Origin of the sequence: Mesorhizobium sp. M1307 (genome assembly GCF_040318155.1) — a bacterium.
GTDB lineage: Bacteria > Pseudomonadota > Alphaproteobacteria > Rhizobiales > Rhizobiaceae > Mesorhizobium.
Window position 1 is genome coordinate 92,501 of record NZ_JAMYLR010000005.1, and the last position, 113,285, is coordinate 205,785.

Annotated in this window: 100 protein-coding genes, 1 tRNA gene, 1 rRNA gene and 5 pseudogenes (2 of these 107 running past the window's edge); 40 read left to right on the top strand and 67 right to left on the bottom strand. The window is 63.3% G+C overall.

Annotated features, from left to right (window positions below; translation table 11 throughout):
- Window positions 1-57: ribosomal RNA gene (locus tag NKH16_RS08860) — 16S ribosomal RNA — on the bottom strand (it extends 1,428 nt beyond the left edge of the window).
- Between the two features lie 771 nt (window positions 58-828).
- On the opposite strand from NKH16_RS08860, the gene NKH16_RS08865 reads away from it, so the two are divergent.
- Window positions 829-2,787: a M23 family metallopeptidase gene (locus NKH16_RS08865; RefSeq protein WP_352746339.1), complete on the top strand. Its 1,959-nt coding sequence runs from the start codon at window positions 829-831 to the stop codon at window positions 2,785-2,787.
- 17 nt (window positions 2,788-2,804) lie between these two features.
- Here NKH16_RS08865 and NKH16_RS08870 read toward each other — a convergent pair whose 3' ends face one another.
- Window positions 2,805-4,370, bottom strand: a complete 1,566-nt coding sequence (locus NKH16_RS08870; RefSeq protein WP_352899080.1) for an MFS transporter — start codon at window positions 4,368-4,370, stop codon at window positions 2,805-2,807.
- A 167-nt stretch (window positions 4,371-4,537) separates the two neighbouring features.
- Between NKH16_RS08870 and NKH16_RS08875 the strand changes: the two genes are divergently transcribed.
- Window positions 4,538-4,954 carry a TMEM175 family protein gene (locus NKH16_RS08875; RefSeq protein WP_352743876.1) on the top strand — a complete coding sequence of 139 codons (417 nt, stop codon included), beginning with the start codon at window positions 4,538-4,540 and terminating at the stop codon, window positions 4,952-4,954.
- Between the two features lie 381 nt (window positions 4,955-5,335).
- Here NKH16_RS08875 and NKH16_RS08880 read toward each other — a convergent pair whose 3' ends face one another.
- The 10 genes from NKH16_RS08880 to NKH16_RS08925 form a co-directional block, all read right to left on the bottom strand.
- Window positions 5,336-6,817, bottom strand: a complete 1,482-nt coding sequence (locus tag NKH16_RS08880; protein WP_352743874.1) for a L,D-transpeptidase family protein — start codon at window positions 6,815-6,817, stop codon at window positions 5,336-5,338.
- 238 nt (window positions 6,818-7,055) lie between these two features.
- Window positions 7,056-7,421 carry an MmcQ/YjbR family DNA-binding protein gene (locus NKH16_RS08885; RefSeq protein ID WP_352456638.1) on the bottom strand — a complete coding sequence of 122 codons (366 nt, stop codon included), beginning with the start codon at window positions 7,419-7,421 and terminating at the stop codon, window positions 7,056-7,058.
- Window positions 7,422-7,568: 147 nt separating this feature from the next.
- A complete protein-coding gene (gene clpB / locus NKH16_RS08890) occupies window positions 7,569-10,175 on the bottom strand; it encodes an ATP-dependent chaperone ClpB (RefSeq protein WP_352453085.1) in 2,607 nt (868 codons plus the stop codon).
- Between the two features lie 234 nt (window positions 10,176-10,409).
- A complete protein-coding gene (locus NKH16_RS08895; protein ID WP_352453084.1) occupies window positions 10,410-11,351 on the bottom strand; it encodes a DUF4167 domain-containing protein in 942 nt (313 codons plus the stop codon).
- 304 nt (window positions 11,352-11,655) lie between these two features.
- The gene (gene prmC, locus NKH16_RS08900) at window positions 11,656-12,534 is read right to left on the bottom strand and encodes a peptide chain release factor N(5)-glutamine methyltransferase (RefSeq protein WP_352503220.1); all 879 of its coding nucleotides are present in this window, start codon (window positions 12,532-12,534) and stop codon (window positions 11,656-11,658) included.
- On the bottom strand, window positions 12,527-13,606 hold the full coding sequence (gene prfA / locus NKH16_RS08905) for a peptide chain release factor 1 (protein WP_352453082.1): 1,080 nt from the start codon (window positions 13,604-13,606) through the stop codon (window positions 12,527-12,529). The genes prmC and prfA overlap by 8 nt, the downstream gene beginning before the upstream one ends.
- A gap of 8 nt (window positions 13,607-13,614) precedes the next feature.
- Entirely contained in the window at window positions 13,615-15,885 is a 2,271-nt protein-coding gene (gene ptsP / locus NKH16_RS08910) for a phosphoenolpyruvate--protein phosphotransferase (protein WP_352453081.1), read from the bottom strand.
- 181 nt (window positions 15,886-16,066) lie between these two features.
- Complete coding sequence (locus NKH16_RS08915; protein ID WP_352471486.1) at window positions 16,067-17,320, bottom strand: aspartate kinase; 1,254 nt, start codon at window positions 17,318-17,320, stop codon at window positions 16,067-16,069.
- A gap of 163 nt (window positions 17,321-17,483) precedes the next feature.
- A complete protein-coding gene (locus NKH16_RS08920) occupies window positions 17,484-19,715 on the bottom strand; it encodes a sensor domain-containing diguanylate cyclase (RefSeq protein ID WP_352743871.1) in 2,232 nt (743 codons plus the stop codon).
- Between the two features lie 122 nt (window positions 19,716-19,837).
- Window positions 19,838-20,407, bottom strand: a complete 570-nt coding sequence (locus tag NKH16_RS08925; RefSeq protein ID WP_352743869.1) for a putative glycolipid-binding domain-containing protein — start codon at window positions 20,405-20,407, stop codon at window positions 19,838-19,840.
- A gap of 212 nt (window positions 20,408-20,619) precedes the next feature.
- Between NKH16_RS08925 and ubiG the strand changes: the two genes are divergently transcribed.
- Window positions 20,620-21,369 (top strand): bifunctional 2-polyprenyl-6-hydroxyphenol methylase/3-demethylubiquinol 3-O-methyltransferase UbiG, encoded by a 750-nt coding sequence (ubiG, locus tag NKH16_RS08930; RefSeq protein ID WP_254816707.1) that lies wholly within the window; start codon window positions 20,620-20,622, stop codon window positions 21,367-21,369.
- Between the two features lie 19 nt (window positions 21,370-21,388).
- Here ubiG and NKH16_RS08935 read toward each other — a convergent pair whose 3' ends face one another.
- On the bottom strand, window positions 21,389-22,279 hold the full coding sequence (locus NKH16_RS08935) for a DMT family transporter (RefSeq protein WP_352471318.1): 891 nt from the start codon (window positions 22,277-22,279) through the stop codon (window positions 21,389-21,391).
- 101 nt (window positions 22,280-22,380) lie between these two features.
- On the opposite strand from NKH16_RS08935, the gene NKH16_RS08940 reads away from it, so the two are divergent.
- Window positions 22,381-22,866, top strand: a complete 486-nt coding sequence (locus tag NKH16_RS08940) for a MarR family winged helix-turn-helix transcriptional regulator (RefSeq protein WP_352633862.1) — start codon at window positions 22,381-22,383, stop codon at window positions 22,864-22,866.
- Window positions 22,867-22,906: 40 nt separating this feature from the next.
- Here the strand turns inward: NKH16_RS08940 and NKH16_RS08945 are convergent, their stop codons facing one another.
- Complete coding sequence (locus tag NKH16_RS08945; RefSeq protein WP_352743865.1) at window positions 22,907-23,560, bottom strand: Vgb family protein; 654 nt, start codon at window positions 23,558-23,560, stop codon at window positions 22,907-22,909.
- A gap of 9 nt (window positions 23,561-23,569) precedes the next feature.
- Window positions 23,570-24,790, bottom strand: a complete 1,221-nt coding sequence (locus tag NKH16_RS08950; RefSeq protein WP_352743864.1) for a helix-turn-helix domain-containing protein — start codon at window positions 24,788-24,790, stop codon at window positions 23,570-23,572.
- 152 nt (window positions 24,791-24,942) lie between these two features.
- Here NKH16_RS08950 and NKH16_RS08955 point away from each other — a divergent pair, with 152 nt between their 5' ends.
- Complete coding sequence (locus tag NKH16_RS08955) at window positions 24,943-25,743, top strand: SDR family NAD(P)-dependent oxidoreductase (protein ID WP_352743862.1); 801 nt, start codon at window positions 24,943-24,945, stop codon at window positions 25,741-25,743.
- A gap of 78 nt (window positions 25,744-25,821) precedes the next feature.
- Here NKH16_RS08955 and NKH16_RS08960 read toward each other — a convergent pair whose 3' ends face one another.
- From NKH16_RS08960 to NKH16_RS08980, 5 genes are read right to left on the bottom strand one after another with little or no spacing between them, the layout of a single operon-like run.
- A complete protein-coding gene (locus NKH16_RS08960; protein WP_352743860.1) occupies window positions 25,822-26,517 on the bottom strand; it encodes a hypothetical protein in 696 nt (231 codons plus the stop codon).
- A gap of 8 nt (window positions 26,518-26,525) precedes the next feature.
- Entirely contained in the window at window positions 26,526-26,951 is a 426-nt protein-coding gene (locus tag NKH16_RS08965) for a DUF1178 family protein (RefSeq protein ID WP_352743859.1), read from the bottom strand.
- The gene (locus tag NKH16_RS08970; protein ID WP_352821679.1) at window positions 26,948-27,814 is read right to left on the bottom strand and encodes a carbon-nitrogen hydrolase family protein; all 867 of its coding nucleotides are present in this window, start codon (window positions 27,812-27,814) and stop codon (window positions 26,948-26,950) included. The genes NKH16_RS08965 and NKH16_RS08970 overlap by 4 nt, the downstream gene beginning before the upstream one ends.
- A 10-nt stretch (window positions 27,815-27,824) precedes the next feature.
- Window positions 27,825-28,094, bottom strand: coding sequence for a glutaredoxin 3 (gene grxC / locus NKH16_RS08975; RefSeq protein ID WP_352743855.1), 270 nt, complete (start codon window positions 28,092-28,094; stop codon window positions 27,825-27,827).
- Window positions 28,095-28,122: 28 nt separating this feature from the next.
- Window positions 28,123-28,923, bottom strand: a complete 801-nt coding sequence (locus NKH16_RS08980; protein ID WP_352743853.1) for a ComF family protein — start codon at window positions 28,921-28,923, stop codon at window positions 28,123-28,125.
- A gap of 54 nt (window positions 28,924-28,977) precedes the next feature.
- On the opposite strand from NKH16_RS08980, the gene NKH16_RS08985 reads away from it, so the two are divergent.
- Window positions 28,978-29,850 (top strand): methyltransferase domain-containing protein, encoded by an 873-nt coding sequence (locus NKH16_RS08985; protein ID WP_352453067.1) that lies wholly within the window; start codon window positions 28,978-28,980, stop codon window positions 29,848-29,850.
- Between the two features lie 50 nt (window positions 29,851-29,900).
- Here the strand turns inward: NKH16_RS08985 and NKH16_RS08990 are convergent, their stop codons facing one another.
- The 5 genes from NKH16_RS08990 to argJ form a co-directional block, all read right to left on the bottom strand.
- A complete protein-coding gene (locus NKH16_RS08990) occupies window positions 29,901-30,080 on the bottom strand; it encodes a Flp family type IVb pilin (protein ID WP_352453066.1) in 180 nt (59 codons plus the stop codon).
- A gap of 126 nt (window positions 30,081-30,206) precedes the next feature.
- Complete coding sequence (locus NKH16_RS08995) at window positions 30,207-30,512, bottom strand: hypothetical protein (RefSeq protein ID WP_352743852.1); 306 nt, start codon at window positions 30,510-30,512, stop codon at window positions 30,207-30,209.
- Window positions 30,513-30,639: 127 nt separating this feature from the next.
- Window positions 30,640-31,062, bottom strand: coding sequence for a (deoxy)nucleoside triphosphate pyrophosphohydrolase (locus NKH16_RS09000; protein WP_023677979.1), 423 nt, complete (start codon window positions 31,060-31,062; stop codon window positions 30,640-30,642).
- On the bottom strand, window positions 31,059-31,838 hold the full coding sequence (locus NKH16_RS09005; RefSeq protein WP_352743850.1) for a GNAT family N-acetyltransferase: 780 nt from the start codon (window positions 31,836-31,838) through the stop codon (window positions 31,059-31,061). Before NKH16_RS09005 ends, NKH16_RS09000 begins: the two co-directional genes overlap by 4 nt.
- Window positions 31,838-33,079, bottom strand: a complete 1,242-nt coding sequence (argJ, locus tag NKH16_RS09010; protein ID WP_352899092.1) for a bifunctional glutamate N-acetyltransferase/amino-acid acetyltransferase ArgJ — start codon at window positions 33,077-33,079, stop codon at window positions 31,838-31,840. Before argJ ends, NKH16_RS09005 begins: the two co-directional genes overlap by 1 nt.
- Before the next feature lie 179 nt (window positions 33,080-33,258).
- On the opposite strand from argJ, the gene NKH16_RS09015 reads away from it, so the two are divergent.
- Entirely contained in the window at window positions 33,259-34,485 is a 1,227-nt protein-coding gene (locus tag NKH16_RS09015) for a caspase family protein (protein WP_352743849.1), read from the top strand.
- A 3-nt stretch (window positions 34,486-34,488) separates the two neighbouring features.
- Here NKH16_RS09015 and NKH16_RS09020 read toward each other — a convergent pair whose 3' ends face one another.
- Window positions 34,489-34,725, bottom strand: a complete 237-nt coding sequence (locus tag NKH16_RS09020; protein ID WP_352621682.1) for a putative antibiotic biosynthesis monooxygenase — start codon at window positions 34,723-34,725, stop codon at window positions 34,489-34,491.
- 109 nt (window positions 34,726-34,834) lie between these two features.
- On the opposite strand from NKH16_RS09020, the gene NKH16_RS09025 reads away from it, so the two are divergent.
- Entirely contained in the window at window positions 34,835-35,491 is a 657-nt protein-coding gene (locus NKH16_RS09025) for a TetR/AcrR family transcriptional regulator (RefSeq protein WP_352743888.1), read from the top strand.
- A gap of 43 nt (window positions 35,492-35,534) precedes the next feature.
- Here the strand turns inward: NKH16_RS09025 and NKH16_RS09030 are convergent, their stop codons facing one another.
- Window positions 35,535-36,452, bottom strand: a complete 918-nt coding sequence (locus tag NKH16_RS09030; RefSeq protein ID WP_352456658.1) for a peptidylprolyl isomerase — start codon at window positions 36,450-36,452, stop codon at window positions 35,535-35,537.
- Between the two features lie 252 nt (window positions 36,453-36,704).
- On the opposite strand from NKH16_RS09030, the gene secA reads away from it, so the two are divergent.
- Window positions 36,705-39,437 carry a preprotein translocase subunit SecA gene (secA, locus tag NKH16_RS09035; RefSeq protein WP_352503207.1) on the top strand — a complete coding sequence of 911 codons (2,733 nt, stop codon included), beginning with the start codon at window positions 36,705-36,707 and terminating at the stop codon, window positions 39,435-39,437.
- A gap of 152 nt (window positions 39,438-39,589) precedes the next feature.
- Here secA and NKH16_RS09040 read toward each other — a convergent pair whose 3' ends face one another.
- On the bottom strand, window positions 39,590-42,244 hold the full coding sequence (locus NKH16_RS09040; protein ID WP_352821681.1) for a helix-turn-helix transcriptional regulator: 2,655 nt from the start codon (window positions 42,242-42,244) through the stop codon (window positions 39,590-39,592).
- A 142-nt stretch (window positions 42,245-42,386) separates the two neighbouring features.
- Between NKH16_RS09040 and NKH16_RS09045 the strand changes: the two genes are divergently transcribed.
- From NKH16_RS09045 to NKH16_RS09055, 3 genes are all read left to right on the top strand, one after another.
- Complete coding sequence (locus NKH16_RS09045; protein ID WP_023677971.1) at window positions 42,387-42,659, top strand: DUF4242 domain-containing protein; 273 nt, start codon at window positions 42,387-42,389, stop codon at window positions 42,657-42,659.
- Window positions 42,660-42,726: 67 nt separating this feature from the next.
- Complete coding sequence (locus tag NKH16_RS09050; RefSeq protein WP_352743846.1) at window positions 42,727-42,948, top strand: hypothetical protein; 222 nt, start codon at window positions 42,727-42,729, stop codon at window positions 42,946-42,948.
- 162 nt (window positions 42,949-43,110) lie between these two features.
- The gene (locus NKH16_RS09055) at window positions 43,111-43,611 is read left to right on the top strand and encodes a hypothetical protein (RefSeq protein ID WP_352619584.1); all 501 of its coding nucleotides are present in this window, start codon (window positions 43,111-43,113) and stop codon (window positions 43,609-43,611) included.
- A gap of 370 nt (window positions 43,612-43,981) precedes the next feature.
- Here NKH16_RS09055 and NKH16_RS09060 read toward each other — a convergent pair whose 3' ends face one another.
- The 4 genes from NKH16_RS09060 to NKH16_RS09075 are packed head-to-tail and all read right to left on the bottom strand — an operon-like array spanning window position 43,982 to window position 46,195.
- Window positions 43,982-45,058 carry a helix-turn-helix domain-containing protein gene (locus NKH16_RS09060; protein WP_352743845.1) on the bottom strand — a complete coding sequence of 359 codons (1,077 nt, stop codon included), beginning with the start codon at window positions 45,056-45,058 and terminating at the stop codon, window positions 43,982-43,984.
- 5 nt (window positions 45,059-45,063) lie between these two features.
- The gene (locus NKH16_RS09065; protein ID WP_352683014.1) at window positions 45,064-45,699 is read right to left on the bottom strand and encodes a hypothetical protein; all 636 of its coding nucleotides are present in this window, start codon (window positions 45,697-45,699) and stop codon (window positions 45,064-45,066) included.
- A 42-nt stretch (window positions 45,700-45,741) separates the two neighbouring features.
- Window positions 45,742-45,957 carry an RNA-binding protein gene (locus NKH16_RS09070; protein WP_352683016.1) on the bottom strand — a complete coding sequence of 72 codons (216 nt, stop codon included), beginning with the start codon at window positions 45,955-45,957 and terminating at the stop codon, window positions 45,742-45,744.
- Window positions 45,958-45,997: 40 nt separating this feature from the next.
- On the bottom strand, window positions 45,998-46,195 hold the full coding sequence (locus tag NKH16_RS09075; RefSeq protein ID WP_023721050.1) for a hypothetical protein: 198 nt from the start codon (window positions 46,193-46,195) through the stop codon (window positions 45,998-46,000).
- A 260-nt stretch (window positions 46,196-46,455) separates the two neighbouring features.
- Between NKH16_RS09075 and NKH16_RS09080 the strand changes: the two genes are divergently transcribed.
- The 5 genes from NKH16_RS09080 (at window position 46,456) to NKH16_RS09100 (ending at window position 51,031) form a co-directional block, all read left to right on the top strand.
- A complete protein-coding gene (locus tag NKH16_RS09080) occupies window positions 46,456-47,856 on the top strand; it encodes a lipopolysaccharide biosynthesis protein (RefSeq protein ID WP_352743886.1) in 1,401 nt (466 codons plus the stop codon).
- Entirely contained in the window at window positions 47,856-49,136 is a 1,281-nt protein-coding gene (locus NKH16_RS09085) for a GNAT family N-acetyltransferase (protein WP_352743844.1), read from the top strand. Before NKH16_RS09080 ends, NKH16_RS09085 begins: the two co-directional genes overlap by 1 nt.
- 216 nt (window positions 49,137-49,352) lie before the next feature.
- Window positions 49,353-49,961 (top strand): hypothetical protein, encoded by a 609-nt coding sequence (locus NKH16_RS09090; RefSeq protein WP_023677966.1) that lies wholly within the window; start codon window positions 49,353-49,355, stop codon window positions 49,959-49,961.
- A 204-nt stretch (window positions 49,962-50,165) separates the two neighbouring features.
- Window positions 50,166-50,642: a hypothetical protein gene (locus tag NKH16_RS09095; protein WP_352743843.1), complete on the top strand. Its 477-nt coding sequence runs from the start codon at window positions 50,166-50,168 to the stop codon at window positions 50,640-50,642.
- A gap of 182 nt (window positions 50,643-50,824) precedes the next feature.
- Window positions 50,825-51,031: a hypothetical protein gene (locus NKH16_RS09100; RefSeq protein WP_023677964.1), complete on the top strand. Its 207-nt coding sequence runs from the start codon at window positions 50,825-50,827 to the stop codon at window positions 51,029-51,031.
- A 94-nt stretch (window positions 51,032-51,125) separates the two neighbouring features.
- Here the strand turns inward: NKH16_RS09100 and NKH16_RS09105 are convergent, their stop codons facing one another.
- A complete protein-coding gene (locus tag NKH16_RS09105) occupies window positions 51,126-51,857 on the bottom strand; it encodes an SDR family NAD(P)-dependent oxidoreductase (protein ID WP_352743841.1) in 732 nt (243 codons plus the stop codon).
- 148 nt (window positions 51,858-52,005) lie between these two features.
- Entirely contained in the window at window positions 52,006-52,824 is an 819-nt protein-coding gene (locus NKH16_RS09110) for an antibiotic biosynthesis monooxygenase (protein ID WP_352743840.1), read from the bottom strand.
- Window positions 52,825-52,974: 150 nt separating this feature from the next.
- Here NKH16_RS09110 and NKH16_RS09115 point away from each other — a divergent pair, with 150 nt between their 5' ends.
- Window positions 52,975-53,406, top strand: coding sequence for a winged helix-turn-helix transcriptional regulator (locus tag NKH16_RS09115; RefSeq protein ID WP_352456668.1), 432 nt, complete (start codon window positions 52,975-52,977; stop codon window positions 53,404-53,406).
- A gap of 670 nt (window positions 53,407-54,076) precedes the next feature.
- On the opposite strand, the gene ssuD is transcribed toward NKH16_RS09115, so the two are convergent.
- The 10 genes and pseudogenes from ssuD to NKH16_RS09165 all read right to left on the bottom strand — a co-directional run bounded on the left by ssuD (window position 54,077) and on the right by NKH16_RS09165 (window position 63,874).
- The gene (gene ssuD, locus NKH16_RS09120; protein ID WP_352743838.1) at window positions 54,077-55,219 is read right to left on the bottom strand and encodes an FMNH2-dependent alkanesulfonate monooxygenase; all 1,143 of its coding nucleotides are present in this window, start codon (window positions 55,217-55,219) and stop codon (window positions 54,077-54,079) included.
- Window positions 55,220-55,265: 46 nt separating this feature from the next.
- Window positions 55,266-56,114: an ABC transporter permease subunit gene (locus NKH16_RS09125; protein ID WP_352743837.1), complete on the bottom strand. Its 849-nt coding sequence runs from the start codon at window positions 56,112-56,114 to the stop codon at window positions 55,266-55,268.
- Entirely contained in the window at window positions 56,111-56,905 is a 795-nt protein-coding gene (locus tag NKH16_RS09130) for a taurine ABC transporter ATP-binding protein (protein WP_352471351.1), read from the bottom strand. Before NKH16_RS09130 ends, NKH16_RS09125 begins: the two co-directional genes overlap by 4 nt.
- A 69-nt stretch (window positions 56,906-56,974) precedes the next feature.
- Window positions 56,975-57,982, bottom strand: coding sequence for a taurine ABC transporter substrate-binding protein (tauA, locus tag NKH16_RS09135; protein ID WP_352743836.1), 1,008 nt, complete (start codon window positions 57,980-57,982; stop codon window positions 56,975-56,977).
- Window positions 57,983-58,241: 259 nt separating this feature from the next.
- Entirely contained in the window at window positions 58,242-58,832 is a 591-nt protein-coding gene (gene msuE, locus NKH16_RS09140) for an FMN reductase (protein WP_352449703.1), read from the bottom strand.
- A 73-nt stretch (window positions 58,833-58,905) separates the two neighbouring features.
- Window positions 58,906-59,944, bottom strand: a pseudogene (locus NKH16_RS09145) (aldo/keto reductase).
- A gap of 19 nt (window positions 59,945-59,963) precedes the next feature.
- Entirely contained in the window at window positions 59,964-60,911 is a 948-nt protein-coding gene (locus NKH16_RS09150) for an ABC transporter ATP-binding protein (protein WP_352743833.1), read from the bottom strand.
- Window positions 60,889-61,887, bottom strand: coding sequence for an ABC transporter ATP-binding protein (locus NKH16_RS09155; protein ID WP_352743832.1), 999 nt, complete (start codon window positions 61,885-61,887; stop codon window positions 60,889-60,891). The genes NKH16_RS09150 and NKH16_RS09155 overlap by 23 nt, the downstream gene beginning before the upstream one ends.
- 2 nt (window positions 61,888-61,889) lie before the next feature.
- The gene (locus tag NKH16_RS09160) at window positions 61,890-62,888 is read right to left on the bottom strand and encodes an ABC transporter permease (RefSeq protein ID WP_352471358.1); all 999 of its coding nucleotides are present in this window, start codon (window positions 62,886-62,888) and stop codon (window positions 61,890-61,892) included.
- Window positions 62,888-63,874 carry an ABC transporter permease gene (locus tag NKH16_RS09165; protein ID WP_352899101.1) on the bottom strand — a complete coding sequence of 329 codons (987 nt, stop codon included), beginning with the start codon at window positions 63,872-63,874 and terminating at the stop codon, window positions 62,888-62,890. Before NKH16_RS09165 ends, NKH16_RS09160 begins: the two co-directional genes overlap by 1 nt.
- Window positions 63,875-64,188: 314 nt before the next feature.
- Between NKH16_RS09165 and NKH16_RS09170 the strand changes: the two genes are divergently transcribed.
- The 5 genes and pseudogenes from NKH16_RS09170 (at window position 64,189) to NKH16_RS09190 (ending at window position 70,314) form a co-directional block, all read left to right on the top strand.
- Window positions 64,189-65,799 (top strand): ABC transporter substrate-binding protein, encoded by a 1,611-nt coding sequence (locus NKH16_RS09170; RefSeq protein WP_352449709.1) that lies wholly within the window; start codon window positions 64,189-64,191, stop codon window positions 65,797-65,799.
- A 60-nt stretch (window positions 65,800-65,859) separates the two neighbouring features.
- Entirely contained in the window at window positions 65,860-67,044 is a 1,185-nt protein-coding gene (locus NKH16_RS09175) for an LLM class flavin-dependent oxidoreductase (RefSeq protein ID WP_352743828.1), read from the top strand.
- A 9-nt stretch (window positions 67,045-67,053) separates the two neighbouring features.
- Window positions 67,054-68,090 (top strand): annotated as a pseudogene (locus tag NKH16_RS09180) (ABC transporter substrate-binding protein).
- 18 nt (window positions 68,091-68,108) lie between these two features.
- Window positions 68,109-69,046, top strand: a pseudogene (locus tag NKH16_RS09185) (acyl-CoA dehydrogenase family protein).
- A gap of 5 nt (window positions 69,047-69,051) precedes the next feature.
- The gene (locus tag NKH16_RS09190; RefSeq protein WP_352743826.1) at window positions 69,052-70,314 is read left to right on the top strand and encodes an FAD-dependent oxidoreductase; all 1,263 of its coding nucleotides are present in this window, start codon (window positions 69,052-69,054) and stop codon (window positions 70,312-70,314) included.
- 36 nt (window positions 70,315-70,350) lie between these two features.
- On the opposite strand, the gene NKH16_RS09195 is transcribed toward NKH16_RS09190, so the two are convergent.
- Together NKH16_RS09195 and NKH16_RS09200 are read right to left on the bottom strand one after the other, a co-directional pair.
- Window positions 70,351-71,442 (bottom strand): rhodanese-like domain-containing protein, encoded by a 1,092-nt coding sequence (locus NKH16_RS09195; protein ID WP_352743825.1) that lies wholly within the window; start codon window positions 71,440-71,442, stop codon window positions 70,351-70,353.
- Window positions 71,439-72,797 carry an LLM class flavin-dependent oxidoreductase gene (locus tag NKH16_RS09200; protein WP_352899105.1) on the bottom strand — a complete coding sequence of 453 codons (1,359 nt, stop codon included), beginning with the start codon at window positions 72,795-72,797 and terminating at the stop codon, window positions 71,439-71,441. Before NKH16_RS09200 ends, NKH16_RS09195 begins: the two co-directional genes overlap by 4 nt.
- 184 nt (window positions 72,798-72,981) lie before the next feature.
- Here NKH16_RS09200 and NKH16_RS09205 point away from each other — a divergent pair, with 184 nt between their 5' ends.
- Window positions 72,982-74,418: an FAD/NAD(P)-binding protein gene (locus NKH16_RS09205; protein WP_352743821.1), complete on the top strand. Its 1,437-nt coding sequence runs from the start codon at window positions 72,982-72,984 to the stop codon at window positions 74,416-74,418.
- An 81-nt stretch (window positions 74,419-74,499) separates the two neighbouring features.
- On the opposite strand, the gene NKH16_RS09210 is transcribed toward NKH16_RS09205, so the two are convergent.
- Both NKH16_RS09210 and NKH16_RS09215 read right to left on the bottom strand, forming a co-directional pair.
- A complete protein-coding gene (locus NKH16_RS09210; RefSeq protein WP_352743820.1) occupies window positions 74,500-76,095 on the bottom strand; it encodes an ABC transporter substrate-binding protein in 1,596 nt (531 codons plus the stop codon).
- Window positions 76,096-76,188: 93 nt separating this feature from the next.
- Window positions 76,189-77,784 (bottom strand): ABC transporter substrate-binding protein, encoded by a 1,596-nt coding sequence (locus tag NKH16_RS09215; RefSeq protein ID WP_352743818.1) that lies wholly within the window; start codon window positions 77,782-77,784, stop codon window positions 76,189-76,191.
- A gap of 342 nt (window positions 77,785-78,126) precedes the next feature.
- Here NKH16_RS09215 and gcvA point away from each other — a divergent pair, with 342 nt between their 5' ends.
- Complete coding sequence (gene gcvA / locus NKH16_RS09220) at window positions 78,127-79,137, top strand: transcriptional regulator GcvA (RefSeq protein ID WP_352743816.1); 1,011 nt, start codon at window positions 78,127-78,129, stop codon at window positions 79,135-79,137.
- Window positions 79,138-79,166: 29 nt separating this feature from the next.
- Here the strand turns inward: gcvA and NKH16_RS09225 are convergent, their stop codons facing one another.
- The 9 genes and pseudogenes from NKH16_RS09225 to NKH16_RS09265 all read right to left on the bottom strand — a co-directional run bounded on the left by NKH16_RS09225 (window position 79,167) and on the right by NKH16_RS09265 (window position 88,973).
- Entirely contained in the window at window positions 79,167-80,024 is an 858-nt protein-coding gene (locus NKH16_RS09225; protein ID WP_352899109.1) for an NADPH-dependent oxidoreductase, read from the bottom strand.
- Between the two features lie 139 nt (window positions 80,025-80,163).
- Entirely contained in the window at window positions 80,164-81,276 is a 1,113-nt protein-coding gene (locus NKH16_RS09230) for an LLM class flavin-dependent oxidoreductase (RefSeq protein WP_352899111.1), read from the bottom strand.
- 74 nt (window positions 81,277-81,350) lie between these two features.
- Window positions 81,351-82,702, bottom strand: a pseudogene (locus tag NKH16_RS09235) (LLM class flavin-dependent oxidoreductase).
- Window positions 82,699-83,880 (bottom strand): acyl-CoA dehydrogenase family protein, encoded by a 1,182-nt coding sequence (locus NKH16_RS09240; protein ID WP_352449722.1) that lies wholly within the window; start codon window positions 83,878-83,880, stop codon window positions 82,699-82,701. The pseudogene NKH16_RS09235 and the gene NKH16_RS09240 overlap by 4 nt, the downstream one beginning before the upstream one ends.
- Window positions 83,881-83,884: 4 nt before the next feature.
- Window positions 83,885-84,226 (bottom strand): DUF3088 domain-containing protein, encoded by a 342-nt coding sequence (locus NKH16_RS09245; RefSeq protein ID WP_352743808.1) that lies wholly within the window; start codon window positions 84,224-84,226, stop codon window positions 83,885-83,887.
- Window positions 84,227-84,233: 7 nt separating this feature from the next.
- Window positions 84,234-85,591, bottom strand: a pseudogene (locus NKH16_RS09250) (LLM class flavin-dependent oxidoreductase).
- Window positions 85,592-85,604: 13 nt separating this feature from the next.
- The gene (locus NKH16_RS09255) at window positions 85,605-86,780 is read right to left on the bottom strand and encodes an acyl-CoA dehydrogenase family protein (protein ID WP_352899115.1); all 1,176 of its coding nucleotides are present in this window, start codon (window positions 86,778-86,780) and stop codon (window positions 85,605-85,607) included.
- A 24-nt stretch (window positions 86,781-86,804) separates the two neighbouring features.
- Window positions 86,805-88,244: an NAD(P)-binding domain-containing protein gene (locus NKH16_RS09260; RefSeq protein WP_352743805.1), complete on the bottom strand. Its 1,440-nt coding sequence runs from the start codon at window positions 88,242-88,244 to the stop codon at window positions 86,805-86,807.
- Window positions 88,245-88,888: 644 nt separating this feature from the next.
- Window positions 88,889-88,973 (bottom strand) — tRNA-Leu (locus tag NKH16_RS09265).
- A 455-nt stretch (window positions 88,974-89,428) separates the two neighbouring features.
- Between NKH16_RS09265 and NKH16_RS09270 the strand changes: the two genes are divergently transcribed.
- The gene (locus tag NKH16_RS09270) at window positions 89,429-90,016 is read left to right on the top strand and encodes a YqaA family protein (RefSeq protein WP_023677958.1); all 588 of its coding nucleotides are present in this window, start codon (window positions 89,429-89,431) and stop codon (window positions 90,014-90,016) included.
- Between the two features lie 29 nt (window positions 90,017-90,045).
- Window positions 90,046-90,564 carry a disulfide bond formation protein B gene (locus NKH16_RS09275; RefSeq protein WP_352452439.1) on the top strand — a complete coding sequence of 173 codons (519 nt, stop codon included), beginning with the start codon at window positions 90,046-90,048 and terminating at the stop codon, window positions 90,562-90,564.
- Window positions 90,565-90,715: 151 nt separating this feature from the next.
- On the opposite strand, the gene NKH16_RS09280 is transcribed toward NKH16_RS09275, so the two are convergent.
- On the bottom strand, window positions 90,716-91,273 hold the full coding sequence (locus tag NKH16_RS09280; RefSeq protein WP_023677956.1) for an HNH endonuclease: 558 nt from the start codon (window positions 91,271-91,273) through the stop codon (window positions 90,716-90,718).
- Between the two features lie 129 nt (window positions 91,274-91,402).
- The gene (locus NKH16_RS09285) at window positions 91,403-92,044 is read right to left on the bottom strand and encodes a DNA-3-methyladenine glycosylase family protein (RefSeq protein ID WP_352743804.1); all 642 of its coding nucleotides are present in this window, start codon (window positions 92,042-92,044) and stop codon (window positions 91,403-91,405) included.
- A gap of 122 nt (window positions 92,045-92,166) precedes the next feature.
- Here NKH16_RS09285 and gluQRS point away from each other — a divergent pair, with 122 nt between their 5' ends.
- Together gluQRS and NKH16_RS09295 are read left to right on the top strand one after the other, a co-directional pair.
- A complete protein-coding gene (gluQRS, locus tag NKH16_RS09290; protein WP_352743803.1) occupies window positions 92,167-93,042 on the top strand; it encodes a tRNA glutamyl-Q(34) synthetase GluQRS in 876 nt (291 codons plus the stop codon).
- A gap of 149 nt (window positions 93,043-93,191) precedes the next feature.
- Window positions 93,192-94,082 (top strand): DMT family transporter, encoded by an 891-nt coding sequence (locus NKH16_RS09295; RefSeq protein WP_352456675.1) that lies wholly within the window; start codon window positions 93,192-93,194, stop codon window positions 94,080-94,082.
- Here the strand turns inward: NKH16_RS09295 and NKH16_RS09300 are convergent.
- Window positions 94,049-94,903 (bottom strand): YihY/virulence factor BrkB family protein, encoded by an 855-nt coding sequence (locus tag NKH16_RS09300; RefSeq protein WP_352743802.1) that lies wholly within the window; start codon window positions 94,901-94,903, stop codon window positions 94,049-94,051. The two genes, NKH16_RS09295 and NKH16_RS09300, sit on opposite strands and share 34 nt — an antisense overlap.
- 57 nt (window positions 94,904-94,960) lie before the next feature.
- Here NKH16_RS09300 and NKH16_RS09305 point away from each other — a divergent pair, with 57 nt between their 5' ends.
- From NKH16_RS09305 to NKH16_RS09335, 7 genes are all read left to right on the top strand, one after another.
- A complete protein-coding gene (locus tag NKH16_RS09305; protein ID WP_352743801.1) occupies window positions 94,961-95,827 on the top strand; it encodes an SDR family oxidoreductase in 867 nt (288 codons plus the stop codon).
- A 23-nt stretch (window positions 95,828-95,850) separates the two neighbouring features.
- Window positions 95,851-96,042, top strand: a complete 192-nt coding sequence (locus NKH16_RS09310) for a twin transmembrane helix small protein (protein WP_023677950.1) — start codon at window positions 95,851-95,853, stop codon at window positions 96,040-96,042.
- Window positions 96,043-96,071: 29 nt separating this feature from the next.
- Entirely contained in the window at window positions 96,072-96,653 is a 582-nt protein-coding gene (locus tag NKH16_RS09315; protein WP_023677949.1) for a cob(I)yrinic acid a,c-diamide adenosyltransferase, read from the top strand.
- Between the two features lie 50 nt (window positions 96,654-96,703).
- The gene (locus NKH16_RS09320; RefSeq protein WP_352743800.1) at window positions 96,704-97,507 is read left to right on the top strand and encodes a rhomboid family intramembrane serine protease; all 804 of its coding nucleotides are present in this window, start codon (window positions 96,704-96,706) and stop codon (window positions 97,505-97,507) included.
- 208 nt (window positions 97,508-97,715) lie between these two features.
- A complete protein-coding gene (locus NKH16_RS09325; protein ID WP_352743799.1) occupies window positions 97,716-98,465 on the top strand; it encodes an electron transfer flavoprotein subunit beta/FixA family protein in 750 nt (249 codons plus the stop codon).
- 19 nt (window positions 98,466-98,484) lie between these two features.
- Entirely contained in the window at window positions 98,485-99,414 is a 930-nt protein-coding gene (locus NKH16_RS09330) for an electron transfer flavoprotein subunit alpha/FixB family protein (protein WP_352743797.1), read from the top strand.
- A gap of 114 nt (window positions 99,415-99,528) precedes the next feature.
- Window positions 99,529-100,407 carry a 3-hydroxybutyryl-CoA dehydrogenase gene (locus NKH16_RS09335; RefSeq protein ID WP_023677945.1) on the top strand — a complete coding sequence of 293 codons (879 nt, stop codon included), beginning with the start codon at window positions 99,529-99,531 and terminating at the stop codon, window positions 100,405-100,407.
- A gap of 8 nt (window positions 100,408-100,415) precedes the next feature.
- Here NKH16_RS09335 and NKH16_RS09340 read toward each other — a convergent pair whose 3' ends face one another.
- Both NKH16_RS09340 and NKH16_RS09345 read right to left on the bottom strand, forming a co-directional pair.
- Window positions 100,416-101,054 (bottom strand): NrsF family protein, encoded by a 639-nt coding sequence (locus NKH16_RS09340; RefSeq protein ID WP_352743795.1) that lies wholly within the window; start codon window positions 101,052-101,054, stop codon window positions 100,416-100,418.
- 1 nt (window position 101,055) lies between these two features.
- Window positions 101,056-101,598: a sigma-70 family RNA polymerase sigma factor gene (locus tag NKH16_RS09345; protein ID WP_352743793.1), complete on the bottom strand. Its 543-nt coding sequence runs from the start codon at window positions 101,596-101,598 to the stop codon at window positions 101,056-101,058.
- A 202-nt stretch (window positions 101,599-101,800) separates the two neighbouring features.
- Between NKH16_RS09345 and NKH16_RS09350 the strand changes: the two genes are divergently transcribed.
- The 3 genes from NKH16_RS09350 (at window position 101,801) to NKH16_RS09360 (ending at window position 105,640) form a co-directional block, all read left to right on the top strand.
- Window positions 101,801-102,808 carry an iron ABC transporter substrate-binding protein gene (locus NKH16_RS09350; RefSeq protein WP_352452473.1) on the top strand — a complete coding sequence of 336 codons (1,008 nt, stop codon included), beginning with the start codon at window positions 101,801-101,803 and terminating at the stop codon, window positions 102,806-102,808.
- Window positions 102,809-102,977: 169 nt separating this feature from the next.
- The gene (locus NKH16_RS09355) at window positions 102,978-104,561 is read left to right on the top strand and encodes an ABC transporter permease (protein WP_352577202.1); all 1,584 of its coding nucleotides are present in this window, start codon (window positions 102,978-102,980) and stop codon (window positions 104,559-104,561) included.
- Entirely contained in the window at window positions 104,558-105,640 is a 1,083-nt protein-coding gene (locus NKH16_RS09360) for an ABC transporter ATP-binding protein (RefSeq protein WP_352743791.1), read from the top strand. Before NKH16_RS09355 ends, NKH16_RS09360 begins: the two co-directional genes overlap by 4 nt.
- A gap of 22 nt (window positions 105,641-105,662) precedes the next feature.
- On the opposite strand, the gene ugpC is transcribed toward NKH16_RS09360, so the two are convergent.
- The 4 genes from ugpC to ugpB all read right to left on the bottom strand — a co-directional run bounded on the left by ugpC (window position 105,663) and on the right by ugpB (window position 109,871).
- Window positions 105,663-106,730: a sn-glycerol-3-phosphate ABC transporter ATP-binding protein UgpC gene (gene ugpC, locus NKH16_RS09365; RefSeq protein ID WP_352743789.1), complete on the bottom strand. Its 1,068-nt coding sequence runs from the start codon at window positions 106,728-106,730 to the stop codon at window positions 105,663-105,665.
- A gap of 7 nt (window positions 106,731-106,737) precedes the next feature.
- The gene (gene ugpE, locus NKH16_RS09370) at window positions 106,738-107,586 is read right to left on the bottom strand and encodes a sn-glycerol-3-phosphate ABC transporter permease UgpE (protein ID WP_352570555.1); all 849 of its coding nucleotides are present in this window, start codon (window positions 107,584-107,586) and stop codon (window positions 106,738-106,740) included.
- 8 nt (window positions 107,587-107,594) lie between these two features.
- Window positions 107,595-108,479 (bottom strand): sn-glycerol-3-phosphate ABC transporter permease UgpA, encoded by an 885-nt coding sequence (gene ugpA / locus NKH16_RS09375; protein WP_352822090.1) that lies wholly within the window; start codon window positions 108,477-108,479, stop codon window positions 107,595-107,597.
- 81 nt (window positions 108,480-108,560) lie between these two features.
- Window positions 108,561-109,871: a sn-glycerol-3-phosphate ABC transporter substrate-binding protein UgpB gene (gene ugpB / locus NKH16_RS09380; protein ID WP_352743787.1), complete on the bottom strand. Its 1,311-nt coding sequence runs from the start codon at window positions 109,869-109,871 to the stop codon at window positions 108,561-108,563.
- Between the two features lie 298 nt (window positions 109,872-110,169).
- Between ugpB and NKH16_RS09385 the strand changes: the two genes are divergently transcribed.
- On the top strand, window positions 110,170-112,602 hold the full coding sequence (locus NKH16_RS09385) for a bifunctional diguanylate cyclase/phosphodiesterase (RefSeq protein WP_352743786.1): 2,433 nt from the start codon (window positions 110,170-110,172) through the stop codon (window positions 112,600-112,602).
- A gap of 2 nt (window positions 112,603-112,604) precedes the next feature.
- Here NKH16_RS09385 and tlpA read toward each other — a convergent pair whose 3' ends face one another.
- On the bottom strand, window positions 112,605-113,285 hold the 3' portion of the coding sequence (gene tlpA / locus NKH16_RS09390) for a thiol:disulfide interchange protein TlpA (protein WP_023677933.1). The gene runs 3 nt beyond the window's last position; the window shows 681 of its 684 coding nt (coding positions 4-684); its start codon lies beyond the right edge, outside the window; the stop codon is at window positions 112,605-112,607.

Sequence of the window (113,285 nt, forward strand, 5' to 3'; positions counted from 1 at the left end):
CATGTGTTAAGCCTGCCGCCAGCGTTCGTTCTGAGCCAGGATCAAACTCTCAAGTTTAGAAGACTTTGATTTGGCTTTATCTGGTCACGCTTTGAATTGACGAGAACATTCACACCTAGACACTTGCGTATCTTGGTAGATTTTATTCTCTCAAAACGTGTCCGCCAAAGTCTCGTTCGAACCGTCCCATCCCTGGCGGGATGAGGGGTTCAGCAGGACTCTGCCGCCCACGTTTCTCTTTCTTCAATATTCAATTTTCAAAGAACAGACTCTGCAGACGCAGTGTCGTGGCCCGTTACGCTTTTGGCTTCGGGGCCTGTCGAGTGTCGCTCACGCGGCTCTCTTGAATTTCGCGGAGGGCAGATTTAGAAGCGAACTTCTTCGTCGCCAGCGGCGCGCCGCCCTCGTTGTTGAGGCGTATATAGTCGGGGGGCGTCCAAAGTGTCAACAGCGATTTCGAACTTTTTTGAATTTTTTGCGACGAAAGTTGGGGCGCCGCTTTTCTGTAGCCGACTGCCGCTACGGCATGGGGACAACAAAGCCGGCTGTCGCGGTGGAGCCCTATTGCCGCCGTATTGCAGTTTGACACCAAGGCCAGCGAAGCAGGCGAAAGCGCCACCCGCGCAGGGCCTTCTATAAGAGACCAAACGGCGCCTCCCAGGCGCTTCCTATAAGAGACTAAAGAGAACCCATAGAGACAGACGTATGATTGGGGATTTCGGCCGGGGCCAGGCGCTTCGTTGACTTCACCCGCCGTGACAGGCAAATGTCATGGCCACAACAAGAACGACAAGCCGTTCCGCCCCGGGGAAGAAGCAGCCTTTCTGGATGCCAGACACGGAAGATGTCATAGCCGACCTCGGCAACGAGCCGCCGCTGATCGCGGACGGCCGCAGCGGCCCTCCCGACCGGCGCGAGGTTTCGGCGCGCTGGCTGTCGGGCACCTTCCTTACCGGCGTGACCTCGAGCGTGCTGATGGGCGTGGCGCTGTTTGCAGCGCTTGACGGCCGCCAGCAGTTGGCGACGCCACCCGAGATCGCCGAACTGATCAGCCTTGCCAGTGGCGACGATTCCGGTGAGATCGCCAAGACGACCAGGCTGGTCGCGCTGCGCCAGATCGCCAAGGCCAAGGATCGCCGGCGCATGGAAGTGTCGATGGTGACCAAGGTCGGCGACCGCGATGTCATCCACACCATGCCTTTCGTGCAGATCAAGATGGCGCTTGCCGCCGGTCACACGACCAGCCGGGCCTATCCGCCTTTCGACCCGATGCAGGTGTTTGGCAATGGCGACGACAATGCCGCCCAGCCGGCAGCCGCCGCCGCCAGCCAGATCTATGGCGCCAAGGTCGAAAGCGAGATGAGCTTGAAGACCGTCGATTTCCCGATCGAGACGGCGGCCTTCGACGAAAAGAGCGACCTTTCTGCCGACGAGGTGGAAAAGGTCGTGCGCGAGGCCGGCACCGATCTGAGCGACGGCGCTGTCCAGGTCGCTTCGCTGCATTATGTCGACCCACAGCGATTCGGTGATGGCTTCGCCGAAAGCATGGCTGGCTCCTATGACGTCAAGATCGTCCCGGAAAACGTCTCGGTGTCGCCGCGTGCCGCCATCGACGACCATGCGCCGGCTTTCGCCGAGGAAATCATCCCCTTCACCAAGGATCTCGACATTGCCGAGGCCTTCGCTGATTCGGGCTATACCGGCGAGGATGCCACCGGAATGGCCGAGGCGATCGCCAAATTGCTGAATGCCACGGCCCTCAAGGCAGGAACCGTGCTGCGCGTTGGGCTCGAGGTCCATGGCGACGCCGCCAAGATCGTTCGCACCAGCGTGTACGACAGGACCCAGCACATCGTCACCATCGCGCTCGACGACCACGACCAGTACGTGCCGGCGCAGGAGCCGGAGCCAAATCCCGAATTGCTGACGGCGTTCGACGATTCGCCTGCGCCCGTGGTGCGCGGCAATCTGCCGAACATCTATGACGGCATCTACCGCACCGCCTATTCCTACGGCATGTCCAAGGCGATGACGCAACGGCTGATCAAGTTGCTGGCATCCAGTGTCGACTTTCAGTCGCGCCTCAATCCTACGGACCGCATCGAGGTGCTGTTCTCGCAGCCCGATGGCGACGACCAGGCGTCTGACGAATCCGAGCTGCTTTACGTCTCCGCGACTTTCGGCGGCACGACACGAAATTTCTATCGTTTCCAGATGCAGGACGGCAGCACCGACTATTTCGACGAAAACGGCAGCAGCGCCGAGCAGTTTCTGCTGCGCAATCCCTTGCCCAATGGCCGGTTTACGTCCGGGTTCGGTGCCAGGCGTCACCCCATTTTGGGGTATGTGAAAATGCACACCGGCACCGACTGGGCAGCTCCCGTGGGATCGCCGATCATTGCCGCGGGCAACGGCGTCGTCGAAAAAGCCGGCTGGGCCGGTGGCTATGGCAAGCAGATCATCTTGCGTCACGCCAATGGCTACGAGACGTCCTACAATCACCAGAGCGCCTTTGCCAAAGGCATCGAGCCGGGTGTTCGCGTTCGCCAGGGTCAGGTTATCGGCTATCTCGGCTCAACCGGCCTCTCCACCGGTCCGCATCTTCATTACGAACTAATCGTCAACGGCACAAAGGTCGATTCGATGCGCGTCCGCCTACCGGTCGGCAAGACGCTGAAGGGCGACGACCTCGTCGCCTTCAAGCGCGAGCGCGAACGCATCGACGACCTGCTCAAGCAGGAAGACAGCAATCAGTTGAAGGTCGCGAGCGCCAAGCTCGAAGGCTGAGCCGACGTTTTTCGTCGTCAGCCCTGCTGATTCGCCGTGTCGCGCGCCCATGGCAGCCGCTCGCCGGAAACCGTCGTCCACGCGGTGATTGCCGAAAACAGGCAAAGCAGCGCGGTCACCGCGGCAACGGCGGCGAATGCCGCGTCGCTGGCGGCAAGTCGTGCCGCATCGAGGCCGGGCGCCAGGCCGGCTGGCGGCGGTTCGCCGAAACCCGGAATGCCGGAGCCGGCAGCGGTGCCGAGCACGCCAGCATAGACCCAGGCCGCCAGCGATCCCATCGCCGCCACGGCAATCAGGCCGCCGATGCGCGAGACGGCGTTGTTGATGCCCGAGGCCGCACCCGTATCCTTGTCCTCGACCGCCGTCATGACGGCGGTCGACAGCGGCGATACCACCAGCGCCATGCCGAACCCCATCAGAGCCATCAGCGGGAATACCCCGATCCAGAAATTGTGGATGCCCCGATAGGCCAGCAAGGCAAGTCCGGCAAAGGCAAGAGCCACAACCAGACCGCCGCTGGCGATCGGAAAGCGAGGCCCGATGCGGTCGGACCACTGGCCGACCGGTCCGGACAACACTGCGATCAATGCCGACAGCGGCAGGAAGATGAAACCGACCTCGGCGGCGCTCAGCCCCCATCCGGCGATCATGAGCATCGGCAGATAGAACAGATTGGCCGACAGCGCGAAATAAAGGAAGAAGGTCGCCACATTGGCGCCCGCGAACGCGCCGATCCGAAACAACGACAGATCGATCATCGGCTCGCGCCGCCGGCGCTCGAAGACGATGAACACGACGAGCAAAACCGCACCGGCGGCAATACTCGGGCCGGACATCAGCCCCTCCCCGTCGCCGCTCATCGAGGTCAGACCGTAAGCGAGAGCTCCGAACGCCAATATGGCGAGTGCAGCGCCGCCGAGATCGAGGCTGCGCTTTTCCGCCGGCGCGTCGGCAGGGACCTTGGCCAGCAGAAGATAGACCGAGATAAGGCCGAGCGGCAGATTGATGCCGAAGATCGCCCGCCAGATGCCGTCGCCGAACGCCGACAGCACGAAGCCGCCCAGCACCGGGCCGAGCGCCGTCGTCAGTGCTGATGCTGCGGCCCAGATGCCGATCGCCCGGCCGCGTTCCTTTTTCGGATAGGCTTTGGCGATAATGGCCAGGCTGCCCGGCACCATGATGGCCGCTCCGACACCCTGGATAGCCCGAAACGCAATAAGCACCGCCGGGTTAGGCGCCAGCGCGCAGGCAAGCGAGGCGGCAATGAACAGGACGATGCCGGCGACGAAGGAGTGGCGCAGGCCGAAGCGATCGCCGGCGGCGCCGCCGACGAGAATGAGGGCTGAGAGTGTCAATGCGTAGGCATTGGAAATCCATTGTGCCTCGGCGAGGCTGGCGCCGAGGTCGACGCGGATCGCCGGCGTCGCAATGGCCAGGACCGACCCGTCGATGAAGCCGAGCGCAGAAGCCAGGATCGCGGCGATCAGCACGAACCGCCGCTGCGCCTGCGGACAGAACGTATCGGCGGGAAGTGAGCCGGTCAGGAGAACGGCGCCGGTACCGACTTTGGTTGGCGTGTGCATGCCGCCTTACCTAGATCGCCGGCGCGCCGCCGACAACCGGCCAGCAGGCTGTTCTCGTTGAAACCAGGCCGAACCTGGCCACACAGGCAGGATCACGCCGCTCAGGGTGCAAACGGCAAGTGCCGTGCTAAGCTTCTCGCAGCGCTACAGACAAGGGGGAATACCGCGTGAAACGGCCGCTCGAACCCTCGGCGGAAGGACGCGGGCGCGTCGTCGGCATCACCGACGGCGTGTTCGCCATCGCGCTCACCCTGATCGTTCTCGAGATCAGGGTGCCGGCGCATGAAACGGTGCATTCCGAACGCGAGTTGATCACAGCGATCACAGCACTGGCGCCGCGCTTCCTGACCTATGCGCTCAGCTTCCTGACGCTGACCATCTTCTGGTTCGGCCAGCAGGCGCAACACGGGCTGATTGCAAAATCCGACCGGCGGCTTGCCACGCTGAACCTCTGCTTCCTCGGCTTCATCGCCTTGCTGCCGTTCTCGACCGACCTTCTCGCCGACTTCCTCGAATTCAGGACTGCGGTGCGCGTCTACTGGTTCAATCTTTTGATGCTCGGACTGACGCTGCTCGCCAGTTGACGCTACGCGGACAAAAACGGATTTCTGGCCGAAGGTGTCGACGCGGAAACCACCCGAACGGTCTATCTGCGCATCGTCAAGGCACAGATCCTGTGGGCCGTCGGCGCTGCACTCTGCCTGATCAGCCCGTTGCTCAGCGTCGGCTTCATCCTGGTGGTGCAGCTGATCTATGCCGCAGCGCTGCGCGCGCCACTGCTGCGCAAGGTCATCGGGTGAATGGAGCGACGCCTGTCCGCTTTAGGTGTGTTGAGATTCAGGTCAGGCCGAGCCGAAAATGGTGGCTTCCGAGAACCGGAGCGGAGCGTACTTTTGGGTACGTGAGCACCGGAAGCGGAGGAAGCCGCCGTTTGCAGGCCGGCATCACCTGAATATCAACATGCCCTACTCGACGAACTCCACCGTAACGCCGGGCGTCACGATCTTGGCAAGCTCGCGCGCGTCCCAATTGGTCAGCCGCACGCAGCCATGGCTTTCGGTCTTGCCGATCTTGGACGGATCCGGCGTGCCGTGAATGCCGTAGGTCGGCTTGTCCAGCGCAATCCAGACCGAGCCGACCGGGCCGTTCGGCCCCGGCGGGATGGTCAGGATCCTGTCGTTTTCGCCCTGCTTGAAATTGATGTTCGGGTTGTAGGTGTAGTTCGGGTCCAATGCGACACGCGACACCGCATGCGTGCCTGACGGCGACGGCGTGTCGGACGAGCCGATAGTCGCCGGATAGGCTGCGACCAGCTTGCCCGCCGCATCATAGGCGCGGACCTGCTTATTGGACTTGTCGGCGATGATGCGCGCCACCGGCGTCGCCACCAGCCTGCCGAAATTGGCGACCTTGATGATGGTGCCCGGACGGTTGAAATTGGCGTCCGGATTGAGCTTGTTCAGATAGGTTTCATCCATATGGAAGCGCTCGGCCAGCGCTTCGGGTACCGACGTGTAGCCCATCCGATCGAGCTGGGCCTTTTGGCTGTAGTCCTCCGGTATCGAGGCGACATAGGGACCGGCCGCATCCTCGGGCGTGATCGTATAGGAGGCGAAGGCATCGCCGCCGGATTGCGCCAGGGCCGCCTGGATGCCGATTGCGTCGGTCGATTTCAGATTGCTGCCGGTGATCTCATTATAGGCGGCGAGCGCCTTGTCGACATTCGAGCCGAAGCGTCCGTCGATGACGCCGGGCGATGCACCGGCACGGTCGAGCAGCACCTGCAGTGCCGCCACGTCCTCGCGGGCGCCGAGCGCAAGCGACGGGTCGACCGCCGTCTTGCCGCCAGTGCTTGGCGGCGGGGCTGTGTCTGGCGGTAAGGCCGCCTGCTCGTTCGGCACCGTCGGCTCGACCGGCTCGATCGAGGCCTCGTTGAGCGGCTGGCGCTCGATGGTGCGCGGCTTTACCGGCTGCGCTGCCTCCGGATAACCGTTGCCGTAGCCGTCATCCCGTGGCGCTTCTGGGAAGGCTTCCACCGAATTGTCGCCATAGGGGTCGTACTCGTCAGCCGGCGGTATGATGACCCTGCCCTCGTCTTCCATCTGCCTGCGGCGGAACCGCGCCGTGTCCTCAGGGTCGTCGAGATGATAGGGGTCGTCCTCGACCGGTCCGAGGTTGCGCAAGCGCTCGCGGCGCAAGGCGCGGCGGTCGAGCCTGGTCTGCGGCGGCTGGATGGCGATGACCTTGCCGGTCTCCGCATCGACGATGACGCGGTTTCCCCTGGCATCGTAGTAGATATCGAGATTGCCGTTCTGGGCGACAAGAATGCCGCCGCCATTGGCGGCACGAACCACCCGTGGCGCGGTATCCACTATTGGCGAGGCCATCGCATTCGACGCCAGCAGCCCGGCAGCAAGCGCTGAAAGGGTGAAGATGGTGCGCAACATGATGGCCAAATTCTCCGGTCCGTAATTGCCGCCGCCGGCATTGTCTCTTCAAAGCGCCGCGCGTCTTTTTCGACGCGCAAAGGACGCTCTAACGCTTTAAATCTCCGCATCGTGCTTTGCGAAAATCAAAACTCGATTTCGGGCCGATGTGGTAGGCGAACCCCTTCGCCAGCAAATCAGTTGCCAACGATAAGGTTCCAATATGAACCGGGCATGAAGATGGCGGATTTCTGACCGATTAACCGGCAGCGAGTCCCAATTCCTTGCGCGCCTGCTTCGTCAGCTTCAGCACGACAAGACGGTGGCTTTCGCGCAGGTAATCCTTCAGTGCGCCATCATCCATGCTTTCGCCGGTCTGGCGCTGGATCCATTTCATGCCGCGTGAGGCAAGATAGGGCGCGGGCCGAAGGCCCGGCTGCTCCCTCAGCACGTCATAGGCGATGTCGGAGCATTTGAAGGTAACGAACGGCTCCTTGCCCTCACTCCAGCCGCCGATCGCGAAGACCTTGCCGCCGACCTTCCAGACATGGGCGCCGCCCCACTGCACGACATGGGTCGCCGAAGGCAGCGAGGCGCAGAAGCTGTTATAGTCGTCCAGCGTCATCTGCGCCCCGCCAGTGATGTTGGACCATGAACCGAAGGCCGGCGTAACAAAAGGGTATGCCGGTTTTTCGGAAAGGATCATGGTCGAGATTGAAGATAGGAATTCCATCCCGATTCGATCGGGATGGAACAAGCTCTTGGCTTGAGCTCAGGCAGCCGCCTCGGTTGCCACGACCGCGGGCTTCGAGCGGAAGTTCAAGCGGTCGGAGCCGGCGGTGACCTTGACGGTTGAGCCGTCGAGGATCTCGCCGAGCAGGATCTTTTCCGCCAGGGGGTCCTGCAATTCCTTCTGCATCACCCGCTTCAGCGGCCGCGCGCCATAGGCCGGGTCGTAACCCTTGGCCGCCAGCCAGTCGATCGCCTCCTGATCGAGCGAAAGCGATATCTTGCGGTCAACAAGCAGGTTTTCCAGCCGCTTGAGCTGGATTTGGACGATCTGGCCCATATCCTGGCGGCGCAGCCGGTGGAACAGGATCACCTCGTCGATGCGGTTGAGGAATTCCGGCCGGAACGAAGCCCTGACGACATTCATCACCTCGTCGCGCACGACGTCGACATCCTGGTCCTCGCCGAGATTGACCAGATATTCGCCGCCGAGGTTCGACGTCATGATGATCAGCGTATTGCGGAAATCGACCGTGCGGCCCTGCCCATCGGTCAGCCGGCCGTCGTCTAGCACCTGCAGCAGCACGTTGAAGACATCAGGATGCGCCTTCTCGATCTCGTCGAACAGCACGACCTGATAGGGCCGGCGCCGTATCGCTTCGGTCAGCGCGCCGCCTTCCTCGTAGCCGACATAGCCGGGAGGCGCGCCGATCAGCCGGGCGACCGAATGCTTCTCCATGAACTCCGACATGTCGATGCGCACCATCGCGCTCTCGTCGTCGAAGAGGAAGCTGGCCAGCGCCTTCGTCAGTTCGGTCTTGCCGACGCCCGTCGGCCCGAGGAACATGAACGAGCCGAGCGGCCGGTTCGGGTCCTGCAGGCCGGCGCGCGCACGGCGCACCGCTTTTGACACCGCCTGCACCGCCTCGCCCTGGCCGACGACGCGCTTGCCGACCTCGTCTTCCATGCGCAACAGCTTGTCGCGCTCGCCTTCCAGCATCTTGTCGACCGGGATCCCCGTCCAGCGCGACACGATATGGGCGACGTGATCGGGACCGACCACTTCCTCGACCATGCCGGCCTTGCCGTCCCTGGCTTCAGCCTGCTTCAGCTGTTTTTCGAGTTCCGGGATCTTGCCGTAAGCAAGTTCGCCGGCGCGCTGGAATTCGCCCTTGCGCTGGGCAATGGCAAGTTCGTTGCGCGCCTCGTCGAGCTGCTTCTTGAGGTCGGCGGCAAGCCCGAGCTTCTGCTTCTCGGCCTGCCATTTCGAGGTCAGCTCGGTCGATTCCTCCTCCAGGTTCGAGAGTTCCTTCTCAAGCCGGGCGAGCCGGTCCTTCGAGGCATCGTCCTTCTCGACCTTGAGCGCCTCGCGCTCGATCTTGAGCTGCATGATGCGGCGATCGATCTCGTCCAGCGCCTCGGGCTTCGAATCGACCTGCATGCGGAGCCGCGAGGCGGCCTCGTCGACGAGATCGATCGCCTTGTCCGGCAAGAAGCGGTCGGCGATGTAGCGGTTTGACAGTGTAGCGGCCGCGACCAGTGCCGAATCCGAGATGCGCACCTTGTGGTGCTGCTCGTATTTCTCTTTCAGGCCGCGCAGGATCGAGACAGTGTCTTCGACCGTCGGCTCATTGACGAAGACCGGCTGGAAGCGGCGGGCAAGGGCCGCATCCTTCTCGACATGCTTGCGGTATTCGTCGAGCGTGGTTGCGCCGACACAATGCAGTTCGCCGCGGGCGAGCGCCGGCTTCAGCAGGTTCGACGCGTCCATGGCGCCATCCGCCTTGCCGGCACCGACAAGCGTGTGCATCTCGTCGATGAACAGAATGATGCCGCCGGCGGCAGACGTGACTTCGGAAAGCACCGCCTTCAGCCGCTCCTCGAACTCGCCGCGGTACTTGGCGCCGGCGATCAGCGACCCCATGTCGAGCGCCATCAGTTGCTTGTCCTTGAGCGATTCCGGCACATCGCCATTGACGATGCGCAGCGCCAGCCCTTCGGCGATCGCCGTCTTGCCGACGCCGGGTTCGCCGATCAGCACTGGGTTGTTCTTGGTGCGGCGCGACAGCACCTGGATGGTGCGGCGGATTTCGTCGTCGCGGCCGATGACCGGATCGAGCTTGCCCGCGCGGGCGTCCGCCGTCAGGTCGCGCGCGTATTTCTTCAGCGCGTCGTAGCCCTGCTCGGCGCTCGCCGAATCGGCGGTGCGACCTTTGCGTACGTCGTTGATGACCTGGTTCAGCGCCTGCGGCGTGACACCGGCCTTGGACAGGATGTCGGCGGTCTTGGCCGATTTTTCCATGGCCAGCGCCTGCAAAAGCCGTTCGACGGTGACGAAGCTGTCACCGGCCTTCTTGGCCAGTTCCTCGGCGGTCGAGAACACCTTTGCCAGCGGCTGCGCCAAATAGAGCTGGCCATTGCCGCCCTCGACCTTGGGCATTGCTTCCAGTGCCGTTTCGACGCCGAGCTTGACGTCACGGACATTGCCGCCGGCGCGCTCGATCAGCGACGCAGCCAGGCCCTCGTCGTCATCGACAAGGACCTTGAGAATATGCTCGGGGGTGAATTGCTGGTGGCTGCGGGAAAGCGCCATGGTTTGCGCGGACTGGATAAAGCCGCGCACGCGCTCGGAATATTTTTCAAGATTCATGCCTGTCTCCTTCCGTCACCGGCCCGCTTCGCGGCACCGGATCAGATTGCGGTGACGGACCCGCCCGTTCGAGCCGGATCCTGTTCACGCAAGATATGGGACGCAAACCATGGCCCCTCAAGACTCGACACTGGCGAACGCATAATATTCCGAGCGCGCAAACAAAAACGGCGGAGATTTCTCTCCGCCGCCTAGGGTAAACGATGCGCTAAGATCGCCTGAACGTTTCTTCGATCAATTCTCGACGTCGGCAATAATAGGTTGACCGCCTGCGTCTTCAGCCGGCGCTGCATCGACCTTGCCAGTCTCGGCACTGTCAGGGACGGCATTGTCGTTGCCGCCATTTGCCTGTTCGACATCGAGCCGCGGACGGCGCGGACGCCTGGGGCGGCGTGCCGGGCTGTTTTCGGCCGCGGCTTCGTTGAGCTCGGCCTGGGCGGCGAGACCCGCTGGCGAAAGGTTTTCGAATTGCGGTGCGGGCTCGCTCACAAAGACCGGCTCAGCGGCCGGCACGGGCTCCGCCTGCGCCGGCGTCTCGTCGCGCCGTGGCTGTTCGACGCGTTGGCCACCCTGCTGCTCGCCGCGCGCGCCATACTCGCCGCGCTGGCCGTTCTGGCCGTAACCGCCATTGGGGCGACGGTCGCGGTGGCGTCCGCCATTGTTGTCGCGGCCGTCACGGTTGTCGCGGCCGCCCCGATTGTCGCGGCTGTTTTCCTGGTTCAGCGCCAGCTCGGCCGGCGTGCCATCGATGACCGGCTGCGGGCCGGCCCCGTGATTGGCCGAAGCCGATGCCTCGTTGGCATTGTTGTTGCCGGCATTGTCGAACTCGTCGCGATCCTCGTCGCCGTCATCGTCGAAATCGTCGCGATTCTGCTGGGCGTTCTGGATCGGCATCTGCGCCTGAGCGGCTGCGATGATGCGGTTATAGTGCTCTGCATGCTGGAGATAGTTTTCCGCCATCACCCGGTCGCCGGAGCTTTGCGCGTCACGGGCAAGGGTTGCGTACTTCTCGGCAATCTGCTGAGCCGATCCGCGGATCTTCACGTCCGGGCCGTTGCTCTCATAGTTACGCGTCAGGGGATTTGGCCCCTTACGATTGTTGTTGTTATTGTTGTTGCCGCCGCCGCCACTGTTGTTGCGACCGCGCATGCGCCTGTTTTGCTGTTGTGGCCTCATTAGACTCTCTTCACTTTGAAATTTTCGAAAAACTCTTCACGAACGGAGGCGCTCATGCGGCCAGCCGTTTCGTTCCTTCACCGGCGTTCGCCCGCATCAATTGCGTTGGCGCCACGTGCCATCCTGTTCCGGTTACTTCACTTGCCGGACGATTCCCGCACGAAGCTTGGGCGTCGTTTGCGCAAGAAGGCAGCTATTTCCAAGGAAAACCGAATCGCTAAGAGCACTGCCTGCTTCGTCTCATCCGGTTAACGCGACCCTAGCCGCATTCCCCGGTATTGCCAAGCGCTTTTTTCGCACTGCATCACGGCTTCCACCGTTCGAACACAAGAACTCTGTCGTTTCCGCCGAGATCACGAAACACCCCGACCGAACGGTACCCGGCCGCGGAGAATATCTCCGTAACCTGTTGGTGCTGCGTATGGCCGATCTCGACCGCAATCCTGCCTTGGAGTTCCAAATACGCTGCCGCTCCCGCGGCGATCTTCCTGTAGGGGCTCAGACCGTCCACGCCGCCATCGAGGGCCTGGCGTGGATCGAAACCGCGGACCTCGTCCTGCAGATTTCCAATGTCGTCTGAGGGTATATAGGGAGGGTTTGCGACAATTACATGGTACCGGCCAGAAACTTTTTCAAACCAGTCGGATTTGAGTGGCGTGAACCGGCCGGCGAGCCCCAATTCCCCGGCATTACGCATGGCTGTGGCCAGCGCCTCCTGCGAAATGTCAACGCCGGTGGCGGTCGCGGCCGGAACGGCGCTGAGCAGCGCCAGCGCGATGGCACCGGTACCGGTCCCTAGATCGAGGATGCGGCAGTCGCCCTCGCTTGCCGCCATTGCCTTGACGAAGGGCAGTATAGCCTCGACCAGCGTTTCGGTATCCGGCCGCGGCTCCAGCGTTTGCGGCGAAAGCGACAGGCGCAAGCCGTAGAATTCGCGATAACCGAGGATGCGGTGCACCGGTTCGCCGGCGATGCGCCGCCGCAAGGCGGCTTCGATTACCGCCGTCACGTCCGCATCGACAGCGCGCCCGGGATCGGCGATGGCCTGCGTGCGACTGGTGCCGGAAAAATGCTCGACGATCAGCCTGGCATCGAGCGCCGGATCCGCGATCCCGGCTGCGGTGAGCCGGTTTCGCGCCTCCCGCAGCAGCGGCGCCAGCGTGGCGGGCAGGCTGTCAGCCATCGATGCCGATATCGGCGAGCAGCTTCGACTGGTGATCGGCGATCAGCGCGTCGATGATCTCGTCGAGTTCGCCCATCATCACCCGGTCGAGCTTATAGAGCGTCAGGTTGATACGATGATCGGTGACGCGACCCTGCGGAAAATTATAGGTGCGGATGCGTTCCGAGCGGTCGCCCGAGCCGACCTGCGACTTGCGCGATTCGGAACGTTCCTCGTCCGCCTTGCTGCGCTCGAGGTCGTAGAGCCTGGCGCGCAGGATCTGCATGGCCTTCGCCCGGTTCTGGTGCTGCGACTTTTCCGCCTGCACCACCATAATGCCGGTCGGCAGATGGGTGATGCGCACGGCCGAATCGGTGGTGTTGACGTGCTGGCCGCCGGAACCCGAGGCGCGCATCGTGTCAATGCGGATGTCATCGGCCCTGATGTCGATGTCGACCTCTTCGGCTTCCGGCAGCACCGCGACCGTCGCCGCCGAGGTATGAATGCGTCCGCCCGCTTCGGTCGTCGGCACGCGCTGCACCCGGTGCACGCCGGATTCGAACTTCAGATGGGCAAAGACGCCCTTGCCCGAAACGGTGGCGATGATTTCCTTGTAGCCGCCGACCTCACCCTCGCTGGCCGACACCGTCTCGAAACGCCAGCCATGCGCCGCGGCATAGCGCTCGTACATGCGAAACAGGTCGCCGGCGAAAAGGGCCGCCTCGTCGCCGCCGGTGCCGGCGCGGATCTCGAGGATGGCGTTCTTGTCGTCGGCGGCATCCTTGGGCAACAGCAGGATTTGGATGTCCTTCTGCAGCGCCTCGATGTGATGCTTGACCCCTGGCAGGTCGGCCTCGGCCAAGGCCCGCATCTCGGCGTCGGTGCCCTTGTCGGCGAGCATCGCCTCCAGATCGGCCTGTTCGCGCTCGGCGGCGCGCAGCGCCCTGATCTTTGCCACCATCTCCTGGATGTCGGCATATTCGGAGGCCATCCTGACATAGGCGTCCGGCGCTGGCCCGGCCGACATCTGCGCTTCGAGCATGTCGAAACGCTTGACGACTTGATCCATACGGTCGCGGGGCAGGTTGATCATGGCGAAGTCTATAGCGGTATAGAGCGGTCGTCGGCAAAGGCTTGCAGCAGCGCCCGCATCGGCAGGCCATGCGCCGGCGCCATCAGATTGTCGTCGAAGAACGCTTCCAACTCGCTGAGCGGCAGTTCCGTCAGCATCGCCTTGACCGGGCCGATCGATGCCGGCGACATCGAGATCGAGCGGTAGCCAAGGCCGATCAGCGCCATCGCCGAGATCGGCTTGCCGGCAAGTTCGCCGCACAAGGTCACCGGCGTCTGGTTGCGAGCCCCGGCATCGGCAATTTGCTTCAAAACACGCAGGAACGGCGTCGACAGCGGGTCGAAGCGGTCGGACAATTGGGTGTTGCCGCGGTCCACCGCCATGACGAACTGGAACAGGTCGTTCGAGCCGACCGAGACGAAATCGACCGCCTTCATCAACTCGTCGAGCTGGAACAGCAGCGACGGCACCTCCAGCATCGCCCCCACCTTGAGGCTGGTCGGCAAATGATGGGCAAAGCGCGACAAATGCCGGACCTCGCGGTCGATGATCTCGCGCGCCTGCGCGATCTCGCCGAGTTCCGTCACCATTGGCAGCATCAGTTTCAGTTCGCGTCCGCCGCACGCCTTGAGCAGCGCGCGGATCTGGGTGCGCAGCAATCCTGGCCGGTCGAGCGTCAGGCGGATGGCCCGCCAGCCGAGAGCCGGATTTTCCTCCTGGATCGAGCCCTTGAAATAGGGCAGCACCTTGTCGCCGCCAATATCGATGGTGCGGAACGTCACCGGCTTGTCGCGCGCCGCCTCGAGCACGTCACGGTACAAGCGCTCCTGGGCTTCCGCGCGCGGAAAGGTCGAGGCGACCATGAATTGCAGCTCGGTGCGGAACAGGCCGATGCCGGCCGCGCCCGCTTCGGCCAGTTGCGGCAGGTCGACCGCCAGCCCGGCATTCATCAGAAGGTCGACCTGGACACCGTCCTTGGTCACCGACGGCTTCTTGCGCAGCTCGCGGTAGACCTCCTGCCGGCGCGCCCGGAAACGCACTTTCTCGGCATAGGCCGCCTCGAGGTCGGGCTGCGGGCGCAGATGGATCGCGCCTTCCTCGCCGTCGACGATGATGGCATCGCCGTTTTCCGCCATGGAAACGGCGCCCTTCATCTGGCCGGCGACCGGTATGCCCATGGCCCGCGCCACGATGACGACATGGCTGGTCGCGGCGCCGTCCTCCAGTACCAGCCCGCGCAGCTTGTCTCTGGGATAATCGAGCAGCTCCGCAGCACCCATCGAGCGGGCGACGATGATGGCGTCCTTGGGCAGCGAGGCCGCGACGTCCTCCGGTCCGCGCCCCATCAGCTGCCGCAGCAGCCGATTGGCGAGATCGTCGAAATCGCTCATCCGTTCGCGCAGATATGGATCGGTCATGTGCAGCATGCGGGCACGCATGTCGCTCTGCACCTTTTCGACCGCCGCTTCGGCGGTCAGGCCGTTGCGGATCGCCTCCTCGAGCCGGCGCACCCAGCCGCGGTCGTTGGCGAACATGCGATAGGCTTCGAGCACCTGGCGATGCTCGCCCTCGAAGGCGACGTCGCGGCGCTCCAGCATGTCGTCGATGGAGAGCCTGAGCGAGCCGAGCGACGCGTCGAGCCGCCTGACCTCTTCCTCGCTGTCCTCGTTGAAAAGATTGGTGACGACGATGCGCGGCTCGTGCAGCACCACATGGCCGAGACCGACGCCTTCGTTGAAGGATAGGCCGGTAAAGCTTACCGGGCGGCGCAGATCGAGCTCGAGGCCGGGCCTTGTCAGCCGCTCCAGATCACCGGTGGCGATCATCTCGGCGATCACCATCGCCGTTGTTTCCAGCGCCTCGACCTCGTCGTCGCGATAATGGCGCATGGTCTTGTTCTGCACGACCAGGACGCCGAGTGTCCGCCCTGCCCGCAGCACCGGCACGCCGAGGAAGGAATTATAGATTTCTTCCCCTGTCTCCGGCAGGTAGGCGAAGGCAGGATGCTCCTGTGCATTGGAGAGGTTGAGCGGCCGCGCCGAGGCCGCGATCGTGCCGACCAGGCCTTGGCCCAGCCTGAGCTGCGCCAGGTGGACGGCGTTCGGGTTCAGGCCTTCGGTGGCGTAGAGTTCGAGCACCGAATCGGCGCGCAGCACATAGAGCGAGCAGACCTCGGCAACCATGTTGGAGGCGATGTCGCGCACGATTCGGTCAAGCCGCTCCTGCGGCTCCAGCGGCTCTTGCATGAGCTCGCGGAGCCGTTTCAGCAAAACGCGCGGGCCACTGGCCGAATCACGCATCGCGGCTTCTTCTCCAATAGCGTTTCAACCGGTGCAGGTTGCCCTGCACAGCGGCACAAACGCAACAACTCAATTAGAGCGCCATCGTCCAATTGGACGCATAAAGACCGCTCCAAGATTTTCGATCCGCTGCATCCTGCCTTTCGAAAATCGATTCCGATTTTCGGGCCGATGCAGTCCGCTACTGCTTATCCAGACCGTACACGGAATGCAAAGTGCGAACTGCTAGTTCCGTATAGGGACCGTCGATCAGGATCGAAATCTTGATTTCGGACGTCGTGATGGCGCGGATGTTGATCGCGCGGTCGGCCAGCGCCTTGAAGGCGGTGGCGGCGACGCCGGCATGGCTGCGCATGCCGATGCCAATGACCGAGACCTTCGACATGCCGGCTTCCGACTGCACCACGTCGTAGCCGATCGTCGCCTTCAGCCGCTCGAGCACGGCGAGCGCCTTGTCGACGTCGCCGGATGGCACGGTGAAGGTCATGTCAGTGAACTTGCCGTCCTCGGAGATATTCTGGACGATCATGTCGACATTGATGTTGGCCTCGGCCAGCGGCCCGAAAATGCCGGCGGCGACGCCCGGCCGATCGCCGACGCGGCGCAACGAAATCTGCGCCTCGTCCTTGGCGTAGGCAATTCCGGTGACGACCTGCTGTTCCACGATCTCTTCCTCGTCGCAAATAAGCGTTCCCGGCGGATTAAGCAAATCCCCCATTCCTGGTGCGTCGGGATCGTCGAAGGACGACCGCACGAAAGTACGCACCCTGTGCACCATGGCAAGCTCGACCGAGCGCACCTGCAGGACCTTGGCGCCGAGCGAGGCCATTTCGAGCATTTCCTCGAACGAAATCTTGGCCAGCCGCCGCGCCTTCGGCTCGATGCGCGGATCGGTCGTGTAGACCCCGTCGACATCGGTGTAGATATCGCAGCGGTCGGCCTTGACCGCTGCCGCGATGGCGACAGCGCTGGTATCGGAACCGCCGCGGCCGAGCGTTGCGATCCGGTTGTCCGGCCCGATGCCTTGGAAACCGGCGACCACCGCCACCTGGCCTTCGCCGAAGCGCTTGATCAGGAATCCGCCGTCGATATCGAGAATGCGCGCCGCGCCATGCGCGTTGTCGGTCTTGATCGGGATCTGCCAGCCTTGCCAGGAGCGGGCATGCACGCCGATATTCTGCAGCGCGATCGCCAGCAAGCCGGCAGTGACCTGCTCGCCGGACGCGACTACGGCGTCATATTCACGCGCATCGTGCATCGGCGAGGCCTCGCGCGTCCATTGCACGAGCTCGTTGGTCTTGCCGGACATCGCCGAGACCACGACGGCGACCTCATGGCCGGCGTCGACCTCGCGTTTGACATGACGCGCCACATTGCGGATGCGGGCGATGTCGGCGACGGAGGTTCCGCCGAATTTCATCACGATGCGCGCCATAGAAGCGAAATGCCTTTGACTGGATGCCGGACCGGAGGCCGAAAAGCGGAAAAATGCGCCAAGCTGTGGCCGGGCGCTCAATGCGCGGCCTCCTTAGCCAAATGATAGCGGTTTCGCAAGGCGGTGAGGATTCCGTCGCCTTGCCCCGTCCATCAACCAGATTTCAAGCCACGCTCTTGGTGAGTTTTGGCTTTTGCTGCTCGACACGGGCGAGACCCGCTCCGGCGATGACGCGGTCACGGCCCTCAGCCTTTGCCTGATACAAAGCGCGATCCGCGGCATTGACGATCTCCGCCCATGAGGCGCCGAGCTCCGGGAAGGCGGCGACCCCGAACGACGCGGTGATGGTGCCGAGCGTGCGGCCGCGATGCGTGACATGCAGCTGCTTAATCGCCTTGCGCAACGCTTCGGCGCGATCGGCGCCATCGGACAGTGACGTTCCCGGCATCATCAAGGCAAATTCCTCGCCGCCGTAGCGCGAAACCACGTCGCTTTCCCTGACATGGTCGACCAGCGTGGCGGCCACCTGCTTGAGGACGAGATCCCCCGCTTCGTGGCCGAACGTATCGTTGAACTGCTTGAAATGATCGACGTCGAGCATGATCAACGTCAGCGGCTGCTCGGCACGTTCCAGGCGCCTGAGCTCGCGGCTGCTGGTCTCCTCGAGGTAGCGGCGATTGTAGAGCCCGGTGTTGGGATCCCGGATCGACTGCTGCCGCAACGTCTCGCGCAGACGCAGATTGGCAAGCGCCAACGCCAGCGTATCGACGACGCCACGCAGTATCTGCTGCCGTTCGGCAAGCCACTCCGGCTTGTCAACGGCATTCGGCTCGCACAGATGCAGGATGCCAAGTGTCTCTCCCTGCGCTGCTAGAGGCATACAGACATAACCGCGGCCGCCATTTTCGGTGATGTGGTTGCAGCGCGGCGTCAGCATGCCTGGACCGGCGACGTGCTCCTGGCCGCGCCGCAGCGCCCAACAATCTTCCGGTCCGAACTGGCCGACGCTCGACCGGATGGTGCCCCAATGCGCCATCTCCTCCACCAGGTTGCGCGACGCACTGGTCAGATGAACGGTTCCGCTCAATCCGCCGAAGAAATCAGGCATGGCGGAGCCGACGACGGAAAATGCCTCGTGAAAAGTGACGCAGGCCTGAAGCAGTTCGCCGAGCTTGACCAGGCGGGTCGTGGCCTCCGATGTCTCTTTCAGTTCACGATTGAGCCTCGCCAGTTCTTCGGCACGATCGTGCACCGCCCGCTCGGCACTGCGCAGGTCGCTGATGTCGCTGAGCGTCAGCACGATGCCGCCATCGGCGCGGTTGAGCGGATTGCAGCTGACGACCACGGGCAAGGAGGTCCCATCCGGTTTTGCCAGCCTCACCTCATTCTGGTGGCGGCGGCCGGTGGTCATGGCCAGTTCGACCGGAGATGTTCCCGACGCGGGCTTGTCTCCCGACGGCCCCCGGATATCCAGGGCCGACTGCCAGTCCTGCCCCACGACCTTGTCGCTGCGCCGCCCGATGATCTCGGCTGCCGCTGGATTGACGGACACGACCTGACCCTTGCCGTCGATGACGGCGATGCCTTCGGCAACGGTCTGGACGATGTCTTCGATGTAGGCCTTCTGATCGACAAGTTGAGCGCGCGAGGCTTCGATTTCGGAGGCCATAGTGTCGAACCCTTGCGCCAACTGTCCGAACTCGTCATCGGAGGTGCGGCCGATACGGGCCCCAGCGTCGCCGCGCGCCAGCGATTCGATGCCGCGGTTGAGACCAGCAAGGCCTTTACTGAAGCCTCGCAACAACAGGAAGGCGGAGGCCGCCGCGATCAGCACGGCTGCCGCGGTACACAGGCCCACAAGCCACAACATATCGTTCGTGCGCTGCTGTGCGGCACGCAGCAGCGGCGTATACTCGAACAGGACGGCGCCGACGATCTTGCCGGGTGCATCCTCGATCGGCACCGCAACCAGGTCAATCGGGTCGGCCACGTCGGCACTGGCCTCGACGAAGTTGCGCGGCACGCCGTCGTCAATCGTCCGGGCGATTTCATTGCCGGGATCGTAGTCGAACGTCGTGCCGATATTTTGCTCTTCTCCCGGAACGTCGGCGAAAATAACCTTGTTTTTGTCTACGATGACGAGATCGCGTTTCGAGCGGCCGTGCTGCAAAGTCACGAATTCGCGGAGCCCATCGGGTCTCTCGAATAATGAACGCGGCGCGTCCGATGCCCTGAAGGCAATAGTTTCGGCCAACTGCCGTGCGACGCTTGTCGCCTCGGCCAGCGCCACGGATTTGGTCAGCGATATCTGCGAGATGATCGCAACGCCGCCGACCAGGCCGATCAAGGCCACGGCGCTGAACAATGTCGCGACTATCTGGGTTCTTATGCGCACCGGGCTGCCCCTACTCGGACAGCAATCTAAATGCCAAACACTGACCCAACGTTAAGAAACCGCCAATATCGTAAATTTGCCGTTAAGCCACACCGGCCAGCTGCACTCCCAACGTGGGCGGTTCAGCCCGTCCGCACGATGGCCTGCCACAGGCGCGGATAGTCGAGGACGAAACCGAGCGGCGAGACCTCCAGTGTCTCGTGGTAGCCGAACATCGGGGCGGCATAGGCGTAATGTGCAGCATCGACGCGCTGATAGGTTTGCTCGAGGCGAACGAGCCTGAGTTCGGGAAATGTCAGATAGGCTGCCGGCGCGGGCGTCGCCATACCGACATCGAGGGCAAAACGGCGAAGCGCCAAAAGGTTTGTGGCGGGCGTGAAGCCGAGATCGACATCGATGAGACCGTCGACTTCCGCTTGATGCTCGCCGTTCAGCGTCCATTGGCGCTCGGTCAGCCGGTCGATCCTGTAATGCAGCTCTTGCGTGCCGAGAAAGCCGTCGGCGCGCGCCGATCGTGTATGCCAATCGGCGTCGCAGTCCGCCTCGTAGGCGATGCTGCACGGCTCGCCGTCCTCGACGAAAAGCGCGTGTCCCCTGAGGTTCCACCCGGAACTCGCTTCCGACAGAAGGCAAGCGTCGTGGCCTTCCTGGTCAAGCCGGCGCCAAAGAATGGAAGCAACCGCTCGCATCATTGCGCACTCCTCCGAACCCGATGTCTCTGCTTCGTCCGTCAAGCCTAGGCGTTTCCTTCCGGCACACCATCAACTGACACGTGCTGACACAAATGCACCGGCAAAAGGCGGCGCCGGAAGGCATCGCGCGCATCGCACCGCCGGCGGTGAATTTCGCGCCTTGACATTCGCAGCCTCGCGCCCGACTTCCTAGCGTCCGAGGAGACCACGCCATGCCAGAGCCCCGACGATCGACGATCGATGCCGGAGAGGTGGAACGCTTTTCCGCCCTTGCCGCCGAATGGTGGAACCCGAACGGCAAGTTCCGCCCGTTGCACAAGTTCAACCCGATCCGGCTTGCCTATATCCGCGACCAGGTGGCGGCCCGCTTCGGCCGCGATCCGCGTGCGGCACGGCCGTTCGAAGGCCTGCGCTTCCTTGACATCGGCTGCGGCGGCGGGCTTTTGTGCGAGCCGATGGCGCGGCTTGGCGCCGAAGTGGTCGGCGCCGATGCCTCCGCCACCAACATCGAAGTGGCCAAGCTGCATGCGGCGGAAGTCGGCGTGAGCGTGGATTATCGCGCCACGACCGCGGAAGACCTTGCCGATGCCGGCGAAAAATTCGACGTCATCCTCAACATGGAAGTGGTCGAGCATGTCGCCGATGTCGATCTGTTCCTGGCCAAATGCGGCGAGATGGTAAAGCCCGGCGGCATCATGTTCGTCGCCACCATCAACCGCACGCTGAAGGCCCTGGGGCTGGCCATCATCGGCGCCGAATATGTGCTGCGTTGGCTGCCACGCGGCACCCACCAGTTCGGCAAGCTGGTGCGCCCCGAGGAACTGGAAAAGGCGCTTGCCGGCGCCGGCCTGACCGTCATCGACCGTACCGGCGTCACCTACAACCCGCTCGCCGACCGCTGGCAGCGCTCGAAGGACATGGACGTCAACTACATGGTGCTGGCGGAGAAGGCATCCGTCTGAAGCTTACGCCTTCTGGCCCCTATGGCCTCTGGCTTTGCGCCTTGGTGGTGATGAACACGCCGGCGGTGATGATGACGGCACCGGCCCAGGTCAGCAGTTGATAGCGCTCGCCGAGGAAGAGCGTCCCGGCAAACAGCCCGACCGCCGCCGCGACATAGCCGATCTGGCTGAGATAGACCGGGCCGCCGACCGCTTGCAGGCGGAAGAAGAAGGCGAACATCGCCGAGGCTGATGCCACCTGTGCCGCGGCGACCAGCGGCACGCCGCCGAGCGAGCCGAATGCATTGCCGCCAAGCAGGACCAGAATGCCGGCAACCAGCATCAAGGCTGCTGCCAGATGGCTGCCGACGGCGAGCTCGATCGGGCCGGTGCCTTCGGGCCAGTCGACGGTGCGGTAAATGTTGCCGGCGGCGAGGCTGACCGGGATGAGCAGGCCCATCGCAACCCAGAAAAATTCGGCCGGCTGGCCCGCTTCGCCGCGCGTCACCGCCACCATGACTGCGCCGACGAAACCGACGACTATGCCGACGATGCCCAGCATGGTCGGGCGCCTGACGCCGAGCAGCATCGAGAACACCAGCGTGACGACCGGCGACAGCGTGAACATGATGCCGCTGTAGCCGGCGCCCAGATGCGGAATCGCTGAAAACATCAGCAGATTGGGGATTGCATATGAGACGGCCGCGGTGACGAAGAAATAGCGCAGCCTGTGCGGCGTAAGCCGCATGCGCTTCCCGTTGAGCAGCAATGCGCACAAAAGCACGCCGCCGGCACCAAGCGAGATGACGAAGGCCCAGACCATGGCGGCCACGCCGGCCGCCGTCGCGATCTTGCCGAACGGCAGCGTCAGGCCGAGCAGTCCACCGGTGACGACCAGAAGGCCAAGCGCCGAGTCCCAGAGAAATTTCATCGCACCGTCCCGTCGCCCGTTCGCGGCCCTTGGCCTACACCAGAAGCTGAGGTAAGATAAGGTAAAGATTCTTCACGTCAAGATACATAACGGTGAGAGACATGGATCGCGCAGCAAAAGCGATCGGGCAATGGAAAAAGGAACGGCCGGATCTCGATGTCTCGCCGATGGCCGTGCTCGGACGGTTGAACGAGGCCGCCTCGCTGATCGCACGAGAGCGGCTAGCGCCGCTGTTTGCAAGTTACGGGCTGCAATCCGGAGAATTCGATGTGCTGGCGACGCTGCGTCGTTCCGGGCCGCCATACGCGCTGACGCCGACGGCTCTCTACGAGGCGACGATGGTAACGTCGGGCGCGATGACCAACCGCCTCGATCGGCTCGAGAAATCCGGCCTGATCAAGCGCGGGCCGCACCCCGACGATCGCCGCGGCATTGTCGTGCAGCTGACTAAAAAGGGTCTGGCGTTGATCGACGAGGCGGTTACCGCTCACGTCGCCAACGAGCACCAGATACTTTCCGGCCTGATACGCCCGGAGCAGATCATGCTCGCACGCCTGCTCGAAAAACTGATAGCGAGCCTAGGCTAACCCAGGGCGGCCAAGAGGGCCGGCCGAGAGGGTGGAAAGCTTAAATCCTGGTCGCCGAGCCTCGTTTGGGCCGGCGAACAGCTCTGATCTTGCCGCTGTTTCCGCCGCCACAGAAAAACTGGTCGCCGCCATCGGATTCGAGCCCCGACACGCCTGTTCCCGGCGGCATATCGAGCTTCTCAAGGACCTTTCCCGTTTCAGGATCGATCCGCCTGACATCGCTCTCCTCACCCTCCCAGGTGCCATGCCATAGCTCGCCGTCGACCCAGCTGACGCCGGTGACGACGCGGTTGGAAACGATGGTGCGAAGGATTGCCCCTGTCTCGGGATCGACCTGATGAATCTTTCGGCCCCGATGCTGCCCGACCCAGAGCGTTCCTTCGGCCCAGGCGAGCCCGGAATCACCGCCATTGCCGGGCGCCGGGATCGTCGCCAGCACCTGGCCATTCTTCGGATCGATCTTCTGGATACGATCCTCGGCGATCTGATAGAGGTGCTGGCCGTCGAAGGCCGTCCCGGCGTGTGCCGCGACCTCGATCGAGCGCACCACTTTGCCGCTTGCCGGATCGAAGGCGTTCAATCTGTCGCCTGAGGCAAACCAGACATGCTCACCGTCGAAGGTAACGCCGTCCACGTGGTCGACACCCGGAAAGGGTCCATATTCTCGAAGGATTTCGGCTGCGGATCGTTCCATAATTCCATCCTAGTAGCCCGGCAGTGGGCCGGGGAGTAACAAGATTGTCGGGAAACCCGTCAGCGGCGGGGTCATCCAGCGACGCGCCCGTCCGCGGCCGAACGACTGCACCTTGCCGGCCTGGGCGAGCTGCTCGAGCGCTCGCTGCACGGTACGCGAACTGGCTCCAAGCGCAATCGACAGGGCCGAACTCGACCAAGATTCGCCGTCGGCGAGGAAGGCGAGCATGGCGGCATGCTCTTCTTCGACGGGTGGCGCCAGCACGACGACCTCACCTGCGCGGCGCGGGGCCAGCGCAAAGCCCCGCTTCGTCGCGCTCACATCCGCCAAGCTCCGAAGCTCCGCGCGAAGCCGCCCGACTTCGACCCGTAACCGAGCGCGATGTGATTCGTCCGCGTCCTTTCCGCGGAAAGCGCGCGCAATGAGCGTCGCTCTTGCCACGTCCCCCGGCCAGGCTTCGGCCAGCGCGCGGGCCAGCGCGAACAGCACCGGGCGGGTCGCCAGCGAGACGACGGTGTCTGCGACCCGCACCACATTGCGGCATGCATCCACCACGAGCGCCCCCGACGCCAGGAGCGCCTCGACTTCATCGAGCAGGAGGGGCCGTTCCCCGCCACGCGCGACAAGGCGTGCGGCCGGCGTGTCCAGCACCAGCGATGCGCTCTCCACCTCCGCGATCAGCGCGGGGATGCCGGACGCGCGCGCCGCCCGCGCCGCCAGGCCAAGCGCGGCGCGCGCAGGGCCGGTCCGCAAGCGGCGGATGGCGATGCCGGCGACAGCCAGCTCGTGGGCGGCCCGCGATGCCGGCGGCAGCGGCGAGGGATCGAAGCCGTCCAGCCTGCGCTCGGCTTCGTCGAGATGGCCGATCAGCAGCAGGCGCCGAACGTCGAGGTTGCGCGCATGCGCGGCGTTGACGCGGTCGCCATGCTTTTCGAGCGTCGCCCGTGCGGCGTCGAGTGCCTTGGCCGGCCAGGTAAGGTCGCGCGAGACGAGCGCGATCTCGGCCTCGGCGACGATACACCGCGCGCGGGCCACGGCCTCCCTCGGGCTGAATGCGCGCGCCGCCCTCTTGAGAAGAACCTTCGCCCGAACCAGGTCGCCAAGCTGCGCCATCGCGATACCGCGCAACGCCAGTGCCGGCGCATCGTCGCGCAGCGCAACCCGCTTCAAGGCGCCGAGCGGATCGCCCGTCGCCAGCGCATGCGCCGCGGCCGTGATCAGCGAGTCCATCGGAATCCCGTCACACTTGTCACTCCCATGGCTTCGATGCCCGGCGCTAAGTCCATCTCACCAACCAGTCGTATCGACAACGGCGACTGTAGCCAACCTGAGTTGCGGCGCGCCAACGCTCGAACACAACGATAAGCATTAGGAGAGACGCAATGAAGATCGAAGGTACAACCATCCTGGTGACTGGAGCCAACCGGGGCATCGGTCGGGCACTGGTCGAGGAAGCCCTGAGCAGAGGCGTAAAGCGCGTCTATGCCGCAACCCGCCAACCGATGGCTCATCCGGACCGGCGTGTGACGTCCCTGACCATGGATGTGACCAACGCTGCGCAGATCCGGGAAGCCGTCGAGAAGATCGATGCTCTCGATATCCTCATCAACAACGCCGGCGTATCGCCCATCGATGACCTCAGCGACCGTCGTGTGCTCGAACAACAGCTCGCCGTAAACCTCTTCGGCTCGTACGACGTTACCCAGGCTCTGCTGCCGTTGCTCGCCCGGTCGCGGGGAGCCATCGTCAACATTCTGTCGCTGGCCTCGATTGCCGCCGTGCCGTTCAGTCCGGCCTACTCGGTCTCGAAGGCGGCCTCGTTCTCGCTGTCGCAGTCGTTGCGCACCCTTTTGGCCGGACGGGGTGTCAGCGTCCACAGGGTCCTTCCCGGCCCGGTGGACACGGACATGACCCGGGGCCTGGACATCGCGAAAGCCTCTCCGGAGTCTGTCGCGCGCGCGATCCTGGACGGCGTGGAGAACGGCGAAGAGGAAATCTTCCCCGATCCCATGTCGGAATCCCTGGCGGAGGGCTGGCGCAGCAGTGCAGTCAAGGCGCTTGAACGCCAGTTTGCAGCCTATGCGGAAGCAAGCCCGTCAAGTGAAGCAAGCCCGTCAGGCAGTGGGTATGAAAGAAGCAGCGAAACGATTGCCCGCGAGCCCCATCCTTGCTGCTCGGCCTGAAATTGCGGACGCTTGTGCGGGGGGCGGCGGCATCGCCGCTCTGGGCGGAAGCGAATCCCCCACAAGCGAAACGGAGCATCATTTTCGCTTGTCGAAATGCGCTTCAGCTTCTTGTCGCCTGATACGCCTCTGATATCGCCGCCGGGCGAAAAAGACGATCAAGTCTGCCAGCCAACCTGGAGCATTGAGATGGAGCAAGGCATCACGCGCGCTATCAATTTGCCGACCATTCATCGCTACATTGGAAAAATCCGAAGGTTCCGTTTGTCGAGCTTCGACCCATTGACGAATACTCGCCCCGTCCGGCAGTTTCGCCGCAAAAGCCAGTTCACGTCTCATGCAAACCCACTCCACCCGGTGGCGCAATTCCTCCTCATAGCCAATGCCTCGCTGATGGAGACGCGCATGCGTCGCCTCATGCACTATCGCGCTGGCGATCTGGTCGGTCAGCGTGTGCTCGCCTAGAACAAATCGCCGATCAAGCTCGCAAGTCGAAGTCGATTTCACAAATTGCGCAACGGCACCTGGATTGATTGTAATCCAGATCCGTTTGAGATCGCGGACCAGGCGGCTATATCGAACAGGGTCAAATTCTTGAATCAATCGCAGCGCGGCGGCAACCTTATCTGCATCTTTCCCACCGCTCTCGCCATTATAGAAAATTGGCAACCCATCGATCGTTCTCTTGTCGATCGACTTTATAGCCAACCAGCTGAAAACACGGATCACTATCTCTGAACTACGCCGCTTTTCAGTCTTCTCCGGATGGGGCAAGACTTTCCTCAGTTGCGGTCGTCGGGGAAGCTTGGAATAGGCATGAACTCGACGCCGTCTTCGGCCAGGCTCTTGGCCTCGTCTAGCGTCGCCTCGCCATAGATACCGCGCGGATCGCTTTCACCGAAATGGATCTTGCGCGCTTCCTCGGCGAATTTGTCGCCGACATAGTCGGCATTCTCGCGCACCTTGTCGGCCATGGCCTTGAGCTGCACCAGCGCCTGCTTCTGCGCCTCGCCCATGGCCAGCGCGATGCTTTCGCGCTTGCGCCCGGTGGAGACGGCAGGCGCCATCAGCGCCTTGTCGACCTTGTGCGAGCCGCAGGCCGGGCAGTCGACGAAGCCGCGCTTCTTCTGGGTGTCGAAATCGTCGTTGCTGCGGAACCAGGCTTCGAATTCGTGCTCGTGTTCGCAGATCAGGGAAAAGCGGATCAAGAGGCGGCACCCCTGAGACGCGGCGCCTGCGCCGAACCGGCGTTTACGGCAAAATCGCGTGCGTTTTTGAGATTCGGTATCTTTTTGCGCGCAGCGACTGACTGCGCCGGGTCGATCTCGGCGACGATCACCGCCGGCTCGTCATGCGCCGCCTCGGCGATGACGCGGCCCCAGGGATCGACGATCAGCGAATGGCCATAGGTTTCGCGGCCGTCCTCGTGCACGCCGCCTTGCGCGGCGGCAACGACATAGGCGCCGTTCTCGATGGCACGCGCCCTGAGCAGCACGTGCCAATGCGCTTCGCCGGTCTGGCGGGTGAAGGCGGCGGGCACCGAAAGCAGATCGGCGCCGGCCAGCGCCTCGGCACGGAACAGCTGCGGAAAGCGCAGATCGTAGCAGACGGCAAAGCCGAGCTTCGCGCCATTGATTTCGGCGACGACGGCCTCGGTGCCTGGCTCATAGGCGGCGGATTCGCGCCAGCTCTCGCCTTCGTCGAGATCGACGTCGAACATGTGGATCTTGTCGTAGGTGGCAATCGTGGCGCCGTCCGGCCCGAACAGAAGGGCGCGGTTGGCAAGCTTGCCGTCGGCGCGCAGAATGGCGGTCGAGCCGATATGCAGGAAAATGCCGAGCTCGCTGGCCAGCCGCCGCGACGTCGAGACGACGATGTCCTTGTCTTCGGAGGTGAAGGAAGCGGCCCGCGCCTGGCTGTCCCGGATCAGCGCGCCGGTCATTTCCGGCGTCTGGATATAGGTCGCGCCAAGGCCTGCTGCCTCGCGCACCAGCCGTTCCAGATCGACCGCATTGCGCTCCGGGCTGGTTCCCGAACGCATCTGGATCGCCGCCGCCTTGAAACCACCCATCGTCATGTCCTTATCTGGCCGAGCCGTTGGCGAGCAATTTGTCCAGCCGTCCTTCCGCCTCCAATTCGTGGAGATCGTCGGAGCCGCCGACATGCGTGTCGCCGATGAATATCTGCGGAAAGGTGGAACGGCCGTGAGCGCGGGAGATCATCTCCTGGCGCAACTCCGGCGAAAAGGAGGCGTCGTGCTCGGTGTAGGCGACACCCTTCCTGTCGAGCAGCCGCTTGGCCGCGGTGCAATAGCCGCACATCATCCGCGTGTAGATCGTCACATCGACCATCGGTCAGCAATCCTGCCTCGTTCCTAGGCTATATAGGCGCCGATTCGTCGGCCCGAAAGTCCCCCGGCAGCACACGCGCGAAGGTCAGTACGTCGACCGCGCCGGCACCGCCCTTCTTCAACGCCTTGGCGACCGCGCGGACGGTGGCGCCGGTGGTGTAGACATCGTCGATCAGCAGCACCCGGCGGCCGGCGATTTCGATCTCCGCGTCATCAGGCACTTTGAATGCGGCGCGAACATTTTCCTCGCGTTCCCGCCGCTCAAGCCCGACCTGCTGGCGCGTGAGTTTGACGCGCCTGATGGCTGATGGCGCGAAAGGCCGCTCCCCGAGCTGCGCCACCGCCCGCGCCAGTTCCGCCGACTGGTTGAACTGCCGTCGGAAGAAACGCCGCCAGTGCAGCGGCACCGGCACGACCACATCGGCCTCGGCGATGAGTTCGGCACCGGCGCGAAGCATCCAGCGCGCCATCCACGGCGCCAGATCGGTGCGGTCCTGGTATTTCAGCCCTTGCACCATCTGGCGGGCAACGCCGGAATAGGCAACCGCCGCCCGCGCGCGTTCGAACGGCGGCGGGTCGGCTATAGCCTCCGCCGACAGGAAACCCTCACCCATATTGTGGGTGAACGGCGTGCCCATCACCGGGCACCATGGCCGTTCCAGCAACCTGAGTTTCGGCCAGCAGGCGCCGCACAACACGCCGGGCTGCGAGACATGGCGGCGGCAGCCGGCACAGACCGGCGGGAACAAGAGGCGCGCTGGCCAGCCCAATGCCTTGCGGGCAATGCTCTTGATCGCAATACGCTTGATCTCTGGCATGGGATCGGCCACGTGGTTGGTCCTCCGCATCACTATATCAGAGAGCGAAGCACAAGGACCTGCCAATTGCAGCCTGTAATTGACACCTCGCTCTGGCTGGCGCGCAAGCGCCGGGCACTGACCCGTCCCATCGCCGGCGCGGATTTCCTCATGCGGCGGGCGGCCGAGGATCTTGCCGACCGGCTCGGCGCCGTCGAACGCAGGTTCGGCAAGGCGGCCTCATTGTTTTGCCAGACGCCGGCAGCAGCAGAGGTGCTCGCCGAAAGCGGCAAGGTGACGGAAAACGTGCGCGTCGAGGCCGACGCCGCTTTCCTGGGTGGCCAGCCAGGACTGTTGGCGCCGTTGGAAACCGTGCCATTCGAGCCGGAAAGCCTCGACCTCGCAGTCTCGCTGCTGTCGCTGCAGGCGATGAACGACATTCCCGGCATGCTGGTGCAGGTCCGCCGGGCGCTGAAGCCGGACGGGCTTTTCCTCGGCGCCTTCGCCGGCACAGGCACACTCTCCGAACTGCGCGAAAGCCTGCTTGCCGCCGAGACCGAACTCTATGGCGGCGCCAGCCCGCGTGTGATCCCGTTCACCGACGTCCGCGATGCCGGCGCGCTGCTGCAGCGCGCCGGCCTGGCACTGCCGGTTGCCGACGTCGAGACGATCACGGTGCGCTACGATTCGCTATTTGGCCTGGTCGCCGACCTGCGCGCCATGGGCGAGACCAGCGCGCTTGTCGACCGCAGCAGGCGACCGGGCACGCGAGCGCTGTTCGCGCGCGCCGCCGAAATCTATGCGGAGCGGTTTTCGGATGCCGATGGCCGCGTCAGGGCGAGTTTCTCGGTGGTCTGGATGTCAGGCTGGGCGCCCGATGCCTCTCAGCAAAAGCCGCTGAAGCCGGGCTCCGCAAAAATATCGCTGAAGACAATCCTGGAAAACCCCGGCGGCCCCTGAGCGCATCCTTGCGCAAAAGCTAAGCGTATCCCACGCAAAAGCTAAGCGGGTCACTGTGCAAAGGCGTTGGCAAGCTTGCTGCTGTTGTCGCTGAACAACCACTGGATGGCGCCGGCAGCCTGGCCAATACCAGCGACAATGGCAAGCGACAGCACGGCGACGATCAAACCATATTCGATAGCCGTCGCACCCCTCTCGTCTTCTAGAAATCGTTGCAGCAAGATTTTCATGGGCGCCCATCCCTCTTGCCCGAACCTAGCGCCGACCCGTTAAGAAAGGTTAATGCGACAGGCTTAACGCGCGGTGAACCAGCTGCATTCTAGGAAACAGCCGAATCCTAGAGATCTGTTGAGGAGTCAGCAGTCGCCGCTGCTTCTGCCATCGGCCCGTATAACGCAGACCGAACTGGGCAGCGGCTGCAGCACGCTCTTGCGTAGCGTATAGCTGTCGCGCTGGCCGATCGAGCCGGTGCTCATCGTATCAAGCCCGTCGCGGGCAAACTGCGAGCGGGTCCGGCTGTCGAGGTAGGGCGTCGCGATCAAGGCCAGAGCCACCGCGGCCGAGCCGAACAAGAGGGCGATGCGCAATATTCCCATGCCGGCATTGGCGGCGCCAGGAAGGCGGTCCGGCCAAGGCGAGTCCCGGTCCTTTTCAAGGCTCATGCCAATCGCTCCCCAGCGGTGGAATCGGCGTAACCGCCTAGCGTCAATTTTTCACGGTCAGATAAATCTTTCATTAACGCTGCTGCCAGCGCGTTGCGGCGCTGCCCGATTTACGGCAGGTCGGCCGTTACAGCAGATCGATGAGGAACTGGATCAGCGGGGCATCGGCCGGCGGCATTGGAAAATCGCGCATCTGGCGCGGCCGCACCCATTTCAGCACCTGGCCTTCCTTCGGCTGGGCAATGCCGCGGAATCGACGGCAGACGAACAGCGGCATCAGCAGGTGAAAATCATCGTAGGAATGGCTGGCGAAGGTGAGTGGCGCCAGGCAAGGGATGTCGGTTTCGATGCCGATCTCCTCGTACAATTCGCGGATCAGGCATTGTTCCGGCGTCTCACCGGGCTCGACCTTGCCGCCCGGAAACTCCCACAGGCCGGCGAGTTGCTTGCCTTCGGGCCGCTGCGCCAAAAGCACGCGCCCGTCGGCATCGACCAGCGCGCAGGCCGCGACCAGGAGCAGGCGTTTGCCGATCGTATCCAAGCCGCTCATGCGCCGGGTGGCCGGCGATAGCGATAGCGATAGACTTCGTCGAATCCGAGCGAACGGTAGAGCGCCAGCGCCGGCGCGTTGTCCGCCTCGACCTGCAGCCAGGCTTCCCGCGCCCCGCGCAGCCGCGCCCATTTCAGCGCCGACCGGATGAGATGGCGGCCATGGCCCTGGTTGCGCACCGACCTGTCGGTGGCGATCTCGAACAGGCCGGCAAGGTCGCCGTCATGCACGCAGATCAACGTTGCCAGCGGTTCGCTGCCGGCCTCCAGCGCAAACAGCCCGGCCTCCGGCTGGATGGCGCCGATGATCTCCGACAGGCCCGGCCGCAGCGACACATCCGAGCCGCTCACCTTGAGCGCCGCGCCGATGAAACGGCTGATGTCCTTCAACGGAATCTGGTCCATGGCGTCGTCGAGCGTGGCGTCCGCCAGCGGCAGCCGCATGACCAGCGACTCCGCGAATGTGCTCCAGCCTTCGCCGTCGAGGTACTTTGAGAGATCCGGCCCCGACAGCGGCGAGATGCGAAAGGTCAGCGGCCTGCCATAGGCGTCGAAGCGGCGGCTGGCACGGCCGATGCGCTCGGCAATGTGCTGGATGTCGCCCGGATCGAGCGGATTGACCGAGTTCAGCCGCTTGGCCGGGTGGCCGGCCGTCAGCCGAACCACCCAGGTGCCGTCATAATGGACGGCGGCCGCCGGCCAGGCGCGAAAGCCGGCCGCCTCATAGCGGCGCACGATCGCCAACACGCTTGCCGGATGTCTGGAAGCCAACGCCATCAGCTCCGATAATCGCCGTTTATGGCGACATATTCCTTGGTGAGATCGCAGGTCCACACCGTCGCCTTGCCGCGGCCGATGCCGATATCGGCGCGGATGCGGATCTCGTCGCGCTTCATATACGCCGAAGTCGCCTTCTCGGAATAGGCGGCGTCGCGCTCGCCCTGATAGGCCAGGCGGTTGTCGCCGAACCAGATCGACAGAAGGTCGCGGTCGGCCGGTTCGCCGGCCTTGCCGACGGCCATGACGACGCGGCCCCAATTGGCGTCCTCGCCGGCGACTGCCGTCTTGACCAGCGGCGAATTGGCGATCGACAGCGCGATGCGCTTGGCCGAGCGGGCCGATTTGGCCCCGGTGACGGTGACCTCGACCTGCTTGCGGGCGCCCTCGCCGTCGCGCACCACCTGCAGTGCCAGCGATTTCAGCACCTTGCCAAGGGCACGGCGGAAGGCGCCGAGGCGCGCATCCTTGGGGTCGGAAATTGCCGGCGCGCCACGCCTGGCGGCAGCACCCGTGGCGAACATCAGCAGCGTGTCGCTGGTCGAGGTGTCACTGTCGACTGTAACCGCGTTGAAGGTCTTGGCCGTGCCACGCGACAGGAGGTCCTGCAGCACGGGTGCTGCGATCGGCGCATCGGTGGCGATGAAGGAAAGCATCGTCGCCATGTCGGGCGCGATCATCCCGGCCCCCTTGGCGATACCGTTGATGGTGACGTCGGCATCGCCGAGCTTGACCGTCGCGGTCGCCAGTTTGGGATAGGTGTCGGTGGTCATGATCGCCTTGGCGGCTTCGGTCCACAATTCCGGCTTGCCGTCCTTGACGAGACCGGCCAGCAGATGGCTGAACTTGCCGGCGTCGAGCGGTTCGCCGATCACGCCAGTCGAGGCCAGGAACACCTCGCCCGCTGTGCAGTCGGCCGCTTTCGCCGCCACCTCGCCCGTGAGTGCCGTCGAGGCGCGGCCTTTCTGGCCGGTAAAGGCATTGGCATTGCCGGAATTGACGACCAGCACGCGTGCTTTGCCAGCCACGAGGTTCTGCCGGCAGAAATCAACTGGCGCCGACGGGCATTTCGACCTGGTGAACACGCCGGCGACGGTGGTGCCGGCGTCGAACACCATGGCCAGCAAGTCGGTGCGGTTCTTGTATTTTATGCCGGCCTCGGCGGTGGCGATGCGCACGCCCTCGATCACCGGCATCTTGGGATATTTCTTCGGCGCGAGCGGCGAAACCTGTGTGGACATGGAAGACCCCGGGCGGGAAAAATCGCGAAAGGAACGCCGGTTTGCCCGATAGCACGCGCTGGCGCAAGGCGTTTCACAGCCGTTACGGGTGCCGGAAGCCTGACACCGCCTCATGCAGCAAGCAGGCTGTTGCAAATTTGTTGGCGTCGCTGCGACCGATAGCGCTATGATCCTGCCCCATGGGCAGGCTTGTGGTCTTGGCACTGGCGTTTCTGGGCTTTCTGCTGCTGCGCGCCGATGCGCAGACGGCGCGGCGCGTGGCGCTTGTGGTCGGCAACGGCAGCTACGCCGAAGCCGGCACGCTGGCCAATCCCGTCAACGATGCGCTCGACATCGCCGACAAGCTGCGCGCCATCGGTTTCGAGGTGATCGAAGGCAACGATCTCGGCAAGCGCGAGCTCGAACGCAAGATCGGCGAATTCTCCGATGCGCTGCAGGGTGCCGGTGCCGGGCTGTTCTATTATGCCGGCCACGGCCTGCAGGTCGACGGGCGCAACTTCATCGTGCCGGTCGACGCCCGGCTGGACATGCCGGTCAAGCTGCAGCTCGAGGCGGTGCCGATCGACGAGGTTCTCGACATCATGGAGCAGCAGACCAAGGTCAGCCTGGTCTTCCTCGATGCCTGCCGCAACAACCCGTTTGCCCGAAGTCTCAGCCGCAGCACCACGACGCGCTCGGCGACGGCTCTCGCCGGTCTTGCCCAGTTCGAGTCGACACGCGGCTCGTTCATCGCCTTCTCGACGGCGCCCGGCGCCGTCGCAATGGACGGGACGGGGCGCAACTCGCCCTTTGCGGCGGCACTTTTGCGGCATATGGCCGAGCCCGGACAGAGCATCAACGACATGATGATCGCGGTGCGCCGCGACGTCGTTTCCGCAACGCGCGAGGCGCAGCGTCCCTGGGAGCAGGGGTCGCTGCTCGAGCGTTTCGAATTCGTTCCGGGCGCAGACACTGCCCAGCAACCGAAACCGGCCGTCAGCCCGGCTCCCGCGTCGCAGGTGGCTGCGCTCGAACGCTCCGTCGGCGACAAGAGCGCCATCGAGCAGTTTCTGCGCCAGGACTATCTGGCGCCTGATGCCAGGAGAATGCGCGAAACCGTCAAGCGGCTATACGGTTCGTCGGCCATCATCTACGGCACGCGCTACGACAGCGAGGCGATCGTCAAGGTCAAGACCGACTGGTTCGCGCAATGGGCATCGTGGTCGTTCGGTCTCGAGCCCGGCAGCCTTGAGGTGACGCCGCACGGCCAGGACCGTGCCGACGTGGTTTTCGCCATGCGCTACGACTATGTGCCGAAGGACAAATCGGCGCAGCGCCTGACCGGCAAGGCGCGGGTGACGCTGGAACTCGTGCTCGCCGATGGCGCGTGGCGCGTTGCGTCGGAAACGTCGCAAGCGCTGGAATGAACATCAGCGGACCGCTGGGTTGATGAACCCGCGAAACACCCGCTGCACGCCCGGAATCAGCCCCCAGATCATGATCGAGACCATCAGCGGCGCGATGACCAGCGTGCGCTGCCAGATTTGCCATTCCTGCGTCAGCGGAAAAACCACGTACAAAATGGCAGTGATCAGCGGATACACGCCGAGCAGCACCAGCAGGGCGAAGCGCAGGCGCGAAAAGCGGGTCACGGCGGTCGAGTTCATCAAACTCTCCTTATCGTTACGGAACGTTCCGTTACATATAAAACGGATCGTTCCGTTTCGTCAAGAGTTGTATATGATGGCTGCTGAAATCGCGGGTAAGGAAGAAGAGATGGGCGAAATCACCGATCCCGGGCGCAAGTCGGCTGGCGCACGGCGCAGCCCGGAAAGCGCCGATGCCATTCTCGATGCCGCCGAGGCGGTACTGGTCGAAGCCGGCTATTCCGGCTTCTCGATCGAGGCGGTGGCGCGCCGCGCACGCGCCGGAAAACCGACGATCTATCGCTGGTGGCCAAGCAAGGCCGCCTTGCTGCTCGATGTTTACCAGCGGCAAAAGCGCGTCGACAATCCCGATACCGGGAACCTTGCGGAGGATCTCGTCGGCTTCCTGAAGAGCTTGTTCGCGCATTGGCGCGACACATCGTCGGGCAGCGTGTTCAGATCGCTGATTGCCGAGGCGCAGTCGGACGAAAAAGCCGCCGCCGCCCTCGCCGAATACGCAAGAGGGCGTCGTGTCCATACCGGCCAGATGGTCGAACGCGCCAAGGCAAGGGGAGAGATAGCTGCCGACGTCGATGCCACTGTCGTCGCCGACTTGATCGCCTCGTTTGCCTGGGCGCACCTTCTGACAGACCGCCTGGACGAGGACGAGGCGATCTTACGCAGGGCGGTCGGCTATGTCTTGAAAGGCATCGTCGCTGAGGATGCCGGCGACGCCACGGCGGTCCGGCGGCGGCGTCGACGCATCATCGCTCGCCCTACCAAATAGAAGCGACAGGGCGGCAGCGCGCCCTGTCGTAGCCCAATCTGGCCTATTTGGCGCTTTCCAGCGCGTCGACCGTCTTCTTCAGGTTCGCATCGGGGATGTCGACCTTGGCGTTGGCGCGCAGCGACTTGACCAGCGCGAAATACTTGTCGCGGATGACCGCCTGGCGCGCCTGGTCCTTGACCTGGTCGAACGCCGGCGGCTGCTTGGTGCGCTTGTCCTCGACCTTGATGACATGCCAGCCGAACTGCGACTGCACCGGCTGGTCGGTATATTTGCCGACCGCCAGCGCAAACACCGCCTTGTCGAATTCCGGCACCATCTGGCCAGGTCCGAACCAGCCGAGATCGCCGCCGCTGGTCTTGCCGCTCGGATCGCTGGTGTGCTCGTTGGCAAGCTTCTGGAAGTCGGCGCCGCCGTCGAGCTGCTTGATGATGGCGTCTGCCTCCTCCTTCGTCTTCACGAGGATGTGACGGGCGTGCACCTCATTGGTGGGCGGCGTGTTGGCGATTTCCTGGTCGTAGCGGGCGCGGACCTCGGCATCGGTAACCTTGTCGACGACGCCCTTCTCGACCATTTCGCCATGCAGCGCGCGCTGCTGCAGGAAGGCCATGCGGCGCTGGAAGTCGGGATCCTTGTCGAGGCCGGTGGTCACCGCCTGAGCCGCCATCACGCGGATTTCGATCGCCGCCGAAAGCGCCGCGGCGCGGCGCTGCTCGGGCGGAAGCTGCGCGAACTGCTGCGACAGCTCGCCCTCGGCAAGCCCAAGGTCTGCCTCGGTCAGCGTCTGGCCGTTGATGGTGGCGACCACGGCGTTCGGATCGACCGGCTTGGCCGCCGGAGCGGGTGCTGCCGGCTGGGCAGGGGCGGCTTCCTGTGCCATCAGCGGCGACAGCGAGAGGGCCGATAGCCCGAATGCCAGACCAAGGCTGGCGAGCGACGCGCGGCGGAACAATACTGACATTACGATTATCTCCAAAGCGGGGTAGCTAGAGCGGAATGGCTTCCAGACCAGCAAGATTGTGGCGGAATTTGGCGCGGTCGACAGGGCGAGCGCGGCGTTGACATCGAATGAGCCCCCTCTTATCTGTCCAACGACTTTGCGTCCAGAACCGTTTTCCGGGCGCTTTTTGCGTTTGTCCGCGTTCACGTTGAGTTGATGGGGCCAGCCGGCGCCCGTCGCAATGACTTGGAATGCTATCGAAAGGGCCATTGGATGGTCAGTCTCGGCGGTCTCGCCCGTAAGGTTTTCGGCTCCTCCAACGATCGTCGGGTCAAATCGACCCGGCCGCGCGTCGAGGCGATCAATGCCATGGAAAACGAGATGCGGGCGCTTTCCGACGCCGAGCTTCAGGCCCGCACGGACAAATTCCGCCAGGACATCGCCAACGGCGCCAGTCTCGACGACCTCCTGGTGCCGGCCTTCGCCACCGTGCGTGAGGCCGCCCGCCGCGTGCTCGGCATGCGGCCGTTCGACGTGCAGCTGATCGGCGGCATGGTGCTGCACAATGGCGGCATCGCCGAGATGCGCACCGGCGAAGGCAAGACGCTGGTGGCGACGTTGCCGGTCTACCTCAACGCGCTCGCCGGCAACGGCGTGCATGTCGTCACCGTCAACGACTATCTGGCCACGCGCGACTCCGAATGGATGGGCCGCGTCTACAAATTCCTCGGCCTCAAGGTCGGCGTCATCGTCCACGGCCTGTCCGACGAGGAGCGCCGCGTCGCCTACGCCGCCGACGTCACCTACGCCACCAACAACGAGCTCGGCTTCGACTATCTGCGCGACAACATGAAATACGAGCGCGCCCAGATGGTGCAGCGCGGTCACAGCTACGCCATCGTCGACGAGGTCGATTCCATCCTGGTCGACGAAGCGCGCACGCCGCTGATCATTTCCGGTCCGCTCGAGGACCGTTCGGAAATGTACAACACCATCGACACCTTCATCATCCAGCTGCAGCCGCAGGACTACGAGATCGACGAGAAGCAGAAGACGTCGATCTTCACCGAGGAAGGCACCGAGAAGCTGGAGAACATGCTGCGCGATGCCGGCCTGCTCAAGGGCGAGTCGCTCTACGACGTCGAGAACGTCGCCATCGTCCACCACGTCAACAACGCGCTGAAGGCGCACCGGCTGTTCCAGCGGGACAAGGACTACATCGTACGCAACGGCGAGATCGTCATCATCGACGAGTTCACCGGCCGCATGATGCCCGGCCGCCGCTATTCGGAGGGCCTGCACCAGGCGCTCGAAGCCAAGGAGCATGTGGCGATCCAGCCGGAGAACCAGACGCTCGCCTCGGTCACCTTCCAGAACTATTTCCGCCTCTACAAGAAGCTCGCCGGCATGACCGGCACGGCGCTGACCGAGGCCGAGGAGTTCGCCAACATCTACAATCTCGACGTCACCGAGATTCCGACCAACCTGCCGGTCATCCGCATTGACGAAGACGACGAGGTCTACCGGACGGTCGAGGAGAAATACAAGGCGATCGTCAAGGAGATCAAGGAAGCCCGCGCCAAGGGCCAGCCGACGCTGGTCGGCACGACTTCCATCGAGAAGTCCGAGCAACTGGCCGAGCGCCTGCGCAAGGAAGGTTTCAAGGATTTCGAGGTGCTGAACGCCCGCCACCATGAGCGCGAGGCGGCGATCGTCGCCCAGGCCGGCAAGCCCGGCGCCATCACCATCGCCACCAACATGGCCGGCCGCGGCACCGATATCCAGCTCGGCGGCAATGCCGACATGCGCATCGCCGAGGAGCTTGGCGACATGCCGGCCGGCCCCGAGCGCGAGGCCAGGGAAAAGGAAATCCGCGACGACATCGCCCGGCTGAAGGAAAAGGCGCTCGCCGCCGGCGGCCTCTACGTGCTCGCCACCGAACGCCATGAATCGCGCCGCATCGACAACCAGTTGCGCGGCCGCTCGGGCCGCCAGGGCGATCCCGGCCGCTCGAAATTCTTCCTGTCGCTGCAGGACGACCTGATGCGCATCTTCGGCTCCGAGCGCATGGACGGCATGCTGCAGAAGCTCGGCCTCAAGGAAGACGAGGCGATCATCCACCCCTGGATCAACAAGGCGCTGGAAAAGGCGCAGAAGAAGGTCGAGGCGCGCAACTTCGACATCCGCAAGAACCTCTTGAAATATGACGACGTCTCCAACGACCAGCGCAAGGTGGTGTTCGAGCAGCGCATCGAGCTGATGGACGGCGAGGGCCTGTCCGAGACCATCACAGAGATGCGCGAAGGCGTCATCGAGGAGATCGTCGCCAAGAACATTCCCGAAAACGCCTATGCCGAGCAGTGGAACGTTGCCGGCCTCAAGGCCGAGATCGCCGAATTCCTCAATCTCGATCTGCCGGTCGAGAACTGGGTCAAGGAAGAAGGCATCGCCGAGGACGACATCCGCGAGCGCATCAGCCAGGCCGCCGAGGCCGCCGCCAAGGAACGCGCCGAGCGCTTCGGCCCCGACGTGATGACCTATGTCGAGCGCTCGGTGGTGCTGCAGACGCTCGACCATCTGTGGCGCGAGCACATCGTCAATCTCGACCATCTGCGCTCGGTCGTCGGCTTCCGCGGCTATGCGCAGCGCGATCCGCTGCAGGAGTACAAGGGCGAGGCGTTCGAGCTGTTCCAGGCGATGCTGGGCAATCTGCGCCAGGCTGTCACCGCGCAATTGATGCGCGTCGAACTGGTTCGCCAGGCGGCCGATGCGCCGCCGCCCGAGGCGCCCGACATGTTCGGCAGCCATATCGACGGCTTCACCGGCGAGGACGATTTCGAAGGCGGCGAGACGGCCGTTCTGGTCCGCCAGGAGACCAACGCCATCGTCGCCCCCGAAGATCGCGACCCGAAGAACCCGGCGACCTGGGGCAAGGTCGGCCGCAACGAGGCTTGCCCCTGTGGGTCGGGCAAGAAATACAAGCATTGCCATGGGGCGTTTGCGTAAGGCACTGCTTTCCTTCGCCCCGTTCACGGGGAGAAGGTGCCCGAAGGGCGGAGCCAGCGTTTGCGATTAGCCAATCTCCCCACCTGAGGGGGAGATGGCCGGCAGGCCAGAGGGGGGCGCGAAGGATCGCCGGCCTTTGATTTATTCGCTTCTCAAATCAACCCCGAATCGCGCGCCGCGGCGGTGGCTTCGCCGCGCGAAACCGCGTCCAGCTTGCCCAGAACCGCCGAGACGTGGTGATCGACCGTCTTCGGCGAGATGGTCAGGTGCTCGGCAATCCGCTTGTTGGAAAAGCCGCGCTCGATCAGTTGCAGCACCTCCATCTGGCGCTGGGTCAGGCCGGCGCGATTGGCGCGCGTGGTTCGGCGCGGCCCCCTTGCGATGCCGTTGACACCGTTGCGGCGCATGATATCGCGCAGGTGAACGGCGACCGGTCTGGCGCCGAGGCTTTCGAAAATCTCCAGCGCCAGGCGCTGCGCGGTCTCGTCGCCCTCTGCCAACGCCAGCCCGCGTTCGTAGGGCGCGTTCATCTCGGCCCATAGTTCTGCCGCCGCCCGCCAGTCGCCGGCGAGCAACAGCCGGTAAGGCGCAGCCATGCCGACGGTATCGCCTGGATCCATGTCCGGCGCCAGCTTCTGCCGCCACGTCGCCAGCTCGCCGAAAACCGCCCGCGTCGTCGACAAGCTCTCAGCCAGTGCGATCAGGCCGAGCGCCTCATCCTTGTCAGCCTGGCCGAGCCACGCCCGTTCGGCCATCAGCGCCGCATAGGGCGCCAGCCGCTGCAATTCCAATCCCTTGTCCAGGAACTTCGTCATTTCGGCAAAAAGCGGCTCGGCGGACGGGTCGCCGCGCCGTATCCGCAGCTTTGCCAGGGCGACCACGGCGGGATAGCGGACCAGCATCGTCGCCTGGTCGTTGGCGATCACCTCGAGCGCCTCGCCGGCAGCCTCTTCCCATTGCCCCTGGCGCAGCAGCAACTGGGCCAGCACGCCGCGCATATAGTCGCGCCAGGTGACGAGATCGTTTTCGACGCAATAGTTGATGCCGCGATCGAGGAACGACCGCGCCTCAGCGAAGCCGAGCTGGTTCATCTCGCTGCAGGCGCTGTTGGTGAAGGCGCGCGCCGCATGTTCCTGAAAATTCTGCTCCAGCGCGATCTCCAGGCTTCGGGCAAGGTGCAGCCGTCCGTTTGCCAGATCCAGCCACTGCTCGGCGCTGCCGACATTGTTGAGCGCGTGGCAGACGATGTCGGGCCGGTTCAGTTGTTCGGCGAGCGCAATCGCCTTGTTGCCGAGCCGCAGCGTGTCGTCGAGCCTTTCGGCCAGCATCGCCAGTTGCGAGAGGTTGGAATAGGCCATGGCGAGCTCCGGCCCGGCCGGCGCGGTCTCCAGCAGCTGAACCGCCTGCTCGCCAAGGGCATCGGCAGCCATGCGGTCGCCAAGCAGGTAGGCAAAGCGCGACAGCCATCTGAGGCAATCCCCTTCCTTCGCCGTATTCCCCTGGGCCTGATGCAGCCGGCGCGCCTGGTCCTGCGCGGCGATGGCCTCGTCGATCTTGCCGATGAGGTGGCACTCGAAGGCATATTTCTCATGGAGCGCCGTGCGCTCCTCCACCGGCAGGCTGACGGCCTGCCGCAACACGGCTTCGTAGAAGCCGGCCGCATCGCGATGGGCGCCGACGCGGGAGGCCTCGCGCGCCGCAACCGGGGCCAGTTCGCGCACTGCCTGCAGATTGTGCGCCTCCACCGCGTGATGCACGAGGCGGCCGGTGGAGACCTCACTGTTTTCGAGCAGGGCGGCCAGGGCGCGCTGGTTGAACTGCCGCCGGTGGCTCGTCGTCAGCATCGCTTCGATGGCGCGGCGGGCGATCTCGTGCCGGAACGCATAGCCGTCTCCCAGATCCTCCAGCAAGCCGTTGGCGACGCATTCGGCAAGCTGGCCGGCGCTGGCGACGCCGCACAGGCCCTGCAACGCCCAGGCATCGGCCCGCCGTGGAAACACCGACACCGCGTCGAGCATCGCGCGGGCGCCGGCCGACAGGCGCTCGGCGCGCGCCAGAACCGCGTCGCGCACGCTTGCCGGCAGCGCCGTTTTTTCCTCGCATCCGCTGCACAACAGCTCGGTGACGAAAAAGGCGTTGCCCGCCGTCGCCCGGTAGATGGCATCGCCATCACGCCCCGCCGCCTCGGCCAGCGACAGCACCGCCGACTCGCTGAGCAGCGGCACGTCGAGGCGCGCGACGCTGCCTGCCGGTATCTCGCCGAGCGCGCGGCGCACCCGCATCTGTCCCTCGCTGCGATCGGTGCGCGCCGTCAGCAGCAGCAAGAGATGCCTGTTGGCGATGCGCCGACCGAGAAAGCGGACGAAATCGAGCGTCGCATCATCGGCCCAGTGCAGGTCCTCGATCACCAGCAGGGTCGGCTGCGCCTTTGTCTCGAAGATGTCGAGCGCATCCGAAAACAGCGGCAGCCTCTGTCCTTGCCGATAATCGATCGCCTGCGGCAGCGCCCATTGCGCGTCCCGCGCCAGATCGTAAAGCGGCCCGAGCGGATCGGGTACCGACAGATCCTCGCAGGCGCTGCGGAATATGCGCGTGGCTTGCGCAGTCCGGTCGATGAAGGCCTCGACAAGCGCGGTCTTGCCGGCTCCGGCCTCGCCAGCAAGCACCGCGACGCAGCCACGCCCGCGCCCGGCATCGGCCAGCAGCCCGTCGAGTCGATCCAGCTGTGTCTGCCGTTCCAGAAGCATCATTCGCTCACGCAGATCGAGTTCGCCGAAAAGGCGGACCCGCGATGGACCCGCCAACATATCCCCCGTCCATAACGCTGCCAACATAGGGAATCGTCCCGCCAAAAATGGGGAAAGGTTCCGATGTGCGCTCTTGCCGGGCGTGATCAATGTCGAGCCGCGCTCAAACCGGGCGTGACCCACTGGAGAAAGGAAGGCTTCGATGCCTCGCTATCTGATTGAACGCACATTCCCGGACGGCCTCAACGTGCCGATGAACGAAGCCGGCGCCGACGCGCTGGGCGGTGTCGTCATGCGCAATGCCGAAAAGGGCGTTACCTGGCTGCAGTCCTACGTGTCGCCGGACAAGAAGCGCAGCTTCTGCATCTACGACGCGCCCTCGCCCGAGGCGATCCGCAGCACCGCCCAGAAGAATTCGCTGCCTGTCGACAAGATCACGGAGGTGCGGGTTCTTGACCCCTACTTTTACCGTTGATGGCAGGCAAACCCCAAGTGGCGGACAAAAGGATGAGTATCAAACTGCCATTCGCGGCAATTGCGACATGCCTGATAGCATGCCGGTCGGCGAACCGGCGCCTGTCGTGGGAAACCCCGGCGGTTCCCTGCTTGGCCGTCTATGGCGGATCGCCGCGGCGCTGCCTTCGCGTCTGCTGGGCAGGCGGCGCCGGCTGCCCCCGCAAGACGATTATCTGAGGCAGGACATGGGACTGCCGGACCGTGAGCAGCGGCGCGAATACTGGGAATATTATTGGTGGGACCATTAGGCCGCCGCGCCGTTTGGACGGGCTGAAACAAGCCGTGCAACCGGCCGCATCATTGCGGCCGACATAAAAACAGGACGAGCGACCTGTTTCGCAAAATTCCAACGGACGCCGCAGCGTTGAGCAGACCCGATCGGTGCGCGTCCTCAAACAACCGGAGAGAACATGAACATCAATCTTTGCACCGGGCGCCTTGCCGCCCTGGCCATCCTGTCGATCGCCGCCACCGCGGCCCAGGCAAAGGACGGCAATCCGCTGGCCGACATGGTACGCGCGGCCAACAGCCGCTTCGAGAATGTGGCAGCGGCGACCGCCGAGGGCTATGCGCCCATCCCTTGCGCCAGCGGCATCACCGGCGGCGCCATGGGCATCCACTACGTCAATCCCGGCTACCTCAAGGATGACGCGGTCGATGTCGCCAAGCCGGAAGCGGTGATGTACGAGCCGATGGCCGACGGCACGCTAAAACTGATCGCGGTCGAATACATCACCTCGAAAGGCCCGGCCTCGCTCGATGGGCATCTGTTCAACTTCAACAGCGCGCCCAACCGCTATGGCCTCGGCCCGTTCTACGAGCTGCATGTCTGGGCCTGGAAGGGCAACCCGACCGGCGCGTTCGCGGACATGAACCCGAATGTTTCATGTGATGCGATGAAGGGGATGTAAGCGGGGCTCTTCCTTCTCCCCGTTCTACGGGGAGAAGGTGCCCGACGGGCGGATGAGGGGCAGCGGGGACGTCCGCGGTTGGCCAATCTCCCTACCCACCCGAGCGGAGTGAGAAGCGGTCCGCGCAGCGGACAAAAAGCCAATTGCTTGGCTTGTAGGGCTTCGAAGGCCAGGCCAGAGAGGGGGCGCTGTCCCGCAGGCTTGACCCGCCAAAATCCCGCGAAGGCGGCTTCGTCCACAGTCATTTCCTCAACCATCTTCACCTGCACGCCGATCTTCTGGTCCTTCAGCAGGTCGCATAGTCCGTCGCCATCGATCAGGTCGATGGCCGGGAGTTTCGTCGCGCACAGCCTCGCGCCGGGCGCTCACATCATATGATGCGCAGCGGCGCGAGAATATCGTCGCGGTCTGGTCGAACGACCGGTCCTGCCAAACCCCAAATCAATCCCTCTAGTTCGTCTGGCGGCAGATGCAGCAATGCTGCGATCTCATGTTTCGTCATGCGCTCGCTCCAAAGATGAGCGAGAATCTTTCGCCAAACCGCCGACGTTTCGCGCTCGATGCCGTTCGGCTCACCGGTTCGATAGCCACGGCGGCCTAGTTCAATGCAGGCTGATTTGTATTGCCACTCCGTGAGCAGGCTCAATGAATGAAGCCTATACGCCATCGCCATCGCAGATACGCGCCAGCGGGCTTTCGCACGGAGGATAATATCTACGGTAATGAATCGGGGCACACGTGAACGCACGTCGTGTTCCGGCATCAAGAATGCCGAAGCGAATTGGTTTGCCTCGCGTTCGGCAAGACGTGACCGTTGCGCACCAGCGTGCCTGTGCATCACCAGATGACATAGCTCATGGGCAGAATCGAAAATGCTATGCTCTGGCGTCTTGTAATTGTTCAAAAAGATATAAGGCCTCTCGTCGCGCCAGAACGAAAAGGCATCGACAGAGCTAGTTGCTTCCGACAGAGAGAAAACCCTCACGCCGTGGACCTCTAGCAGGCCAAGCATATTGCCGATTGGTTTCTCGCCGAGATTCCAATACCCGCGCAGAGCGCGGGCGGCCACTTCCGGGTCTGTTTCATAGCTTAAGTCGAGAAGGTTGGTGTCGGGCAGGCTGAATTGCTCTTCAAGCCAATCACTAAGTTCCAAACCCAGGCGTCCTGCGTTGATCGCCGCATCCCGTTCCTTCGCGCTCATTTTTGAAAGACTGCGAAAGCTAACGGCTGTCGTATCAAGCTCGTCAGGGTCATCCAGGTGGAAAAAGGTTGCCGGGTAGTCCAGCGCGGTGGCAAGCTTGCCGATGCTCATCTCGTCGGGTTCGTTTTCTCCGTTTTCGATGCGCGAAACGGTAATCGGGGACAACCCCGCAGCTTCAGCGAGTCCTTTACCTGTCATCCGCCGTCGTTTCCGAGCGAGGACGAGCCTTTTCGGATTGAATGCCATGACGATTACTTCTTGCGAGCAACCTTCGGGTCGAAATCATCGGCGACATCATCGCTATCAAACGACAGCTTCGGCTCTGCATCCAGATCACTGCCATCCGAGAGGAAAAGCCGCTCCACAAAATGCGTAAATCGACCGCCCTTCACAACGGGACAACTCAATTCGGCCGCCCCGTCCGGAGCAACCATCAAGTAGTATACAGTCCAGCCTTTCTCGTCGGCTTGATGGACCGGAGCATAGCTAGGCAGGCCACCAAACAGGTCATTGCCCGCGCAAAGGCGCTCCGCGCCAGCTCCCTTGCTGGAACGCGGCTTCGGGTCATGGTGATCGCTGCAGGCGATGTCGACGTTCGCAAAGACGATCTTGATGCGCCTTGCCTCATTCCGGATTGTTTCGACACCATTTGTCCGGTCAAGAACCCAATCGGCTCCGACAAACTCATTCCGAAGCGAGAAGGTGCCATAGTGATAAGAGAACGTCCCGGCTGCATTGGCTGGGAAAAATAGGGTCGCATCAGCCGCCGCGCCGACGGCTATGTTCCGAGCAACGAGAAGCTTGGCCCTTTCAAGCTGCAGGTACTCAAGGCGCGGTAGAACCTCCCATTCTTCCCGGAGAACGCGCGTCGGAATCATTTGGGGCATGTGGATAGCTCCGTGTTAACGAATCTTACCATACAGTATGGTTTAAATTATTAACACGCAAGCGCTATTTCTGATTGCCCAACGCTTTTCCGCAGCCTTTTTGGCGATCTCAGCGCGACGCTCTGGCGTCATATTCTCGGCCGCTTCTTTCCGCTCTGCGCCAAGGGCCTTGGCAGTGGGGTCCTTGCCGTCGTCAATCACATCGTCAGCTTTCTCGCCTGTCGCAATGCGCAGGACGCGGACGGCGTTGCCGATCACGTCGGCGGGGCGCTTCTGGCCTTAGGTCCGGTGGGCACTCCTAGTTCTCCGCATGGCTAAAAACGACAGCGCCGTTGTCCTTACGAACTTCAACGGACACGATTCCATCGTCACCCTTTCGGGTTTGGAACATGGAGGTTGCATGATCTTTCGCGGTCTTCTCGTCGTCGAAGATCACCTTGTCGACGATGCCCTGTCTTCCATACCAGATGACAGTGTAGACCATTGTTGCTGCCATGCTTTCCGCTAAGCATATAGGCGTTTTCGCATATGGGGCAAACGGGATAGGCGCTTCCGCGTATTTCAAACTGAGACACTACCGAGCGGGGTAAGGGTTGCGCGAATGATGAATATGAGCAGCGCGCCGCCCCTCATCCGCCTGCCGGCACCTTCTCCCCGTATAGAGACGGGGCGAAGGAAAGCTCACCCAACCGTTTCTTAATGTGTCTCCGCTACACCCAACCCCTGTAAATTGGCGGAAAACGGAGTTTGATCGGGGTGCGCTTTTCCGCGGCGACGACAGCCGGGCGGTTCCTGCCGCAGCGCCTTGCGCTGCGCATCAGGCCGCTGCTTGGCCTGATCGATGCCGTCCTGTTCAGCGCCGGCGCGCGCGGCGAGGCCGGCCGCATGTCGCTGATCGCCTTTTCGGTCCGCATCGTCAGCGCCGTCATCGCCTTCGTCAGCCAGGTTTTGATGGCGCGCTGGATGGGCTCGTTCGAATACGGCATTTTCGTGCTCGTATGGGTGACGATGGTCATCGTCGGCAATCTCGCCTGCCTCGGCTTCCACACCTCGATCATCCGCTTCATTCCCGAATATCGCGAGCGCGGCATGATGGCCGAATTGCGCGGCATCGTGCGGGCCAGCCGGCTGTTCGTGCTGGTTGCCTCCACCGTGATCGCCGGCCTCGGCGCGCTCGCCGTCTGGCTACTGTCGCCCTTTATCGAGAACTATTATGTCGTGCCGTTCATTCTCGGCATCATCTGCCTGCCGATGATCGCCATGTCCGACCTGCTGCAAGGGCTGGCGCGGGCCAATTCCTGGGCGCTGTTTGCGCTGTCGCCGACATTCCTGGTGCGGCCGCTGCTGATCCTGGCGTTCATGGCGCTGATGCTGCTGGCGGGCTACGCGCCGGACGCCAGAACGGCGATCTTCGCCGCGATCGCCGCCACCTACGCCACCACGCTCGGTCAGCTCATCGGCGTGACGTCGCGCATGGACAGAAGGATCCCGGCCGGGCCGATGAAATTGCATTTCGGCCAATGGTTCATCGTGTCGCTGCCGATCTTCCTGGTCGAGAGCTTCTTCTTCCTGCTCACCAATGCCGACGTGCTGATGGTCGGCGCCTACCTCGATCCCAACGACGTCGCCGTCTATTTCGCCACCGTCAAGACGCTGGCGCTGGTGCATTTCGTCTATTTCGCCGTCAAGGCCGGCGTCGCCCAGCGCTATGCGCAGTTCACCCATGGCGAGCCGCACAAGCTCGCCGCCTTCGCCCGCGAAACCGTGTCGTGGACCTTCTGGCCGTCGCTGGCGATGGCGCTGCTCGTGCTGGCCCTGGGCGAGCCGATGCTGACCCTGTTCGGCCCGGAATTTTCCGCCGGCTATCCGCTGCTCTTCCTGCTGGTGCTCGGCGTCGTCGCGCGGGCCGCCGTCGGCCCTTGCGAAAGCCTGCTCACCATGAGCGGCAACCAGAATATCTGTGCCGCTGTCTATGCCATGACGCTGGCCTTCAACATCGCGCTTAGCGTCGTGCTGATCCCGCTCTTCGGTCTGTGGGGCGCGGCGATGGCCACCGTCTTCGCCATGATCTTCGAGGCCGGCGCGCTGTCCTTTACGGTCTGGCGCAAGCTCGGCATCGCCATGGTCATTTTCGTGCCCGCCAAAGGAGCCGCCTGATGGCTGCCGTCCCCTTGCTCGAGGAAACCAGCGGCGGCCCGGCCGGCGCCATGGTGTCCGGCCTTGCCGGGCTTGCCCGCGAAGCCGATCCCGCCCATGTCGAGATCCTCGCCAACAACCGGCCCGAGCGCAAGCTTGCCATCTATCCGGCCTCCGCCGGCTTCGACCTGGTCGAGGAGCTCGACTATCTCTGTACCCGCACGATCGAGTCCAACGTCTTCTTCAATCCGCGCTTCCTGGCGCCGGCCATGCCCAGGCTCGAGGACCGCGAGGTGCGGCTGGCCGTCATCCGCGACGGTGACCAGTATCGCAACCGGCTGCGCCTGCTGGTGCCGTTCTCGGTCGAGCGACCGGTGGTGCCGCTCGGGGTTCCCGTCATGCGCACCTGGTCGAGCCCGTTCGGCCCGATCGGCACGCCCCTGGTCGACCGCGACGATCCGATCGGCGTCATCGAGGATTTCTTCGCGATGCTGTCCAGGCCGCATCTCAAGCTGCCAAAGGTCTTCGTGCTGCCCGACATAAGGCTGGATGGCCCGGTGGCGAGCCTGCTCGCCAGCGTCGCCGAAACGCGCGGCCTGACGCTGGTCACCACCGGCAAGGCCGAGCGCCCGGTGCTCGAAAGCGAGCTCGACGGCGAGGAATATCTGAAAGCTTCGCTGCGCGCCCACCATTATCGCGAGTTCCGCCGCCTGAAGCGCCGCCTCGCCGACCTCGGCCGGCTGCAGCATGTCGTGGCGCGCGGGCCTGACGAGATCCGCCACGCCATCGAAAATTTCCTGACGCTGGAGGCTGCCGGCTGGAAAGGCCGCGAGCGCACCGCCATGGCCATCGACCGCTACCGCGCCGCCTTCGCCCGCGAAGCGGTGCACCGGCTGGCCGAGCAGGATCTCTGCCGCATCCATTCGCTGACGCTCGACGGCCGCACCGTCGCCTGCCTGATCGTCTTCGTCGAGGCCGGCGTCGCCTACACCTGGAAGACCGCCTATGACGAGACGCTCGCCGCCTATTCGCCGGGCACGCTGCTGATGATCGAGGTGACCAGGCAGCATCTCGACGACCCCAACATCATGATGACCGATTCCTGCGCAGTGCCCGACCATCCGGTGATGAGCCGGCTGTGGAGCGAACGCAAGCCGATGGGCACGCTGGTGATCGGGCTGACGCCGGACGCCGACCGCCCCGCCCGCCAGGCGGCGTCGCAGCTTCACCTCTACCGCGAAACCCGCAACATGGCGCGCCTGCTGCGCAACCGGATGAGGAGCCTGCTGCGCCGGCGCTAGTGCATGGGGTCCAAAGTGGGACCCGGCCCGGCCGTCCGTCTCCGCACCGTCGGCCCGCTCGGGCCTAGGTCGTCAGGGTTAATTCTCCCGATCAGCGGAAAGGATTAGCATCGACGCAGTCCCAACCGGGATGAGGCGATCAATTACGGCCGCGCGTCCAGCATCACTGCCGCCTCGGTCCTGCACGGCCAGAAGAAAAAAATCTGGGAGGAATGCATGATGAAAACAACTCACCTCAGGCGTGTCGGTATCCTCACCTTGGCAGGTCTCGTTGGCGCGTGTCTGAACGCCGCCACTCCTCGGGCGGCCGAACCCGACAAAGCCGAGATCGATGCCCTGCGTAAATCGCTGTCCAGGTATGAAGACTACAAGGTTGCCATTCGCGAGCTTTATCTATCGACGGTAGGATGCGTCTTCTACAGCGGCGAAAAGGTAGAGGGGGCGATGGACTACCCGAAGGGCGCGATGGGCATCCATTTCGTCAACGTCACGACTGTCGGCCCGACCGCGGATCCGACGCGCCCCAATGTGCTGATCTATGAGCCGGTCGGCGGCGAATTGCGCCTGGTCGGCGCGGAATGGCTCGTGCCCTTGACGCCGGACACAAAGGAGCCGCCGAAGCTCTTCGGCCAGACATTCCAGGGGCCGATGGAGGGGCATTACCCGCTCATCCCGAAGGAGTTCCACCACTACGACCTTCACGCCTGGCTGTTCAAGGACAACCCGCTCGGAATGTTCAGCCCGACGAACCCGGACGTGAAATGCGACAACTATCCGTTTCCGATGCCTGAGCAGCCGACCAAGATGGTGCCGGGGCCGATGTAATAGCGGCCGGGCTACGATCCGAGCCTACCAGGAAATGCAGCCGGACCTCAAAGGCGTTATCCCGGAGGACGCTCCTGGGATAACGTCCAACCAAAAGTCCGTGCTCGGACCTTCGGACTCGTTTTGCCGTTTTGGCAATCACGACACTGCCGCGAATTCACAAAGGCGTTCCAAGGAGCCGACCGCGAAACGACGGAGGACCAAGTGAGAAGTCTGATCCGGACAGGATTGTCCGCAGCCGTTTCGGGTACGATCGTCAGCTTCGCCACGACAGTTGCATTGGCCCTGCTTGCCAGGCGGGAAGGCAAAGGCGCCCTGCAGCCCGCGAATGCGACCAGCCACTGGCTCCATGGCGAGCAAGCCGCGTCGGTGCGGCGCGGCGACGTGGCGCACACGCTCGTCGGCTATGGCACGCATCACGCTTCCTCCATCTTCTGGGCATTCCTTTTCGAATTATGGCTCGCCTCGAGCCCGCCGCGTCCGTCGCTTCTGATATTTCGCGATGCGTTGGCGGCAGCGGCCATTGCCGCGGCAACAGATTATGGCTTCGTGCCGAAGCGGTTGACGCCAGGTTGGGAGACGGTGCTGCCGAAGCGATCTATCGCGGCGACTTTTGCGGTGATGGCGGTCGGTCTAGCGATGGGCGGCATGATCAACAAGGAATTGCGCCGGCAGCATTAGGGACAGGGATTTGAGACAGATGCTTCGCACGGCGCGTTCACATCATCGCGACGGGCGGATCGCCGCGCTCGTCCCATTCTGCGGCATCTCCACCTCATCGGGAACCTTTCTCAAGGGACATGGTTCCGAATGTGCGGCGAAAGCGTGCTGCTCATTCCTGCTATCGCCAAGGAGATTCGACCATGAAGCTTCGCGAGTTGTTGGATCAAGTAAAGGACCTGCCGCCGGACACCTTGGTCTGTGCCGCCGAAATCGATGAAGCCTTTGCAGTCAACGTTGTTGGCGTTGAAGCTGTCGAGAGCGCCAGAATCCAAAGCCGCAAACCGGATGGCACCGAAGCTGTCGAACTCGCCAACGGGACCGACAAAGTCATCGTGATCCGCTGGTGAAAACCGGGGAAGTTGCGTTCAACAGCATGATGTTCCGCTCCACTGTGGGGTGCTGAATTGCGAATGCTGGCAGCGTATCGATGGCGGCGGTCGCCTATGGCTCGGCGGGCATGGCTTGGACAAAAGCCGCCATTTGGCGTTCGAGCGCTTTGAACGCGCTGCCGCGCCAGCTCTCGGCCATGGATGCCGATTTTGGATCAGGGAAGATTTCCTCCTCCCCTCGCGCCATGCCGTCCAGGATACCTTTCGCGACGCTCTCCGCGGAGCTCTTCGGTATATCGGCGTCTCTGCTCATGTCGGTGTCTATGGGACCGGACAGGACTGCATGAACGCTCACGCCACGAGCGCCGGCGAGAGCACGTAGTGTCATGGAAAACGCGGCGGCCTTCGACAGTGAGTAAGACGGAATAATCGGGAAGGGAACGAGAGCCGCTTCCGACAGGATGTTGACCACGGCGCCGCGCGAATGCGTGAGCAGCGGCAGGAATGCGTGGGTTACGCCATGCACGCCGAGCAGGTTGACGGCGAGGTGTCGCTCAAGCGCAGCACGATCGCCAAGATCGTCGTAGAGCCCGATGCCGGCGTTGTTGATGAGGATATCGAGAGACCCGATCCGCTCGACAGCCGCCCCAATCTGCACCGCATCGGTCACGTCCAGGATCAGCGGCGTGACGCGCCGATCCGCGTGGGCGAGCGGTTTGCGCGCGCCGGCATAGACCCGGTTCGCACCCCGTCTCAATATTTCCTCGACCAGCGCCTTGCCGAGGCCGCGGTTGGCTCCGGTCACGAGAACGGCTTTGTTTGTGACTTCCATTGATTTCGGCACGGCGATCTCTCCTCCTCTTGCATGAATGCAAGCCATTCGTTCTTGCATCATGCAAGTAGGCTATGATTTTCTGTTCCCACGCTTGGACGCCGTCTCCCCGTTGCATTGCTCCAGGGCAGCCGGCGCCGTGACCAGGCGAACCTTGCAACTAGGACCCGACTTCCAATGTCGTGTAGGAGATCGGCGAAGGCCGCTCCAGGAAGGCGCCGGTTATGGCCGAAACGAAATTCTTCGCGTCCGCCGAGCGTAGAAAAGCGTCGCGCTCCTGCTTCGATGCCCAGCGCTCGACGCAGATGGTAACGTTGGGCTCGGCCTCCGAGCGAAAGACGCTATAGTCGATGCATCCGCTTTGCTTGCGGGCCGCCCCCGCCACGTCCCGCAGGGCATTCCGCACCTTGCTTTCGATGCCGGGCTTCGCCGCTGCCGTCGTCATGACGATCATCCCGGCGCCATCGCCTGCCGCCTTGCGCTCGACGGTGCGGGTATCCTCGCTTTGCGGCACGACCGTTGGGTTGGCGTTCTCTTCGCCCTTGTTGGGTTGCCCCTTGCCCGTCGAAATCAGCTCGCGGAGACTTGCGACATAGAAGCGCCACGAGTCATGGCAGACATCGTAGCATTCTTCGCTCGGCTTCAGCCCGACATGGGTGAAACGCAGCTCGGTCCCCTTTTCGGTCGGCGCGATTTCGAAGACCACGTCCGTGCCGGTCCACTCGGTCGCATCCCTGACGAAGTTGAAGTAGTTCAGAACGACGTGCCAGACGACCTTCTTGCCGGGCACAAGCTCCGTGACCTTGAACGTGCCGCGGTGGATATCCTTGAAATGATAGTAGAATTTCGCACCGAGCTTGTTGGTATCGCCATCGATATCTTCGGACCACCAGGCGCGCGGATTGATAACCGCCGCAAAAACCTCTTCGGGGCTTTGCTTAACGACGAATGACGTCGTGTAATCTTCTTCCTTTTTCATAACATATCTCCTGTCTGGATCTGATTGGTTGATGGACACCCGAAATCTCGGGCGATGAAGTGGAGCGACGCTCTCTCGACCTCTGTCGCTTGCATCATGCAAGCACAATGCCTACTTGCATGATGCAAGTCAATAGGGTATGTTCACACCATGCTTGGTCGTCTCTATGAAAAACAAAACTGCTCGGCCTCACGCGCCCTGGAACTGGTCGGCGAGCGCTGGAGCCTGTTGATCCTGCGCGACGCGATATTCGGCGGCTGCACGCGCTTTTCGCAATTCCAGAAGAGCCTGGGGATCGCCACCAACATCCTGGCCAAGCGCCTCGAGGATTTCGTCGAGGCCGGCCTGATGGACCGTCGCCCGGGTGCCGCCGGCGAGCAGGCCGACTACGTCCTGACCCGGAAGGGGCTGGAATTCAAAACGGTCATTATCGCGCTGACCGAGTGGGGCGACAAATGGGTGCGGCCCGGACCCATCGTCTACTGCGACCAATCCGACGGCAAGCCGGTCGAGGTGCAATTGCGTCGCGCCGGCAATGGCAAGCGGGCCGACTTCGCCGACGTCGTGGCGGCCCTACGCTAGGCACGGTCCGGCCCGCAGCACGATCCAAGACGAAGCGGTTTCGCATCGTGCCATAATGTTACCGCATATCTCACCTCCCGAGGTTGCTTGCGGCAATAGGCGAGGTGCAACCATTCAGTGGGTTGGACGATCCCACCCACGCCATTGGATTTAACAGGAAGTGGGTGGGAATTTAAAAAGTGGTGCCCCTAGCCGGGATCGAACCAGCACTCCTTGCGGAACTCGATTTTGAGAGGCCGGATATGCCCTATCCTAACTTTATCCGGCGGTAGCCAATTGTACGATAAACGGCTGTAGACACTAGCTTTTTCGGCTCGTCCAATCATCGATACCTAACCGGACATACGCCACGGTTTGATTTCTGGCTGCACCTATTCTGCACCTGAAATCAATGTCGAGGTCTCTCCATTCGTTTGCCCTTCGATCTTCGATCCAAACCTGCCGATGTCAAAGCACACTTATTACCTGGGGTGGAAGCGCATCCTCGAACGGGCGGGCGTGCCACATACCGGCAGCGCCCGGCCCCTCAGACGCGACCCGCGTTAGCTAGGACGCTCGTTGCTCTCGGTCGATTCCCGAAAGCCATGTCATTGGACCTAGCCGCAGCCTCGCTTCGATCGCCGTCGCGAAGCGACATGACATCGCTCTGGCCGACGCCGTCGGCAGGACGTCACGAAGCGGACGCGGCGATTTTGGGGCGTCCGAACTCGACGTCCCAGCTGCGCTCCTGGGGTGCGGCTTCGCCACTCAGGCCGAGTTTGGGGAAAAGCAATTCAGCGACGTTGAACGCCTCTTCCAGATGCGGATAGCCGGACGCGATGATCGTTTCGATGCCGATCTCCTGATACTCGCGAATGCGCGCGGCAACATTGTCGGGATTGCCGACCAGCGCCGTTCCTGCACCTCCGCGCACCAGCCCCGGTCCCGCCCATAGATTCGGGCCGACGACCAGCCGGTCGCGTCGACCTTGATGCAGCGCCGACATGCGCTTTTGGCCGACAGATTCCGAAATGTGGACAAATCCCTTCTGGGCTTCGGCGATCAGGTCGTCGGTGACGTGGCTGATCAGCCGGTCGGCCGCCGCCCACGCCTCATCCTCCGTTTCGCGTACGATCAGGTGAACGCGAAGCCCGAAGCGCATCATGCGGCCTTGCGCCGCTGCGGCTTCCCTGACGCGGGCGATCTTTTCGGCAAGCTGGTCCACCGGTTCACCCCAGCTCAGATAGGTATCCACGTGCTTGGCGGCGATCGCGATGCCGGCATCCGAAGAGCCTCCGAACCAGAGTGGCGGATGCGGCCGCTGAACCGGCGGGAAGGAAATGTCGGTGCCGTGGGCGGAAAGGTACTTGCCCTCGAAATCCGCCGGCTCGCCCGAAAGGATCCGCCGCCAGATCGTCAGGAACTCGTCGGTCTGTGCATAGCGCTCGTCATGACTGAGCTTGTTGCCGTCGCCGGCGAGATCGGCCGGGTCGGCTCCAGTGACGACATTGAGCAGGACACGACCGCCGGAAATGCGGTCCAGAGTGGCTGCATGACGCGCAAACAGCGCCGGTGTACCGCTGCCCGGCCGAAGTGCCACGAGGAACTTCAGCCGTTCGGTGAGCGGGATCAGCCCGGCCGCCACGATCCAGGCGTCTTCACAACGCGTTCCTGTCGGCAGGAGCACGCCCTTGAAGCCAAGCCGGTCCGCAGCCTGGGCGATCTCCCTGAGATAGCCGAAGGTTGCCGGGCGGTGCCGCTCGTCCGTGCCGAGATACGGTCCATCGCCATGCGTCGGCAGGTACCAGTAGAGATCGAGCGGCTTGCTGGTCATTGGATTGTTCCTATCGCGACGGGGAATGTGTGGGCCGGCAAGCGTGTCAGAGCTTGCCCTTCCAGGGGATGAGGCGGTGCTCCAGCCAGCGCATGCCGCTGGTGAAGGCGAAGGCAAGGACAGCGATGACGATGAGGCCAACGAAGACGACGTCGGTGGCGAGGAAATTGGCCGCCGACATGATCATGTAGCCGAGACCCGACTGTGCGGCGATCAGCTCGGCGGCGACCAGCGTGGACAATCCGGCGCCGATGGCAATCTTCAGGCCGGTCATGATTTCCGGCAACGCGGACGGCAGGATGATGCTGGTGAAAAGTTGCAGCCGGCTCGCACCGAGCGACAGCGCGGCATTGATGCGTTCGGCCGGCACCGACCGGACGCCGGCCTGTGCGGCAAAACAGATCGGGGCGAAGGTCGACAGCGACAGGAGCACGATCTTGGACGTTTCGCCGATGCCCAGCCAGATGATCAGCAGCGGCAGATAGGCCAAAGGCGGCAGACCCCAGTAGAGATCGATCGGAACGCTGAAGATGCCCTTGACCCAGCGATTGAGTCCCATCAGCAGGCCGAGCGGAATGCCCAGGAAAATGCCGACACCGAGCGCCGCGGCGATGCGGCCGAGGCTGGCGAGTGTGTGCTCGAGGAGCGTACCGTTGGCATAGCCATCGGCCCAGACGGCGCTGAACTGGGTCAGTACCTCGGCGGGCGACGGCAGGAACAGCGGCGACGCCCAGCCGAAGCGCGTGGCCAAAAACCACAAGGCGATGAGCGACGCCAAGGTGACCAGGCTGATGCCGAGCGTGCTTGTCGAAGCGGACCGGCGCGTCTTGGGAGACGGCGCGCGTTGAGCTATCGAAGACGAAAAAGAGGTTCCGGAATTGGCGGCGAGCGTCATTGCAAGGTTCCTGTGCGGGCGCCTTCCGGCTGGTGGATCAGCGAGCGGATTTCCTGCCGCAGTTCGATGAAACGCGGGTGGGACTGGATCGGCCCGATGTCGCCGCTCTCAGCGAAGTCGCGAACGAAGTCGGCGTCGAACCGGGCAACGATGCGGCCTGGTCGAGGCGACATCACAACGATGGTGGTGCCGAGCGTGAGGGCTTCCTCGATCGAATGGGTAATGAACAGGATCTGCTTGCCGGTCTTGGCCCAGACCGAGGCCAGAAGCTGCTGCATCGTCTCGCGCGTCAGGCTGTCGAGGGCGCCGAACGGCTCGTCCATCAGCAGGATCTTCGGATCGGTGGCCAGCGCCCGCGCGATGCCGACTCGCTGGCGCATGCCGCCGGACAGTTCATAGGGCGGCTTTTCGGCGAAATCGGCGAGCCCGACCAGTTCCAGCAGACGCCTCGATCGCTCATGGCGTTCGCCGCGCCGCACGCCCCGGTATTTCAGGCCGAGAGCGACATTGTCCAGCACATTGGCCCAGGGCAGCAAGGTATCTTTCTGGAAGACGACGCCACGATCGCCGCCGGGCGCGACAATTTCTTTTCCGTCCAGTGTGATCGTGCCTTCGGTGAGCGGCAGGAAGCCGGCGATCGCGTTGAGCAATGTCGACTTGCCGCATCCGGAAGCGCCAACCGCGACAACGATGGAATCTGGAGCGATATCGAGCGAGACGTGATCAAGCGCGTGTACGTCCTGGCCATCCGAGGCCGGAAAGGTCACGCTGGCATCGCGGATCCGAAGCATGGTGGGCCTCCAAGCAGTCTGGCTGGCGAGAATTCCGCCAGCCAGAACCTGAATGTCGTCAGGTGATTTCTAGTTCGAGGCCTTGGCAGCGTCTGCGTATTCCGGATCGGCGAACGCGGCGTAGCTGTCCTTGATGGCGGTGATCTTGTGCTGGTCCTTCAGGAAGCCCGCAGTGTCCTTGAGGATTTTCGCAACGGCGCTCTTGTCGCCACCGCCCAGCCATTTGTCGGACACCTGCTCGTCGAGCGGCGGAACCACAGTCGTCTTCAACTGCTCCGAATTCTCGGCCGCCGTGCCACCCTGCAGGCCGGCGATCAGCTTGGCGCTCTCTGAGTCCGGTCCCCATGCGGCCGGGTTGCTCAAGTAGGCGGTGTTGTAGCCGTCGATCAGCCGGACATACTGGCCGAGGAAGTCGGGATTGGCCTTGGCGAAATCGCCGGTCACGACCAGCGCGCTGAAGGTCGGCGCGCCACGGTCGGCGACCTGGCCGGCTGTGAGCAGAACCTTGCCGTCCTTTTTGAGTTCAGAGAGTGCCGGGTCCCAGACGAAGGCCCCGTCAATGTCGCCGCGCTTCCAGGCAGCGACGATTTCGGGCTGCGGAATGGCGATGACCTGGGTTTCCTTCTCCGAAATGCCTTCCTGCTTGAGGACGGCGAGAAGCTGGTAATGATCCGTCGATACCGGCGCGGCCGCAAGCTTCTTGCCCCGCAGGTCGGCCGGCGACTTGATATCGGGCCGCACCACCAGGGCTTCTCCGTCACGGGAGACCGAGGAGATGTAGAAGGCCTTCACGTCGATGCCCCTGCTGACGGCTGCGGCGAACGGACTCGATCCGACATCGCCGATCTGGACGTCGCCGGATGCGATGGCAGCAAAGATGTCAGCACCGGAATTGAAGCGGCGGTATTCGATGTTCCAGCCGGTTTTCTTGGCAAGATCGCCATTGGCAATGCCGAGATTGTAGGGATTGGCACCGGTCTGGTAGGCGATGACGACTTTCTTGTCGTCGGCATGCGCTGCAGCGGATGCGGCCGCTATGGCAAGCCCGACAAGGGCGGCGGAAATAAGTTTTCGCATGGAGCCTTAATCCTTTTGAACAGAGGGCAAACCCCTCGACTGCCCGCCCTATTCAAAGAGCGTTGGATTAAAGTCCACTGATATTATAGACTTAGATAGCAATGGAATTCTTAAAATCAGCTCGCGCTTAAAAAAGAATTCGGATTTAGACGGCACGCTGTCGCCCGCGGGATTATTCAGGCGCAAAATGCGGAGTGCTTACGGGCCGCGCCTTGGCAATATATCGCCCCATCAGGCACTTGCCTTGGCACTTTATCCGTCAGGCCGAAGCCGCCCGGACCGGTTGGCTCTTCGGCTGGCGCGGTGAAAGCAGGGCAACGAATTGATCCACGGCCTGCCCGGCCCGCGCCAGAACCAGCGAATCTACGAGCTTGCCGTCGGCAAAGTCGCTGTCACTGCCATAGACGGCGCTCGGCACCGTCAGGGCGGAGTAAAAGCCAAACAGCGGGCGAAGCTGATGTTCGACTACCAGCGCGTGGCGCTGGCCACCACCCGTCGCGCCGATCAGGACCGGCCGGTCGACGAGCGCCAGTGGATCGATGAGGTCGAACAGATGCTTGAACAGGCCAGCATAGGAGCCGTTGTAGACCGGCGTCGTGACGATCAGCGCGTCGGCCTGTTCGACCGCGTTTACCACATTCAGCGCCTCCGGCGTCAATTCCTTTCGAGTAAACGCAGCACCCAGACCACGGCCGGCATCGACAAGATCGAGGAAATTTACTGTGACAGACAATCTTTCGCGCAGCGCCTCGCCGAGATGATGCGCCAGCGTCCGCGACTTCGACGGCCTGTGGGTGTTGCCCGAAAGCACGACGATGTTCTGGCGCAGCCGTTCGACGTGGAAATTCATGGGCTCTCTCATCTGTCCAAAGCAATTGGAAACGCGGGCGGGGCCGCCGGCCCCGCCATTTCGTCGGCGACCGTCAGGCGGCGCGCAGAGGCCGTGTCAGCGGGATCGGCGCGGCCGGCTCCGAACGCGGCACGCGGCCTTCGACCGGATGGCTCGGATCATTGAACCCATGCGTTGAGGCATGGCCGGCGGTGACGAGGCAGTCGACAAAGGCCTCGTCCTCGGCGCTCAGCCTGAAGTCCAGCGCCTTCGCATAGCTGTCCCACTGTTCCTCGGTGCGCGGGCCGGCGATCGCCGCCGTGATCAGCCGGTTGTTCAACACCCAGGCCAGCGCGAAATCGGCGGCCGAGACGCCGCGTGACTTTGCGTGCGCCGCGATCTGCCTGGCGATCTCGATCGATTCCGGGCGCCACTCGGTCTCGGCGATGCGCTTGTCGCCACGGCCGGCCCGCGTGTCGGCGGCAGGCGCCTGGTTCGGCTCGTATTTGCCGGTCAGCACGCCGCGCGCCAGCGGGCTGTAGGAGACGATGCCAAGACCGTAATAGGCGGCCGCCGGCAGCTGTTCGGCCTCGGCGGTGCGGTTGACGATGTTATAGAGCGGCTGGCTGGCCACCGGCCGGTCGATGCCGAGTTCATCGGCCAGATGCGCCGCCACGAAAGTTGGAGACGCCGAAATAGCGCAGCTTGCCCTGGCGGATCAGGTCGGCGATCGCCCGCACCGGCTCTTCCAGCGGCGCATCGAAGACGGCGCGGTGGAAGTAGAACAGGTCGATATAGTCTGTTCCCAGGCGCCGCAGGCTGTTCTCGACCGTCTGGATCACCCATTTGCGCGAATGGCCGCCGAGATTAGGCCCCTTGTCATGCGAGTTGACGAATTTGGTCGCCACGACCCAATGATCGCGCGTCGCCTTGATGCCGCGACCGACGACTTCCTCGGACTTGCCGTTGTGGTAGACGTCGGCGGTGTCAATGAAGTTGATGCCTTGCTCGCGCGCCTTGTCGATGATGCGATGCGCGACCGTCTCCTCGGTCGGCCCGCCGAACATCATCGTGCCGAGGCTGAGCGGCGAAACCTTCAGGGCGCTGCGGCCAAGATAGCGGTAGTCGGACATTTTTCTGCTCCGTTGAATTTCAGTTGATGGTTGGTTCGGCGTAGTGGCAGGCGACATGGTGTCCCGGCGCGATCGCCCGGAACGCCGGTTCCTGCGAACGGCACAGATCGGTCGCCAGCGGGCAGCGGGTATGGAAACGGCAGCCGCTGGGGATGTTCTGCGGGCTTGGCAGATCGCCATGGATCGGCGCGGCCTGACGTCGGCGCGCCGGGTCCGGCACGGCATCCATCAGCGCGCGCGTGTAGGGATGCTTCGGCGAGGTCCACAGCGTCGAATTGTCGGCGCTTTCGACGATGCGGCCGAGATACATGACCAGCACCCGGTCGGCGAAATAGCGGACGACTGATAGATCGTGCGAAATGAAGAGATAGGACAGCCCGAGCTGACGTTTCATGTCGACCAACAGGTTGAGGATCTGCGCCTGGATCGAAAGGTCGAGCGCCGAGACCGGCTCGTCGCAGACGACCAGTTCCGGATTGAGGATCAGCGCCCGGGCGATGCCGATGCGCTGGCGTTGCCCGCCGGAAAATTCATGCGGGTAGCGGCCAAGCGAATCCCTCGGCAGACCGACACGCTCGATGATGTCCTCGACGATGGTGCGCCGCTCGGCCGTGTTGCCGATGCCATGGACCTTCAGTGGTGCTGTCAGGATGTCGCCGATCGTGTGGCGCGGATTAAGCGATGCGAACGGATCCTGGAAGATCATCTGGATATTACGGCGCGCCGCCTTCAGCCGGCGCGCGTCGAGAACGGTGATGTCGGTGCCGTTGAACTCGATCCTGCCGCTAGTCGGGTCGACCAGCCGCATGATGGTCTTGCCTAGCGTCGATTTTCCGCAACCGCTTTCGCCGACGAGACCAACCGTCTCGCCGCGTCCGACTTCGAGGGATACGCCATCGACGGCGCGCAGCGTGCCGCCCTGGGCGTGGAAATGAGTGGAAAGGTCAGAGACCGAGAGCAGCGCCATGCGCAACCTCCGGAATGAAGCTGTAGGGGCAGGCGACTAGACGATCCTCGCTCACCTCGACGAGGGCGGGTACGAAATGGGCACAACTGTCGCGCGCCACCGCGCAGCGCGGCCGGAACGGGCAGCCCTTTTCGCCGGCGGCCGAGACGATACTGCCGGGAATCTCCGTCAGCCTGGCGTCGCGGTAGTGGAGATTGGTCTTCAGCCGCGGCGACGCCGCCAACAGGCCGCGCGTATAGGGGTGAAGGGGTGTTCTGAACAGCACGCCGGGCAGCGCCTGTTCAACCTTGCGGCCGGCATACATGACGACGACCTTGTCGGCCCATTGTGCGACGACACCAAGATCGTGGGTGATGAGCACTACAGCCATCGATAGTTCGCGGCGCAGCGTATCGAGCAGGTCGAGCACCTGCGCCTGGATGGTCACGTCGAGCGCCGTCGTCGGTTCGTCGGCAATCAGCAGGCACGGTCGGCAGGCAACGGCGATGGCAATCATGACGCGCTGGCGCATGCCGCCGGAAAGCTGGTGCGGATAGTCGTCGATGCGCCGCTGCGGATCGGGAATGCGCACCAGATTGAGAAGCTCGATGGCACGGCTCCGCGCTGCCTTGCCGCGTATGCCTTCGTGCAGCGTCAGCACCTCGGTGATCTGCCGGCCGATGGTCAGCACCGGATTGAGCGACGTCATCGGCTCCTGGAAGATCATGGCGATCTCGCGTCCGCGCAGGTTCCGCATAGCCCTCTGGTCGAGACCGAGCAGGTCCTTGCCGGCGAATTCGATCCTGCCATTGGGGATTTTCGCCGAGCGCGGCAGAAGCTGCATCAGGGCGAGCGCGGTCAGCGACTTGCCGGAGCCTGATTCACCAACGATCGCCAGCGTCTCGCCCTCACCGACCTCGAAGCTCAGCCGGCTGACCGGCTCGGTGGTCGGGAAGCGAACCGTCAGATTGTCGATCCTGAGCAAAGGAGCCGCCATCTCTATCGCTCCTGTGAGAAACGCGGGTTGAGCGCATCGTTGAGGCCGTCACCGATCAGGTTCAGCGCCAGCACGGTAAAGACGATCGCCAGTCCCGGAAGCGCTGTCAGATACCAAGCGGTGCGGATCAATTCCCTGCCCGCTCCGATCATCGAGCCCCAGCTGACGACGTTGGGATCGCCGAGGCCCATGAAGGACAGCGCCGATTCCATCAGAATCGCGGTCGCCACCATCACCGACGAGGTCACGATCAACGGCGGCAGCGCATTGGGCAGGATCTCGCGGAAGATAATGCGGACATGGCCGTAGCCGAGGCTGCGGGCGGCCATGACGAAATCCTTCTCGCGGATGGCCCGGAACTCGGCGCGGGTCAACCGCGCCACCGTCGGCCAGGTGATGACGGCGATCGCCACTGTCACGACAGGCGCGGTCGGCTGCGCGATCGCCACCATGACGACCAGAAGCACGAAGCTCGGTATGGTCTGAAAGATCTCGATCAGGCGCACCAGCAGGTCGTCGATCCAGCCGCCGAAGTAGCCGGCGGCGGCGCCGACCAGGATGCCGAAGCTGAGGCCGAGCGCGGTCGCCACCAGGCCGACGAACAGCGAAATCCGCGCGCCATGCAGAATGCCGGAAAGCACATCGCGGCCCATGGAGTCCGTGCCCAGCGGGAAGGCTGGGTTCTGGCCCGGCCACAGGAAGGGCCGGGCCACCATCGATAGCGGATCGGCCGGATAGAGGACTGGTGCGAGCAGTGCGGCCAGCACGACCAACGACAGGAACACCACGCCGAACATGGCATTGGGATTGCGCAGGAAGACCTTCAGCGCACGCCCGCCAGCGGCTATCGGCACCGACGCTGCCGAAGCGGAGCGTGCGTCGGGCGCGTGGAGATTGCTCCAGCTCTTTGCCTCGGGCTCAGGCGGTGCCGCAGGCCCGCGAGCATCGGCATGGAGACGGCGGGAACGGGCATCGCCCGCGGCGAAATCGGTGGAAGCCATCAGCGTACTCCGATACGGGGATCGAGCCAGGCGTGCAGAAGATCGACGGTCGCGTTGGCGATGATGACCAGCAGCGACGACAACAGAAGGATGCCGAGCAGCACGGTGAAATCGCGGCCCATGACCGCTTCGAAGGCGAGACGCCCGAGGCCGCGCCAGGAATAGACGGTCTCGACAACCACGGCGCCGCCGAGCATGCCGCCAACATGCATGCCGGCCATGGTGGTAATGGGGATCAGCGCGTTGCGCAGGACATGGCGAATGGTGATGATGGCCGGCGGCAGGCCCTTGGCTGCGGCGGTGCGCACGTAGTCCTGCGACTGGACCTCCAGCATCGCCGCTCGTGTCAGCCGCGCATAGATCGCCACGTAGAACAGCGCCAGCGACAGTGCCGGCAGGATCATGTAGCGCGCCCTGTCCCAGAGCCCGGCAAGGCCGGTCAGGTTGCTGCCGATGGTTCCCGAGCCGCCGCTCGGCAGCCAGCCGAGCTTGACCGAAAACAGCACGATCAGCATCAAGCCGATCCAGAAACCCGGGATTGAATAGAACAGCAGCGAAATAACGGAGAGCACACGATCCGGCAGGCGCCCGGCAAACACCGCCATCACCGATCCAAGGGCGAGGCCGAGCACAATGGCGACGGCCAGAGCCACCGCCATCAGCACCAGCGTGCCGGGCAGCCGCTGGCCGATCAGGTCGGCGACCGGCATGCCGTAGCGCGGCGAAAAGCCGAGGCTGAAATGCGCCAGATTGTAGAGATAGTTGAACAGCTGGACGAGAAGCGGATTGTCGAGCCCGAAGCGCTGGCGAAGCGCCGCCATCGTTTCGACAGTGGCCGAGCCAGCCTCGCCGGCCATGACATCGGCGGCGTCGCCGGGCGCGAGCTGCAGCAGGAAGAAATTCAGGATGACGATGCCCAGAACGGTCGGCACCGCCTGGATGGCGGTGCGCCGGAAGGTTCTGCCAATGCGCGTCAGGGTCGACATCGTTTTCGCTATCCCGGCTGTGGCTGACGATGCGGGTTTGCTGTTTCCCGGAAAGTTCCGCGCTTTTTAGTTGACAAGATTTATAGACATTGTCAAACCTGATTTAAGAAATTTTATCCTGCAATTGGCTTCATTGCAGAATAGAATTTTATTTCATACTACAAACTTAGCTGTTTGAAGCATGAAATCTTAAGCGCGGGAGCAGGTCGGCCAAATCTTTTCGCAAACGGACCCGCTCTTGGAACAACGGATTTTTAACCTGGTGGCCGACGATCGGTCGATCGGGTCCGGCAGCAAAAAAGGACCAGGACGCGATGTCTCATTTCCTCAGTCCGAACCGCCGCAGGTTCCTCGGCATCTCGGCAGCCGCGCTCGGAGCGACCCTGTTGCCTGCATCGCGCAGCGCCTACGCCGCCGAGCCGAAACAGGGTGGAACGGCGACGCTGGTGCTCTCGGCTGAGCCGCCTGTGCTGACGACCATCGCCCACACGGCATTCAATTCGGTCTACGTCTCGGCAAAGACCACCGAAGGCCTGCTGACCTATGATTTCGATCTCACGCCGCGCCCATCCCTGGCCAGACAATGGTCAGTCAGTGACGATGGGCTGCAATACACCTTCAAGCTGCGCGAAGGCGTGAAGTGGCATGATGGCCAGCCGTTCACCGCCGCCGACGTCGCCTATTCGATCACCACGATCAGAGAGGTTCATCCGCGCGGCCGCAACACCTTCCTCAACCTTGTAGACATCCAGACGCCGGATCCGCTGACCGTGACGCTGGTCCTGTCGAGGCCGGCGCCTTACCTGATCACGGCCTTGGCCGCGGCCGAAACGCCGATCGTGCCGAAGCACCTCTATGACGGCACAAAGGCAGCCGAAAATCCGGTCAACGTCGCTCCGGTCGGCACCGGCCCGTTCGTCTTCAAGGAATGGGTGCGCGGCAGCCACATCGTTTACGAACGCAATCCTGACTACTGGGACGCACCGCGCCCCTATCTCGACCGGTTGATCGTGCGCTTCATCGCGGACGCTTCGGCGCGCGCGCTGGCGCTGGAGACAGGCGAGATCGATCTGGCGCCGGCAACGCCGATTCCGTACAGCGATTTGCAGCGTTTTGAGACGCTGCCGCATATCGGCTTCGAGGAACAGGGCTACCAATATTCAAATGGCATCAGCCGGGTCGAGTTCAACCTGGAGAAATCCTATTTCCAGGATGTTCGCGTCCGCCGTGCCTTCGCCCATGTCATCGACCGCAACGTCATCCGCGAGACGATCAACTATGGCTATGGCGAAACCATTCCAGGCCCGATCAACCCCAATCTGAAGAAGTGGTTCATCGCCGACCTGAAGACCTATCCGGTCGACACGGCCGCCGCCGATAAACTGCTCGATGAAGCAGGCTTGCCGCGCGACGCCAACGGTACCCGGCTCAAGCTTGTCCACGACTATGTCCCGAGCGGCGAAACCTACAAGCGCGGCGCCGACTACATCAAGCAGGCATTGGCCGCGGTCGGGATCGAGGTCACCGTGCGCAGCCAGGATTTCGCCACCTACACCAAGCGCATCTACACCGACCGCGACTTCGACTTCACCTTCAACGGCATGAGCAATCTGTTCGACCCGACGGTAGGCGTACAGCGCCTCTACTGGTCTAAGAATTTCAAACCCGGCGTGCCGTTCTCCAACGGTTCGAAATACAGCAATGCCAAGGTCGACGAACTTCTTGAAGCGGCCGCCGTCGAGGTCGACCACGAAAAGCGCTTCGAGCAATGGGCCGCGATCCAGCAGATTGTGGTCGAGGACCTGCCCGATATCGGCATCGTCAGCCAACCGGAAATCACCCTCTACAACAGGCGCATAGCCGGTCACACGGTGGGCGCCGAGGGCAATGCCGGCTCCCTCGCAACCGCCCATATCGTCGCCTGAGCCCTGACCCGTGCGCGGTCCTTCGCGCGGGTTCCCTTCCTCCACCCGAGAAAGTTCGCCATGACGCTCGCCCACAAGCCTGGTTCCATCGTCGGCACGCCCTTCTTCAAGGCGCCGACCGACTATCCGGACAGCCCGCTGTCGAAAGCGCTTCAGCAGCCGGTGCTAATCGGGCTGTTCCTGCCGATCCAGGCAGGTGGCTGGACCAACTCGACGCTGCCGCGCTCGACCGACTGGCGCTTCGACTACAATCGCGATCTGACGTTGAAGGCCGAGGAGCTTGGCTTCGACCTCGTCTTCGCGCTCAGCCAGTGGCTGCCCAAGGGCGGTTATGGCGGTGTCTTCAACGGCCAGGCGCTGGACAGTTTCGTGTCCGTGGCGGCGATGGCCGCGATTACCAAGAAGATCATGCTGATTTCGACCATGCATGTTCTCTACGGTCCCTGGCATCCGCTGCATCTGGCGAAATTCGGCGCCACGCTCGACCACATCTCCGGCGGCCGCTGGGGCATCAACGTGGTCACCGGCCATCGCGCCGTCGAACATGAAATGTTCGGCTGGAACCGTATCGAGCACGACCGCCGCTATGAACTCGCCGCCGAGTTCGTCGAAGTGCTGCAGCGACTGTGGCAGGACGACGAGAATTTCTCATTCTCCGGAGAATCGAGCTGGAAGCTCAATGGCGGCTTCGTCACACCGAAGCCGAATTACGGCCGGCCGATCCTGGTCAACGCCACTGGCTCCGATGCCGGCATTTCCTTTGCCGGCCGCTATTCCGACATCGTCTTCGTCACCAGCCCGGCCGGCTCCGACATCGCCAGCGCGCTGGAAGCGCTGCCGGCGCATACGAAGAAGGTGAAGGACGCAGCCCTCGGCGTCGGCCGCAAGGTGCGCACGCTGCTCAACCCGCTGGTCATCAGCAGGCCGACCGAGAAGGAAGCCTGGGCGGTCGCCGATGAGATCGTCGCCCATGCCGACAGCCGCACGCCGAAAGGCTTCCAGACTTTCAACAGCGATGCCCAGGCCTGGAAAGGACGCGAGGGCCGCGACGATCCCTACGCCAAGGTCGGCGGCAACATCTATCTCATCGGCACGCCCGAACAGATCGTCGACCAGTTCGTCAAGCTCAAGGACGCCGGCATTGACGGCCTGCAACTGTCCTTCTTCGATTTCAAGCCTGACCTCGAATTCTTCGGCGAGAACATCCTGCCGCTGATGAAGCAGGCTGGCCTGCGCAACGCCTAAGGAGCAATCATGACCGCGACTGCGATCTCCGAAATCTGGTACACACGCTGCCCGGTGCCGACGCCTGTCGGGCTCGCCGCACAGCTCGGGCTTCTCGACGAGACCTTTCGCAAGGAGGGGATCGAATTGAAGTCGATCATCGATTCGCCCAATCGCGACATCCGCCAGAGCCATTTCAACCACACGCTCGACTGGTCGTTCCGCCACGGCGGCAACGTGCCGCCGATCCGCGCGCGGTCCGAAGCGCGCAAGACGCGTCTCGTCGGCATCACCTGGACCGACGAATTCCAGGCAATCATCGCCCTGCCCGGTTCCGGCATCAGGACACCCAGGACCTGAAAGGCCGCCGCTTCGGCATCGCCCGGCGCCCCGAGGGAATCGTCGACTTCATGCGAGCGACGGCGTTGAAGGGACTGGTCTCGGCGCTCTCGCTCGAGGGCCTTGGCTATGGCGACGTCGAGATCGTCGACATAGCGCTGGCCGACAGCGTGCTCGACAGCCAGGAAGGACCGTCGCTGTTCGGCCTCAAGCGCAAGCAGGCCTATGGCGAGGAAGCCGCAGCCCTGATCCGGGGCGAGGTCGACGCCATCTATGTCAAAGGCACGGCCGGCATCAATGTCGCCAATCTGATCGGCGCCATCCAGGTCGTGGAATTCGGCTTCCACCCCGACCCGAACATCCGCATCAATTCCGGTTCGCCGCGCGTGCTGACCGTCGATGAACTGCTGGCGGAACAACGCCCCGATCTGGTCGCGCGACTGATCGAGACCATCCTGCGCGCCAGTGCCTGGGCCGAGGCGCATCCGGAAGAGACGCAGCGCTTTGTTGCCCGCGAAGCCGGGGCCACCGAGGAACAGGTGCTGGCCGCCAATGGTCCGGATGTCCATAAGCATCTCGGCCTCGGACTGCAGCCTGAGCTCGTCGCAGCGGTTTCCCACTACAAGAATTTCCTGCGCGACTGGGGCTTCCTCGCCGGCGATTTCGACGTCGAGCACTGGGTCGATCGCCGGCCGCTCGATCTGGTGAACATTCGCGCCGCCGCCTGAGAGAAAGCCAACGTCATGATGTCGACAATTGCCGAGTTTCCGCAACTCCTCGAGAAAGTGGCCGGCCTTGCCGACGAGTTCGCGCTGACCGCCGCGCATCACGACGCGACCGGGGAATTCCCATTCGCCAATTTCGACCGGCTTCGCCAGGCGGGGCTGCTTGGCCTGGTCACGGCGCGCGAACATGGCGGCTTCGGTGGCGGGCTGACGGAAGCACAGGCGGTGATCGCCGAGATTGGCCGTGGCGAGCCGTCGACGGCGCTGGTGCTGGCCACGCATTATAATAGCCAGTATGCGATGCGGAAATCCGGAAAATGGCCGAGCCATCTGGTTCAGCGGATTGTCGAGGCCGGCCGTCTTGGCCCTGCTCTGATCAACGCCGCGCAAGCCGAGCCGCGGATTGGCTCGCCCGCCCACGGCAAGCCGCCCGAAACCATTGCCCGGCGCGTCGGCAATGTCTGGCGGATATCCGGCCACAAGAACTACGTCACTGGCATTCCTATTCTGAAATGGGTGAACTTGCTGGCGCTGACCGACGAGCCGCAGCCGCGTCTCGCTTCATTCCTGGTGCCGACCGACGCGCCCGGATTGCGCGTCGAAAAGACATGGAACGCCGCCGGCATGCAGGCGACGGCCAGCGACGACATCATTCTGGATAATGTTGCGGTTCCTGCCGAAGACACACCGACGGAATGACGGTCAGGCATGTCGTCATCGACAATGCCGTTGCCGTCACCTCGCTGGCGCTGGAGCTTGCCGGCAATCCAGGCCTTAACAGAGATTTCCAGCTTGAGCGCCACCACCGTGATGCGCTGACCGCCCGTTCCCACGCACCGCAGAACCACATGATCCGCACGATCGCCGCCAAGGCGACGCTCAGCCGCCATATCGCCTGGCAGTTGGCCGAGACACCGGCTATTGCCGCGGGCAAGCCCAAGCTCGCGGCGGTCGGTTGAGCGCTATGACAACAGAACATGTCGAAGTCGCCATCATCGGCGGAGGCCCCGGCGGCCTGACACTGGCGCAAGGCCTGAAGAAGAACGGCATCAGTGTCGCGGTCTTCGAGAAGGACCGCGCCCGCACCGACTATGTCCAGGGTTTTCGTCTGCGCATCCGCCAGCGCGGCATCGATTCCCTGATCGCCAATTTGCCGCCGGAACTCTACGACGCTTTTGTCGCCACGCTCGGCCAGGCGCCGGATCGCAACATCCTGCTCGACGAGAATTTCAACATCCTGGGCGAGGATGCCTGGGGCGGCGGCAACGCGCCGGGCGAGGCCGACGACACGCATATCGAAAAATCGGTAAGCCGTATCACGCTGCGCCAGGTGCTGTTGTCCGGCCTCGACGGCATCATGCGCTATGGCAAGGTCTTTTCACGCTACGACGAGCAGCCGGATGGTTCGGTCGTCGCGCATTTCGAGGACGGTTCGGCAATCCATGCCGACGTGCTGGTCGGAGCCGACGGCGCCCGCTCGCGCGTGCGCCAGCAACTGGTGCCGCATGCGCGAAGCTTCGACACCGGCGTCAGGCGCCTGGCCGGCAAGATGACGCTTCATGCCGCAGCCCTTCACCAGATCTCGCCGCTGCTACTCGACTACAATGCCGGCGTCAGGCCAACCGAAGGTCATGGGCTTATGGTCACCAGCCACAGGGTCAATGTCGACGCATTCCGAAAGCATGGACTGATCGGGCTGGACGACGCCACCCACAAGGATTTTTCCGGTTTCCATTTCAACAACACCACCAGCTATGTCTGGTGGAACACCGCCTATGAAAAGAACGAACTTGCCACGGACGACGCGCTGGCAAAGCTCTCCGGTTCAGAACTGATTGACCTGCTGATCTCGAAGATCGCCCACTGGCACCCGGAAATCCTCAACCTCATCCGCTACACCGACCCATCTACGGTGGCGCTGCTTCATGTCCACAGCTCCGAGCCTGTCGATCCCTGGCCGACGAAACCGGTGACGTTGCTTGGCGATGCCATCCTCGCCATGACCTATTTTCGCGCGCTTGGCGGCAACACCGCGATCTACGACGCCGGGCTGCTGGTGCCGGAGTTGGTGGCCGCCAAACGCGGCGACAAGCCGCTTCTCCAGGCGCTGTCGGAGTATGAGGCCAAGATGCTGGAGCACGGCGCCAAAGCCGTGCGGTCTTCGCTGACGGCGATGCAGAAGAACGTGCTGGCGGGCCGTCGCCGCCAATCGGAAGCCGCCGAATAGTGGCCCCGAAAAAAATCGCCTGACAGTGCGCCTGCCCTACGCCGCTTCCACCAGGCTGGCCGACTGGAAGTCATACAAGAGGATCGCGATCTCGAAGCCGCGCCGCTGCAGCCAATGCGCCGTCGTCGCCGCGCGGACACCGAGCAGATCGTCGATCAGCACGACGCGGGCGCCGCGCACGGCGATGGTGCGATAGGCGACACCGAGCAACTGCCCGCCCTCAGACGCGATCGACCCCGGAATATGCGCTTCGGCGAACTCGTCGGGCGTGCGCACGTCAAGCAGGTAGGTCGTCCGCTTTTCGTCCTTCGCCCAGTTCGCGGCCGTGGCCGCATTGATGCGGGGAAAGCTGTCGCCTTCGGCAAGCTTTGCGATGTGCTCCCCGGCGAAACGCTTGGCATCCTCGCTTGCCGGACCATAGATTGCGGTCTTGCCGGTTTCGAGTGCAAGACCGGCCTCGCGCCATGCCTTGGTGCCGTCGTGCAGATAGGCGACCCGGTTGGGCACGCCGGCATCGATCAGTGTCTGCGCCCCGATGATGGCGCGCGGCAGGCCGGCGCAGGAGACGACAACCTGCGTCTCCGGTGACGGCACCAGGTCGGCGAAGCGCAGCACCAGCTCGGCGCCCGGCACGCTGATGGCGCCCGGCACATGGTCCTTTTCGAACTCCGCCACCGTGCGGCTGTCGAGCACCACCACCTCGGCGCCTGGGCCTGTGAGCACCGCGAGCTCTTCAACGCTGACGACCGGGGTCCCCTTCTCGTCGCGGATCGCCAGCGAAAAATCGACGCCCGGCGTATCGAAGGTCGGCAGGTCTTCAACGCCGCTTTGCGTCCATTCCGGAATTCCACCGTTCAGCGAAAACAGCTGGGTACGGCCATACCCCACCAGTCGTTCGACAAGTTGCTCGGCAACGCCGCTGCCGTCGTCCGCCAGCACGGTGCGCACCGATTTGCGCGGGATGAAGCGGTCGATCTCGGCCTCGACCTGAGCCGCGGGCAGGTTGGTGGCGAACAGCGGCGATGCGTATCCGACAGTCGCGCTGTCGCGAATGTCTAGCACCGCCAGTTCTTCGCCATCCGCCAGCCATTGGCGAAACATTTTCGAATCGATCGTCCTGTCGCTCATGATGCTTTCCTCTCTTGCTGTTCAGCGGCGCCACGGATCGGACGCGCAAGGCCGAGGTTCTCGCGCAACGTCCCGCCTTCGTAAGCAGTCCGGAACAGACGCCGCCGCTGCAGCTCCGGAATGACGAGGTCGACAAAATCGGTGAGGCCCGTCGGCAGGATCGGCGGCATGACGTTGAAGCCGTCCGCCGCGCCACCGGCGAACCACTCCTCCATCATGTCGGCCACATCCTTTGGCGTGCCGACGATCTGGAAATGGCCGCGCGCGCCGGCAACGGCGAGATACAATTGCCGGATGGTCAGGTTCCGGTTCGCAGCTAATTCGGAAACGACTTTCAGGCGGCTCTTCACAGAATCGGAACTGCCGAGTTCGGGCAACGGCCCATCGAGTGGGTGGCTGGAAAGATCGATGCCGCCGAGCAGTCCGGAAACCAGGGCGACGCCGACCACCGGATCGACCAGCCGCTGGATCGCATCGAACTTGTCCTCGGCTTCCGCGCGCGTCGGCGCGACGACCGGGAAGACGCCGGGCATGATCTTCAAAGAATCGGCAGAGCGACCGAAGGAGCCCAACCGGCCTTTCAGCTCGCTGTAAAAACCTCGGGCCGATTCGATGGTCGGATGGGCGGTGAAAACCACCTCCGCCGTCCGCGCCGCCAGCTGCTGGCCGGCATCGGAAGAGCCGGCCTGAACGATGACGGGATGGCCCTGCGGCGGGCGGGCGACGTTGAGCGGCCCTTTGACGCGGAAATGCCGGCCGGCATGGTCCGGGGCGTGGATGCCGCGCCGGTCGATGGCGATCCCCGAAGCCTTGTCGGCGACGAAGGCATCGTCGTCCCAGCTGTCCCAAAGCTTCTGCGCGACAGCGACGAATTCCTCGGCGCGGGCGTAACGGTCGGCATGAACGGGATGCTGGTCGAGGCTGAAATTCGCCGCCGCCGGCGCGTCGGCCGAGGTGACGATGTTCCAGCCTGTCCTGCCGCCGCTGAGATGATCGATCGAAGCGAACAGCCGCGCCAAGTGGAACGGCTCCCAATAGGTGGTCGAGGCGGTCGCAACGAGCCCGATCCTCTGCGTGATGGTCGAGAGCGCCGCCAACAGCGTCAGCGGCTCGAAATGCACGACATGGCCGGTGCGCTCGAAGGTCTCGATCGGCTGCTCGCCATTGCGCGCGCTCAGGCTGTCGGCCAGAAACACCATGTCGAACAGGCCACGCTCGGCAGTGCGCGCGGCGTCCGCATAGTGCCGAAAGCTCAGGCCCGGATTGGCAGGCACATCGGGATGGCGCCAGGCAGCGACATGATGGCCCGGCCCGCGAACAAAGGCTCCAAGCCTTATCTTTCGATCTTTAGTCATCGGCGGTTCTCGGGCTGGTCGCGAAGGGCGTTCCTATCTAACGCCTGCCAAACCCGCTGAGTGAAAGAATGCCTTTCGCCAGCCGGCAATTATTGTTTTTTGACATCGGGTTACGGGAAAGCACGATGGTCGTTGCCGGGGCGATGGGCTAGAGCCATGACCACCGGCATCGCAAAGGTTCTTGATGCTTCATACCCCTTCCTCCCCGCGTTCGGCCCCGCGTTCAATCATCATCATTGGCGGCGGCTTTGCCGGCGCGGTTACCGCGATCAAGCTGTTCGACCGTTCAACTGAGCCGCTGGCAATCACCATCATCGAGCGCCGGGCCCAGCTTGGTCGCGGCGTTGCCTATAGCACCGTCGATCCACAACACCTCGTCAACGGCGCGGCGCGCATCTTCTCGCTGCATCCGGACGATCCCGATCACCTCGTTCGCTGGCTTATGGCGAATGGGCCGGAGCACGGCTGGACACCGCCCGAGGATGTCCCGGACTCAAGCCCGCCGCGCTGGCTGTTCGGCAGCTATGTCCAGTCGGAACTGACGAGAGCGATCAGAGAAGCAGATCCGCGTTCTTCGCTGCGCCACATCAAGGCATCCGCCGTCGACATGCTGACCGGTCCGTCCGGAGTCTGCGTCGGCACCAGCGACGGCCAGCAATTGCTGGCGGACAAGGCCGTGCTGGCGACAGGGGTTTTTCAGAGCCAGCCGTCCACCACGGAAGCAGCCGTCGTCAGCAATCCCCGTTATGTCGCCAATCCCTGGGATTCGGCGGCGCTCGATCGGCTCGCCGGCAGCAAGGAACTGCTGCTGATCGGCTCCAGCCTCAGCATGGTCGACGTCGTCGCCAGCATGGAGGCGCGCGGCTTCAAGGGCGGTTATCGCGTCGTGTCGCGGCGCGGACAGATCGTCGAACCTCGGCGCAACACCGAGGCTTGGCGCGACTTCCTCGCCGGGCGGCCGCTGCCGAAAACCACCAGGGCGCTTCTCGCACTGGTCAAGGCCGAACGCCGGGCAATCGAAACCACCGGCCTGGACTGGCAAGGGCTGCCGCTGACGATCCGGCCGTGGATCCTGGCCTTGTGGCAAGGCGCCACCGACAGGGAGCGCTTGAAGTTCGCACGCCATCTGCGCGCCTTCTGGGATGTCACCGCGCACCGCGCGGCGCCACCGAGCTTTGAGCGCGTGGCACGGGCGCGAAGCGAACGCCGTTGGACGGGTGGAGCGGGACGAGTGCTGGCACTCCATCCGCAGGCAAATGGCATCGTCGCTGAAATCCGCTGGCGTGATACCGGCGCGGTCGAACGGCTGCGTTTCGACGGCGTCGTCAACTGCCGCGGCCATCAGGAGCATGATTGGCGGCGGATCTCCGATCCATTCGTCCAGAACCTGCTCGAGAACGGCATCGTCAGGCCGCATGCGACCGCCTTCGGCATCGACGCCACACATGACGGCCAGGTGATTTCCCGTGATGGCGAGACCCATGGCAATCTGTTCGCCATCGGCCATCCGCTGCGCGGCGTCGCCTGGGAATCGAGCTCAATCGGCGAACAACTGGCGCAGGCCATAGCCCTTGCCGGCCTTCTGGTCGGCGCCAGCCCAAGGCTGCGTGCTTTGGCCTGAACTTACCAGCTTTGCGAAAATGGAAGAAACGAAAAGGGCCGCAACTCTATGCGGCCCTTCTCTCATGATTGCCCGGCAGATTCAGGCGTTCGGGTCGAGATAGGCGTCGGCGAAATTCGCTGACAGGCCTTCGGCGCCAGGCGCATAGTTCTTGACGGTCTTGCGGGCGATGATGATGGTCGGTGGCGCGATCAGATTGATGATCGGCAACTCGTCGGCGATGATCTCCTGGAACTTGAAGAACAGCTGCTTGCGCTTGGCCTCGTCGAGCTCGACCGATGCGGCTTCCAGCAACCGGTCAACCTCCGGGTTCTCATAGTGCGCGCCGTTGGAGAACGGCAGCCCTTTCTTGATGTTCTTCGACCAGTAGAGCCGCTGCGCGCCGGCGCTCGGATCGAAGATGTTGCCGCAGGACTCCGTCGACAGATCCCAGGCGCGGTCGGTGTAGATGGTTTTGACATAGGTTCCGAAGTCGAACTTTTCGATCTCGGCATCGATGCCTATCTTGGCCAACGCCTGCTTGAGGAAGTCGGCATAGCCCCACGGGTTGTAGGGATTGTTGGTGAGCCTGAGCTTGAAGCGTACGCCGTCAGCCCCACGCTTGAAGCCGGCCTCGTCGAGCAGTTTTTCCGACAATGCCGTATCGACGGTCGCGGCCTTTACGTCGGGATCGAAATACTTCTTATTGACGACGCTGATCGGCGTCGGCGACACCTGGCCATAACCGTAAAACACGATTGCATTGATTGCGTCGAGGTCGATCGCGTGCGCGATTGCCTGACGGACCTTCTTCTCCTTCAGGATCGGGTTTTCGAGGTTGATGATCAGTTGGTGCAGCGGGCCGCTATAGGCGAAGACCGTGCTGTCGACGACGAATTGCGGCAGCGACTTGAAACGCTCCAGGTCGGCGAAGGCCACCGGGTTCGGTCCGATGTCGACCTCGCCCGTTTCGAGCGCCGCGGCGCGCGCGCCCGGATCGGTGATGAAGCGGAAAATGATCCGATCGAGATAGGGTTTGGGCGCATCCCAATAGGTCGGATTCTTTTCAACGATGATGTGGCTGCCCTTCACCCATTCCTTGAGCACGAACGGTCCACTGCCGATGATCTGCTCGAAGGACGGATCGTCGGCCGGCTTCAGCTTCTCGTAGATGTGCTTGGGCACGACAGGTGATTCCGTCGCGGCCAGCCCCGAGATCAGCGCGGCGGACGGTTTCGACAATTTGATCTTCACGACATGCGGGTCCGACGTGTCGATGTCGGTGACGTTCTGGAAGGTGATGCGCCCGCGCGGATGGGCTTCGCGCAGCCGCGAGATCGAAAAGGCCACGTCCTGCGATGTCAGGTCGTGGCCATCGCTGAACTTCACCCCCTCGCGCAGCTTGAAGACATATTCGAGCCCGTTATCGCTGATCGACCATTCGGTGGCCAGTTGCGGCTTTGCATTGAGGTCGTAGTCGTAGGCGAGCAGGCCGTCGAAAATCTTCGGGCCGATGGTGGCCGGTCCGCCGGCGCTGGTGTTGATGGAAACGATCTGGTTGGGCTCCGGATAGTAGACGAAGTTGAGCGTGCCGCCGGCCACCGGCTTTGCGTCTTGCGCGAAGGCCCCGGCGGGAAGCGCGGTACTCGCGCCGGCCAGCAGCAAGAACTGATTGAACAGGCGTCGGTTGATGGTCATGGTCGGTACTCCGCGTTTGCGCGATTTGTCTTCATGGAGAAAAGTCGGGATCGGCCGTTCACGCGCCGATCCCAGCCAAGGCGATCCGAACGCCTATGCGTTTGGCGCGAGCCAGATCTGCGCGAAGCTGTTGTTGATGCCTTGGGCGCCGGGCGCGAAATCCCGGACCTTCTTGTTGGCGACGATCTGAGCGCCGGCCGCGACGAGATCGACCGACACCACGTCGTCATGGATGATGTGCTGGAATTTGTACCAGAGCTCGCGCCGCCTGGTCTCGTCGGGCTCGACCGCCGCGGCTTCGAGGATCCGGTCGACCTCGGGATTTGCATAGTGGCTGGCGTTGGAGAAGACGAGGCCGATCTTGAAGTTCTTCGACCAGTAGGCGCGCTGGACGCCAAGCGTCGGATCGAAGGTGTTCGACAGCGATTCGACGACCAGATCCCAGGCACGGTCGGTGTAGACGGTCTTCAGGAAGGTCGACAGATCGAGCTTCAGGATCTCTGCATCGATGCCGACGGCTGCCAGCGACTGCTTGATGAAGTCGGCATAGGACGCCGGCAGGAATGCGTTGTAGGCGAGCCGGAGCTTGAAGCGCTTGCCGTCGGCGCCGCGCTTGTAGCCGGCATCGTCGAGCAGTTTCTCCGCCAGTTTGGGGTCGGGCTCGCGCGCCTTGATGCTCGGGTCGTACCATTTGGGCAGTGCGGTGCTGATCGGGCTCGGCGACACCTGGGCGTAACCGTAGAGCGCGATGTCGACCAGTTTCTGCAGGTCGATCGCATGGGCGATGGCCAGGCGCACGTCCCGCTTGGTCAGGATTTCGTTCTCGTAATTGAAGAACAATTGCTGCTGTGGGCCGGAATAGGCGTAGGTGTTGGTGTCGACGACCAGAGCGGGGTTTGCCTTCAGCCGTTCGATGTCGGCCAGCGGCACGGGATTGGCGCCGATATCGATCTCGCCGGTTTCAAGCGCCGCCGAGCGTGCGGCCGGGTCGAGGATGACATGCAGCACGACACGGTCGAGATAAGGCCTGGGCGCGTCCCAATAGTCCGGGTTGCGGTCGAAGATCAGATGGCTGCCGGGCACCCATTCCTTGAGCACGAAGGGACCGGTGCCGATCGTCTGCTCCAGCTTGGGCTGCTCCGCCGGCTTGAACGTTTCGTAGACATGCTTCGGCACGATCGGCGATTCCGAACTGCTCAGCGCCGTGATCAGATAGGGCGCCGGCTTCGACAGCACGATGATGGCGGTGTGCGGATCGGGCGTCTCGACCGCCGTCACGTTTTGGTAGGTGATGCGGCCGCGCGGATGCGCCTCCTTCAGCCGGAAGATGGTGAAGGCAACGTCTTCCGACGTGAAGTCCTTGCCGTCATGCCATTTGACGCCCTCGCGCAGCTTGAAGGTATAGCGCAGGCCGTCATCGCTGATCGACCACTCCGTCGCCAGTAGCGGTTTCGGGCTGAGGTCATAGGCGAAATCAAGCAAACCTTCATTCACCTTGGGACCGATCGCCTGGCCGGTGCCCGACGAGGTGTTGATGGCAATCAGCGACGTGGGGTCGGGATAGTAGGCCCAGTTGAGCGTGCCACCCTGGACCGGCGTTCCTTCGGCAGCGAAGGAAACCCCGGGCAATGCGAAGCTCGCACCGCCAAGCAACAGCAGCTGGTTGAAATGACGACGATTGACAGACATGGCCTTGAGCTCCGGAAAACGGCTTCGATGGCATCCGGCGGCCGAACACACTCCGGCGCCTCGACGCGATGATCCCTGCCACGCCGCAAAACCGGAAGAATGATTTTCTATCGTCTGCCGAAAGCACCGCTTCGCACGACCGTTTCATTCCAGGATCTGGCAAAGCTGCTCGACGCCCAAATCAGCGCTCCGATCTTATCTCTACAAGAATTGTAGACATTACGATTTTTTAGATTTCCGTTCCCGCTGCCGCGACGCTGCGGCAAACGAAATTTTCCACCGGGCACTTTGGCGCAAAGCCCGGCCTCGTCGCGCCGGGCCTGAACGTGTTGAATGCGCTCCATGGTCGATCTCATTCGCGCAAAATCAAGGAGGCTGCGGCCGACGCTGGCGAGGCTTCCGCCGCTGACGTCGCTTCGCGCTTTTGTCGCAACCGCCCGCCACCTGAGCTTTACGCGGGCGGCCGAAGAACTCCATGTGACGCCTGCCGCCATCGGCCAGCAGATCCGCCTGCTCGAGGATCACCTCGGTCAACCGCTGTTCCATCGCAACCGCGGCGAGCTTCTGCTGACGTCGGCCGGCCAGGCGCTGATGCCCGGCCTCACCGAGGCTTTCGACGTCGTTGTCGAGTCGGTCGCGCGGATTTCCGGCGACGAGGAGGATGCGCCGATCAAAGTGTCGGTCGCGCCCTCCTTCGCCAGCAAATGGCTGATCCCGCGCCTCGACGCACTGCGCGACGCGGTACCCGGCCTAGAAGTGCTGGTCGACGCATCAACCAGGCTTGCCGACTTTGCCAGCGAAGACGTCGACTGTGTCATCCGCTACGGGTCGGGCGCCTATAGCGGCCTCGTCACGGAACGGCTGTTTTCAGAAGCGGTGCTGCCCGTCTGCAGCCCGGAATTTGCTCGCATGCACGGTCTCTATCGCGGGCCGGAGGGGCTGCGTGACGCACCGATCCTGCATGAGGACGGTCCGGAACGCGATCCAAGCTGCCCTGACTGGAAGGGCTGGCTGAGATCCAACGACCTGTCCGGCCGGCTTGTCGAGGGCGGCATACGGCTTAGCCAGTCCTCGCTGGTTCTCGACGCCGCTGCTGCCGGCAAGGGCATCGGTCTTGGCAAATTTCGGCTGGCCGAACCCGACCTTGCCGCGGGGCGTCTGGTCAGCCCATTCGGCTCGCCGCAGCCGGTCGAGTTTTCCTATTATTTCGCGACGACGCCGCACAAGGCGAAGCTGGCGACGGTCGAGCGCTTTCATGCCTGGCTGAAGGCCGAGGCGCGCCAGCTCGGCGCTCTCGACTTCCCACCGCCGGCGGCGCTTCCGGCGCGCATCGCCATTATCGCGGCCGAATAGCCGCGCCGCGGTCTCGCGAGGGCGCGCGCCTATTTGAGCTTGAAGCCCAGCGCTTTGAGCACTTCGCCCAGGTGATTACGGCCTTTCAGCGCCGCTTTGCTGCCGATGCGGTTCGAAACCAACTCTGTCCAGTCCACCACAGGCATCGCCTGCTCCTGCTGGAATGAACGAAGCCTCTGGTTGTAGGCTGCAAGATCGTCCGGATCGGGCTCTGATCGATAGCGCTCGCGGTGCAGCACCACAGCCTGCGGCAGTCTGGGTTTGATGTCAGTCGCAGCCAGGAGATCGGGATAGCCGACGGTCAGGCCGAACACCGCCACGGTTTCCGGCGGCAGACCGAGTTCGCGTGCCACCTCCTGCGGATGATTGCGCATGGCGCCGATGTAGCAGGAGCCGAGCCCGAGCGCATCGATCGCCACCACGGCATTCTGCGCGGCAAGTGCGGCGTCGATCACGGCCAGCAGAAAACTCTCCTGATAGTCGAGCCCCTCGCCCTCCCGGCCGTTTGCCTCGGCAATGGCGCGCAGCCGCGACAGGTCGGCCAGCCAGACCAGCAGCAGCGGCGCCTGCTCGATATGGCGATTGATCGCCGCCAGTCCGGCAAGCCGCGCCTTGCGCGCCGGATCCTCGACTGCGATGACGCTCCACGCCTGGAGATTGGAAGAAGTCGGCGCCGACTGGGCGGCGGCGACGATCAGTTCCAGCGTCCCTTCGGGCAAAGGCTTGGCGAGATAATTGCGGACCGAGCGATGCGAAAGGATCGCCTCGAGGGCTTCGTTCCAGTTTCCGGTGTGCGTATGTTGCGGCGCCCGGTAACGCCGCCGCAGCGCCGCTTCACCACGCAGGTCGGCGTCGGAAGGGCGGATGCTGAGGGCCGGCTGTGACATCGTCTTCCCTGCTTGGTAATCTGGCTTATTCGGTGTTCTGACGACCCCAGGTCATTGATCCCAGGCAGATCGAACTCACATGCGGGCCTTGCGGACCCAAAATCGTTCTCTTCATCCAAACCCTTCCTCGCGCGCTGCTTCACTCGCCGGCTTTTGCCGGTTCAAGAAGCGCGGCTTCGGCCCCATTGCGCAATAGCGGAAGCAACTGATCGCCCTGCCGCTTGATCTCGGAAAAATACGGCGTGTCCGAGAGCACGAAATGCTTAATGCCCAGATCCCGGTATCTGCCGAGCGAGCGGGCGACGTCGGCGGCCGAGCCGACCAGCCAGGTGGTGCCAGCGCCGCCGCCGCCATATTTGCCCGGCGCAGTATAGAGATTGTCGTCCAGCACCTCGCCGCGCGCGTGCAGATCGAGCAGACGCTGCTGGCCCACCGCTACCGCCCGACCGTGATCGTTCCAGCCGGCTCCCTGGCCCTTGGCCATCTCGTCGACCTTCGCTTCTGCGTCCGCCCAGGCCTGCCCAGCGGTGTCGCGGACCAGCGTGGTGACCCGCAACCCGAACTCCAGAGGCGGGAGGTCTCGGTCGAGTTCCCTGCTCAAGGCTTTGAGCCGTTCGATCCGCTCCCTGACGCCGTCGAGCGGCTCGCCCCAGAAGAGCTGGACATCCGCCTCGCTGGCCGACACCCGCTCTGCCGCCTCCGACGCGCCGCCGAAGTAGAGCTTGGGATGGCGACGATCGCCACGGACATGGATGCGGGGCATCACGGTAGAGCCAGTGACCTGGAAGTGCTCGCCCGCAAAGGTCACGTTCTCTTCAGTCCAAAGTCTGCGAACCAGGCGCATGAACTCTCTGGTACGGGCATAGCGATGTATCTGGTCACCTTCGCTGTCGCCATACGCAGCGAGGTTGTCCTTGCCTGACACTATGTTGATACGCACGCGACCGGCGGTCAGCTGGTCGAGCGTGGCTACGGCGGATGCGAAGTGCGCCGGCCGCCAGTAACCCGGGCGGATCGCGATGAGCGGCTCGAAGGAGGTGGTCCGCGCGGCGAGGGAGGCCGCGACAGTAAAAGTGTCGGGCCGACCCCAGCCGGTACCGATCAGCGCGCCCTTCCAGCCATGCTCCTCAAGCGCCTTCGCGTGGCTGGTCAGCGTCTCCAGGCTGTTGTGGTCCTCGACGGCCGGCTCGCCGCGGTGACCGGGATCGACGTGGTTCGGGATGTACCAAAGAAATTCGGTATCAGCGCTCATTGTCGGGCCTGTATTTTGGCCGGGCATGGAGGTCAGTGGCAGGACCTTCCGCTCCGTTGTATTTTGATGATCATTCAAAGGGCTGCCCCTAGCAGCCCTGGCGCCTTGCTCGGCTGCGGTGCAAAGCGGCTTTCGGGCCGGGCAAGGCCGAGATGGTCGCGCAGCGTGCCCCCTTCATATTCCGTTCGGAACAGCCCTCGCCGGCGCAGGATCGGCACCACCGTATCGACAAAGACCTCCAGTCCGGTCGGCAGCACGTCCGGCATCAGGTTGAGGCCGTCGGCGGCGCCGGCGACAAACCATCTTTCGATATCATCGGCGATCTGCTCCGGCGTGCCGACGATGGTGCGGTGGCCGGTGCTGCCGTTCAGCGCCCGGATCAATTCCCGCACGGTGAAATCATTGCTGCGCGCGAGCGCGAGCGTGGCCTTGAAGAAGGTGTGGCCGCCATTGGGGGGCAGTTGAATCCCTTCTGGCAGCTTCTCGTCGAGCTTCAGCCGCTCGCGATCGATGCCGAGCACGCCGGACAGCCGCCCAAGGCTGTAGTCGAGCGGAATGCGATCCCACAGCTCTTCTTGCCGCCGCTCCGCTTCCGCCTCTGTGCTGCCGATGATGGTGGCTAGGCCGGCGAGGTTGAGCGGCACGCCGCCGGTGCGGCCATAGGCGACGGCACGCGCCTTAAGTTCGCGCGCATAGCCGTGCGCTTCCTCGAAAGATTGCGATGCGGAAAACACGGCTTCGGCGTGGCGGGCGGCGAGGTCCTTGCCGTCATCGGACCCGCCGGCCTGGACGACTACCGGATGCCCTTGCGGAGAGCGCGGCACATTGTGCGGCCCATACACCGAAAAATGCGCGCCCTTGTGCTCGATGGCATGAACCTTGGCGGCATCGACGAAGCGCCCGCTGGCGACGTCGCCGATAAAGGCATCGTCCTCCCAGCTGTCCCACAATGCCTTGACGATGTCAGCGAATTCCGCCGCCCGCTCGTAACGCCGGCCATGATCGATCGCACCCGTCAGGCCGAAATTGCGGGCCGAGGCCGGGTCGGCCGTGGTCACGATGTTCCAGCCGATACGCCCGCCGCTGACATGGTCGAGCGTCGCGAAACGACGGGCGATGTTGTAGGGTTCGTTGAAGCTGTTACCGTGGCGATCAGGCCGATGCGCTCGGTCGCGGCGGCTACCGTTGCCAGCACAATCGTCGGCTCCAGAGATGTGATCGGCCGATAGTCAATGCGGTCCGAGATTGCTGCCTGGTCGGCAAGGAATACGGCGTCGAGCGTTGCGCGCTCTGCGATCTTCGCCACCTGCACATAGTGGTCGACGGTGAAGGCGGCATAGGGGTCGACGCCGTCCATCCGCCATGCCGCCGGCGAGAAGCCGGCATGCAGGATGTTGACGTTGAGATGGAGCTGCCGGCCGCTCATCGAAAGACGCCGGGCTCGGGATAAGCGCCGGTCAGATACCAGGTGCCGACGGTGCGGGTCTTATATTCGGCAGGGTTGTGCAAGGTGTGAATGCGTGCGTTGCGCCAGAAGCGGTCGAAGCCGTATTTGCGCACTGCGGAGCGGGCACCCATCACCTCGAATATCTCGGTCGTGACTTCGAGCGCGACATCGCCTGCCAGCACATTGGCCGCGGCGACGGCAACCGCCGCCTCACCCCGTTCTTGCTCGGTCAGCGCCTTGCCGCGCGCGATCGCATGATCGATCGCCGTCGCCGCGCGATCGGCCAGCGCCGTCGCCGCCCGCGTCTTGACCCAGAGCTCGCCATACTGCCGCTTGATCCATGGATCGTCGATATGGCGCTCGACGCCGGAATACATCCACGGCCGCGAACTGTTGAGCGTATAATCTCGCGCCGCCAGCAGCGCGCCCTGGGCCGTGCCGACAAAGACATTGAGCAACACGCTCTGCTGCTGCAGCGGGCCGATGGTGCGGATTGGCAACGACGCGTCGACCCAACCGCGCACCAACTCGCTGTCGTGGATCCTGACGTCCTTGTAGGCGACCTTGCCGCTGCCGGTCTGCGTCTGGCCGATGCCGTCCCAGTCGTCGAGAGCGGTGATGCCTTCGCGGTTCGCGGGGATCGCCGCGAATTTCCTCTCGCCGCTGACCTCGTCTTCCCACGAGGTCGAAAGATAGTCGGCGACATGAGAGCCGGAGGCGAAGGGTTTGAAGCCGTTGACGATCGTCCACTCGCCATCTTTGCGGCCGAACAGCGTTTTGGAAAAACTGTTGCCGGTGTTGCCCCAGAACCAGTCGCCGGCAGCCGAACGCCGTAGCAGATCGGCTGAGCGCGGTTCGTCCGAATTGAGCCTGGCGGCGATCAGTGCGCTGAAATGGTAACCGTAAATATGGCCGATCGAGCCGTCGACCTTGGCGAACTCGCGGCCGATCTTCAGCGCTGTCGAATAGGGTTCGCCGGCGCCGCCGAACTCCTTGGGAATAAGGATGGTGAGCAGGCCGCTTTGCTTGAGCAGACGGATCTGTTCGACGGGCCTGCCGCCAAGCTGGTCGCGCTCGACCGCATCGCGGGCAAAGATGTCGCGCAGCTCGACCGCCCTGGCGATCCATGGATTGGAGATGTCGGGATCGAAGGTCATCGTCTCACTCATGCAGATGCGGGAAGCCGTGGCGCTCGGCAAGCAGTGCAAGAATGCGCCTGGTGTCATCGGCGAAGATCTTGCCCTTGGCCGTCGGCAAGTCGACGAGCGGATCGCTGCCGATGATCAGCACAGGCAGCGACTGGTGCCGTTCGCCGAGCGCGTCGATCACCTTGCCTCTCGGCCTCGAAAACGGCACGCGCTCAACGTCGAGTCTGGCGGCGAGATCGGGAAAGGCTGCGAGCAATCCCTCAACCTGGTTGCAATAGGGGCAGACGAACGTCTGGCCCGGCTGCTTTGGGTCGGCGAAACCCGGCTGGATGAGAAAGAGCGTGTCGCGCGCCATTGCCGGCCTACTCCGCAGCCGCCGCGGCATGCCGCGAAAAGCGGTTTGCCGGCCGCTTCAGGCCGAGATTGTCGCGCAAGGTGCTGCCCTCATACTCATCGCGGAACAGGCCACGGCGGCGCAGTTCCGGCACCACCAGTTCGATGAAATCCTTCAGGCCGCCAGGCATGATCGGCGCCATGATGTTGAAGCCGTCGGCGCCGTAATTCTCGAACCGCTCTTCCATGGTGTCAGCGATCTGTTGCGGCGTGCCGACCACCTGCCAGTGGCCGCGGGCGCCTGCGATGCGCAGATAGAGCTGCCGGATCGTCAGGTTCTCGCGCCGCGCCAGATCGATCACCAGCGCTTGCCGGCTCTTGCCGGCATTGGTCTCCGGCAATTCAGGCACCGGCCCGTCGAGCGGATAGGCGCTGAGGTCGAAGCCGCCGGCCAGCGCCGAGACCAGACCGAGGCCGACTTCCGGCTGGATGAGATCCTGCAGCTGTTCGAACTTCTCCCGCGCCTCGGCTTCGGTGCGGCCGACGACCGGGAAGATGCCAGGCAGGACCTTCAGATCATCCTCCGAGCGGCCGTATTTGCCGAGCCTGCCCTTGACGTCTGCGTAGAAGGCGGTTGCTTCGTCGAGCGTGATCTGCGCGGCGAAGATCGCTTCCGCCGTGCGCGCCGCCAGCTCTTTGCCCGGATCCGACACGCCCCGGCCTGGACCACGACCGGATGACCTTGCGGCGTTCGCGGCGTGTTCAGCGGACCACGCACCTTGAAGTGCTGGCCCTTGTGGTTCAGCACGTGAAGCTTGTCCTTGTCGAAATAGCGCCCGATTGCTCTGTCGCGCGGGAAGGCGTCATCTTCCCAGCTGTCCCACAGACCGAGCACGACATCGGCGAATTCCTCGGCGCGGTCGTAGCGCTCGCCATGCTGGATATGCGTCTCGTGACCGAAATTGAACGCTGCCTCCGGATCGGACGAAGTGACCAGATTCCAGCCGGCCCGCCCGCCGCTCAGATGGTCGAGCGACGCGAACTGGCGGGCCAGATTGTAGGGATCGGAAAAACTGGTCGACGCCGTGGCGATGAGGCCGATGTTCCTGGTCACAGCCGACAGTGCCGACAGCAGCGTGATCGGCTCGAACGGATAGACGCCGCTATGCGCCTTGCGGCTGGCGGCCTCCATATCCTTCAGCCGCGCCGCGACGCCGTCGGCGAAGAAGATCGTGTCGAACTTGGCTGCTTCCGCCAGCCGGGCCAGCTCGACATAGTCGTTGAGGCTGGCCCCTTCTCCTGCCTCCGGGTGGCGCCAGGCTGCGACATGGTGGCCGGTGAAGAGAAGAAAGGCTCCAAGCTTGAGCTTGTCCTTGCGCCTGGCCATGTTCCGTGCCTCCTCAGCGATACAATCCGCCGACCGGCAATTCCCCGGTGAGCAACCAGGTGCCGATCGTGCGCTTCTTGTATTCGGCCGGATTGTGCAGCGTGTGCGTGCGCACGTTGCGCCAGAACCTGTCGTAGCCGTTGGCCTTGGTGGCTGAGCGGGCGCCCATCACCTCGAAAACCTCGCTCGACGCATCGAGGCCGATTTGTCCGGCGTAGACATTGGCGGTGGCGAGATCGATCGCCGTCTGCCCGCGCTGCTCCAGGGTCAACGCCTCGCCCTGGCCATAGGCGGCATCGAGGCTGCATGCTGCTATATCGGCCAGTTCGGCCGCGGCGAGCGTGCGGATATAGAGGTCGCCATATTTGCGTTGCACGAACGGATCGTCGGTATGTTTCTCATAGCCGGAATAGACCCAGGGGCGCGATTGCGAGACCGTATAGTCGCGGCCTTCGCTCAGCGCTCCTTGCGCGCTGCCGACGAACAGGTTGAGCAGGACCGCCTGCTGGAACAGTGACGTCAGCGTCTGGAACGGCGTCAGCGGCACCGCTGGCGAGCCGATCAGTTCGTCGTCGCCGACATGCACGTCCTTGAATGTCACCTTGCCGCTGCCGGTCTGCCGCTGGCCGACACCATCCCAGTCATCCTCGACGACGATGCCCTCACGATCGGCCGGGATCGCTGCCACCAGCCGGTCCTGACCGTCTTCCCAGGCGACCTGGATGTAGTCGGCAATGTGCGACCCGGAAGAGAACGGCCGAAAGCCACTCAGAATCCAGCCCCTGCCGTTGCGCCTGGCCGTCGACGTCTTCGACATGGCGTTGCCGGAATTGCCCCAGACCCAGTTCTCGCGGGCCGAGCACGTCAGCAGCCGGTCCTTCTGCGCGTCCGTGCCACGAAACAGCACGCCGTTGAGCGGCAGATGATGATAGCCGTAGAGATGGGCGAGCGAGCCGTCGGTGCGGGCGAATTCGCGCATGACGCGAAGCACCGACAGCCACGACGCGCCCTTGCCGCCATAGTGCTTGGGAATCTGCGCCGACGGCAGGCCGCTTTCCTTCAAAAGGCGGATTTGCTCGAGCGGCCGCCCGCCGGCCTTGTCGCGCGCCACGGCATCCCGATCGAAGATATCGCGCAGTTCGACCGCCGTGGCGACGAACGGGTCGGAAAGGTCAGGGCTGAAGGTCATCGGCGTTTGTCCATGGAAACGCGTCTATTCCGCCGCGATGGTCTGCGCCGGCCGCCAGACGGAAGCGGCATAGGTGTCTTCGCCGAACTCGGCCGGATGGCTCCCGGTTATGCGGCTCTCATGGCTGTCGAGATCGGCGAGGAAGAGATCGCGGCTAATGCGCGCCACCACGGCCGGTACATCGCGCCTGATCGACGGAACATCGCCGATCGGCAGGCCGAAACTGACGAAGCCGCCGGGATTGAAGACATGGATATTCTTCAGGAACGGTGCTTCGCCCGGCGCCTTCTCGAGGAATTCATGGCCGAGGCCGAGATAGGGATGGGCGCCGAAAAATTCATCCAGCTCTGCTTCCGGCGGCGCGTACTGGTCGCGCCATAGCCGGATGGTGGCGGCGAAATCGGCGAACTCAGGCTTGCGCGTCGGGTCGGCGAAATAGCCGGTGCCGGCGACGACGAAGTCGAACGCAAACGTCTCGCCTGCGATATCGGTGACGACCTTGCCGTCTTCGACATCCGCATTTGTCCAGGGGGCACCGAGATGGAGATGAAAATTCTGGTGCCGCACCGCCCGCTCCACCGCATCGAGCGGCGGCGTTGAACCGGCCTCGCGGAAGCGCAATGCCTGGCGCCAGCGCACCGCATCGGGCAGCCGAGGATAATTGTCATAGGCGCCGGGATAGCCGCGCACGCGGTTGATCGGCACACTGGCAATGCTGTTGCGGCGGGCAAAGAGACGCACCGATTTCGCGCCGGCCTCAAGGGCAGCTCCGGCCGCATCGAATGCCGAAGCCGCCGACCCGACGACAGCCATTGCCTTGCCCTTGAGCGAGGCAAAATCGATTGCCGCCGAACTGTGTGCGACAAGGCCCCGCGGCAAGGCGGCAAGTACCGCCGGTATCACTGGACCGCCGCTGCCGCCAAAGCCATTGGCCAGAATGATCTTGCGCGCCGTTTCGACCGATGGCGTGCCGTCGGCTTCGAGGTGGAGGCGAAAATGCCCGCCGGCCGGCTCGATGCGAATGAGACGCGTGCCGTAACGGATGCCGATACCGAGGAACGCGCGATACCATTTCAGGTAGTTCGCCCAATCCGTCCGTGCGATGCGGTCGAATCCGGCATAGGCTTCCGCACCGTGGCGGGCTTCGTACCAGGACTGAAAGCTCAAGCCCGGCAAGCCGAGTTCCGGCCCCGGCAAGCCCTTTGGCGTTCGCAGCCGGTTCATCCGTGCATGAGTGAACCAGATGCCGGCCTTGCTTTCATCCGGTGCCGCGTCGACGACAGTAACCTTGCCGATGCCGGCACGCCTCAACGCGAAGGCAAAGGTCGCCCCCGTCTGCCCACCGCCAACGATGAAGACATTGTGGTCGATGCCTTCCCGGTCCGGCACCCAGTTCTGCGGATCGGGGCCGATCAGCCGGAGCGTTTCCCGGGCGTGGTGATCTGGATCGGTCGGTAAGGCCATTTCGGTCCCGGCTGAAGTTGAGCCTCATCAGACTCCGCCTCGGCCGGCAAACAGTCCAGTAATGTTCGCTTTGAGTGGCCGGTAGTTTTTTTCACTTGCATTGCAACGACGCGCTTTCACAGCCGACGAATGGGCGGTGCGTGTGGCCTCCCTGAAGCCGGAGCATCTTTTTTGATATTGCAGCGGGCGCAAGCGCACTGGTCATTTTTATTTCTTACGGCTCACGCGCAATACGCCGATGCAGTCGGGCATTGGTGTCGAGCACATCGGCGGCGTCGCGTGGTCAGCGGGATCAAGCTTGATCTTGGTCGCCCGACATGTGTGGCGTCCGCCATCTGACAGACGGCAGATCGCGGATACATCAGCAACGGTCCTCGCAGGATAGGACAGCGCAGCTATTCAACAGGCGTCCCAAGAGGCCCGTCGGCTACTCCATCGCAGGAATGAAAACAGAAGAGTAGCGGAACCTTCCTGTGCAGTTTTTGCACACGATCTCTCATAACATATTGGTTTTATTTATTGATCTGTCCCATCCATCACCGGACATTGCGGAGTATCTTGGTACAGGTGGGGCGGCAGACACGATTCGAACTATGGTGCGACAGTGAAATGATCGCCGTTCTCAAAGTTCGTTGGCCGATAGTTGGTGCGGGTGGTCGGGCTCGAACCGACACTCCTTTCGGAACTGGATTTTGAATCCAGCGCGTCTACCAGTTTCACCACACCCGCAAGGCGCTAACTCATTTACCTCTCAACGCTCTCATGCTGCACCTAGGTAGCGGGTGGCAGTTCGAGAATTAAGCGGCCCTTAACTCCTAACCTATTGACCTCCAATCCTATTACCCTGCGGGCTGACGGTAGACGCATCCTGATTTTGAGTCGAGCGCGTCTACCAATTCCGCCATAGGGGCTCAGGCCGGGCGGCCTGGATGGGCGCGGACTATACGGCTGGAGGCCTGTTCGTCAACTGGCCAAATCCTGAGAAGCGGTCTCGCTCGACGCGAGCCTTTCGATTTCGTGAAGCAGCTGCCATTGTGCAGCGCGGAAAATCTTTCTAGACAGGCGGCGCATGTCATTGAAGCGCACCTTGTCCGACGAGGTTGATGCGGGGCGCTTCCAAGTCTTGTTTGTACATGTCGTGATCCCAAGACCGCTTCTGGTTTGGGCGTGCATTAGGAGTGCCGATGCTTCGCGGACTTTACGACTGGACCTTGTCGCTGGCGGCGAGCAAATCCGCCGAATGGTGGCTGGCCTTCATCGCCTTCGTCGAGAGCTCGGTGTTCCTGGTGCCGGCCGACGTCCTCTATCTGCCGATGGCGCTGTCGCGGCCGGATCGCGCCTATCGTTACGCGCTGGTCGCCACCGTCGCCTCGGTGCTGGGCGGCATCGCCGGCTGGTTCATCGGCCATTATGCCTATGATGCGGTGGCGCGGCCGATCCTCGAATTTTATGGCAAATATGACGAGTTCGAAGCGATGCGCGTCTCATCGGGTGTCGGCTTCATCATCCTGATGCTGGTCACCTCCGGCCTCGCCCATCTGCCGCCGATCAAGGTTGTGACGATCCTGTCGGGCGTCATCGGTGTTCCTTTGCTGCTGTTCATCGTGCTGGCAATCGTGGCGCGCGGTGCTCGCTTCCTGTTTCTCGCGTGGCTGTTGCGCCGCTATGGCGAGCCGATCCGCCACTTCATCGAAAAGCGCCTTGGCCAGATTGCAGGCGCCGCCGCCGCTGCCCTGATTTTGCTCTATATTGTCGTCAAATACGCCGTCTGAACGGCATCGAACCGAATGGACTGAGTCCGATGACAGCGACCGTGAATGCCGATACCGGACGCCAGCGGCTGCGCACCGCCCTGTTTCTCGCTGTCGCCATGGCCGCCACGGTCGGCTCGGCGCTGGCCTTCCAGTATCTCGGCGGCTACATCCCCTGCAAGCTCTGCCTCGAGCAGCGCACGCCTTACTACGTCGGCGTGCCCTTGATGCTGCTGGCGGTGCTTGCGTCGGCTCTTCACGCGCCAGCCTGGGTAAGCCGTGGCCTGCTGGCTATTGGCGGCCTGCTGATGCTCTACGGCGTCTATCTCGGCGTTTATCACTCCGGCGTCGAATGGGCGTGGTGGCCAGGCCCGACCGATTGCACCGCAGCCGCCGGGCCGGTGGACACCGGCGGCAAGGGCGTGCTCGATGCGCTCGACAAATTCGTCCCGCCCTCCTGCGACAAGGCGGCGCTCCGCATTCTCGGCCTGTCGCTGGCCGGCTGGAACGCCATCGCCAGCTTTGTCCTGACGGTCGTAGCCTTCCGCAGCGCCTTCGCCCGCGACTGAGCGGCACAACGCAGAGTTCGTCCAGAAATTCGTCAGGCCGGAGTGCATGACGTGGCTTTCGAGAACCGGAGCGGAGCGTACTAAAGTACGTGAGCACCGGAAGCGCAGAAAGCTGCGTCAGGCGACCGGCATGGCGGATTTCTGCCGAACTCTATGGTTCGAGTTCGACATCCCAGTACAGATAATCCATCCAGCTTTCGTGTAGATGGTTGGGCGGGAACAGCCGGCCGTTATTATGCAAATCATGCACCGTCGGCTGGTAGGGCTTCTGCAGCGGCCACATCTTGGCGTGGGCCGGCATCATGCCGCCCTTCCTCAGATTGCAGGGCGAGCAGGCAGCGACGACATTCTCCCAGGTCGTGGCGCCGCCGCGATGGCGAGGAATGACATGGTCGAACGTCAGATCGTCCGGCGTGCCGCAATATTGGCATTGGAAACGGTCACGCAGGAAGACGTTGAAACGGGTAAACGCCGGATGCCTCGACGGCTTCACGTAAGCCTTCAGGCTGACGACGCTCGGCAGCTTCATCGAAAAGGTCGGTGAAGAGACGGCGTGTTCGTATTCGGCGACGATGTTCACCCTCTCGAGGAACACCGCCTTGATGGCATCCTGCCAGGACCAGAGCGACAGGGGGTAATAGCTGAGCGGACGGTAATCCGCATTCAGCACCAGCGCTGGAAGCCCATCCGGAGATACGGCAACCGTCACGTCGTTGACCTCCTTCACCCTAGAACCGGTCGACGCGGATACTGTAAGCCCGACATGACAGGGATGTGAAGCGGATTGTCGATCATGCCGGGTCTCAAAAACGCATGATTTCAATGCTTTTTTGCGGATTCAGGCCGGAGGCGCGGCATCCCTGCCCTTCAATTCGCGATAATAAGCCCAGAAAAGCCGCGATGCGACACCGCGCCACGGGCTCCATGATTCGGCAAGCCGGATCAGCATTTTCTCCGGCGGACGCGGGTCGATGCCGAGTGCATGGCCGACCGCGCTCTGCAATGCAACGTCGCGCGCCGGAAAGATATCTGGGTGTCCGGCGGCAAACAAAAGGTAGACTTCAGCCGTCCACGAGCCGATGCCCGGCACCTTGGTCATGGCCGCGATCGCCTCGCTTGCATCGAGCCGGCACAGGTGATCGAGGTCGAGTCCCTCGGCCACCGCCCGGGCGACGGCAACCAGGCCGCGCTGCTTGGGCCGCGACAGCCCGGCCTCGCGGAAGATCGCCTCGTCGGCGGCAAGTATCGCCTGCGGCGTCAGCGGATCGAGCAGTCTCGTCAGCCGGCCGAAGATGGCGTCGGCGCTCGCGCGGGACACTTGTTGCGAAACGACGATGGAAGCAAGGCTCCTGAACCCCGGCTCCGACAGCCTGAGCGGCACCTCGCCGGCCATGCCGCGCACTTTTTCCAGGCGTGGGTCGAGCAAGCATAGCCTATCCAGCCCTTGCGCAATGTCGTCGAGATTGGCGATGCGTTGCATGTCTGCTTGTTCCAAAATCAAAAGTGCCGCACGCTTCGTCACGTGTCCCTCTGGACGCACGACGCCACCGGCGCAAAGTAGCAATTGGCGATAGCGCCACACAACCCGATTGCCGCCGGACAATGACACTGCTGACATTCCGCTTCGCGCCGAGCCCGAACGGCGAACTGCATCTCGGCCATGCCTATTCGGCGCTGCTCAATCAGAAATTGGCAAAGGCGGCGGGCGGACGCCTGCTGCTGCGCATCGAGGATATCGACACGACGCGCTGCACGCCGGAATTCGAGGCAGGCATTTTTCGCGACCTGAAATGGCTGGGGCTTGGCTGGGAGGAACCGGTGCGCCGCCAGTCCGAGCATTTTGCCGAATATCGGGCGATGCTCGAGCGGCTGATCAAGGAAGAACTTGTCTACCCGGCCTTCATGAGCAGAAGTGAGATCCGCGCCTTTATCGCCGACAGCGAGAAGCGTGGCCGCGACTGGCCGCGCGACCCGGACGGCGTGCCGCTCTATCCCGCCGCCGACAAGGCGTTGACGGCGAGCGAACGCAAGCGGCGCGCCGCCGAAAATGTGCCATTTGCCTGGCGGCTGGACGTCGATGCTGCAATAGCGCGCGCCGGCAAGGACCTGTCATGGGCCGAATACACGGACGAGACGCTCTCCGCGACGTGTCGTGTCGAAGCCCATCCGCAGGATTGGGGCGACGTGGTCGTGGCGCGCCGCGAAATCCCGACCAGTTATCACCTCGCCGTCACCATGGACGACGCGCTGCAGGGCGTCAGCCATGTCGTGCGCGGCCAGGACCTTTATTCCGCGACCAGCGTGCAGCGGCTGCTTCAGCAACTGCTTGGCCTGCCGCAGCCGGCCTATTTTCACCATCGCCTGATCCTCGGCCCGGACGGACGAAAACTGTCGAAGAGCCTTGGCGATACCGGCCTTGCCGCCCAGCGTAAGGCGGGCGCATCGCCCGCCGATCTCAAGCGGCTGGTCGGTCTCTAGACTAGACCGGTGAGCTCGCGGCCATCAACGGCGCTCCTTCAATTCAAATGACTCTATGGATCAACCGTTTGGTTTTGCTTGCCGGCCCGAACGGCATTAAGCAGTCGCCGCAGTCGATCCCTCACCCGAATTCATCGCGGCCTCCGGAAATGCACAGCCTCAAGCGGTTTATCCCCGCCTCTTTCGTCGTCCTGTGGGCGACCGGCTTCATCGGCGCGCGCTATGCCATGCCGTGGGCGGAGCCCTTTACGTTCCTGGCCGCGCGCTTTGTCCTGGCAGCAATCCTGCTTGTCGCTTTGATGGCCGCACTTGGTTCGAGCCGCGCCACCCGCGATGAGGCGCTGCACGCAACCGGTGCCGGCATCCTGATGCATGGCATCTATCTCGGCGGCGTGTTCTGGGCAATCCACCGGGGCATGCCCGCCGGACTTTCAGCCCTGATCGTCGGCCTGCAGCCGCTGATCACGGCAGTGCTCGCCGGCCGGCTTCTCGGCGAGGCCATCCTGCCGCGCCACTGGGCCGGTCTCGGCCTCGGGTTGATCGGCGTGGTGATTGTGCTCTGGCCGAAGCTCGGCGCGCTCGGCGGCGGCGTGACGGCCGAGACACTGGGCGCCTCGCTGGTCTCGGTACTCGGCATGAGCGCCGGCACCATCTGGCAGAAGCGCTTTGCTTCCGGCGGCGATCTGGTGGCTGCCACGTTCTGGCAATATGTCGGCGGCGCATCGGTGATGGCTCTGGCCTCGCTCGCCTTCGAGACCCGAACGGTCATCGTCAACGGCGAACTGATCTTCGCCATGACCTGGCTCGTGCTGGTGCTGTCGATCGGCGCCATCTTCCTGTTGATGGTGATGATCCGCGACGGCGAAATGTCAAAGGTCGCCTCGCTGTTTTACCTCGTGCCGGCTGTCACCGCGGTCATCGCCTGGGCATTGTTCGGTGAGCACTTGAGCCCGCTCCAGATCGCCGGCATGGCGATCGCGACGCTCGGCGTCGGGCTGGCGACGGCTCAGCCGCCGACGCGGGCACGCGCCTCTAAATAGCGGCTGATCGCGGCGTTGAGCTCGCCACCGAGGATGAAGATCGCTGAGACGATATAGAGGAACACGACGGCGATCATGATCGAGGCGAGGCCGGCATAGGTCGTCACATAGGACGAGAAATGATCGAGATAGGCGGCGAAGATGGTCGACCCGATGAGCCAGCCGACCAGCGTGAAGATGATGCCAGGCACGATCGAAACGAGGCGGCGCTTGCCGGCCGGCAACCAGAAATGCACGGCGAACAGGCCGCCGACGATGACTACAGAGGCGATGACGTAACGCCACAGCGTGATCGTGCCCATATAGGGTTTTATCCATTCGAAATGCGACTCGGCCAGCCGTGCCAGCAATGGCGCGAAGACCAGCAGCACGCTGATGGCCAAAAACCCGGCCGTCGCGATCAGCACGAAGATGATGCTCTGCACCCGCCGATAGATGATGCCGCGCGTTTCCGAGACACGATAGGCCCGGTTGAGCGAGGTGCGCAGCGCCTCGATGCCGTTCGAGGCGAAATATCCGGCAAGCACGATACCGTAGGTCAACAGGTCACTGCGCCGGACGGTAAGCACGTTGAGCACCTCGCGCGCGATCGGTTTGGCGATCTGCTCGGGCCATGTGTCGAACACAAGGTGCACGGCGGTGTCGGCGAAAGCCTGCGCGCCGAAAAAACTCGCCAGCGTCGTGGCGAAGATCAGGAAAGGAAAAAGCGCCATCAGCGCGGTGATCGCCAGATGGCTGGCCATTGCCCAGCCGTCGTCGGTGTTGAAATGGCCGAGCGCGTCGTAGAGGACGCGTTTGAGGGCTACGATCTTCCGCAACAAGAACCGCGTTCCCTTCGATTGTCCCGACGCCGCGAATATGGGAAGGGTTTGCGGTAAATGACAACCCTAGGCCAAACCACCATTCCTCCCGGAGAAGAGTTGCGCACCATCATTGTCACAGGTGCCTCTTCCGGTATAGGCGCCTATTGCGCCCATGCTCTTAAGAAGGAAGGCTGGCGGGTGTTCGCAACGGCCCGAAAGCCCGAAGATATCGCTGCGCTCGAGGCCGACGGCATCGAGGCCTTTTATCTGGACTACACCGAGTCCGGATCGATCGAGGCGCTGGTGGCGTCGGTGCTGGAACGGACCGACGGCCGGCTCGATGCGCTCTTCAACAATGGCGCCTACGGACAGCCCGGCGCCGTCGAGGACCTGCCGGTCGAGGCTTTACGGCAGCAGTTCGAGGCCAATGTCTTTGGCTGGCATGACCTCACTCGCCGTGTCGTACCGGTGATGCGCCGCCAAGGCCATGGTCGTCTCGTTCATTGCTCGTCGATCCTCGGCCTGGCGCCGGTGCCTTTTCGCGGCGCCTACTCGGCATCGAAGCACGCTATCGAAGGGCTGATGCTGTCCCTCTACCAAGAACTCCTCGGCAGCGGCATCCATGTTTCGCTGATCGAGCCGGGGCCGGTGAAATCGAAGATCGCCAGCAACAGCCTTGCGTGGTTCCTGGCAAATATCGATCACGAGAAGTCCGTTCATCGCCTCGCCTATGCGGCGCAACTCAAACGGCTGCGGGCCGGCGGCAGCACATCGCGGCTGAAGCCCGGGCCGGAGGTGGTTTATGCCGCCTTGCACCATGCGCTTCTGTCGCGGCGCCCGCGCCCGCATTATGTGGTAACTGTGCCGGCCAGGATCGGCGCGATCCTTAAGCGCATCCTGCCGTCATCGGTACTCTACCGTCTGCTCGCCAAACGCGCCTGAACGCAATCCAACTGGAACACACCATGGCAACCGTCTTCAACATCCTCGCCGTTCTCGTTATGGTCGCCGTGGTGATCGTACTGATCCGCGGCCTCATCAACATGATGCGCGGCGGCTCCAGCATGACCTCCAACAAACTGATGCAGACGCGCGTGCTCTTGCAGTTCGTGGCCTTGGTGCTGATCATGCTGGCGGTGTATTTCACCCGTAAGTGACGCAGCAGCCACCAGCCGGGAGGTAACCCGTGGTCAAGCTCAACAAGATCTACACCCGCACTGGCGACGATGGCACCACAGGCCTCGGCTCTGGCGAGCGGCGGCTGAAATCCGACCTTCGCATCGACGCCTACGGCACGGTCGACGAGGCCAATGCCTGCATCGGCATGGCCCGCATTCATACCGCGGCAGTAAATCCGGCGATCGATGCGATGCTCGGCCGCATCCAGAACGACCTTTTCGACCTCGGCGCCGATCTGGCAGTCCCCGATAATGGCAAGCCGCTCGACTACGAGCCGTTGCGCATCATCGCCTCGCAGACCGACCGCATCGAACAGGATATCGATCTCCTCAACAAGGACCTTGAGCCGCTCAAATCCTTCGTGCTCAACGGCGGTACGCCGGCAGCGGCTGCCCTTCACCTCGCCCGCACGGTGGCCCGCCGCGCCGAGCGCATCATGGTGGCGCTGTCGCAAGACCCGGACGAGCACGTCAACCGCGAGGCGATAAGATACATCAACCGTGTCTCGGACTTTCTGTTCGTCGCCGCACGCGCGGTCAATGACAACGGAAATGCCGACGTGCTATGGGTTCCCGGCAAGAACCGCTGAATCTGCCGGGTCATCCACGATCTTCAGGTTTTGGAAGCGGGAGAGGCCTGATGTTTATCCCGCTTTACGACACCAACCGGCTGCGGCACATCAAGCTGCAATATGTGACGATCAGCCTGATCGCGCTCAACGTGCTGATCTACTTTGTCACCACACTGGGCGGCGAGGATTTCGCCAACGCCGCGGTGCTGGGCCTCGGTTTCATCCCGTCGGTTGTGCATGACAGCGTCGAGCTCGCTCCGCAATTTGTCGTCATTCCGGAGAGCCTGAGCTATCTGACCTATTCCTTCCTGCACGCGGATATCTTCCACCTCGGCGGCAACATGCTGTTCCTGTGGGTGTTCGGCGATAATGTCGAGGATGCACTCGGCCATGTCCGCTACCTCGTCTTCTACCTGCTTTGCGCCATCGCCGGCGCTTTCTTCCAGGGTCTGGTTGCCTGGGATTCGCCGGTGCCGCTGATTGGCGCGTCGGGCGCCATCGCCGGTGTGGTCGCCGCCTATCTGATCCTTTATCCGCGGGTGAAGGTATGGGTGCTGGCCTTCGCGCGCATCCCGTTGCGCATCCCGGCCTTCATCCCGCTGATCCTGTGGATCCTGTTCCAGATCTTCATGTTCGCGCAGGGGGGCGAGGATCAGGTTTCCTGGGCCTGCCATATCGGCGGCATCATCGCTGGAGCCGTGCTGGTGCTTGTCTTGCGCAGCCGCGGCGTACCGCTACTCGCCGGCGCAGACGAGGAGCCGGCCGTGGTCGCCGGTCCGGTGCCCGTAGCCGTGGAGCCGGCGCCAAGCGACCCACAACCTGCGCAGCCGGCGCCGCGCTGGGGCCGGGGGACAGTTTCCGGTCCGGACTGAACCGATTTGAGTGCTTCGCCGAGCATCCGAGTGCGCCCCGGATATTGACGCGCGGGGTCGCCGCAACTACGGAAGCGCCACCCTACTGGCGTGGCGAAGACCAGAATTCCGTCCGGAATGTCGGCTTTCGACAACTCTGAAGAGGTGCACGCTGCTATAGCGCGCCCGACGAGCGTGAAGAGACTATCGTGAAAGAGGTGACAGGCAAATGAAGATCCTTGTGCCCGTGAAGCGGGTTGTGGATGCGAACGTCAAGGTCCGGGTGAAGGCGGACGGTTCGGCGGTGGAACTCGCCAACGTCAAGATGGCGATGAACCCGTTCGACGAGATCGCGGTCGAAGAGGCGATCCGGCTGAAGGAAGCTGGCAAGGCCGAAGAGATCATCGTCGTGTCGATCGGGCCGCAGCAGGCGCAGGAAACGCTGCGCACTGCTCTCGCCATGGGCGCCGACCGCGCCATCCTGGTCAAGACCGACGAGCAGACTGAGCCGCTGGGCGTCGCCAAGGTGCTGAAGGGCGTCGTCGAGGCAGAACAGCCCGGCCTTGTCATTCTCGGCAAGCAGGCGATCGACGACGATTCCAACCAGACCGGCCAGATGCTGGCCGCGCTTCTCGGCTGGGCGCAGGGCACCTTCGCCTCCAAGATCGTGCTCGACGGTGACAAGGCCAGGGTGACGCGCGAGGTCGATGGCGGCCTGCAGACGCTGGAACTGAAGATGCCGGCGATCGTCACGGCCGATTTGCGGCTGAACCAGCCACGCTACGCGTCTCTGCCCAACATCATGAAGGCCAAGAAGAAGCCGCTCGACGAGAAGAGCCCTGCCGATTACGGCGCCGACGTCAAGCCGCGGCTTAAAGTGATCAAGACCGAGGAGCCGGGCGGCCGCAAGGCGGGCGTCAAGGTCAAGAGCGTCGCCGAACTGGTAGACAAGCTGAAAAACGAAGCCGGCGTGCTGTAAGGCCAGGAAGGGATAAAAAATGACAATTCTTCTGATTGCCGAACACGACAACGCTGCGCTTTCCGACCAGACCGCCAAGGCGCTTTCGGCGGCGCTGCAGATCGGTTCGGACGTGCATGTGCTGGTTGCCGGCAAAGGTGCCAAGCCGGCAGCGGACGCCGCCGCCAAGCTCCAGGGCGTCACCAAGGTGCTGCTCGCCGACGCCGACGAACTGACCGAGCGTCTCGCCGAACCGCTGGCGGCACTCGTCGTTTCGCTTGCTGAGCCATACGAGACGATCATCGCGCCGGCGACCTCGTCGGGCAAGAACGTCGCGCCCCGCGTGGCGGCGCTGCTCGATGTCGCCCAGATATCTGAAATCATCGAAGTCGTGTCGCCCGACACCTTCAAGCGGCCGATCTATGCCGGCAACGCCATCCAGACGGTGCAGTCCAGTGACGCCAAGAAGGTCATCACGGTGCGTACCGCTTCCTTCCAGGCAGCGCCCGAGGGCGGTTCCGCGCCGGTCGAGACGGTCCAGGCGGCGGCCAATCCCGGCCTGTCGAGCTTTGTCGAGAACAAGCTCTCCGAGACCGACCGTCCAGAGCTGACCTCGGCCAAGATCATCATCTCGGGCGGCCGTGCGCTGGGCTCCTCCGAGAAGTTCCAGGAGGTCATCCTGCCGGTCGCCGACAAGCTCGGTGCGGCGGTTGGCGCATCTCGCGCCGCCGTCGATGCCGGCTATGCGCCGAACGACTGGCAGGTCGGCCAGACCGGCAAGGTGGTAGCGCCCGACCTTTATATTGCCGTCGGCATCTCCGGTGCCATCCAGCACCTTGCCGGCATGAAGGATTCGAAGGTGATCGTTGCCATCAACAAGGACGAGGAAGCGCCGATCTTCCAGGTCGCCGACTACGGTCTCGTCGGCGATCTCTTCGTCATTCTGCCGGAACTGCAAAAGGCGCTTTGACGCCTTCTGCCAAAGCGTATTAAATTCTGAGGGGTGGGGTAGACGAAGTCGCCCCGCCCTTTTAGTTTGCACTGCACAAAAAACGGGCCGCAAAGGCCTCGACGGGATCGGGTAATGAGCAAGATCGAGACGATCGGCATCATCGGAGCGGGCCAGATGGGTGGCGGCATCGCCCATGTGTCGGCGCTGGCGGGCTATAAGGTGCTGGTTTACGATATTTCGCCCGACCGCATCGAAAAGGGCATCGCTACGATCAGCGGCAACATGGCCCGTCAGGTCGGCTCCGGCAAACTCGAGGAAAAGCTGCGCAATGAGGCGATGGCGCGCATTTCGGCGGCACCGGCCATGGCCGACCTTGCGGGCGCCGATCTGGTGATCGAAGCAGCGACCGAGGACGAGACGGTCAAGCGCAAGATCTATGCCCAGCTCTGCCCGCAGCTCAACCCCGAGGCCATCCTGGCGACGAACACGTCATCGATCTCGATCACACGGCTGGCTTCGCAGACCGACCGGCCGGAACGCTTCATCGGCATACATTTCATGAATCCGGTTCCGGTGATGAAGCTGGTCGAACTGGTGCGCGGCATCGCCACCGAGGACCAGACCTTCGAGGCGGCAAAAACCTATGTGAAGCAGCTCGACAAGACGATCACCGTCTCGGAGGATTTCCCGGCCTTCATCGTCAACCGCATCCTGCTGCCGATGATCAACGAGGCGATCTACACGCTCTATGAAGGTGTCGGCTCGGTCGACGCCATCGATACCGCCATGAAGCTCGGCGCCAACCATCCGATGGGGCCGCTGCAGCTTGCCGATTTCATCGGGCTCGATACCTGCCTGTCGATCATGCAGGTGCTGCATGACGGGCTGTCGGATTCGAAATACCGCCCCTGCCCGCTGCTGGTCAAATATGTCGAGGCCGGCTGGCTCGGCCGCAAGACCGGGCGCGGCTTCTACGACTATCGCGGCGAGCATCCCGTTCCGACACGCTGATCGCCTCGCTACCAGCGCACAAAAAGTCGTCCGCCGAGCGCCCCGAGCACGGCAAGGATGGCGACCGCGATCGTATACCAGGTGCCGACGAAAAGCGGCGAATCGTCGAAGCAATGCGCCGCATAGAAGGTCGCCGCCAGCCCGCCGGCAAGCAGGCCCGCGGCCGCACCGGCAAGCACCGGCCTTGTCGGCGCGCCATGGCGCAGCACCGCGAGAAAGACGGCAAGCGGGCCGATCCCGATCAACGGAATGAAGGTCAGGCAGATGACCATGTTCGTGCCGACCAGCCGCGTGCCCCAGTCCGACGCAGGCACGGCGAAGAGTTCGAGAATCACAGCCACAATCACCAGCAGCGGCGCGGCGACCATCCAGCTCACCGCCCGGCTGGTCGATGAACCGGGCGTCGACAGCCCACGGACCAGGACAAAGGCGCTGGCGGCAAGAGCAATCGTGAAGACGAATTTGGACAGGAACCGCATCGTGTGCATGGCGATCGCAATGTCGGGGCGCGGGCCGATCGTCAGCCAGAAAACCGCGGCCGCGATCACGATGGCCGCGCCGGCGGCAAGCCACCAGGCGGTGCCTAGCGGCAGCGCCTTGCTGCGGGCATCGGCGTCGAGCGCCTTGATGAAATCTTCGGTCCTCATGTTATTCCCGCCCCGCCCTGAACCGTTTGGCAATGGCGGCAAGCCCGCGGTGCAGTGACACCCGCACAGCCGTCTCGCTGATGCCGAATTTGGCCGCGGTCTCACCGATTGACCGGCCTTCGACCGATACGGCCGAGACGACGGAACGCTGTGCCGGCGGCAGGCTGTCGAGCGCCCGGTTGACGTCGCGCTCGCTCACCGTCTCCGATTCCGGCTCGGCAAAGGTCTCGGCGATTTCGTCGATCTCGATCTCGATCCGCCGACCGCGCCGCCGGAACGCATCGATCAGCTTGAAGCGGGCTATTGCATAGACCCAAGGCAGCACCGGCGCATCATGGCGCCAGGTGTGTCGTTTCACATGAATGGCCAGCAAGGCTTCCTGCACGACATCCTCGGGATCCACCCCGCCCTGCACGATCTTGCGCCGGGCAAAGCCACGAACGAGCGCGGCGATCCGGTGCAGAAAGTCGGCATAGGCCCTTTCGTCTCCGGCGATCGCGGCCCGCAGCAGCCGTGAAAGCTCGGCTTCGTCCTTGCCGCTCACAAGAGTTCACTCCCCGATATTCGCGTCTCGGCGCTGATTTGTTACGGGGCCGGCGAAATAATGTCCAAGGCAAATTAGCTGAGCATCACGAAAGTTTGCTCCTTTTGAGCGATTGAGTGGGCCAGCAATGTTGACTGCACCAGTCAGGTATTGGTAGGTGCAGCGTGCCAAGCCAAAGACCATCGAAATCGAGGACGACGCCATGAAATATGCTCTTTCCGCCCTTGCCGGTGCGACAGCACTTGCAATCAGCCTGATCGCCGGCCCGGCAATAGCAGAGGACGAGGGCATCGTCGTCTACAACGCCCAGCACGAAAACCTGACCAAGGCCTGGGCGGAGGGATTCACCAAGGAAACCGGCATCAAGGTTACCGTCCGCAATGGCGGCGACAGCGATTTCTCCAATCAGATCGTTGCAGAAGGCACCGCTTCGCCCGCCGATGTATTCCTGACGGAGAATTCGCCGGCCATGGCATTAGTCGAGGCGGCCGGCCTGTTCGCACCGGTCGACACCGAGACGCTGGCCCAGGTTCCGCAGGAGTACCAGCCGGCGAGCGGCAAATGGGTCGGCGTCGCCGCGCGCAGCACCGTCTTTGCCTACAACAAGACCAAGCTGAGCGCCGACCAGCTGCCCAAATCGCTGCTCGATCTCGCCGATCCGAGCTGGAAGGGCCGCTGGGCCGCTTCGCCCTCCGGCGCCGATTTCCAGGCGATCGTCAGCGCGCTTCTGCAGCTCAAGGGTGAGGCGGCGACGGCCGAATGGCTGAAGGCGATGAAGGAGAATTTTACCGCCTATAAGGGCAACAGCACGGTGATGAAGGCGGTCAATGCCGGCGAGGTCGAAGGCGGCGTGATCTATCACTATTACTACTACGGCGATCAGGCCAAGACCGGCGAGAACAGCAAGAACGTCGAGTTGCACTATTTCAAGCATCAGGATCCCGGTGCTTTCGTCTCGATTTCCGGCGGCGGCGTGCTGGCCTCGAGCAAGCACCCGAAGGAAGCGCAGGCTTTCCTGAAATGGGTCACCGGCAATGGCGGCCAGGACGTGCTGAAAACAGGCGATTCGTTCGAATACGCAGTCGGCAAGGGCGCCGAGTCCAATCCGAAGCTGGTGCCGCTGGCCGATCTGCAGGCGCCGAAAGTCGACCCGACGACGCTGAACTCGAAAAAGGTGACCGACCTGATGACGGCGGCCGGCTTGCTTTAGCCGGCGTTCGTCCTAAAAGGGCAACCGACTGCGCTCCTGTGGGAATTCGCTTTCCACAGGAGCGCTCTGTTTTCAAGATGGCATTTGCCTATGACCACAAGCTACCCGCGAGATTATCCGCCGCCGATCGTTTCCGCCTCCGGGCGGAGCTGGCGCAACGTCTGATCTGATGCAATCCGCGATCGATCTCGCACGCCCAGGCTTGCCGGCCGACGCCACGGCCGTGCGGGCACGTCGTTGGTCGGTCTCATGGATTGCGTTGGCTGCCGTCTTTGTCTCGCTTTTCGCGCTGCTGCCGCTTGCCTTCATCGTCTGGGTGGCGGTGCAGACCGGCTGGGAAACGGTGGCGGCGCTGGTGTTCAGGCCGCGCGTCGGCGAACTTCTGGTCAACACCAGCCTGCTGGTGGTGTTGGCGGTGCCGATCTCGATCGTGCTGTCGGTCATGCTGGCCTGGCTGACCGAGCGCAGCGATCTGCCGGGTGCCCGCCTATGGGCCTGGCTGTCGGTGGCGCCGCTCGCCATTCCGGCCTTCGTCCACAGTTACGCCTGGGTCACCATGGTGCCCAGACTGCACGGCCTGTGGGCCGGCGTGCTTGTGTCGGTCATCGCCTATTTCCCCTTCCTTTATCTGCCGGTGGCGGCGGCATTGCGCCGGCTCGATCCCGCTCTCGAGGATGCAGCGGCAGCCCTTGGTCTCGGCCCGTGGCGTGTGTTCAGGCGCGTCGTGCTGCCGCAGCTCCGGCTCGCCATTTGCGGCGGCTCCCTGCTGGTCGGCCTGCATCTCCTGGCCGAATATGGGCTCTATGTCTTCATCCGCTTCGACACCTTCACCACCGCGATCGTCGACCAGTTCCAGTCGACCTTCAACGGTCCCGCCGCCAACATGCTGGCCGGCGTGCTGGTGACCTGCTGCCTTGTGCTGCTCGGGCTGGAGGTGCTGGTGCGCGGCGAGGAGCGCTATGCCCGCGTCGGTTCGGGTGCTGCGCGCCAGCAGCAGCGCACGGGCCTTGGGCGCGCCACCATTCCTTGCCTGCTGCTGCCTGCCATTACCACGCTGCTGGCGCTCGGCGTGCCGTTCGCCACTATCGGCCGCTGGCTCATGGCCGGCGGCGCCGATGTCTGGCGGCTCGACGAGATCGGCCTGGCGCTTGGCCAAACGCTGTTCCTAGCAATTGCCGGCGCGCTGCTCGCCACCGTCGCGGCAATGCCGATGGCGTGGATTTCGATCCGCGCGCCGGGGCGGCTGCAACGCGTCCTGGAGGGCTGCAACTATATCGTCGGCGCGTTGCCCGGCGTTGTCATCGCCCTGGCGCTGGTCACCATCGCCGTGCGTATCGCCATGCCGCTCTACCAGACCCTGTTCACCATCCTGGTCGCCTATGCGCTGATGTTCCTGCCGCGCGCTCTGATTAGCCTCAGGGCGTCGATCGCACAGGCGCCGGTCGAGCTCGAACGCGCCGCCTCCAGCCTCGGCCGGTCGCCGCTCAAGGCGCTGTGGTCGACGACCATCCGCCTGTCGGCGCCGGGCGCCGCAGCCGGCATGGCGTTGGTCGCGCTGGGTATCATGAACGAATTGACCGCAACCCAGATGCTGGCGCCCAACGGCACCCGCACGCTGGCCATGGCGTTCTGGTCCTATAGCGGCGAGATCGACTATGCGTCGGCGGCGCCTTATGCCCTGATCATGGTGGCGATGTCGCTGCCTTTGACCTGGTTGCTCTACGTCCAGTCGAAGCGGATGGCCGGGCGATGAGCTTTCTCGAGCTGAGCGGCATCCACAAGCACTACGGGCCCGTCGCAGCACTTGCCGGCGTCGACCTCAGCGTGGCCAGCGGCAGCCGTACGGCAATCGTCGGGCCGTCCGGTTGTGGCAAGACCACCTTGCTGCGGCTGATCGCCGGCTTCGAGGCGCCGGACCAGGGCCGCATCGTGCTCGATGGCGAGGTGCTGGCCGATGGCGACACGGCCGTGCCGGCGCATCGCCGCGGCATCGGGCTGGTGGCGCAGGACGGCGCTCTATTCCCGCATCTGAGCATCGCCGCCAATATCGGCTTCGGCATGGGGCGTCACGAGGAAAAGCGCAGTGAGCGCATCGCCGAGCTCGCCTATGTCGTCGGGCTGGACAAAGGTATCCTGAAGCGCCGTCCGCACGAACTCTCCGGTGGCCAGCAGCAGCGCGTCGCGCTCGCCCGCGCCATGGCCATGAAGCCGCGGCTGATGCTGCTCGACGAGCCGTTCTCGGCGCTCGACACCGGCCTGCGCGCCTCGATGCGCAAGGCCGTGGCCGAGCTCCTTGAAACCGCCGGCATCACCACCATCCTGGTCACCCACGACCAGGCCGAGGCGCTGTCATTCGCCAGCCAGGTCGCGGTGATGCGCGACGGCAAATTCTCGCAGGTCGGCACGCCGCGCGAGCTCTATTTCAAGCCGAAGGACAGGATGGTCGCCGAGTTCCTTGGCGACGCCATCGTCCTGCCGGCAAGGATCGCCGATGGCTTCGCCATCTCGCCGCTCGGCCGCATCGCTGTCGACAGCTCGGAGCGGCGCGACGTCGCCCGCATCATGCTGCGGCCGGAGCAGGTGTTGCTGAAACGCACATCGCGTGAAGGCATGTCCGGCACGCCGGACATGCTGTTCGGCGAGGTGACGGATTCGGAGTTCGCCGGCTCGATGTGCACCATCGCGGTGCGTCTGTTGAACAGCCCCGATCCGCCCGACGCCGCCGCCATCGGCAATACGCCGTTGATCCTGCGCAAGCCGGGCATGGACGCGCCGGCGATCGGCGAGATCGTCCGGCTGACCGTGTCGGGCAAGGCGCATGTGTTTGCATGAACGGTTTTGCGCAAGGCCGACTTCAATCGACCCGTTTGCCCGCCTGATCGAACCAATGCAGCTTTTCGGACCTGGCCACGACGCGCAATTGGTCGCCTGGCTTGGCGCTGGCGCGGCCTGAGACGCGCACCACGATGCGGCTGCCGGCTGCCACGCAATGGAGAAAGCTTTCGGCACCGACCGGTTCGACCGCTTCCACTGTTGCCGGCAGCGCGAGCGCGCCGGCCGGCGCCTCTGCCGCGAAGGTGATGTCGGCGTCCTCCGGACGAAAGCCTAGTGTCACTGCCTTGCCCTGTCGAGGCGCCAAGCCAATCACAGTACCGTCCGCCAATACCGAGCTTGGGGAGGCCCCTGTGAGCGCCAGCAGATTCATCGGCGGTGCGCCTATGAACGAAGCGACGAAGGTCGAGGCCGGTTTCTCGTACACATCAAGCGGCGCGCCGGTCTGCTCGACCAGGCCGGCGTTCATGACGACGAGGATGTCGGCCAGCGTCATCGCCTCAAGTTGGTCGTGCGTGACATAAACCGAGGTGACGCCAAGCGAGCGCTGCAAATTCTTGATCTCGACGCGCATCTGCCCGCGCAATTTCGCATCGAGGTTGGACAAGGGCTCGTCGAACAGGAAGACTTTCGGGTCGCGCACGATGGCACGGCCCATGGCGACACGCTGGCGCTGGCCGCCGGAAAGCTCGCGCGGGCGCCGGTCGAGAAGCGCCGAAAGCTCCAGCACCTTGGCGGTCGAACGCACCCTGCTGTCGATCTCGTCCTTCGGCGTGCCGCGGTTGCGCAGGCCATAGGCCATGTTGTCATAGACCTTCATATGTGGGTAGAGCGCGTAATTCTGGAACACCATGGCGATGTCGCGCTCGGTCGGGCCAATGGCGTTGACCACCTTGCCGTCGATGGCGACTATCCCGGCCGAAATGGTCTCCAACCCGGCGATCATCCTCAGCAGCGTGGACTTGCCGCAGCCAGAGGGGCCGACCAGCACGCAAAGCTCCTTGTCGGGAATGGCGATGGAAACGCCCTTCACGGCTTCGATGCCGCCGGGATAGACCTTCTTCACATCCTTCAGATCCACGGTCGCCATCAGCTTCTCACTTTTCGGATTCGACCAGACCGCGCACGAACCAGCGTTGCATCAGCACGACCACCAGGATCGGCGGCACGATGGCCAGCATTGCCGTGACCATCACGAGGTGCCATTGGGTGTCGGCATCGGCGAAGGAAACCATCTTTCTCAGCGCGATGACGATGGTGTTCATGTCGTTGCTGTTGGTGACGAGCAGCGGCCAAAGATACTGCGTCCAGCCATAGATGAAGAGGATCACGAACAGCGCGGCGATGTTTGTCCGCGACAGCGGCACCAGAATATCGAAAAAGAAGCGCCATGGCCCGGCACCGTCGACACGCGCCGCCTCGACCAATTCGCCCGGTATGGTCATGAAGAACTGGCGAAACAGCAGCGTTGCGGTGGCCGAGGCGATCAGCGGGACGATCAGGCCGGCATAGGTGTCGATCATGCCGAGATCGACCATCACCTTGTAGGTCGGCAGGATGCGCACCTCGACTGGAAGCATCAAGGTGATGAAGATCAGCCAGAAGAAGGTCATGCGCAGCGGAAAGCGAAAGAACACGATCGCGTAGGCCGACAGGATCGAGATGAAGATCTTTCCCACCGCAACGCCGAGCGCCATGATCGTGGTGTTGAGGAGCAGCCTGCCGACGCTGACCCCGCCGATACGACCGATGCCGCCGAACAGCGCCTCGCTGTAATTGTTCCATAGCTGGCCGCCGGGCAAGAGCGGCAGGGGCGGCCTGAGGATCGTTTGCAGCGTGTGCGTCGAGGCAACGAAGGTGTAGTAGATCGGAAAAGCCACGATCAATATGCCGAGGATGAGCACGGCATGGGCGATGAAGGTGCGGAGCGGGGACTGGCCGATCATCGCTGCCCTCAGCCGTAATGGACTTTGCGTTCCACATAGCGGAACTGGATCGCTGTGAGCGCAATGACGATGGCCATCAGGATGACCGACTGCGCCGCCGAATCGCCCAGGATCAGATTGACGAAGCCGTCATTGTAGACCTTGTAGACCAGCGTCTCGGTCGTCTTGCCCGGCCCGCCGCCGGTGACGGCATGAACGATGCCGAACGTGTCGAACAGGGCATAGACGGTGTTGACGACCAGCAGGAAAAAGGTTGTCGGCGCAAGCAGCGGGAAGACGATGGTCCAGAAGCGCTTGGTTTCGCCGGCGCCGTCCATGGCCGCCGCTTCGATCAGCGTTTTCGGCACCGCCTGCAGGCCGGCGACGAAGAACAGGAAGTTGTAGCTGATCTGCTTCCAGGCAGCAGCCGACACCAGCAGGATCATGGCGTGGGTGCCGTTGAGCAGCGGGTCCCATACGATGCCGAGGCTTCTCAGCAAATAGGCCAACGAGCCGATCGAGGGATTGAACAGGAAAAGCCAAAGCATGCCGGCAATCGCCGGCGCCACGGCGTAAGGCCATATCAACAGTGTGCGGTAGAGGCCTTTGCCGCGCACGGCCTTCTCGGCCATGACCGCGAGCACCAGGGCCACAACCATGGCAACGATCGCGGTCGCAAGAGAGAACACTACTGTGACCTTGATCGAGTTGAGGTAGGCCGGATCGGCCAGCACCTTCCGGAAATTGGCAAACCAGACAAACCGGCTCCTCAGCCCGAACGGGTCTTGCCTGAGCATCGACTGGTAAAGCGCCTGACCGGCCGGCCAGTAAAAGAAAACCAGGGTGATGGCGAGTTGTGGCGCCACCAGCAGGTAGGGCAGGATCTTGTTGGGAAAGACGACGCGTGGAGACAGGCTGATTTCCCTCGCTATCCAGGTATCGCCCACGCGAGCTCGCGCGGGCGATATTCCAACCGACTAACCGAGATAATCCCGTCAGTTCTCCAGCGCTTCCTTGATCGCGGCGTTGCCGCGCGTGACCGCATTGTCGAGCGCCTGCTGAGCGGTTTGTTGGCCGGCCAGCATCTTCTCCAGCTCCTCGTTCTGGATATCGCGCACCTGCGGCAGATTCGGCAGGCGCACGCCCTTCGAGTTGTCGGTCGGCGCCTTGCCCGTCATCTGCAGGATGGGTGTCTCGCGGCCGGGGTTTTTGTCATAGAAGCCTGATTTCTTAGTCGCCTCGTATGCCGCAAGCGTCACTGGCAGGTATCCCGACTTCTGGTGCAGATATTCCTGCACATCGGTCTTGGACAGATAGGCAAAGAAGGCCGCGACGCCCTTGTATTCCTCGTCCGACTTGTTGCCGAACACCCACAGGCTGGCACCACCCGGCGTCGTGTTCTGTGGTGCGCCCTTGGCGTCGGTATCATACGGAAGCTGGCCGATGCCATAGTTCATGCCGGACTTGACGATATCGCCGAGGCCGCCCGACGATTCGGTGAAGATGCCGCATTCGCCGGCGAGGAATATCTGCTTGGCTTCGGAGGTGCGTCCGCCATATTTGAACGTGCCGTCCTTGGCCAGGTCAGCTAGCGCCTGGAAGTGGTTGACGAAAATCGGCGCATTGATCTTGAGTTCGACATCACCGCCGGCCAGGCCATTCTGCTGGGTGGCCCAAGGCACGTCATTCCACGCCGCGAAATTCTCCAGGTGGATCCAGGTCAGCCAGGTCGAGGTATAGCCGCAAGGGGCGGCGCCGCTCGTCTTGATCTTCTTGGCAGCTTCCCACACCTCGTTCCACGTCTTGGGCGGATTGTTCACGTCGAGGCCTGCCTTCTGGAAGATGTCCTTGTTGTAATAGAGGATGGGCGAGGAAGAGTTGTAGGGGAACGATAGCATGGTGCCGTCCGGCTTCGAATAATAGCCTACGATGCCGGGCAGATACTGGCTCTTGTCGAAAGTCATCCCGGCGCCGGTCATCACATCGGCCACCGGCTTTATCGCACCCTCGGCCGCCATCATCACGCCGGTGCCGACGTCGAACACCTGGAGGATATCGGGCGCCTGGCCGGCGCGGAAAGCGGCGATGCCGGCATTCAGCGTCTCCGGATAGGTGCCCTTGAACACCGGAACGAGCTCATAGTCGCTCTGGCTGGCGTTGAAATCCTTGGAGATCTTGGCGACGACCTCGGCGTTGGCGCCGGTCATGGCGTGCCACCAGCTGATCTGCGTGACGGCGAAGGCGGAGGTGGTGGAAAGCAGGGTCAAGGTGGCGGCGATACCGGCCGCAAAGCCGAAGAACTTCATGTTTCATCTCCCGTTTGTCATTGGCGAAAGGGGGCACCTCCGCAAAGCCAATATGTGGCGCTGATGACAATCGGACAACGGTTTTGTTGCGGATCAATGAACACCATTTCTTCCTAAAGTGCACTCGCTACCGAAAGCGCGGCGTCAGAAACGACATCACCGCCTTGTCGGCGCAGCGGCATCGGTTTTCCCCCGAAAAGACCCGCCTCATGGCCCGCGGGTTAACCATTCGTTAAAATCTCCAAGAGCTAATCCGTCACATCTCTCCTGTTAGTTTTGGCAGACCGAGTGAACCAGGATGCTGACGGTCTATAATTGTATCGTAAATCAGCACGACCTGAGACTGGTTGCGCTCGCCGCGCTCGTCTGTGGAATTTCTTGTTTCTCAGCAGTTAATCTCCTTAGGCATGTCGGCCGATCGACCGAGCGAAACCGGCTTGTCTGGCTGATGATCGCCGCGGCCTCGACCGGGTTCGGCATATGGGCGACGCATTTCATCGCCATGACCGCGTTTACGCCGGGAATACCGAACGCATACAATCCGGGATTATCCGCCTTTTCGCTTGCCGCCGCCGTTATCATGACCGCGCTTGGGATGTGGGTCGCCACCTTGCGCCGCGGCATCGACCATTTCCTCGTCGGTGGCGCCATTCTGGGCGGCGCCATCGCGACGATGCACTACATCGGCATGGCAGCTTTCGAGGTCGAAGGCCGGGTCGTATGGAACCTGCTCCTTGTCGCGATATCGCTTCTGGCCGGCGTGACCCTCGCGGCACTGGCGCTCCTTGTCGTCTTGCGCCGTCCGTCAGCGCTCGCGACTTTCGGCGGCGCCGCGCTTTTGACGCTGGCGATTTGCAGCTTGCATTTCATCGCGATGGCCGCGGTGTCGATCATTCCGGATTCCTCGATTGAAATATCCGAACATTCCATCGAGCCCATTTCCCAGGCCTTTGCCGCAGCGGTCGCCAGCCTGATAATCCTTGTGCTATCGGGTGCCGCGCTGTGGATCGACCTGCGCTTTCGCCGCCAGAAGCTCGAGGCCGATCGCATGCACGATCTCGCCAATGCGGCGGTGGAAGGTCTGATCGTTTGCGATGGCACCCGCATCGTCAGCGCCAATGACAGTATGGCGAAGCTGACCGGAACAGCGACAGCCACCCTGAACACGATGCAATTCGGCGAGCTTTTCGACGGACAGAGCGCAGCCGATATGTCCGGCTTCGGCGAACAGGCGCAGGAAGCGAAGTTAAGGGGCAGCGACGGGGCGAGAATTCCTGTCGAGCTGATCGCCAGGAAAATCACCTACTGCGGCAGGCCTCATACGGTGCTTGCCGTTCGCGACATCCGTGAGCGCAAGAAGGCAGAACAAGAGATCCTCCGCCTCGCGCATTTCGATCCGCTTACCGGGCTTGCCAATCGGCGGAGCTTTTCTTCCCGGCTGGAAGCAGAATTCGCCTCGATGGATCGTGGCGGCAAGGATGGACATCTGGCGCTCCTGCTGCTTGACCTTGACCGGTTCAAGCAAGTCAACGACCTCTATGGCCACGGGGCCGGCGATGCTATGCTGCAGAAGCTGGCGCACTGCATTTCCGGCATCCCGCGCCACGGACAGATGCTCGCGCGTCTCGGCGGCGATGAATTTGCCATCATAGCTCCGAACCTCCCCGACCCCCTGGCCGCAGGCCGGATAGCCGAGGACTTGCTGGCGGCGATCCGGGAGGAAAACAGGGTTTCGGTCGGCTCCGGCCTCGTCTCGGCCAGCATCGGCATCGCCTTCTTTCCGCTGGATGCCGAAGACCAGGCCGGCCTGATCAGCCATGCCGACACGGCACTCCATCGCGCCAAAACCGAAGGCAGGGACACTTATCGGTTTTTCGAGATGGCCATGGGCACCGCGGCCCGCGACAAGCGCGTGATGGAGCATGAATTGCGCCAGGCGATCGCCCGCAAGGAGTTCCACCTCGTCTATCAGCCGCAGAAGGAGATCCGCGGCGGCAGGATGATCGGCTTCGAAGCCCTGGTCCGTTGGCAGCACCCTGAGCGGGGTGACATTTCTCCGGCCGTTTTCATCCCCGTGGCCGAGGACAGTGGCGCTATCGCGCAGATCGGCGACTGGGTGCTGACGACGGCTTGTAACGATGCTGTTCGCTGGACAAACCCGCTGATGGTCGCCGTCAACGTCTCCGCCGTGCAACTTCACAATCCGAACTTCAGCCGCAAGGTGCACGACGCATTGACGAGATCCGGCCTGGCCCCCGGCAGGCTCGAACTGGAGATCACCGAAACGGCCCTGGTGAAGGACATGCCGCGCGCGCTGGCAACCTTGAGGCAGGTCAAGGCGCTTGGCGTGCATGTGGCGATGGACGATTTTGGCACCGGCTATTCTTCGCTGTCCAACCTCAGCGCCTTTCCCTTCGACAAGATCAAGATCGACGGGTCGTTCATCAAATCGGTCGACAAGAACGCCCAGTTCGCGGCGATCGTTCGCGCCGTGCTGGGGCTTGGACGCGGTCTCGGCTTACCGGTTCTGGCAGAAGGCATCGAGACGCCGGGTGAATTGCAGTTCCTGGACGCCGAGGCTTGCGAGATCGGGCAAGGCTACTACCTCGGCAAACCGGCTCCGATCGAGACATTCGGGGAACTGACGGGCGTGGCCGCTCCGGCAATCCGCACCGCCAGCCGACGCGGCGCAAGCATTGCCGTGCTCAAGCCGCGCCTGCGCACGGTCTGAGCCTATCCCGGCTGAAGCGCCGCCTCGACCAGACGCTTGGCATCCGGCCCCGACCATTCGGCCGGGCCATTCATATGGGCGATCAGGCAGCCTTGCCCATCGATCAGCATGGTGACCGGCAGACCGAGCGCCAGGCCGCGCGTCTTGACGTCGTTGAACAGCGCCATCGTGGCATCGCGATAGTAGCCGAGCGACTTGACGCCGGTGTCCTCCAGGAACTTCTTCGGTTTGGCATCGTCGCCGGCATCGACGTTGACGGCAACAACCTGAAACGCATCGCTGCCCATCTCCTTCTGCAGCGCATCGAGCGCCGGCATTTCGGCGCGGCAAGGTGCGCACCATGTCGCCCACAGATTGAGCAGCACCGTCTTGCCGGCATGATCGGCGATCGTCGTCGGCTTGCCGTCGGGGCCGTTGAAGGCAAGGCTTTTCAGCGATTGCGGCGGATCCGCCGGCAAAAGCGCGGCAACCTGGCCGGTGGCAGCGGCGGCGATCTTCTTGGCACGGTCGGTCTTGGCGGCGCAGGCGACGTCGTCCTTGCCGCCGCCGGCGGCCACTTGCGCGGGCGCCTTGTTGCCAGAACTGCTTTCCCTGACATATACCGCGACCGCGCCGGCCAGCACGCCCGCAACCAAAGCGGCGAGGATGAGACGCAAAGCCGGGAAAAATCTATTGCCGTCTGC

Excerpts from the sequence above, each read along its gene's own strand:
- NKH16_RS09025 (WP_352743888.1), top strand. The coding sequence starts at position 34,835 with ATGGGCGAAATCACCGATCCCGGGCGCAAGTCGGCTGGCGCACGGCGC.
- NKH16_RS09275 (WP_352452439.1), top strand. The coding sequence starts at position 90,046 with ATGACAGCGACCGTGAATGCCGATACCGGACGCCAGCGGCTGCGCACC.
- NKH16_RS09320 (WP_352743800.1), top strand. The coding sequence starts at position 96,704 with ATGTTTATCCCGCTTTACGACACCAACCGGCTGCGGCACATCAAGCTG.
- NKH16_RS09325 (WP_352743799.1), top strand. The coding sequence starts at position 97,716 with ATGAAGATCCTTGTGCCCGTGAAGCGGGTTGTGGATGCGAACGTCAAG.
- NKH16_RS08955 (WP_352743862.1), top strand. The coding sequence starts at position 24,943 with ATGAAGATCGAAGGTACAACCATCCTGGTGACTGGAGCCAACCGGGGC.
- NKH16_RS08865 (WP_352746339.1), top strand. The coding sequence starts at position 829 with ATGCCAGACACGGAAGATGTCATAGCCGACCTCGGCAACGAGCCGCCG.
- NKH16_RS09360 (WP_352743791.1), top strand. The coding sequence starts at position 104,558 with ATGAGCTTTCTCGAGCTGAGCGGCATCCACAAGCACTACGGGCCCGTC.
- NKH16_RS09175 (WP_352743828.1), top strand. The coding sequence starts at position 65,860 with ATGACGCTCGCCCACAAGCCTGGTTCCATCGTCGGCACGCCCTTCTTC.
- NKH16_RS09200 (WP_352899105.1), bottom strand. The coding sequence starts at position 72,797 with ATGACTAAAGATCGAAAGATAAGGCTTGGAGCCTTTGTTCGCGGGCCG.
- NKH16_RS08870 (WP_352899080.1), bottom strand. The coding sequence starts at position 4,370 with ATGCACACGCCAACCAAAGTCGGTACCGGCGCCGTTCTCCTGACCGGC.
- NKH16_RS09005 (WP_352743850.1), bottom strand. The coding sequence starts at position 31,838 with ATGGCGTTGGCTTCCAGACATCCGGCAAGCGTGTTGGCGATCGTGCGC.
- NKH16_RS09205 (WP_352743821.1), top strand. The coding sequence starts at position 72,982 with ATGCTTCATACCCCTTCCTCCCCGCGTTCGGCCCCGCGTTCAATCATC.
- clpB (WP_352453085.1), bottom strand. The coding sequence starts at position 10,175 with ATGAATCTTGAAAAATATTCCGAGCGCGTGCGCGGCTTTATCCAGTCC.
- ugpE (WP_352570555.1), bottom strand. The coding sequence starts at position 107,586 with ATGATCGGCCAGTCCCCGCTCCGCACCTTCATCGCCCATGCCGTGCTC.
- prmC (WP_352503220.1), bottom strand. The coding sequence starts at position 12,534 with ATGGCTGACAGCCTGCCCGCCACGCTGGCGCCGCTGCTGCGGGAGGCG.
- NKH16_RS08935 (WP_352471318.1), bottom strand. The coding sequence starts at position 22,279 with ATGAAATTTCTCTGGGACTCGGCGCTTGGCCTTCTGGTCGTCACCGGT.
- NKH16_RS09330 (WP_352743797.1), top strand. The coding sequence starts at position 98,485 with ATGACAATTCTTCTGATTGCCGAACACGACAACGCTGCGCTTTCCGAC.
- NKH16_RS09045 (WP_023677971.1), top strand. The coding sequence starts at position 42,387 with ATGCCTCGCTATCTGATTGAACGCACATTCCCGGACGGCCTCAACGTG.
- NKH16_RS09040 (WP_352821681.1), bottom strand. The coding sequence starts at position 42,244 with ATGTTGGCGGGTCCATCGCGGGTCCGCCTTTTCGGCGAACTCGATCTG.
- ssuD (WP_352743838.1), bottom strand. The coding sequence starts at position 55,219 with ATGACCAGCAAGCCGCTCGATCTCTACTGGTACCTGCCGACGCATGGC.
- NKH16_RS09240 (WP_352449722.1), bottom strand. The coding sequence starts at position 83,880 with ATGACCTTCGATCCCGACATCTCCAATCCATGGATCGCCAGGGCGGTC.
- NKH16_RS08995 (WP_352743852.1), bottom strand. The coding sequence starts at position 30,512 with ATGAGCCTTGAAAAGGACCGGGACTCGCCTTGGCCGGACCGCCTTCCT.
- NKH16_RS09385 (WP_352743786.1), top strand. The coding sequence starts at position 110,170 with ATGCTGACGGTCTATAATTGTATCGTAAATCAGCACGACCTGAGACTG.
- NKH16_RS09085 (WP_352743844.1), top strand. The coding sequence starts at position 47,856 with ATGGCTGCCGTCCCCTTGCTCGAGGAAACCAGCGGCGGCCCGGCCGGC.
- ugpB (WP_352743787.1), bottom strand. The coding sequence starts at position 109,871 with ATGAAGTTCTTCGGCTTTGCGGCCGGTATCGCCGCCACCTTGACCCTG.
- msuE (WP_352449703.1), bottom strand. The coding sequence starts at position 58,832 with ATGAATTTCCACGTCGAACGGCTGCGCCAGAACATCGTCGTGCTTTCG.
- NKH16_RS09075 (WP_023721050.1), bottom strand. The coding sequence starts at position 46,195 with ATGGCAGCAACAATGGTCTACACTGTCATCTGGTATGGAAGACAGGGC.
- NKH16_RS09165 (WP_352899101.1), bottom strand. The coding sequence starts at position 63,874 with ATGTCGACCCTGACGCGCATTGGCAGAACCTTCCGGCGCACCGCCATC.
- NKH16_RS09340 (WP_352743795.1), bottom strand. The coding sequence starts at position 101,054 with ATGAGGACCGAAGATTTCATCAAGGCGCTCGACGCCGATGCCCGCAGC.
- NKH16_RS09335 (WP_023677945.1), top strand. The coding sequence starts at position 99,529 with ATGAGCAAGATCGAGACGATCGGCATCATCGGAGCGGGCCAGATGGGT.
- NKH16_RS09350 (WP_352452473.1), top strand. The coding sequence starts at position 101,801 with ATGAAATATGCTCTTTCCGCCCTTGCCGGTGCGACAGCACTTGCAATC.
- NKH16_RS09130 (WP_352471351.1), bottom strand. The coding sequence starts at position 56,905 with ATGCTTCGGATCCGCGATGCCAGCGTGACCTTTCCGGCCTCGGATGGC.
- NKH16_RS09270 (WP_023677958.1), top strand. The coding sequence starts at position 89,429 with ATGCTTCGCGGACTTTACGACTGGACCTTGTCGCTGGCGGCGAGCAAA.
- NKH16_RS09230 (WP_352899111.1), bottom strand. The coding sequence starts at position 81,276 with ATGAGCGCTGATACCGAATTTCTTTGGTACATCCCGAACCACGTCGAT.
- NKH16_RS09195 (WP_352743825.1), bottom strand. The coding sequence starts at position 71,442 with ATGAGCGACAGGACGATCGATTCGAAAATGTTTCGCCAATGGCTGGCG.
- NKH16_RS08970 (WP_352821679.1), bottom strand. The coding sequence starts at position 27,814 with ATGGGTGGTTTCAAGGCGGCGGCGATCCAGATGCGTTCGGGAACCAGC.
- NKH16_RS09255 (WP_352899115.1), bottom strand. The coding sequence starts at position 86,780 with ATGACCTTCAGCCCTGACCTTTCCGACCCGTTCGTCGCCACGGCGGTC.
- NKH16_RS09055 (WP_352619584.1), top strand. The coding sequence starts at position 43,111 with ATGAACATCAATCTTTGCACCGGGCGCCTTGCCGCCCTGGCCATCCTG.
- NKH16_RS09210 (WP_352743820.1), bottom strand. The coding sequence starts at position 76,095 with ATGACCATCAACCGACGCCTGTTCAATCAGTTCTTGCTGCTGGCCGGC.
- prfA (WP_352453082.1), bottom strand. The coding sequence starts at position 13,606 with ATGATCAACCTGCCCCGCGACCGTATGGATCAAGTCGTCAAGCGTTTC.
- NKH16_RS09050 (WP_352743846.1), top strand. The coding sequence starts at position 42,727 with ATGCCTGATAGCATGCCGGTCGGCGAACCGGCGCCTGTCGTGGGAAAC.
- tauA (WP_352743836.1), bottom strand. The coding sequence starts at position 57,982 with ATGCGAAAACTTATTTCCGCCGCCCTTGTCGGGCTTGCCATAGCGGCC.
- gluQRS (WP_352743803.1), top strand. The coding sequence starts at position 92,167 with ATGACACTGCTGACATTCCGCTTCGCGCCGAGCCCGAACGGCGAACTG.
- NKH16_RS08940 (WP_352633862.1), top strand. The coding sequence starts at position 22,381 with ATGGATCGCGCAGCAAAAGCGATCGGGCAATGGAAAAAGGAACGGCCG.
- grxC (WP_352743855.1), bottom strand. The coding sequence starts at position 28,094 with ATGGTCGATGTGACGATCTACACGCGGATGATGTGCGGCTATTGCACC.
- NKH16_RS09150 (WP_352743833.1), bottom strand. The coding sequence starts at position 60,911 with ATGGCGCTGCTCTCGGTCTCTGACCTTTCCACTCATTTCCACGCCCAG.
- NKH16_RS09160 (WP_352471358.1), bottom strand. The coding sequence starts at position 62,888 with ATGGCTTCCACCGATTTCGCCGCGGGCGATGCCCGTTCCCGCCGTCTC.
- ubiG (WP_254816707.1), top strand. The coding sequence starts at position 20,620 with ATGCCAGAGCCCCGACGATCGACGATCGATGCCGGAGAGGTGGAACGC.
- NKH16_RS09355 (WP_352577202.1), top strand. The coding sequence starts at position 102,978 with ATGCAATCCGCGATCGATCTCGCACGCCCAGGCTTGCCGGCCGACGCC.
- NKH16_RS08885 (WP_352456638.1), bottom strand. The coding sequence starts at position 7,421 with ATGACGCTGGACGACTATAACAGCTTCTGCGCCTCGCTGCCTTCGGCG.
- NKH16_RS09115 (WP_352456668.1), top strand. The coding sequence starts at position 52,975 with ATGCTTGGTCGTCTCTATGAAAAACAAAACTGCTCGGCCTCACGCGCC.
- ptsP (WP_352453081.1), bottom strand. The coding sequence starts at position 15,885 with ATGCGTGATTCGGCCAGTGGCCCGCGCGTTTTGCTGAAACGGCTCCGC.
- NKH16_RS08990 (WP_352453066.1), bottom strand. The coding sequence starts at position 30,080 with ATGAAAATCTTGCTGCAACGATTTCTAGAAGACGAGAGGGGTGCGACG.
- NKH16_RS09020 (WP_352621682.1), bottom strand. The coding sequence starts at position 34,725 with ATGAACTCGACCGCCGTGACCCGCTTTTCGCGCCTGCGCTTCGCCCTG.
- NKH16_RS08880 (WP_352743874.1), bottom strand. The coding sequence starts at position 6,817 with ATGTTGCGCACCATCTTCACCCTTTCAGCGCTTGCTGCCGGGCTGCTG.
- NKH16_RS09000 (WP_023677979.1), bottom strand. The coding sequence starts at position 31,062 with ATGAGCGGCTTGGATACGATCGGCAAACGCCTGCTCCTGGTCGCGGCC.
- NKH16_RS09305 (WP_352743801.1), top strand. The coding sequence starts at position 94,961 with ATGACAACCCTAGGCCAAACCACCATTCCTCCCGGAGAAGAGTTGCGC.
- argJ (WP_352899092.1), bottom strand. The coding sequence starts at position 33,079 with ATGTCCACACAGGTTTCGCCGCTCGCGCCGAAGAAATATCCCAAGATG.
- NKH16_RS09100 (WP_023677964.1), top strand. The coding sequence starts at position 50,825 with ATGAAGCTTCGCGAGTTGTTGGATCAAGTAAAGGACCTGCCGCCGGAC.
- NKH16_RS09260 (WP_352743805.1), bottom strand. The coding sequence starts at position 88,244 with ATGGCCTTACCGACCGATCCAGATCACCACGCCCGGGAAACGCTCCGG.
- NKH16_RS08925 (WP_352743869.1), bottom strand. The coding sequence starts at position 20,407 with ATGATGCGAGCGGTTGCTTCCATTCTTTGGCGCCGGCTTGACCAGGAA.
- NKH16_RS09285 (WP_352743804.1), bottom strand. The coding sequence starts at position 92,044 with ATGCAACGCATCGCCAATCTCGACGACATTGCGCAAGGGCTGGATAGG.
- NKH16_RS09170 (WP_352449709.1), top strand. The coding sequence starts at position 64,189 with ATGTCTCATTTCCTCAGTCCGAACCGCCGCAGGTTCCTCGGCATCTCG.
- NKH16_RS09155 (WP_352743832.1), bottom strand. The coding sequence starts at position 61,887 with ATGGCGGCTCCTTTGCTCAGGATCGACAATCTGACGGTTCGCTTCCCG.
- NKH16_RS09090 (WP_023677966.1), top strand. The coding sequence starts at position 49,353 with ATGATGAAAACAACTCACCTCAGGCGTGTCGGTATCCTCACCTTGGCA.
- NKH16_RS09125 (WP_352743837.1), bottom strand. The coding sequence starts at position 56,114 with ATGACGCTCGCCGCCAATTCCGGAACCTCTTTTTCGTCTTCGATAGCT.
- NKH16_RS09190 (WP_352743826.1), top strand. The coding sequence starts at position 69,052 with ATGACAACAGAACATGTCGAAGTCGCCATCATCGGCGGAGGCCCCGGC.
- NKH16_RS08915 (WP_352471486.1), bottom strand. The coding sequence starts at position 17,320 with ATGGCGCGCATCGTGATGAAATTCGGCGGAACCTCCGTCGCCGACATC.
- NKH16_RS09015 (WP_352743849.1), top strand. The coding sequence starts at position 33,259 with ATGGGCAGGCTTGTGGTCTTGGCACTGGCGTTTCTGGGCTTTCTGCTG.
- NKH16_RS09110 (WP_352743840.1), bottom strand. The coding sequence starts at position 52,824 with ATGAAAAAGGAAGAAGATTACACGACGTCATTCGTCGTTAAGCAAAGC.
- secA (WP_352503207.1), top strand. The coding sequence starts at position 36,705 with ATGGTCAGTCTCGGCGGTCTCGCCCGTAAGGTTTTCGGCTCCTCCAAC.
- NKH16_RS08950 (WP_352743864.1), bottom strand. The coding sequence starts at position 24,790 with ATGGACTCGCTGATCACGGCCGCGGCGCATGCGCTGGCGACGGGCGAT.
- NKH16_RS09295 (WP_352456675.1), top strand. The coding sequence starts at position 93,192 with ATGCACAGCCTCAAGCGGTTTATCCCCGCCTCTTTCGTCGTCCTGTGG.
- ugpC (WP_352743789.1), bottom strand. The coding sequence starts at position 106,730 with ATGGCGACCGTGGATCTGAAGGATGTGAAGAAGGTCTATCCCGGCGGC.
- NKH16_RS09215 (WP_352743818.1), bottom strand. The coding sequence starts at position 77,784 with ATGTCTGTCAATCGTCGTCATTTCAACCAGCTGCTGTTGCTTGGCGGT.
- NKH16_RS08895 (WP_352453084.1), bottom strand. The coding sequence starts at position 11,351 with ATGAGGCCACAACAGCAAAACAGGCGCATGCGCGGTCGCAACAACAGT.
- NKH16_RS09030 (WP_352456658.1), bottom strand. The coding sequence starts at position 36,452 with ATGTCAGTATTGTTCCGCCGCGCGTCGCTCGCCAGCCTTGGTCTGGCA.
- gcvA (WP_352743816.1), top strand. The coding sequence starts at position 78,127 with ATGGTCGATCTCATTCGCGCAAAATCAAGGAGGCTGCGGCCGACGCTG.
- NKH16_RS09065 (WP_352683014.1), bottom strand. The coding sequence starts at position 45,699 with ATGCCCCAAATGATTCCGACGCGCGTTCTCCGGGAAGAATGGGAGGTT.
- NKH16_RS09245 (WP_352743808.1), bottom strand. The coding sequence starts at position 84,226 with ATGGCGCGCGACACGCTCTTTCTCATCCAGCCGGGTTTCGCCGACCCA.
- NKH16_RS09310 (WP_023677950.1), top strand. The coding sequence starts at position 95,851 with ATGGCAACCGTCTTCAACATCCTCGCCGTTCTCGTTATGGTCGCCGTG.
- NKH16_RS08945 (WP_352743865.1), bottom strand. The coding sequence starts at position 23,560 with ATGGAACGATCCGCAGCCGAAATCCTTCGAGAATATGGACCCTTTCCG.
- NKH16_RS09060 (WP_352743845.1), bottom strand. The coding sequence starts at position 45,058 with ATGGCATTCAATCCGAAAAGGCTCGTCCTCGCTCGGAAACGACGGCGG.
- NKH16_RS09225 (WP_352899109.1), bottom strand. The coding sequence starts at position 80,024 with ATGTCACAGCCGGCCCTCAGCATCCGCCCTTCCGACGCCGACCTGCGT.